This window comes from Sphingomonas sp. RIT328, from assembly GCF_000632225.1.
In the GTDB taxonomy this organism is placed as follows: Bacteria; Pseudomonadota; Alphaproteobacteria; order Sphingomonadales; family Sphingomonadaceae; genus Sphingomonas; species Sphingomonas kyungheensis.
Map to the genome: position 1 here is coordinate 114,330 of NZ_JFYV01000034.1, position 112,782 is coordinate 227,111.

The following is a 112,782-nucleotide window of genomic DNA, read 5'->3' on the forward strand; positions in this document are numbered from 1 at the left end:
ACCGCAGCGGCGCGCAGCCGCCAGCGGCGACGGTCAGCCCGAGGCCGGCGAGAAGGCCGATACGGGCCAAGGATACGCTCATCACTATCTCCAGCGGCAGCGCCGCGCATATGATTGCATCGCCTGCCGATCGCCTCGATATGCGAAGCTCGGGCGGGCTTCAAGCGCCGGGGCCATGTCGGCGCAACAGGTGAGGATGGTATTTTGGGCTGGTGGGGACGATTGTTCGGCGAGCGGCATGACGAGGCGCTGCCGCTCTACACCGCGGTGGTGCGGCGCGGGCGCGAGGATCATTGGTATCTCGCGGGCGGCGTGCCGGACACGGTCGACGGGCGGTTCGACATGATCGCCGCGGTGCTGGCGATGGTGTTGCTCCGCCTCGAAGGCGATGCCGCCGCCGCGCCGCTGTCGGCGCATCTCACCGAACGATTCGTCGAGGACATGGACGGCCAGCTGCGCCAGATGGGGATCGGCGACATCGTCGTCGGCAAGCATATCGGCAAGATGATGAGCATGCTCGGCGGCCGGCTCGGCGCCTATCGCGACGGTCTCGCCGCGGGCGACCTCGGGCCGGCGCTGGTCCGCAACCTCTACCGCGGCGAGGCACCCGCGCCCGCCGCGCTGGCGCATGTCGCGGCGCAGCTCACCGCGCTGTACGCCGCGCTCGCCGCCACCCCGCTCGATGCGCTTGCCGCCGGAGACCTGCCATGACTCCCGAATTCAGCCGCCCCGAACGTCTCGACGCGATCGGCGCCGGCGAGCGGACGATCACCATCGCCGCCGACCCGGCCGAGCGCGCCGCGCTCGCCAGACGCTTCGGCGTGCGCTCGGTCGAGCGGCTCGAAGCGGAGCTGACGATCCGGCGCGAGGCGGCGGGAATCGTGGTGCGCGGCCGCGTCACCGGCGCGGTGGTGCAGGCGTGCTCGGTCACCGACGTACCGCTCGACGCGACGATCGACGAACCGGTCGCGCTGCTGTTCGTCGAGACGCTCGGCGAGCAGGAGGAGGTCGAGCTCGACGCGGACGCGCTCGACACGGTCGAGATCGAGGGCGGCGCGGTCGATCTCGGCGAGGCGGCGGCGGAGACGATGGCACTCGCGCTCGATCCCTTCCCGCGCAGCCCGGAGGCGGAGGCGGCATTGCGCGAGGCCGGCGTGATCCGCGAGGAGGAACACCGGCCGTATAGTCCGCTGCAGGGGCTGAAGTCGTTGCTGGGGAAGGAATAGCCCCAACTCGTCATCCCGGCGAACGCCGGGAGTCGTGGACACGGGACGTCGACGTGGCGCGGGTCGTTGGCGCCCCGTATCCCCGGATGCCGACTTTCGTCGGCATGACGAAGGGCGGCCAGGGCCTGACCGTTACCCCCTCACGCCTCCCGGCCCTGCCGCTGCTCGGTCAGGATCTGCCAGCCGGTGATGAACAGCGCCACGACCAGCGGGCCGACGACGATGCCGCTGATCCCCGCCACCTCGATCCCGCCCAGCGTCGTCACCAGCACCAGCCAGTCGGGGATGCCGGTATCGCGCCCGACCAGGATCGGCCGCAGGATATTGTCGGCGAGCCCGATCACCGCGACGCCGGACACGACGACGACCACGCCCTGCCACACCGCACCGGTGGCGAGCAGATAGATAGCGACCGGCACCCAGATCAGCGCCGGCCCGATCGCCGGCAGCAACGCGGCGAGCGCCATCAGCAGGCCCCAGAGCAGCGCCGCGGGCAGGCCGACGATCCAGAAGGTGATCGCCCCCAGCGCGCCCTGCACCAGCGCCACCACCACCGATCCCTTGATCGTCGCGCGCACCACCGCGACGAACTTGTCGATCAGCCGGTCGGCGACCGCCCGTTCGAGCGGCAAGGCGGCACGCACCGCCGGCCCGAGCCGGTCGCCGTCGCGCAGCAGGAAGAAGGTGACGTAGAGGCCGACGCCGAAGGCGAGCAGGAACGCCGCGGCGTTGCGCCCGATCGATAGCGCCTGCGCCGCGATCGACTGGAAGCTGCTGCGCAACCCCTGCACGATCCGCGCCTGCGCGGTGTCGAAACTGCCCAGCCCGGCGCGGTCGAGCGGATGCTGCACCCATTGCGGCAGGGCGTCGTGCACCTGCGCGAAATAGCGGGCGAAATCGATCTGGCCGCTCTGCACCCTGGCATAGACGCCGGCCGACTGGTCGACGACCATGCCGGTGATCGCCAGCGCCGGGATGATCACCGCGACGAGGATGATGAGCAGCGTCGCCGCCGCCGCCGCATTGCGCCGCCCCGGCCATTTGCCGAGCAGCCAGTGGAACAGCGACTGGAACAGGATCGCCGCGAGCAGGCTCCACAGCAGCGCGGCGACGAACGACGAGACGACGAGCAGCAGGCCGGCGCTGATCAGCACCAGGAACAGGATGAGCCCGCCCGATTCGAGCTTTCGTCTGTCGATCACGTCATTCCCCCGGTTCGCCCCTGCGGACGGGGCAAGAACCCATCAGGGCCGTTTCGGGTCCGTCCCGGCTTGATCCGGGGCGATTGTTTGATCCGGAGGCATCTCGCCATCGGAGACATGGTTTACCCCCGTTCAAGGGCGCGTCGCTCGCCCAAAGCACCGTATTCCCGCGCAGGCGGGAATCTAGTGGCCAAGCCAAACACCGACTTGCGGCAAGGAACCTGGGCTCCGGCCGGCGCGGGAGCACTGCAAATGCCTACGCGTAGCTACGTCTGTGCGATTACCCCGGACGTGCTTCGAGTCCGCTGTGGTGCGCAAAGCAACGGCCTAGTCTCGGCCGAACTGTTCTATGTCGGAACGCCATCTCCATGACCGATGAGTCTTCACAAAGACCCGGCTCGCCCCACCCTCTTAGGCGAGGCCGCACGACCGGACCTCCCGCGCCCTATCCGTCCGGGCCGAGGCTCGGGTCGAGATCGCGCGGGCGGATGAAGCGGGTCAGCGTCGCGCCGCCCGGCGCGAGCGACGGCCAACCGCCGTCGAACGACAGTTCGGCGAGCGTCGCGGTTGGATATTTCTCCTCGATCTGGCCGCGCAGGCCATCGGCCGCCGCCGGCACCAGCATCAGCGCGAGATCCTCCAGCCCCGGATTATGGCCGACGAGCAGCACCCGCTCGGCGCCCTCCGGCAGCTCGTGGATCAGGTCGAGCAACGTCGCGGCGGAGGCGAGATAGACGCGCCGCTCCCACACCGGCGACAGCCGACGACCATAGCCCGCCACGATCGCGTCGAGCGTCTCGCCGACGCGCACCGCGGGCGAGGCGACGACGTGATCGAAGCCGAGATCGAGACTGCGCATGTGCCGCCCGACCGCCTCGGCGGCGCGGCGGCCCTTGGCGTTGAGCGGGCGATCGAAATCGCGGCTGACCGTATCGTCCCAGCCGGACTTGGCGTGGCGCAGCAGCGTCAGCGTCTTCAACCGGCGTCTCCGTGGTGGCTCGCGAGAGCCGCCTCATGCCCGATCCGGCCCGGCAAGGAAAGCCGCGCCTGCACCCGCGCCACCGCCTCGTCCAGCGTTACCCGCGCGATGCCGACGCCGGGCGGGAAGGCGGAGAGCAGCCGCGACGGCATCGCCGCCGACAGCATCACGAACGCGCCGCGATCGTCGGCGCGCCGGATCAGCCGGCCGAACGCCTGCGCCAGCCGCGCCCGCACGATACGGTCGTCATAGGCCGATCCGCCGCCGGCCAGCCGCCGCGCGGCATGCAGCACGCTCGGCTTGGGCCAGGGCACGCCCTCCATCACCACCAGCCGCAGCGACGATCCCGGCACGTCGACGCCGTCGCGCAGCGCATCGGTGCCGAGCAGCGACGCCGCCGGATCGTCGCGGAAAATGTCGACCAGCGTGCCGGTGTCGATCGGATCGACGTGCTGCGCGTGCAGCGGCAGCCCCTCGCGCGCCAGCCGGTCGGCGATCCGGCCATGCACGCCGCGCAGCCGCCGGATCGCGGTGAACAGCCCGAGCGTGCCGCCGCCCGCCGCGACGATCAGCCGCGCATAGGCATTGGCGAGCGCGGGCAGGTCGCCGCGCTTGACGTCGGTGACGATCAGCACCTCGGCATTGGCGGGATAATCGAACGGGCTCGGCACCGCGAAGCGGGCGGGCGCGCGGGCGAGATGCGGCGCGCCGACGCGCGCTTCGGCGATGTCCCAGCCGTCGGCGTCGTTGGCGCCGCCGCCGGTCAGCGTCGCCGAGGTGACGAGCGCGCCGTGCGCGGGCTTGAGCACGATCTCGGCGAAGGGCCGCGTCGGATCGAGCCAGTGGCGGTGCAGGCCGATGTCATATTCGCGCCCCTCGATCCGGTCGACCGCCAGCCAGTCGACATGCGCCGGATCGACCGGGCCGCCGACCCGCGCGAGCACCGACAGCCACGCCGCCACCGTCTCCGCGCGCCAGCCGATCGAGGCGATCGCCCCCTCGACGCGGGCGCGGGCGGGTGCGTCCATCCAGTCGGGCGCCTCGGCGAGCACTGCCTCCAGCCGCCGCCCGAGCGTCACCAGCGGCCGCACCAGCGCGTCGAGCGCCGCCGCGGCGGGCGCCGCCGCCTCGATCAGCTCGGGCGTCGGCTCGGCGAGTTCGGTCTCGAGGCCATAGCCGGCATCCCCCGGCTGTTCGGCACGCGCATAGGTCAGCCCGCGCACCGCGGCGAGCAGATGCTCGACCGGCCCGAACGGCGCACCCTCGTTGATCCGGCCGAGCCAACCGTCGCTGGCGAGATGCCGCGACGCCTCGACCGCGTCCTGGATGGCGATGCCGCCCTGTTCGTCATAGCTGGCGACGTCGGACAGGCGCGCCTGCAACCCGCGCCGCCGGCCGCGGCCGCCGCTTTCCGGGCCGAGGATCCAGCGGCGCAGCTCGATCGTCTCCTGCCCGGTCAGCGCGGTGGCGAACATCGAATCCGCCGCCTCGAACAGATGATGGCCCTCGTCGAAGACGTAGCGCGTCGGTCGCGTCGTCGTCTCGCGGCCGCGAGCGGCATTGACCATCACCAGCGCATGGTTGGCGATCACCACGTCCGCCTCCGCCGAGGCGCGCGCGGCGCGCTCGATGAAGCATTTGCGGTAATGCGGGCAACCGGCATAGACGCACTCGCCGCGGCGATCGGTGAGCGCGGTCGGGCCGTTGCGCCGGAACAGCGTCGGCAGCCAGCCGGGCAGATCGCCGCCGACCATGTCGCCGTCGGCGCTATAGGCCGCCCAGCGCGCGACCAGCTGCGCGAGGATCGCCGCCCGCCCGGCGAACCCGCCCTGCAACGCGTCCTCGAGATTGAGCAGGCAGAGGTAATTCTCCCGCCCCTTGCGCGTCACCACCTTGTGCCGGCGCGTCGCGGCGTCGGGGAACAGGCGCTCCGTCTCCTTGGCGAGCTGGCGTTGCAACGCCTTGGTATAGGTGCTGATCCACACCGCGCCGCCGGCCCGCTCCGCCCACAGCGAGGCGGGGGCGAGATAGCCCAACGTCTTGCCGATCCCCGTCCCCGCCTCGGCGAGCACCAGATTGGGCGCGTCGCGCATCGCGCGCGGGCTGAACGCGTCGGTCGCCGCGGCAGCGAAGGCGCGCTGGCCGAGCCGTTCCTCGGCGCCGTCGCCGGTCAGCGCGGCGAGCCGCGCCTCGGCATCGGCCGCCGGTATCTGGACCATGAGCGGCGCCGGCCGCGGCGCCTGCTCCTCCCATTCGGGCAAGGTCGCGAACAGCCAGCGTTCGTTGACCTGCGGCTTGGCGAGCAGCGGCGCGATCGCCGGTGCCCATGGCCAGCGCAGCCGGGTCAGCGACTGCGCCGCGGTCCACGCACCGGCACGCTCCGTCCAGTCGCCCTGCGGCACCGCGAGCAGCGCCGCCGCCGCCTCGCGCAGGAAGGCGGCGACCGCCTCGTCGGTCTCCGGCGGCGACAGATCGACGGCGCGGGCGAAGCCGCGCGGCGTCGGTACCGCGAATTGCGCCGGATGGAGGAAGGCGAACAATTCGAGCAGGTCGAGCCCCGACAGCTCGAGATAGCCGAGCCGCTGGCCGATCAGCGGCGCGTTGAGCAGGATCACCGGCGTGTCCGCGGCGATGCGGATCGCCTCGCCGCGCCCGATCGGCCGCGTGCCGTCGTCGGACGCGATCCAGATGCCGCCGTGGCTGGCGTGGAGGGCGGGATAGGGGATCACGACGATGGCCATAACCGACCGGAACAGATTGGCAACCGGGCGGCGGTGCAACCCGGCGGCCGATCGCACGTTCGGCACGGATCATCCGCTTGCTCAGGATCAGTCCCATGCGTTCTCTGCTGTTCACCCTCGGTGCCGTCTCGCTTGCCCTCCCCGCCAGCCTCGCGCTGCCGGTCAGCCAGGCGGAGGCGCGCCATCACTATCGGCATGCGCACGAGCGCGGCTATCATCACGTCAAGCGCTGCCGCTATTCGAGCGGAACGACGGGGCTCGTCGCGGGCGGCGTCGGCGGCGCCTTGCTCGGCAATTCGGTGCTCGGCCATGGCGCGCTCGGCACGATCGGCGGCGCGGTCGGCGGCGCCTTTGCCGGTCGCGCGATCGATCGCACGGTGACCGCGAAGAACCGCTGCCGCTGAGCCGCCGTTCAAGAGAGTTGCCGTGAGCGCGCGGGGTGCTTAGTCCCGCGCGCATCATGACGACTGATCTGCGCTCCGCCGCTCTCGACTCCAAGGCCTGGCCGTTCGAAGAGGCGCGCAAGCTGCTCAAACGCTATCCGGACGGCAAGCCCGGCGGCGGCCCGGTGCTGTTCGAGACCGGCTATGGCCCCTCGGGCCTGCCGCATATCGGCACGTTCAACGAAGTGCTGCGCACGACGATGGTGCGCAACGCCTTCCATGCGCTCAGCGACCAGCCGACGCGGCTGATCGCGTTCAGCGACGATATGGACGGGCTGCGCAAGGTGCCCGACAACGTCCCCAACGGCGACATGCTGCGCGCCCATCTCGGCAAGCCGCTGACCCGCATTCCCGATCCGTTCGGCAAGTTCGACAGCTTCGCCGCCCACAACAACGCCATGCTGCGCCAGTTCCTCGACCGGTTCGGCTTTGACTATGATTTCGCCTCCTCGACCGAATATTACGAAGGCGGCCGGTTCGACGACGCGATCAAGGGCGTGCTGCGGCATTACCAGGGCATCCTCGACGTGATGCTGCCGACGCTGCGGGCGGAGCGGCGCGAGACCTATTCGCCGGTGCTGCCGGTCAGCCCGACCAGCGGCATCGTCCTGCAGGTGCCGGTCGAGGTGGTCGATGCCGAGGCCGGGACGATCGCCTTCACCGACGACAGCGGCGAGCGGATCGTCCAGTCCGCGCTCGGCGGCCGCTCCAAGCTGCAATGGAAGGTCGACTGGGCGATGCGCTGGGTCGCGCTCGGCGTCGATTACGAGATGGCGGGCAAGGATCTGATCGATTCGGTGACGCAGAGCTCGAAGATCGCCCGCGTGCTCGGCGGCCGCCCGCCCGAGGGCTTCAATTACGAGATGTTCCTCGACGAGAAGGGCGAGAAGATCTCCAAGTCCAAGGGCAACGGCCTCAGCCTCGACCAATGGCTGACCTATGGCCCCGAGGAGAGCCTCGCCTTCTTCGCCTATCGCGAGCCCAAGAAGGCGAAGGCGCTGCACTTCGGCGTGATCCCGCGCGCGGTCGACGATTACTGGCAGTTCCGCGGCAATTACCCGACGCAGGAATTGCCGCAGAAGCTCGGCAATCCCGTCCACCATATCCATGACGGCAAGGTGCCGGAGGCGACGCTGCCGGTCACCTTCGGCCTGCTGCTCAACCTCGTCGGCGTGATGGGCGAGGCGAGCCAGGAGCAGGTCTGGGGCTATCTGCGCAACTACGTGCCAGACGCGACGCCCGAGCACGATCCCGAACTCGACCGGCTGATCGGCTATGCGCTGGCCTATGCGCGCGATTTCGTCGCCCCGACGCTCCACCGCCGCGCGCCGGCGGGGGTAGAGATCGACGCGCTGCGCCGGCTCGACGCCGACCTCGCCGCGCTGCCCGCCGGCGCCTCGGCGGAGGCCATCCAGAACGTCGTCTACGAGATCGGCAAGACCGCCGGCTTCGACACGCTGCGCGACTGGTTCAAGGCGCTGTACGAAACGCTGCTCGGCTCCGAACAGGGGCCGCGGATGGGCAGCTTCATCGCCTTGTACGGGGTGGAGAACAGCCGCAGGCTGATCGCGGAGGCGCTGGCGAAGGCGTGAGGGGCAAGGCAGTTTCGCCATCCCGTTCGGGCGTTATGCGTGACGCCTTGCATGAATATTCCCGCGCAGGCGGAAATCCAGTGGCCAAGCAGAACCGCCGCCGGTGATCCGAAGACCACAGGGCTCACGCCCGCGCGGGAGCATTGCAGGTGTCATGCTTCCGGCCATTCCGGCGACGAGCGTCTCTGTCGCGGCTGGTCCGCGGTCATGCCGGATTACCTCCAGCATCTGGCGCTCCGCAGAAGCGAAAGCCGTAGATTCCGCGGCACGATCGGCCCGGATCACCGCACGGGATTCGTCGAAATCCCTCCGAATCGCTCTCTCGCACCACCCCGGCGGAGGCCGGGGTCCAGTCGGGTGACGGTTTGCGGCGAAGGACGACGGCCTTCCCACCTGGACCCCGGCCTTCGCCGGGGTGGCAGCGTTTTGCAGAGGTCACGGCCGACGACTCGGGTGACGCGATGGTCGAGCGGAGGTTGAGCCGTCGGAGGTCTCGATACGCCCGCCGATAACCGGATCCGATACCACCCCGCCCGCACCGTCTCCCGGAACCACCGCGCCTCGCCGTCCGTTGCATTTGCTGCAACGCAGCAAGCGCGGCTAAGGCAGCTTCATGACCCTCAGAGACATAGCCGCGACCCGCCCCGGGCTCGTCCATCTCGCGCTCGCCGTCGGCGGCTTCGCGATCGGCACGACCGAATTCGCCGCGATGAGCCTCGAACCCGATCTGGCGCGCGGGCTCAACGTCGATGCGCCGGCGGTCGGTCATATCATCAGCGCCTATGCGCTGGGCGTGGTGGTCGGTGCGCCGACGATCGCGGTGCTGTCGGCCAAGATGTCGCGCTACACGCTGCTGATCGGGCTGATGACGCTGTTCGCGATCGGCAATGCGCTGTCGGCGATCGCACCGACCTATGGCTGGATGCTCGTCTTCCGCTTCTGCGCCGGCCTGCCGCACGGCGCCTATTTCGGCATCGCCGCGCTCGTCGCCGCGTCGCTGGTGCCGCCGGGGCGGCGGACGCAGGCGGTCGGGCGGATCATGCTCGGGCTGACCGTCGCGACGATCGTCGGCGTGCCGGTGGCGACGCTGCTCGGCCAGATCGCGAGCTGGCGCTGGATGTTCGGCCTCGTCGCGGGGCTCGCGCTGCTCACCGCGGCACTGGTCGCGCTGCTCGCGCCGATCGATTCGCCCGACCGCAGCGCCAGCCCGCTGCGCGAGCTCGACGCGCTGCGCCGGCCGCAGGTGTGGCTGACGCTCGGCACCGGCGCGATCGGCTTCGGCGGCATGTTCGCGGTCTATACCTATCTTGCCGCGACGCTGAACGACGTCACCGGCCTCGCGCCAAGCCGCGTGCCGCTGATCCTCGCGGTGTTCGGCAGCGGCATGACGCTCGGCAATCTCGTCGTGCCGCGCTACGCCGATCGCGCACTGATGCCGACCGCGGGGGCGCTGCTGCTCTGGTCGGCGGCGGCGCTGCTGCTGTATCCGCTCGCCGCGATCAACGTCTGGACGATGACGCTCGACGTCTTCGCGATCGGCCTCGGCGGCGCGCTCGGCACGGTGTTGCAGACGCGGCTGATGGACGTCGCCGGCGACGCCCAGTCGCTCGCCGCCGCGCTCAACCATTCGGCGTTCAACACCGCCAATGCGATCGGCCCGTTGCTCGGCGGCCTCGCCATCGCGGCGGGCTATGGCTGGACCGCGACGGGAGTGGTCGGCAGCGGTCTGGCGCTCGCCGGCCTGGCGATCTGGGCGGTATCGCTGGCGGTCGAACGCGGCATGCCGATCGCCGGGCGGCGTCATGCCCGGCAGTGAGGCACCGCTCGCCAAGGGGACGCCCGCCTATCGCCGGCTGACGCTGGCGATGCTGTTCGCGGGCTTTTCGACCTTTTCGCTGCTCTATTCGGTGCAGCCGCTGCTGCCGCTGTTCGCCGCCGATTACCATCTCACCGCCGAAGCGGCGTCGCTCGCCGTCTCGCTCGCCACCGGGCCGCTCGCGATCGGCATCCTGTTCGCCGGCATTCTGTCCGACCGGATCGGGCGGCGGCCGCTGATGGTCGCCGCGATGTTCGCCGCCGGCGCGCTGACGCTCGCTGCGGCGCTGGTCCCCGGCTGGAGCGGGTTGCTCGCGTTACGGCTGCTAACCGGGATCGCGCTCGCCGGCGTGCCCGCGGTGGCGATGGCCTATGTCGCCGAAGAGGTCGACGCCGCCTCGGTCGGCGCGGCGATGGGCCTCTATATCGCCGGCAGCGCGATCGGCGGCATGGGCGGCCGGCTCGTCGCCAGCCTCGTCGCCGATGTCGCCGACTGGCGCTGGGCGCTCGGCAGCGTCGGGCTGACCGGACTAGTGATGGCCGAGGCGTTCCGCCGGCTCGCGCCGCCGTCGCGCCGGTTCATCGCCGGCGCGGGCGCGAGTCCGCTTGCCGGCGTCGCGACGCTGTTCGCCGACCGCGCGCTGCCGCTGCTCTATGCCGAAGCGTTCGTACTGATGGGCATCTTCGTCACCATCTACAATTATGCCGGCTTCCGCCTGCTTGCGCCGCCCTATGGCCTCAGTCAGGCGGCGGTCGGCGCGGTCTTCCTGCTCTACATCCTCGGCTCGGCGAGTTCGGCGCTGTTCGGTTCGGTCGCCGGATCGGTCGGACGGCGACGCATCTTCTGGCTGCCGATCGTGCTGCTGCTCGCCGGCGTCGGCGTCACCGCGGCGCATCCGCTGGCGCTGGTGATCCTCGGCATCGCGCTGGTGACGATCGGCTTCTTCGGCGCGCATTCGATCGCCAGCGCCTGGGTCGGCCGCCGCGCGCGCAGCAACCGCGGCCAGGGCGCGGCCTTCTACCTGTTCTTCTACTATCTCGGCTCGAGCGTGCTCGGCTCGGCCGGCGGCATCGCCTGGACGCGGGGCGGCTGGCCCGGCGTCACCGGCTTCTGCCTCGCGCTCGGCGTGGTGGCGTTGCTGCTCGCGCTGCGCCTCGCGCAGATCGCGCCGCTCGCCGATCCCGAGACACCGCCGGTCGCACCGGTCGCCCCCTGACCGCGAGCCGCGCTTGCCGGCGGACAAGCTTTTCTTCATTCTCCTACTGATCCGATAGGATATCTATCGTCTCGGAGGTCGGATGATGACGCAGCAGGCCGCGCAACGATCAGACAGGCACGCGCGGTGACGCAGCCGGCGCCCCTGCCCGCGCCCACCGGCGCGGCGATCGGCGATGCGGTCGACGCGCTGCGCAGCGCCCGCGCGGCATGGCGGCAGCGGCAGAGCCCGGCGCGCGCCGCCGCCAGCTTCCCGTCGCGCGGTGCGATCGAGCGGATCGTCCTGCTGCTCGCCGGGGCGCTCTATCCGCGCCGGCTCGGCGAGCAGAGGGTCGCCCCGGCGGAGGAGGATCGCCTCGTCGCCGCCAAGCTCGCCGCCGCCTTCACCGAGCTGGAGCGGGAGATCGGCCACGAGCTCGGCTATTGGCAGGCGGAGGCGCAGACTGCCTTCGCGCCCGATCAGGCCGCGACCATCGTCCGCCTGTTCGCCGCGTCGCTCGGCGATATCCGCCGGCTGATCGACAGCGATGTCGACGCCGCCTTCCTCGGCGATCCGGCGGCGCAGAGCACCGACGAGATCCTCGTTTGCTATCCCGGCGCGATCGCCAGCCTGCATCACCGGATCGCGCACCCGCTCTACACGCTCGGCGCACCGATCGTCGCCCGGCTGATCTCCGAACTCGCCAACGAACGCACCGGGATCGACATCCATCCCGGCGCGACGATCGGCGAGCGATTCTTCATCGATCACGGCACCGGCGTCGTCATCGGCGAGACCGCGGTGGTCGGCGACGGCGTCCGCCTCTATCAGCACGTCACGCTCGGCGCCCGCAGCCCGCTCGGCGCGGCCCGGCATGGCCCGCGCGATCGCTATGCGCGGCATCCGGTCATCGGCGACGATGTCGTCATCTATGCCGGCGCGACGATCCTCGGCCGCGTCACGATCGGCCGCGGCGCGACGATCGGCGGCAACGTCTGGCTGCTCCGCGACGTGCCGCCGGGCGGCGTCGTCGTCCAGCCCGAGGCGACGCTGCTCGCGCCCGCCGCGGGCCATGCGCTGCGCGACACGCTCGTCGCGGCGGAAGCATGATGGCGCGCGCCGCCGCCCCGCGCCCGGTGATCGGCGTGCTCTGCTGCAACGAGGTCGCGGACCGGCCGGTGCAGGCGGTGGCGAGCCGCTTCATCGCGCCGCTGACGCATGTCTCCGACGCGACCGTGCTGCTCGTCCCCGCCCTGCCCGAGGCGGTCGACGTGGCGACGCTGGGCCGGCTGCTCGACGGACTGTTGCTCACCGGGTCGCGCTCGCATGTCGCGCCGTCGCGCTACGGTGCGCCGCCGCTCGCCGCCGATGCGACGCTGGACGCCGGGCGTGACGAGGTCGCGCTCGCCCTCGCCGGCGCGATGATCGAGGCGGGCAAGCCGGTGTTCGGCATTTGCCGCGGGTTGCAGGAGATCAACGTCCTGTTCGGCGGCTCGCTCTGCGCCGCGGCGCATCCCGATCGCCATCATCGCGGCGGCTGGGACGGCGACTATGACGCGATGTTCCGCCATGGCCATGACGTCGACCTGCGCGCCTGCGGTCGCCTCGCCGATGCGACCGGGCAGCGGCGCGTGCACGTCAATTCGGTGCATCAGCAGGGCATCGACCGGCTCGGCACCGGACTGACCGTCGAGGCGGTGGCGGCCGACGACGGGCTGATCGAGGCGATCTCCGCCCGCCCGTGCGGCGCCGACGTGCTCTGCGTGCAATGGCATCCCGAATGGGATGCGGCGGATGCGCCCGCGAGCCGCGCCTTCTTTTCGCTGATCGGCGCCGGTCTGCGCGGCGACGACGCATGGGTTTCACCACGGAGGACTGCATGAAGATCACCACCCTCGCCCCCGCGCTGGCGCTCGCCGCGCTCAGCCTCGCGGCGTGCACGCCGAAGACCGACGCCGCGAACAACGACAGGGCAGCCGACACGCTGACGCTCAACGAGGAGGGGGATGCCGCCTTCGACAATGGCGACGATGGCGCGGCGGGCAATTCGCTCGCGGGCGACCCTGCCGTCGACGGCAACGCGCTCGCTCCGGCCGCGGGTAACGCGCTCTAGCGCCTGCTTTTCGAGACACGCCAGGTCAGCTCCCTAGGCGTAGACTGCGGTCCGGCATTGCTGTGTCGGGCCGCTTTTTTTGGTCGAGGTTGAGGCCCAGTCTCACAGTATTCCCGCGACCGCGGGAATCCGGTAGCCAAGCAGAGCAACAGTTGTGGGAAACAGAACACTGGGCTCCCGCCTTCGCGGGAGCACTATGGCGGGTTATAGCGGGACTTGCGCATCGACCGGCCTCAACGCCCGGTCATGCCGCCTTTATTCCTCCCGCGCGGCGCAGGCCACCTCGAACCATCCCGCAGGCAGACGGGCGGCAGCACCATCCGGCGCCGCCGCCCGCCCCGTGCATTACAGCTTTTCGGTCAGCTCCGGCACCACCTTGAACAGATCGCCGACCAGGCCGACGTCCGCGACCTGGAAGATCGGTGCGTCCTCGTCCTTGTTGATCGCGACGATGACCTTCGAATCCTTCATCCCGGCGAGGTGCTGGATCGCGCCCGAGATGCCGACCGCGATATAAACTTCCGGCGCGACGATCTTGCCGGTCTGGCCGACCTGATAGTCGTTCGGCACATAGCCCGCATCCACCGCCGCGCGGCTCGCGCCGACGCCCGCACCGAGCTTGTCGGCGAGCGGCTCGATCAGCGCGTGGAAGTTCTCGCCGCTCTGCAGCGCGCGGCCGCCCGAGACGATGATCTTGGCGCTGGTCAGTTCGGGCCGGGCATTGGCGGCGATCTCGGCGTCGACGAAGCGCGACTTGCCGGTGTCGCCCTGCGACGCCACCGCCTCGATCGTGCCCGAGCCGCCCTCGGTCGCGGCCTTGTCGAAGGCGGTGCCGCGGACGGTGATCACCTTCTTCGCGTCCGACGTCCGCACCGTCGCGATCGCATTGCCGGCGTAGATCGGGCGGGTGAAGGTATCCTCGCTCTCGACCGAGAGGATGTCGCTGATCTGCATCACGTCGAGCAGCGCGGCGACGCGCGGCGCGACGTTCTTGCCGGTGGTGGTCGAGGGCGCGACGAAGGCGTCGTGATCGGCCATCAGCGCGACGACGAGCGGCGCGACATTCTCGGCAAGCGCATGCGCATAAGCGGCGTCGTCGGCGACGTGGACCTTGCCGACACCGGCGATCTTCGCCGCCGCCTGCGCGACACCGTCGACGCCCTGGCCGGCGACGAGCAGATGCACCTCACCCAGTTTCGACGCGGCGGTGACCGCGGCGAGCGTGGCGTCCTTGACGGACTTGCCGTCATGTTCGACCCAGACGAGCGTCTTCACTTGGCAATCCCCATCGCGTGCAGCTTCATGACGAGTTCGTCGACATCGGCGACCTTGACGCCCGCCTGGCGCTTGCCCGGCTCGACGACCTTGAGCGTGGTCAGCCGCGGCGTGACGTCGACGCCGTAATCGGCGGCGGTCTTCTGCGCGAGCGGCTTGGACTTGGCCTTCATGATGTTGGGCAGCGAGGCATAGCGCGGCTCGTTGAGGCGCAGGTCGGTGGTGACGATCGCGGGCAGCGGGAAGGCGTCGGTCTCGAGGCCGCCGTCGACCTCGCGCGTCACGGTGACGCCGTCGGCGGTCAGCTCGACCTTCGACGCGAACGTGCCCTGGCCCCAGCCGAGCAGGCCGGCGAGCATCTGGCCGGTCTGGTTGTTGTCGTCGTCGATCGCCTGCTTGCCGAGGATGACGAGGCTGGGCTGTTCCTCCTCGACGATCTTGGCGAGGATCTTGGCGACGCCGAGCGGCTCGACCTTCGTGTCGCTGGTGACGAGGATGCCGCGATCCGCGCCCATCGCGAGCGCGGTGCGGATCGTCTCCTGCGCCTTGGGTTCGCCGATCGAGACGACGACGATCTCGGTCACGCCCTTGTCCTTCAGGCGGATGGCTTCCTCGACCGCGATCTCGTCGAACGGGTTCATGCTCATCTTGACGTTCGCCAGATCGACGCCCGTCCCGTCCGCCTTCACGCGGGGCTTCACGTTATAGTCAAGCACACGCTTGACCGGCACCAGCACCTTCATCAGCTTCCTTCCGATTGCGCCGTCGACGCGGCGTTGCGGCATCGTATCGGCGGGTGAGATGGCTGTTTCGCGCGCCTTTCGCAAGTCCGGTACGGGAAACGCCGCTTGCCGTAACGGCATTCGCACGAGGGGAAACGAATCGGGCCCGGACATGATGCCCGGGCCCGAAAAGAATCAGCGAGTCACCCCCGGCATGGGGGCGGGAGCCGGCTTACGCCGCCTTCTGCACCTCGGCGACGATCTTCTTGGCGGCGTCGCCCAGGTCGTTCGCCGGCACGATCGCCAGGCCCGAATTGGCGAGGATGTCCTTGCCGGCCTGCACGTTGGTGCCTTCGAGGCGGACGACGAGCGGCACCTGCAGGTTCACTTCCTTCGCCGCGGCGACGATGCCCTCGGCGATGATGTCGCACTTCATGATGCCGCCGAAGATGTTGACCAGGATGCCCTTCACCGCCGGATCGGCGAGGATGATCTTGAACGCCGCGGTCACCTTCTCCTTGTTGGCGCCGCCGCCGACGTCGAGGAAGTTGGCCGGGAACATGCCGTTGAGCTTGATGATGTCCATCGTCGCCATGGCGAGGCCGGCGCCGTTGACCATGCAGCCGATGTCGCCGTCGAGCTTGATGTAGGCGAGGTCGTACTTCGACGCCTCGAGCTCCATCGCGTCTTCCTCGGTGGTGTCGCGCAGCTCCATCAGGTCCTTGTGACGGAACATCGCATTGCCGTCGAAGCCGACCTTGGCGTCGAGCACCATCAGCTTGCCGTCCTCGGTGACGGCGAGCGGGTTGATCTCGATCTGCTCGGCATCGGTGCCGAGGAAGGCGTCGTACAGCTTCGCCGCGACGTTCGCCGCCTGCTTGGCGAGGTCGCCGGTCAGTTCGAGCGCGGCGGCGACGGCGCGGCCGTGATGCGGCATGAAGCCGGTCGCGGCGTCGATGTCGATCGAATGGATCTTCTCGGGCGTGTCGTGCGCGACGGTCTCGATGTCCATGCCGCCCTCGGTCGAGGCGACCATCGAGACGCGGCCGGTGGCGCGATTGACGAGCAGCGCGAGGTAGAATTCCTTGGCGATGTCGACGCCGTCGGTCACGTACAGGCGGTTGACCTGCTTGCCGGCTTCACCGGTCTGCACCGTCACCAGCGTGTTGCCGAGCATCTCGCTCGCCGCGGCGCGGACTTCGTCGGCGGTCTTGGCGAGGCGGACGCCGCCCTTGGCGTCGGGACCGAGTTCCTTGAACTTGCCCTTGCCACGGCCACCAGCGTGGATCTGCGCCTTGACGACATAGAGCGGCCCGGGAAGCTTGCCCGCCGCTTCAACGGCTTCGTCGACGCTGAGCGCGGCGAAACCGGCGGGAACGGGGACGCCGAACTTGGCGAGCAGTTCCTTGGCTTGATATTCGTGGATGTTCATGGCCTGCCTCGCGTTATGCTATGAAGAGGAGATTGCTGCGGCCTTTTGCACAGCCGGCGCGATGAATCCACCCCGGATCGACATCGGAACGGGACGGTTATTGCAAACGCATCGCAATATCTTCATGACGATGGGGTGGTGCGCGGGGGGGGGCGTGCCCGGCCCGTCGCAGCGTTGGCAGAAAAGTAACCAATCCCTGCGAGGGTCGTCGGCATGGAACAGCCGTCTTTCACGCCGCCCTATGATGCGGTCGAACCGACCGAGGAAGCGCGGCAGGCGCTGCGCAAGTCGGTCAAGATGCGCGCGCACCTGCGCGACCGCGGCCAGACCCGGTTCGAGATCGAGGTGACCGACCTGTCGCTGTCCGGCTTCCGCGCCGAAACCAGCTTCACGCTCTGGCCGGGTACCGTCGTGTGGCTGACGCTGCCGGGACTCGCCGGGCTCGAGGCGGTGGTCGCGTGGCGCGACAAGTTCAAATACGGCTGCGCCTTCGCCAAGCCGCTGCATCCCGCCGTCTTCGATCATATCGTCGCGCTGTCGCAGCGTTAGGCGCGCGCCCTCCGGCTCAGTCGGCGCGGTCGGGATCGTCCGCCTCGGCGACCGGATCGCCCGGCTCCGCATCGCCCAGCAACGCGCGCCGGATCTCTTCCAGAATCGCCGCCGTCTCCTGCTCATCGGGGATCCCGTCGGGATCGTCGATCGCACGCATGTCCATGGCTCAACCTCAATCGAACAAAGATGACACGCTGGTTTCGTCGGCGATCCGCTTGATCGCCTCGCCGAGCAGCGGCGCGATCGGCAGATGGCGAATCCGGTCGGCCTTGCCGATCGATTCGTGATTGCCGATCGAGTCGGTGATCACCAGCTCGCGCAACGCCGACCCCTCGACCCGTGCGACCGCGCCGCCCGACAGCACGCCGTGCGTGACATAGGCGACGACATCCTCCGCCCCCGCCTCGCGCAGCGCCGCCGCGGCGTTGCACAGCGTCCCCGCCGAATCGACGATGTCGTCGATCAGGATGCAGAAGCGGCCCTCGACATCGCCGATGATGTTCATCACCTCCGATTCGCCGGCGCGCTCGCGACGCTTGTCGACGATCGCCAGCGGCGCATTGTCGAGTCGCTTGGCGAGTTGCCGGGCGCGCACCACGCCGCCGACGTCGGGCGAGACGACCATCAGGTTCTTGCCCTTGAAGCGCGCGTTGATATCGGCGCTCATCACCGGCGCGGCATAGAGATTGTCGGTCGGGATATCGAAAAAGCCCTGGATCTGACCGGCATGCAGGTCGACCGAGAGCACGCGGTCGGCGCCGGCGACGGTAATCAGATTGGCGACCAGCTTGGCCGAGATCGGCGTGCGCGGACCCGGTTTCCGGTCCTGCCGCGCATAGCCCATATAGGGGATCACCGCGGTGATCCGCCGCGCCGACGCGCGCTTGAGCGCGTCGATCATGATGAGCAATTCCATCAGGTTGTCGTTGGCCGGAAAGCCGGTCGACTGGAGCACGAAGACGTCCTCGCCGCGTACGTTCTCCTGGATCTCGACGAAGATCTCCTCGTCGGCGAAGCGGCGGACCAGCGCATCGGTCAACGGAATCTCGAGATAGGCCGCGACCGCGCGGGCAAGCGGCAGGTTCGAATTGCCGGTCATCAATTTCATTGCTCTGCTCCCGCGGCCGTTGCGTGACGCGCCTTAGAGCCGCCGTCACAAAACCGAAAGCCGGGAAGACGCACGGCGGGGGACGCTTGTCGCACCGCGGGCGACTGACTAGGCCTGCCGCGATGACCGTCACCACCCGTTTCGCCCCCTCGCCCACCGGCCTGCTGCACGTCGGCAACATCCGGGCGGCGCTGCACAATTGGCTGTTCGCGCGGCAGCAGTCGGGGCGGTTCGTGCTGCGCATCGACGATACCGATGCGGAGCGTTCGGAGGAACGGTACGTCGCGGCGATCCGCGCCGATCTCGCCTGGCTCGGGCTGACGCCCGATGCCGAGGTGCGCCAGTCCGAGCGATTCGCGCTCTACCAGCAACGGTTCGACGCGCTCGTCGCCGCGGGGCGGATCTACCCCGCCTATGAGACGGCGCAAGAGCTCGACCTCAAGCGCAAGATCCTGCTCGGCCGCGGCCTGCCGCCGGTCTACGACCGCGCCGCGCTGACGATGGGCGACGCCGCGCGCGCCGCGCTGGAGGCGGAGGGCGTGCGGCCGCACTGGCGCTTCAAGCTCGATCATGACGCGCCGATCGCCTGGGACGACCTGATCCGCGGGCCGCAGAGCTTCGATCCGCGCACGATGAGCGATCCCGTCGTCCGCCGCGCCGACGGCTCCTGGCTATATATGCTGCCCTCGGCGATCGACGATGCCGACCTCGGCATCAGCCATGTCGTCCGCGGCGAGGATCACGTCTCCAACACCGCGCTGCAATTGCAGATGTTCGCGGCGATGGACGCGGCGCCGCCGCGCTTCGCGCATGCCGCGCTGCTCACCGGCGCGGAAGGCAAATTGTCGAAGCGCCTCGGCTCGCTCGGCGTCGATCATTTCCGCGCCGAGGGGATCGAGCCGCAGGCGGTGGTCGCCCTGCTCGCGCGGATCGGCACCAGCGATCCGGTCGAGCCCGTCGCCGACCCGGCGCCGCTGATCGCCGCCTTCGACTTCGCCCGCTTCGGCCGCGCGCCGGCGCGATTCGACGAGGGCGAGCTGGCGCAGCTCAACGCGCGGATCGTCCATCACCTGCCCTATGCGGCGGTCGCCGATCGATTGCCGACGGGCATGGGCGAGGCGGAATGGCAGGCGGTGCGGCCCAATCTGACCCGCGTCGCCGAAGCCGCGGACTGGTGGCAGGTGATCGAGGGGCCGATCGACGCGCCCGCGCAGGACGAGGCGACGCAAGCCTATCTCGCCGAGGCGGCCGCGGTCGCCGCGACGATCGACTGGTCGGGCGACGCCTGGCACGCGCTGACCAACGCGCTGAAGACGAGCAGCGGGCGCAAGGGCAAGGCCTTGTTCCTGCCGCTGCGCCAGGCGCTGACCGGGCGCGATCATGGCCCCGACATGGCGGCGCTGCTGCCGCTGATCGGCCGCGAGGCGGCGCTGGCGCGGCTGACCGCCGGACGCTGATCCCGTCGATGATCGAGCGTCCCGGCGATTCCGTCCCAGCCGCTTGACGTGGTGACGATACAACGTACCATCTCCGTACCTGCAGGAGAATGTTCGAGTCGCACCAGAGGAGACGGACCATGTACGCTGATCGCTACGCCCGCCCGACCCGCTTCAATCCCGGCGGCCTTACCGCCGCCGTGGCGATCAACGTGGCGCTCGTCGCCGCGCTGATGTTCGCCGGACCCAAGATCCTGCCCAATGGGCCTGAACATGTCCTGATCACCGACAATATCCCGATCGATCCGCCGCCGCCCGAACCACCGCTGCCACAGCCGCCCGCGCCGGCCGCCCGGGCGCCGGTGGAACGGATCGTTGCGCCGATCCCGCCGATCACCGTGCCGACCGAAGCCACCTTCACCACCAGCACCACCGAATCGCCGCCGGTCGCCGGCCCGCTCATCGGCACCGACCCCGGCCCCGCCACGCCCGCCGCCGATCCCGCGCCGCCGCTGCCGCCGCTGGTCGGTCCGCAGATCGATCCGCGCTATGCCGCGCAGTTCCAGCCGGTCTATCCCGCCGCCGAACGCCGCGCCAATCACGACGGCCGGGTGACGGTACGCGTGCTGGTCGGCACCGACGGCCGGGTCAAGCAGATCGAGCGGGTCAACGCGACCAGCGACGCCTTCTGGCAGGCGACGATGGAGCGGGCGACGCGGGCGTGGCGCTTCACCCCGGCGACGCGCGGCGGCGTGCCGGTCGAGGCGTGGCGATCGCTGACGCTGACCTTCCGCATGGAGGATGCCGACTGAGGCACGACGGCGGGAAGGGCTGGCTTCGCGGCGACGCGTTTCCTATCTTCCCGCCATGCAGTTCTTTCGCCGCTTCTCGCCGCTCCACGCCTTTCGCGACCTGCGCTTCTTCCTGTCGCAGCGCGAACCGCGCGACCTGGGGTTCCTGGTGGCGGCGATGGCGATCACCGGCTTCTTCGTCTACGCCTTCATGCGCAACGATATCCCGCCCGAGCCCTATCAGCCCAACATCATCTACTTCAAGAATTACGCTGCCAACCGCACCGACGCGCAGATCAAGGCGCAGCAGGCGCTCGACAAGGTCGATCAGGACAAGAGAATCGCCGCGCAAAAGGCGCGCGAGGAAAAATTGCGCAGCCAGTTCAAGTCGGTCGACGACGCGATGACCAAGTGGGGGCTGTAACCGCCACATCGGACGACCGGCGCTGGATGGCGGCGGCGCTCGCGCTGGCCGAGCGGACGCGCGGGCGCACCGCGCCCAACCCCAATGTCGGCTGCGTCCTCGTCGCGGCCGGGCGCGTCGTCGGGCGCGGCTGGACGCAGCCCGGCGGCCGTCCGCATGCCGAGGCGATGGCGCTCGCCGCGGCGGGGCCGGCGGCGCGCGGCGGTTGCGCCTATGTCACGCTCGAACCCTGCGCGCATGTCTCGCCGCGCGGTCCCGCCTGTGCCGACCTGCTGATCGCCGCCGGGGTGGCGCGCGTCGTGATTGCCCTGCGCGACCCCGATCCGCGGACCGACGGCAGCGGCATCGCCCGGCTGCGCGCCGCCGGCATTACCGTCGTCACCGATGTCGCCGGCGACGCGGCACGGCGGAGCATGGTCGGCTTTCTCACCCGCCGCGAACGGTCGCGCCCGTCGGTGACGCTCAAGCTCGCCACCTCCCTCGACGGACAAATCGCCCTGCCCGACGGCAGCAGCCGCTGGATCACCGGCGCGGCGGCGCGCGCGCACGTCCACCTCGAACGCAGCCGCCACGATGCGATCCTCGTGGGCCGCGGAACGTGGGAGGCGGACGCGCCGCGCCTCGACGTGCGGCTGCCGGGGCTGTCCGATCGCAGCCCGATGCGGGCGGTCCTGTCGACCCGCCCTCCCCCTTCCGCGTCTGCGGCGCTCCCTTCCTCTCTCATTGGGAGAGGGAATGACCCACAGGGGGCGCGCGACCCGCTGTGGATCGACTCGCCCGCGGGTATCGCCACCCTCCCCGCCGACCATGTCTTCGTCGAGGGCGGTGCGGCGACCGCCGCCGCCTTCCTGCGCGCCGACCTCGTCGACCGGCTGCTGCTCTATCGCGCGCCGATCCTGATCGGCGCGGGCAAGGCGGCGATCGGCGACTTCGGCCTCGGGGATCTCGCCGCGGCGCACGGGCGCTGGCGGCTGCTCGATGCGCGCGACCTTGGCACCGACCGTCTCGAGGTCTACGAGCGCACCCCATGTTCACCGGCATAGTCTCCGACATCGGCACCATCGAAGCGGTCGAGGCGCGCGGCGATACGCGCATCCGCATCGCCACCGCCTATGACACCGCCGGGATCGATCTCGGCGCGTCGATCGCCTGTTCAGGCGTGTGCCTGACCGTGATCGACACAGGCCCCGGCTGGTTCGCGGTCCAGGTGTCGGGCGAGACGATCGCCCGCACCGCCCGCGACCAGTGGACGCAGGGCCGCCGCCTCAACCTCGAACGCGCGATGAAGCTCGGCGACGAACTCGGCGGGCATATCGTCACCGGCCATGTCGACGGCATCGCCGATACGATCGCGATCACGCCCGAGGGCGATTCGCACCGCGTCGTCTTCGCTCTGCCCGCGGCGCTCGCCCCCTTCGTCGCCACCAAGGGTTCGATCACGATCGACGGCGTCTCGCTCACCGTCAACGGCGTCGAGGATGACGGCGCGACGACGCGATTCTGGGTCAATATCATTCCGCATACGCAGGCGGTCACCACGCTCGGCGGCCTTGCCGAGGGGCAGGCGGTCAATATCGAGATCGACGTGCTCGCCCGCTATCTGCAACGCATGGAGCATTATCGTGGCCGCTAAAGCCGAACTCGGACGCCTTCGCCACGCGTTCCTGTCGTCGCCCGAGGAGATCATCGACGAGGCGCGCAACGGCCGCATGTTCATCCTCGTCGACGACGAGGATCGCGAGAACGAGGGCGACCTCGTCGTGCCGGCACAGATGGCGACGCCCGAGAAGATCAACTTCATGGCCAAGCACGGCCGCGGCCTGATCTGCCTCGCGCTGACCAAGCAGCGCGTCGACGAACTCGGCCTGACGCTGATGAGCCGCAATAACGGCACGCGCTACGAGACCGCCTTCACCACCTCGATCGAGGCGCGCGACGGCGTGACGACCGGCATCTCCGCCGCCGACCGCGCCCGCACCATCGCCGTGGCGATCGATTCGTCGAAGAGCCGCGACGAGATCGTCACCCCCGGCCACGTCTTCCCACTGGTCGCGCGCGACGGCGGCGTGCTGGTGCGCACCGGCCATACCGAGGCGGCGGTCGACGTGTCGCGGCTCGCCGGCCTCAACCCCTCGGGCGTGATCTGCGAGATCATGAACGAGGACGGGACGATGGCGCGGTTGGACGACCTCGTCACCTTCGCGCAATTCCACAACCTCAAGATCGGCACGATCCGCGACCTGATCGCCTATCGCCGCCGCTACGACCATCTCGTCGAGAAGCGCGCCGAGGCGCGGTTCACCAGCGAATGGGGCGGCGAATGGACCGCACTCACCTTCTGGAACAAGGCGACGGGCACCGAACAGATCGCGCTGGTCAAGGGCAGGGTCGATCCCGCCAAGCCGACCCTCGTGCGGATGCATGCGCTCTCGCCCTTTGCCGACATCTTCGGCGAGGGCGGCGGCCGCGCCGGGCTGCTGCGCCGGTCGATGGAGATCATTGCGGAGGAAGGCGCCGGCGTGATCGTCGTCATCAACCGCCCGCGCGCCGACCAGTTCACCGTCGCGCTCCAGGCGCGCGCCGGCACGCTGCCGGCTGCGGACATGGAGGAATTGCGCGACTATGGCGTCGGCGCGATGATCCTGACCGAGCTCGGCGTCGAAGAGATGGTGCTGCTCACCAACACCCACCACACGCTCATCGGGCTCGACGGCTACGGCCTGTCGATCGTCGGCGAACGTGCCATCGAATCGGACGACTGACATGGCGCATATCCTCATCGTCGAAGCGCGCTTCTACGATCATCTCAACGACATGCTGCTCGCCGGCGCGCGTGCGGCGATCGAGGCGGCAGGGCATAGTCACGAGACGGTGACGGTCCCCGGCGCGCTCGAAGTGCCGGGCGCGATCGCGCTCGCCTCCGACACCGACCGGTTCGACGCCTTCGTCGCGCTCGGCGTCGTGATCCGCGGCGAGACCTATCATTTCGAGATCGTCTCCAACGAAAGCGCGCGCGGCATCATGGCGCTGACGCTCGACGGACTGGCGATCGGCAACGGCATCCTCACCACCGAGACCGAGGCGCAGGCGATCGTCCGCGCCGACCCCGCCCAGCTCGACAAGGGCGCAGGCGCGGCGCAGGCGGCGCTGACGATGCTGGCGCTGCGCGACCGGCTGGGGTGATCGCTTAGGGTCACGCAGAGGCGCGAACGGGTACGCCTGCCGCGAGGGTCTCTTTCGCCGGCGGGCGAGATGCGGATGCCCGCCCTTCGACAAGCTCAGGGCTAACGGGAGGGAGAGCGGGAGGCGAACCCCTTCCGCTTGCAGCTCACTGGCGAGCGATCTCCCCCGCCCCATCCGTTCGTGCTGAGCCTGTCGAAGCACATTTCGCCCCACGTCGCCGGCCGGCTCAAGCCTTGCCATAGCCCGAACCCCTCCGCGTCCTCCGCGCCTCCGCGCGAGCGCCACAAAAAAGACCCGGTACGTCGCCGCACCGGGTCAGGGTCGTCCGCAGGAGGAACGTCGTGGGGAGCGGAGGTCTGCGGCCCCCGCGCCCGATAGGATCAATTATAGGCGCGTTCGCCATGCTCGCCGAGGTCGAGGCCTTCCTGCTCGACTTCGGGAGCGACGCGCAGCCCGGTCACCGCCTTGGCGATCAGGATCGCGATCACCGTGCCGATCGACGCCCAGATCACGGTGGTCACCACCGCCTCGATCTGGACGAGCAGCTTGGCGCCCATCGCATAATCCGCCGCGCCGGGTCCGCCGAGCGACGGCGCATAGACGATGCCGGTGCCGATCGCGCCGATCATGCCGCCGACGCCATGGACGCCGAAGGCATCGAGCGCATCGTCATAGCCGAGCCGCGGCTTGAGCACCGACACCGCGAAGAAGCAGACCACCGAGGCGACCGCGCCGAGCACGATCGCGCCGAACGGCCCCGAATTGCCCGCCGCCGGCGTCACCGCGACGAGGCCGGCGATGATGCCCGAGCAAAAGCCCAGCGCCGAACCCTTGTGGCCGCGGGCGCGCTCGACCAGCATCCAGAACAGGCCGCCCGATGCGGTGGCGACGAAGGTGTTGAGCATCGCCAGCGCCGCCGAGCCATTGGCTTCCAGCGCCGAGCCGGCGTTGAAGCCGAACCAGCCGACCCACAGCAGGCCGGTGCCGACGCCGGTCAGGGTCAGCGAATGCGGTGGCATCGGCGTGGTCGGATAGCCCATCCGCTTGCCGAGCATGATCGACGCGACCAGCGCCGAGACGCCGGCGTTGATGTGCACCACCGTTCCGCCGGCGAAATCGAGCGCGCCCAGCTTGAAGAACACGCCCGACGACGCCCAGACCATGTGTGCGATCGGAAAATAGACGATCGTCAGCCACACCGCGCCGAACACCATCACCGCGGAAAACTTCATCCGCTCGACCACCGATCCCAGCACCAGCGCGACGGTGATCGCGGCGAAGGTCATCTGGAAGCAGATGAAGACATATTCGGGGATCTCGACACCGGCGGTGAACGTCGCCGCCTGCGACGCCGAGGTAACGCCGCTCAGGAACGCCTTGTCGAAGCTGCCGATGAAGTTGGTGAGAAAGCCGCCGCCCGCCAGATCCGGACCGAAGGCGAGGGTGTAGCCGTACATCACCCACAACAGCATCGCGAGGCAGGCGACCGCGCCGATCTGCGTCATCGTCGACAGCATGTTCTTGGCGCGGGTGAGGCCGCCGTAGAACAGCGCGAGGCCGGGCAGGATCATCATCATGACGAGGACCGTCGAGGTCATCATCCAGGCGGTATCGCCCTTGTTGACGGTCGCCGCGGTCTTGGCGGCGGCGGGGGCCTGCAGCGCGGCATCCTGCGCCCAGGCGGGCAGTGCGGCGAACGCAAGGGCGGTCAGCCCCGCGGCGCCGGCGATCTTCACAGCGTGTTTCATCTCCATCCCCCTCACAGCGCCGAATCGTCGGTTTCGCCGGTGCGGATGCGCACCGCCTGACCGACGTCGAGCACGAAGATCTTGCCGTCGCCGATCGCGCCGGTGTTCGCCGAAGCCTGCACCGCCTCGACCACCCGGTCGGCGAGGTCGGCCGCGCAGACCACCTCGATCTTGATCTTGGGCACCATGTTGGTGCTGTATTCGGCACCGCGGTAGATTTCAGTCTGGCCCTTCTGCCGGCCGAACCCCTTGACCTCGGTCACCGTCATCCCCGCGACCCCCAACGAGGTGAGCGCTTCCCTCACCTCGTCGAGCTTGAACGGTTTGATGATCGCAATGATCAGCTTCATCCCTGCCCCCTCGATTGTCCGAAGCAGGCATCGCAACGATCATGCCATTTCCATGATCGTTGCTTTCCAAACGATTTATGTTTGTCGGAGCAGCCTATCGCGACAGATTATTGTGCAGCTGCGAACATCTGCCTCAAATTTGGGCAGCATCGACGATCGTCTGCGCGGCCGTCAGATCGTCCCCATCCACCATCACCCGCACGGGAATGAGGAGATAGCTGCCATCGGCGATGCTCGCCCCGCCGTCAAAGGCGATCGCGTCGATCCCTTCGGCATCGAGTCGCCCGACGATGATGTTGGCAAGGTTACGATCGTAACGACCCAGTTCGACGAGGCTCATCGACTTCTCCTTCTCGTTGGCCGACTTGGCAGCGGCGCGTTGACCCGGGGGCGGGGGCGACCTTATCGTTCCATTATGGCCCAGACGCTCGAATTGTCTGCAAAGAGCACGCGCGACATGAGCGCCAGAGAAATCCGCGCAGAGGCTGCGCGCTTCGGTATTTCGCCGAATGACGATATCGAGGTCTTACGTGCGGCCTTGAAGACTGAGCTCGAACGACGGTGGCAAGAGGAAAATCGGGATACGATCGCAGCCTGGAACCGGTGGATTGAAATAAACGGCCTGCCGCTTGAAAGATATCGCTGCTGGTAAGCGATGCAATACGACGTCTACACCCTCCCTGACGGGCGACGGTCGTCAGCCTGCAATCCGATCTACTGTTCGGTTATCCGATAACGTTAGTCGCCCCACTCCTTCGGGAAGATCGAATGCCAGTCGACCGCTCACGGATGCACCCGGCATTTCAATTTCGCAATGAAGTGCTCATGCTTGCGCCACAGTTGACGACCGCGGTGCCGTCCCGTTTGCTGCAGAAGGCCATAACATCGCTCAGCAACCGTGATATCGCGATCAAAGACGCGAGCGACATGGTCATCAGCGGCGTCTAGGTCGCCGTCCCGCCCACCGTCAGCCCGTCGATCAGCAGCGTCGGCTGCCCGACGCCCGCCGGCACGCTCTGCCCGCCCTTGCCGCAGACGCCGATGCCCTCGTCGAGCGCGAAGTCGTTGCCGATGCCGGCGACCTTGGTCAGCACGGTCGGGCCGTCGCCGATCAGCGTCGCGCCCTTGATTGGCGCGCCGATCCGGCCGTTCTCGATTCGATAGGCCTCGGTGCACGAGAAGACGAACTTGCCCGAGACGATGTCGACCTGCCCGCCGCCGAAGCTCTTGGCAAAGATGCCGCTCTTCACCCGCGACAGCAGTTCGGCGGGATCGTCGGTGCCGCCCTTCATGAAGGTGTTGGTCATCCGCGGCATCGGCGCGTGCGCGAAGCTTTCGCGGCGGCCGTTGCCGGTCGGCGCGACGCCCATCAGCCGCGCGTTGAGCCGGTCCTGCATATAGCCTTTGAGGATGCCGTCCTCGATCAGCACGGTCTCCGACGTCGGCGTGCCCTCGTCGTCAATCGACAGCGACCCGCGCCGGTCGGCGATCGAGCCGTCGTCGACCACCGTCACGCCGGGGGCGGCGACGCGCTCGCCGATCCGGCCGGAGAAGGCACTCGTACCCTTGCGGTTGAAGTCGCCCTCCAGACCGTGGCCGATCGCTTCGTGCAGCACGATGCCCGGCCAGCCCGGCCCGAGCAGCACGGTCATCTCGCCCGCCGGCGCCGCGACCGAATCGAGGTTGACGAGGGCGTGCGCCAGCGCCTCGTCGATGCCGCGGTTCCACACCGCCGGGTCAAACAGCCGATCGTAGAGGTAGCGGCCGCCGGTGCCATAGGTGCCGGTCTCGCGACGCCCGTTCTGCTCGACGACGATCTGGATGTTGAGCCGCACCAGCGGCCGCACGTCGGTGGCGACGAAGCCGTCGGGGCGGACGATCTCGACCACGCTCCACGTCCCCGACAGGCCGACCGAGACCTGCGCGACCCGCGGATCGCGCGCCCGCGCGGCGGCGTCGATCGTCTGGCACAGGTTCACCTTGTCGGCGAAGGGCACCAGGTCGAGCGGGTCGGCATCGGTATAGAGATGACGGTTGTTGCCCTGCGGCGGCGGCGCCTTGGCGCTGGTCGTCGGGTCGATCAGCGCCATCGTCTCGCCGGCGCGGCGGATCGCCGCCTCGGACAGCTCGTTGGCATGGGCGAAGGCGGTCATCTCACCCGACACCGCGCGCAGGCCGAAGCCGGCGTTGGTGTCGTAGCTCGCCGTCTTCAGCCGGCCGTCGTCGAAGCCGAACGCCTCGGCCTTGCGATATTGCAGGAACAGCTCGCCGTCATCGGCGCGACCGAGCGCGTCCGCGGTGAGGCGAAGCGCGGCGTCGGGCGAGAGCTGGTCGCGATAGAGGAACGAGCGGGGATCGGCGGCTACTGTCATGCCCCCGATATAGGGCGCCTAAACGCTGGCGCCATCCGGATGATCGGGCAATTTCGACTGGTCGGCGCCATCCGCCGGGCCGCCGATCAGCACGAAGCGCCGGTCGCAATAGCCGCAGTCGACATAGCCTTCCTCGTCGATCTGCAGGAAGACGCGCGGATGCCCCAGCGCGGCACCGCCGGGAATGTCGGTAGCGCCGTCGCAGGCGACACGGCGTTGCGAGACGCGGATGGTTTCGGGCGGCGGGATCATGGTCGCGCCGGATAGCAAGACGGAGGGCGCCCTTCAATCCTTCCCGCGCGCGGAGGATTGTGTTGCGTGTTTCTGCGGGCGGCCTATGCCCCTCGCGCATGACCGAGGCCGCGATCCGCATCCAGAACCTCTGCAAGACCTATCAGGGCGGCAAGCGCGCGCTCGACGGGGTCAGCTTCGACGTCCCGCGGGGCACGATCTTCGGCCTGCTCGGGCCCAATGGCGCGGGCAAGTCGACGCTGATCAACATCCTCGCCGGCCTTGTCAACAAGACGGACGGCAGCGCCGAGATCTGGGGATTCGACATCGACGCGCATCCGCGCAACGCCAAGGCGTCGATCGGCATCGTCAATCAGGAGATCCTGTTCGACCCCTTCTTCACGCCGATCGAGACGCTGGAGATCCAGGCCGGGCTGTACGGCGTTCCCAAGGCGGCGCGGCGCAGCCTCGACCTGCTGCGCGCGGTGCATCTGGAAGACAAGGCCAATGCCTATGCGCGCACGCTGTCGGGCGGCATGAAGCGGCGGCTGATGGTCGCCAAGGCGATGGTCCATTCGCCGCCGGTGCTGGTGCTCGACGAGCCGACCGCGGGCGTCGACATCGAATTGCGCCAGCAGCTCTGGGCCTACGTCCGCCAGCTCAACGACGCCGGCGTGACGGTGGTGCTGACGACGCATTATCTCGAAGAGGCCGAGGAATTGTGCGACCGGATCGCGATCATCAACCACGGCCGGCTGATCGCCAACGAACCGACGCGCGAGCTGGTCGGCAAGGCACAGGAAAAGGTGGTGGCGGTGACGGTCGACCGCGATGTCGCGGCGCTCCCCGACAACGGCTGCTTCGGCAAGATCGTCCTCAAGGGCACGCGCACGCTCGAGATCACCTATGCCAAGGACCGGGTCAACGCCGGCGAGGTGCTCGCCGCGGTACAGCGCGACGGCTATGGCATCGTCGACGTCTCGACCAAGGAGCCCGATCTCGAGGACGTGTTCCTCAGCCTGACCCGCGCGACCAACGCGTGAGCGACGCCGCGCGACAGTCCGACGTCCTCATCGTCGGTTCGGGCGCGGCGGGGCTGACCGCGGCGCTCAATCTCGCCGAGCGGTTCCGCGTCACCGTCCTCGCCAAGGGCGCGCTCAACGAGGGGTCGACCGCCTGGGCGCAGGGCGGGATCGCCGCGGTGCTCGAACCCGGCGACACGTTCGAGCATCATGTCGAGGATACGATGGTCGCCGGCGCCGGCCTCAACGACCGCGACATCGTCGAATGCGTGGTCGAGGGCGCGCCCGCCGCGATCGAGCGGCTGACCCGGCTCGGCGTGCCGTTCGCGACCGAAGGGAATGCGCTCCACCTCACCCGCGAGGGCGGGCACAGCCATCGCCGCATCGTCCATGTCGCCGACGCGACCGGCTGGGCGGTGCAGGAGGCGTTGCAGCGCGCCGCCGAGGCGCATCCCAACATCACGCTCGTCCCCGATCAGGTCGCGATCGACCTCGCCACCAGCCGGCACGAGCAGCGCTATTCGGGCGCGGGCAACGTCTGGGGCGTCTATGCGGTCGATCGCGGCACCGGCCGGGTCAACCTCTACACCGCGAGGGCGACGATCCTCGCCACCGGCGGCGCGGGGCGCACCTATCTCTTCTCGACCGCGCCGCGCGGCGCGACCGGCGACGGCATCGCGATGGCGTGGCGGGCGGGCGCGCGCGTCTCCAACATGGAGATGATGCAGTTCCACCCGACCTGCCTCTACCACCTCGAGGTCAAGAACTTCCTGATCACCGAGGCGGTGCGCGGCGAGGGCGGGCGGCTGATCAACCCGACCACCGGCAAGCGCTTCATGTCCTATTACGACGCCGAGCGGATGGAGCTGGCGCCGCGCGACGTCGTGGCGCGGGCGATCGACGCCGAGATCAAGCGCTACGGCCTCGACTATGTCCACCTCGACATCAGCCATCAGCCCGCCGACTTCATCCGCGGCCATTTTCCCAACATCTACGACAAGCTGCTCGGCCTCGGCATCGACATGACGACGCAGCCGATTCCGGTGGTGCCGGCGCAGCATTATACCTGCGGCGGCATCATCATCGACCGCGACGGGCGCACCGACCTGCCGGGCCTCTACGCGGCGGGCGAGTGCACTGAAAGCGGGCTGCACGGCGCCAACCGTCTCGCCTCGAACAGCCTGCTCGAATGTTTCGTGTTCGGCGAGGCCTGCGCCGGCCATATCGCCGCGCATTGGGACACGCTGCCGCCGGTGCCGGTGATCCGGCCGTGGGACGAGAGCCGCGTCACCGATTCCGACGAGGAGGTGGTGATCAAGCAGAACTGGACCGAGATCCGCCGCTTCATGTGGAATTACGTCGGCATCGTCCGCACCACCAAGCGGCTCGAGCGCGCGCAGCACCGTATCCAGATGCTGACCGAGGAAGTGGCCGATTATTACGGCCATTTCCGCGTCACCCCCGACCTGATCGAGTTGCGCAATTTGTTGCAGACCGCCGAGCTGATCGTCCGTTCGGCGCTGCACCGGCACGAAAGCCGCGGGCTGCATTATACGCTGGATTATCCCGAGACGCTGGCCGAGGCGGTGGATACGGTGCTGGTGCCGTGAAAACGGTTTGGCCGCCGCGTTGATCTCTGATGTCATCCCCGCGCAGGCGGGGATTCATATACGCTGACGCTTCGACTCTTGCCTGAACCTGCGCGTTTGGATCCCCGCCTGCGCGGGGATCACAGTAGGTGGCGAGGATGACGAATGATTGCGGGATGCCGAGCGCTATGGCGAGCCTCCCCTACCCCGTCACCTCTTTGAACAACTGCCGCGCGGTTTCGGCGATCACCCGGCCCGCGCCGCGGTCGCCCTTCGCCATCGCGCCCATTAACGCCTTAGCCTCGGCAAGCGTCAGATGCGGCGGCAGCGGCGCGACTTCGGGATCGGTCTTCACCTCGAGGACCACCGGCCGGTCGGAAGCGAGCGCCGCCGCCCAGGCGGGCGCGAGATCCTCCGGCCGGTCGACGTAAATGCCTTTCAGCCCGATCAGCTCGGCGAACCGCGCATAGGGCACGTCGGGCAGGTCCTGCGTCGTCGGGAAGCGCGGATTGCCCTCCATCACGCGCTGCTCCCACGTCACCTCGTTGAGATCCTGGTTGTTGAACACGCAGACGACGAAGCGCGGATCGGCCCAGCGCTGCCAGTATTTCTGCACGGTGATCATCTCGGCGAGATTGTTCATCTGCATCGCGCCGTCGCCGACCAGCGCCACCACCGGCCGCTCCGGATGCGCGAACTTCGCCGCGATCGCATAGGGCACCGCCGCCCCCATCGAGGCGAGCCCGCCGGACAGCGACGCGCGCTGCCCCTGTTTGAGCTTGAAGTCGCGCGCATACCAGTTGCAGCACGATCCACTGTCCGAGGTGACGATCGCGTCGGCGGGAAGCTGCGGCGACATTTCCCAGACGACACGCTGCGGGTTGACCGGTTTGGCCTCGGCCATCGCGCGCGCCTCCAGCGTCTGCCACCAGTCGGCGACGCCGGCCTCGATCTGCTCGCGCCAGCCGCGGTCCGCCTTGCGCTGGAGCAGCGGGATCAGCGCCTCCAGCGTCTCGCGCGCGCCGCCGTGCAGATTGACCTCGGTCGGGTAGCGCAGCCCGAGCATGCCGGCGTCGATGTCGATCTGCACCGCGCGCACCTTGCCGTCGGGCGGCAGGAACTCGGCCCAGGGGAAGCCGGTGCCGATCATCAGCAGCGTATCGGCGCCCTGCATCATGTCCCATGACGGCTTGGTGCCGAGCAGCCCGATCGCGCCGGTGACGAAGGGCAGTTCGTCGGACAGCACGTCCTTGCCGAGCAGCGCCTTGGCGACGCCCGCCCCGAGCAGATCGGCGACGCGCACCACCGCCTCGGCGCCGTCGCGCGCGCCCGCGCCGATCAGGATCGCGACCTTCTCGCCCGCGTTGAGCAGCTCGGCGGCACGGGCGAGATCGCGCGGCTGCGGCACGACCAGCGGCCGGCTGTAGCCGACGCCCGAGCGGGTGAAGCCGTGCGAGACCTTGGGCGCCTGATAGGGCTCGTCCTGCACGTCCTTGGGCAGCACGATCACGCCGACGCCGTTGTTCGCCACCGCGATGCGGATCGACCGGTCGGTGACGTGGCGCACCTGCGCCGGCGCGGTCGCCTCCTGAACGTAATCGGCGACGTCGGCGAAGATGCGGTCGAGGTTGAGCTCCTGCTGATAGCTGCCGCCGCGCACCGTCGTCTCCGCCTGGCCGGCGATCGCCAGCACCGGCGCATGGTCGAGCTTGGCGTCGTAGAGACCGGTGAGCAGATGCGTCGCGCCCGGCCCGCCGGTCGCCAGGCAGACGCCGAGCTCGCCGGTGAACTTGGCATGCGCGCTCGCCATGAATGCCGCCATCTCCTCATGGCGGACCTGGATGAACTCGATGCCTTCCCCGGCCTGATCCGCCCGCTGCAGCGCCCCGAGCACGCCGTTGATGCCGTCGCCCGAATAGCCGTAGATGCGCGTCACCCCCCACGCCTTCAGCCTTTCCACGAAAAAGTCGCTGGTCATCGTCGCCATGAACATCGTCCTGTTGGGGGTGTCGTCGGCGTCAACGGGTGGACGGGCGCAATGGTGCCTCGCATTTCGCCGTACCGGTGCCGCGGTTCGTCGCAGCCGGCATCGATCGTTGTTTCGTCGCTCCGGTGCTGGGATAAGGATAGCGATCCAGCCAGTTGAGGCCCAAATCTCCAGTATGACAGCGTATGGCCGTCCGGCCCGATCGATCCTGATGATCGCCAGTTGCGCGGCGCTCGCCGGCTGCGGCTCGACCTCGCGCCCGATCGGCAGCGGCCCCGCGCCGAGCGAGACGCCGGCGCTCGCGGTGTCGATCCCGATCCCCTCCGCCGCGCCCGCGCCGCGCCGCGTCGCCCCTGCGCAGCTGACCAGCGCGATCGACGCGCTGGCGCGCGATTTCGACGGCAAGTTCGGCATCGCGATCCGCGCGGTCGACGGCGGCTGGACGGTGACCTCGCCGGGCGCGCGCACCCGCCTGCCGCAGCAGTCGGTGAGCAAATTGTGGGTCGCGATGACGCTGATGGACCTGCGCGACCAGGGCAAGGCACGGCTCGACGATCCCGTCGTCGTCCGGCCCGAGGATCTGACGCTGTTCCACCAGCCGATCGCGATGCTGGTCAAGGGCGACGGCTATCACACCACGGTCGGCGAGCTGCTCACCCGCGCGCTGACGCATAGCGACAACACCGCCAACGACCGGCTGCTCACCTATGTCGGCGGCCCCGCCGCGGTGCGCGCGATGATCGAGCGCAAGCGGCTCGGCGACATCCGCTTCGGTCCCGGCGAGCGGCTGCTCCAGTCGCGGACCGCGGGCCTGACCTGGAATCAGGCGATGGCGGTCGGCGGCGGCTTCGAGGCGGCGCGCTCGCGCCTGTCACCCGAGGCGCGCGCCGCCGCGCTCGACGCCTATGTCAACGATCCGCCCGACGGCGCCGCACCGCTCGCCATCGCCGACGCGCTGTCGCGGCTCGCGCGCGGCGAGCTGTTCAGCGAGACCTCGACGCGCATCCTGCTCGATACGATGGCGGCCTCGGTCACCGGCCGTGCCCGGCTGCGCGCGGCGCTGCCCGCCGGCTGGCAGATCGCGCACAAGACCGGCACCGGGCAGGATCTCGGCGGCCGCAACGCCGGCTTCAACGACGTCGGCCTGCTCACCGCGCCCGACGGCCGTCGCTATGCGATCGCGGTGATGATCGGCGATTCCCGCCGCCCGATCCAGGAACGCCAGCGGCTGATCCAGTCGGTCGCCGCGGCGGTGGCGATGTATGGGGGTGGCCCGACGGGGTGAAGCGGGCATAGGGCACGGCGTCCCGCCCGACCCTCCTTCTCGTCACGCTTCCGTCGGTCGCCACCTCCGCCACCGCCACCCTCGCCCCCGCCACCTCGTCATCCCGGCCTGCGCAAGGATGACGAATGGGAGGGGAGCGTCCCGCTCCCCGACTGTCTCGTATCGAGCGCCGTCATCCACAGGTATTCTGTGAGGCGACGGCCGCGGTTCGCCAAACCGCCGCTCGCCATAGTCACCTGAAAGCCACACTCCGCCAAAGCCTGCCGCCGCCCCACGCAGAGGTTGGTGCCGCCCGGCCGATCGGCTAAGTGCTGCAAGGATGCCCCATCTCTATCTCGTCGACGGCTCGGGCTATATCTTCCGCGCCTATCATCGCCTGCCGCCGCTCACCAACAAGCATGGCGAACCGGTCGGTGCCGTCTATGGCTATACCGCGATGCTGTGGAAGCTCGCCGACGAGCTGCATGCGGCGGAAGGGCCGACGCATATGGCGGTGATCCTCGACAAATCGTCGAAGACCTTCCGCAACGACCTGTACGATCAGTACAAGGCGCACCGGCCGCCGCCGCCCGAAGATCTCGTGCCGCAATTCCCGATGATCCGCGACGCGACCCGCGCCTTCTCGCTGCCGTGCATCGAGACCGAGGGTCTGGAGGCGGACGACATCATCGCCTGCTATGCCAAGGCGGCGCTGGCGCAGGGCTGGTCGGTGACCATCGTCAGTTCCGACAAGGACCTGATGCAGCTGATCGAGCCGGGGCTCGACCTGTACGACACGATGAACAACCGGCGGCTCGGCGCGGAGCATGTCGCCGAGAAGTTCTTCGGCATCGCGCCGACGCAATTGGGCGACGTGCTCGCGCTGATGGGCGACAGCGTCGACAACGTCCCCGGCGTGCCCGGCGTCGGCCCGAAGACCGCAGCCAAGCTGATCCTCGAACATGGCGATCTCGAATCCGTCCTCGCCGCCGCGGAGGGGATGAAGAAGGGCAAGCTGCGCGACAATCTGATCGAACATGCCGGCATGGCGCGGCTCAGCCGCGAACTCGTGTCGCTGCGCTGCGACGTCGCCCTGCCCGAACCGCTCGAGGATCTCGAGCTCAAGGGCATCCCTGACGCGCCGCTGCGCGCCTTCCTGGAACATCACGGCTTCCGCACCTTGCTCGCCAAACTGGGCCAGGTCGCCGACGCACCCTTCGCCGCGCCCGTCGCGGTCCCCTATGAGGCCGACCCGCCGTGCGAGCACGACGCCTATGAGACGGTGGTCGACGTCGAGACGCTCGACCGCTGGATCGCGCAGGCGCAGCATCAGGGCTGGGTGGCGATCGACACCGAGACGACCGGCACCGATGCGACCCGCGTCGATCTGGTCGGCGTCAGCCTCGCGCTCGGCGCCAACAAGGCCTGCTACATCCCGCTCGGCCATGGCGGCAGCGACCTGTTCGGCGAGACGCCGCCGCAGATCGATCAGGGCGAGGCGCTCGCCCGGCTCAAGATCCTCTGCGAGGACGCCTCGGTGCTCAAGATCGGGCACAATCTCAAGTTCGACATGATCGTGCTCGGCCTGCACGGCATCGCCGTCGCGCCGCATGACGATACGATCGTGATGAGCTTCGACCTCGACGCCGGGCTGCACGGCCACGGCATGGACGAACTCGCCGCAACTCATCTGTCGCACAGCTGCATCGCCTTCAAGGACGTGGTCGGCACCGGCAAGACGCAGCGCGGCTTCCACGAGGTCGATCTCAAGGCCGCCACCCGCTACGCCGCCGAGGATGCCGACGTCACCTATCGGCTGTGGAAGCGCTTCAAGGCGCGGCTGCCCGCCGAAGAGGCGACGCGCGTCTATGAGATGGTCGACCGGCCGCTGGTGCCGGTGGTCGCGCGGATGGAAATGCGCGGGATCAAGGTCGATCGCGAGCGCCTGTCCGCCCTGTCCGCCGGGTTCAGCGAGCAGATCGCCGGGCTCGAAACGGTGATCCACGGCCTCGCCGGCGCGCCGTTCACGATCGGCAGCCCCAAGCAATTGGGCGACGTCCTGTTCGAGAAGATGGGCATCAAGGGCGGCCGCAAGGGCAAGTCCGGCGTCTATTCGACCGACGTCACCGAACTCGAACGGATCGCCGCCGACAAGGATTCGCCCGGTGCCGAGATTGCCGCGCGGGTGCTCGACTGGCGACAGCTCACCAAGCTCAAGAACACCTATACCGATGCGTTGCAGGCGCAGATCAATCCGCGCACCGGCCGCGTCCACACCAGTTACTCGCTGACCGGCGCGCAGACCGGCCGCCTGTCGTCGACCGAGCCCAACCTGCAGAACATCCCGATCCGCACCGAGGTCGGGCGGCAGATCCGCGACGCCTTCGTCGCCGAGCCGGGCAACGTCATCCTCGCCGCCGACTATTCGCAGATCGAGCTCCGGCTGGCGGCGCATATGGCCGACGTGCCGGCGCTGCGCGACGCCTTCGCCAACGGCGACGACATCCACAGCCTGACCGCGATGGAGCTGTTCGGCGAGGTCAACCGCGATACGCGCGGGCGGGCCAAGACGATCAACTTCGCGATCCTCTACGGCATCAGCCGCTGGGGCCTCGCCGGGCGGCTCGACGTCTCCGCCGAAGAGGCGCAGGCGATGATCGACCGCTATTTCGAGCGCTTCCCGGGCATCAACACCTATATCGCCGAGACGACGCAGAGCGTGCGCGAGCGCGGCTTCACCACCACCCTGTTCGGGCGCAAGACGCATTTCCCGCGCATCCGCAGCAAGGTGCAGCACGAACGACAGGGCGCCGAGCGCGCGGCGATCAACGCGCCGATCCAGGGGACCAGCGCCGACATCATCAAGCGCGCGATGGTCCGCATGGAACCCGCGCTGCTCGCCGCGGGGCTGCCCGACGTGCAGATGCTGTTGCAGGTGCACGACGAACTCGTCTTCGAACTGCCCGAGGGCGACGTCGCGGCGGCGAAGCCGGTGATCGAACGGGTGATGGCGGAAGCCGCCGCACCGGCGGTGACGCTGTCGGTGCCGCTCGGGATCGAGATCGGCACGGGTGCGAGCTGGGGGGCGGCGCATTGATCGCCGGCGTTTCCCTCCTGCCCTCCCCCTTCCGGCGCTGTGCGCCTCCGTCCCTGTCCCGATGCGAGCGGGAGACGACACCGCAGGCGGCGCAGGGTGAGGGTGGATGCGGCGCGCCCGTGATCGCCCGCCCGTGACGCAATCCAAGGACATCGACGCCCTCGCCAAGGGGGGGCGCACCAATATCGCCGGCTTCGTGCTGCGGCTGGCCGCGCGCATCCCGTTCCTGTTCATCGCCGGGCGACTGTACGGGCCGGACCTCGTCGGCCGCTTCGCGCTCGCCGTGGTGGTGGTCGAGCTCGCCGCGCTGGTTGCGACGCTCGGGCTCAAGCGCGGGCTGGCGCAGGCGCTGTCCTCTTCGGATCAGCCGCACGTCTGCGTCGTCTGGGATGCGCTGGCGCTCGCCTTCATCCTGTCGATCGCGGCGAGCGCGGTGCTGATCGCCTTTCCGGAGGTGATGTACGCCAATACGCAGGTGACCGGGCTCGACCGGTTCCTGCCGTGCATCATCGTCGCGGTGGCCTGGTCCGACGTCAGTTTGTCGGCGCTCGCCTATCGCCATGACGTCAAGGCGGCGGTGACCGCGCGCGCGGTGGTCGAGCCGTGGACGATCTCGATCGCCGCCTGGGTCTTCTCCTTCTTCACGATCAAGGACGGGCTGGTGCTCTCCTATGTCGCGTCGATGACCGCGGCGCTGATCGCCAGCTTCGTGCCCTTCCTGCGCAGCTACGGCCTGCCGCGCGGCTGGTCGCCGCATCCGGGGCAATTGTTCGCGCTCGCCCGCGCCAATGCGCCGCTCGCCGGCGCCGATGCGCTCGAATGGGGCAGCCGCAACGTCGATCGCTTCATCCTCGGCGTGATGTTCGAACCGAAGATCGTCGGCATCTATTACATGGCGCAGCAGGTCGCGAGCCTGCCGCAGAAGCTCAAGACCAGCTTCGACCCGATCCTCGGCCCGGTCATCACGCGCAGCCTCGCGATCGACGACCGCGCCGCAATCGCGCAGCAGGTGCGGCAGGTGGCGTTCTGGATCATGGCGGCGCAGGCGGGCCTCGCGCTGATGGGTTCGATCCCGGCGGGCGCGGTGATGGGCGTGGTCGGGCCGCAGTTCGTCGCGGGCAGTGCGGCGCTCGGCTTCCTGCTCGCCGCCGAGGTGCTCGCCTCGACCGGGGCGGTGTGCGAATCGGCGCTGGTCTACACGGCGCGGCACCGCAACCTGATGATCTCGATCGTCATGCTCGCGGTGCAGATCACGCTCAGCTTCGCGCTGATCGTCGGCATGCGACGGCTCGGCTGGCCGACGATGTGGCAGGCGGCGGGGCCGGCGGTGGCGCTGATGATCAGCGTCGCGCTGACTTCGGTGGTCAAGGCGGGGCTGCTCGGACGGATCCTCGCCGCACCGGTCTCGCCGTGGCGCTGGCCGCTGCTCGCCGCGATCCTCGCCGCCGCGGCGGTCGGCGGCCTGTTCACCGCGCTGCCGCCGCGCTTCGAATGGCTCGAACTGATTGGCGGCGAGCCGGCGATCGCGGCGACCTATCTGTTCGTGCTGTGGCGCTGGGCGTTCGGCCCCGCCGACCGCGCGCTGTTCGGCAAGATGCCGAAAGCGGAGGAGGCCACGCTGCCCAATGTCGGATCGCCGGTCCGCTGAGCGGCTGCCGGGCGTTTCCCGCGAAGCGGCGAAGCCGCAAAGCCGCGAAGAGGGCGTGGATGCGGGGCCCTGCTCTCTCTGAATTTGAGGGTAGAGACGGCATCCCCCGAACACCTTCTCCGCGCCTCCGCGCCTCCGCGTGAACTCTGGTCTTCGCGCCTTCGCGTCTTCGCGTGACCCTTCGTCCTTCTGCGAATGAAGCCGACGACGTTGGTTCACGCGGAGGCGCGGAGGCGCGGAGAGTTGCTTGCGGAAGCGGCGTGGCTCATGCGGGCGCACGGCCAAGACCAGTCCTCGGCCGGTAAGATGTCTGCAGAGCCATATTCGTGCTCCCGCACAGGCGGGAGCCCAGTGTTCTTCGTGCCGCAGACCGTCGCCCTGCTTGGCCACTGGATCCCCGCCTGCGCGGGGATATGGCTTTGGCTTGGACTATCGCGCCACCGCCGGCGGCGCGCCCGCGATCAGTGGCGGAAGTGGCGCATGCCGGTGAAGACCATCGCCAGCCCCGCGGCGTCGGCGGCGGCGATCACCTCCTCGTCGCGGATCGAGCCGCCCGGCTGGATCACCGCCGTCGCCCCCGCCTCGACCGCGGCGAGCAGACCGTCCGCGAAGGGGAAAAAGGCATCCGACGCCACCGCCGAACCGATCGTGCGCGGGCTCGCCCAGCCGGCCTTGTCGGCGGCGTCCTTCGCCTTCCACGCGGCGATGCGCGCCGATTCGAGTCGGTTCATCTGGCCCGCGCCGACGCCGGCGGTCGCGCCATCCTTCGCATAGACGATCGCGTTCGACTTGACGTGCTTGGCCACCGTCCAGGCGAAGCGGCAGTCGGCGAGCTCCTGCGCGCTCGGCTGGCGCTTGGTCACGACCTGGAGATCGCCCGGCACGCCCGCGTCGCGATCCTGCACAAGCCATCCGCCGGCGATCGCCTTGGCGAATAGGCCGGCGCGGTGGGGATCGGGCAGCTCGCCGGTGAGCAGCAGGCGCAGGTTCTTCTTGGCGGCGAAGGCGGCGAGCGCCTCCTCGTCGGCATCGGGCGCGACCACCACTTCGGTGAAGATGCCGGCGATCGCCCGCGCGGTCGCGCCGTCGAGCGGGCGGTTGACCGCGATGATGCCGCCGAATGCCGACACCGTGTCGCAGGCGAAGGCCTCGGCATAGGCCTGTTCGAGGCTGTCGGCGGTGGCGACGCCGCAGGGATTGGCATGTTTGACGATGACGCAGGTCGGCGCGGCGTCGCGGAATTCGGCGACCAGCTCGAGCGCGGCGTCGGCGTCGTTGAGGTTGTTGTAGCTCAGCTCCTTACCCTGCACCTGCCGCGCCTGGCCGATGCCGCGCACGCCGTCACTGGCGGTATAGAAGGCGGCGGACTGATGCGGATTCTCGCCATAGCGGAGGGACGCGGCGCGCTTCAGCGTCAGCGGCAATACCGGCGGGAAGGTCTCGCCCTGATCAACCGTGCCGAACCAGCGCGCGATCGCGCCGTCATAGGCGGCGGTGGCGGCGAACGCCTTGGCGGCGAATCCACGACGCTGGTCGAGCGTCGTCTCGCCGCTGGCGAGGCTCGCATAATCGGCGGGATCGGTGACGATCGCGACATAGGCGTGGTTCTTGGCGGCGGAGCGGACCATCGACGGGCCGCCGATGTCGATATTCTCGATCACCGTGTCGCGATCGGCACCGCGCGCGACGGTCGCCTCGAACGGGTAGAGATTGCCGACGACGAGGTCGATCGCGCCGATGCCGTGTTCCTGCATCGCCTTGGCATGGTCGGCATCGTCGCGCACCGCGAGCAGGCCGCCGTGCACCATCGGGTGGAGCGTCTTGACGCGGCCGTCCATCATCTCGGGGAAGCCGGTGAGGTCCGACACGTCGCGCACCGTCAGCCCGGCATCGCGCAGCGCCTTGGCGGTGCCACCGGTCGACACCAGCTCGACGCCCTTGTCCGCGAGCGTGCGCGCGAGATCGACGATGCCGGTCTTGTCGGAGACGGAGAGCAGGGCGCGGCGGATGGCGATCGTCGACATGGGGACTCCTTGGCTGTCGCGCGTCCCCCTAGCCGGGGATGCCGGCCGGGAACAGGGCGATCAGACACTTGGCGACGCGGATCGGCGTCCCGGTGCGAGGCAGGCGGTGACGCAAGGCACGCCGGTGCCGGTGGGGAGGGAGCGCGTCTGCGCCGCGCCGCGGGTTCGCTTGAAGCCTGACCCTCAAACCCGCCCGGAAGCCCTGACCGGCCCGCACGGTTTCCAACAGCACCGGTATGCCCGCGCGGGTGGGAATCCAGTGGCCAAGCAGGGCACCGGCTTGCGAGAAAAAGCACTCCCCGCTCTCGGAAGACCTTTGCAACCGTTCCGGCCTCTCCCCGAAACGAGCCGTCACCCCGGACGTGATCCGGGGTCCACAATACCGCTAGATCAACGACTTACACCGCTGCGGAACGGTGGATGCCGGATCAAGTCCGGCATGACGAAGGAGACTTTACTGGGGTCCCACGCAGCGCCCCCCCTCAAATCGCCCGCTTCAGCGCCCAGCTCACATTGGCGCCGCCCGCCGGCGCCTCGCCGCTCACCACCAGCTGTTGGGTGGCGATCGGCCGGCCCTCGCCGTCGATCCACAGCGAATCCTCGATGGTCAGCGAGCCGCCGCGGCAGCGGAACTGCCACAGGGCGCCGCCGGGCAGGCGCAGCAGGGCGGCGAGCCCGTCGGCGGTGGGCGAGGCCTCGACCTCCGCGCCGAGGTGGAAGCGCACCGCGAAGGGGACCACGCCGAGCTTGCGGCGGCGCCCCTGCGGCAGCAGCGCATCCTCGCCGCGCAGCTCCTTGCCGTCGCCGGTCAGCATCAGCTGGCGGCGGTGGATGAAGCCCCAGCGGCGGACATAGCCGTCGTGGCTCGCCTCGATCCGGCTGGCGACATCCGATTCCTGGCGCGACAGCTCGACCTCGGCGACGCCGCGGCCGAGCGTGCCGTCGGCGAGGATCGCGGTCGAATTCGAATCGCCGACGGTCAGCGTCGAATGCGCCGCGGTGGTGCGCAGCGCCTCGGCATAAGCGGCGGGCAGCTGCGGCACCGCGGCGCGCGCGCCGCCGCAATTGACGATCAGCCGCGTCGCGCCGTCGGAGAATTCGAACGCCAGCGTCGAGGCGCAGCCGCCCTCGACCAGCCGTGCGACCGGCGGCGGCGCGGCGTCGACGATCAGCACCGCGCCACCGGCGGCGAGCCGCTGATAGCCCCAGTCGCGCGCCTGGCGCAGCGGCCGTGTCCGCACGCCGCTCGCGGCGATCACCGCGGCGAGCGCATCGGGGGTCGCCGGGCCACCGCCCTGCCAGCTCGCCACCATGCCGTCGCCATGCATCACGCCGAGCAGCGCCGGCACCGCGCGGGTCAGCGCCGCGGTGACGCCCGCCGGCATCTCCTCGCGCCGCGCCGCATAGGTTTCGCGCAGCATCGCCAGCAGCATGATCGTGTCGAGCAGCATCGCCGGGCTGCGCGACACCGACCCGCCATCCTCGCTGAGGCCGCTCGCCAGCGCGCGCGCCAGCCCCGCCTCGCCGAAGCTGCGGCGCGGATCGCCGCCGGGAATGAGCAGCCCCGCCGCGACGACGCCGCACCAGGCGGCGATGCGCGGCGCGCCGGCGGGCGCCTTGTCGGCACCGCGGTCGAGATGCCGCGCGCCGCGCGCCAGCGTGTTGAGCACGCTCGACCGGTAGACGAGATCGGTCGACGACAGGATCAGCGGCGCATGCGCGGTCCAGAACAGCATGCGCCGGCCCCACAGGTCGGGCCGCCACGCCAGCGCATCGACGCGCTCGGCATAATCGCCCAGCCAGCGCGCCATCAGCGCCTCGGCGATCGGCGCACCCTGCGCCCGCGTCGCGACCGTCGACAGGTCGCGCAGCCAGGCGAAGCTGTGGACGTAATCGGCGAACGGCCGGCCCCATTCGCCGCGCTTGAAGGCGAGCGTGTCGATCGGATGCGTCTCGCCGCGGAAGCTCAGCTCGCCGCCGAGCAGCGCGCGGCCGCGGCCGACGTCACCGATCACCGGATCGTCGGGCACCGCGATCAGCTTGAGCGGATAGCGGCCCTTCAGCCGCATGCCGTGGATCGGCGTGCGCCAGGTCAGCCGGTGCAGCCGTTCGGCGAGGCGCTCGGCGAGGCTGAGCCCGCGGTCGCCGCCGACGCGCATCAGCCGCTTGCCCTCCTCCACCCCGTCCTGGGGCGGTTCGATCGGCGCGATCTCGTTCATCCCGCCGCCGGCACGCCGCGCAGCGCGGCGATATTGGCGGCATAATGGTCCGGCCCGCCGCGGAAGACGGCGGTGCCGGCGACGAGCGCGTCGGCGCCCGCGGCGATGCAGCGCGCGGCGTGCGCGGGATCGACGCCGCCGTCGACCTCCAGGTCGATCGCACGGCCGGTCTGGTCGATCATCTTGCGGATCGCGGCGATCTTCTTGAGCTGGCTATCGATGAACGTCTGCCCGCCGAAGCCCGGATTGACGCTCATCACCAGCACCAGATCAACCATGTCGATGAGATAGTCGAGCATCTTGGCCGGCGTGCCGGGATTGAGCACGACCCCGGCGCGCTTGCCCAGCCCCTTGATATGCTGGATCGTGCGGTGGATGTGCGGCCCCGCCTCGGGATGGACGGTCATCCCGTCCGCCCCCGCCTCGGCGAAGGCGTCGAGATAGGCGTCGACCGGCGAGATCATCAGATGGACGTCGAACGGCTTGGTGGTGTGCGGGCGCAGCGCCTTCACCACCGCCGGGCCGATCGTGATATTGGGGACGAAATGGCCGTCCATCACGTCGATGTGGATCCAGTCCGCGCCCGCCGCGTCGATCGCCCGCACCTCCTCGCCCAGTCTGGCGAAGTCGGCGGAAAGGATCGAGGGGGCGATGCGGACCGGTTGCATGGCCTTTCTCTCTAACCGCCTGCCACTCTATTACAATGCGCTTAAGGATTGACGCCGGAGCGCAATTTCCCGCCTCAGCCCTGCCGCCGCAGGCGCACCATGAAGAAGCCGTCGCAACCGCCCGCCGCGGCGAGCATCCCCGGCAGCGTGCGGACATAGCCCTCGGCATGAACCGGAATCCCCTCGGGCAGCAGCGCTGCGGCGGGTGCATCGATCGCATAATCGGGCCGGTCGGCGAGGAAGCGGGCGAGCTGCGCCTCGCCCTCGGCGGGTTCGAGGCTGCACGTCGCGAAGACGAGCGATCCGCCGGGGCGGACCCAGTCGGCGGCACGCGCCCACAGTCGCGCCTGCAGCGCCGCCATCTCCTCGATGATCGGCGGATGGACGCGGTGGAGCACGTCGGGATGACGGCGGAAGATGCCGGTGGCGCTGCACGGCGCGTCGATCAGCAGCGCGTCGGCGGGCGCCTCGGGCTGCCAGCGCAACACGTCGCCGGCGATCACCTCGGCCTTGAGCCGGGTGCGGAACAGGTTCTCGCGCAGCCGCTTGATCCGCGCGTTCGACACGTCGACCGCGGCGACGGTGAAGCCGGCGGCGGCGAGCTGGAGCGTCTTGCCGCCCGGCGCGGCGCACAGATCGATCGCGCGCGCCGGCGCCTCGCCCTGCTGGCGCACCGCATCGGCGAGCAGCCGCGCCGGCAGCGAGGCGGCGATGTCCTGCACCCACCAGCGCCCCTCGGCAAAGCCGGGCAGCTCGGTCACCGATCCCGCATCGGCGACGCGGACGTGGCCGGGCAGCAGGCTGGTGCCGCCGAGCGCGACGCGCCACTGTTCGGTCTCCGCCGGATCGGCGAGCGTGATGTCGAGCGGCGGCGGTGCGGCGATCGCCTGCGCCGCGCCGTCGGTCATCGCCGGCCCCCAGGCCGCCTCCCAGCGCGCCTCGACGAGCGGCGGCAGCGCCGGCAGCTCGGGAAGCAGCACGCCCGACCGGACGATCGCGCCGAACACGCCATGGACGAGCTTGCGCGGGCCGCCGTCGACCAGCGGCAGCACGGTGGCGATCGCGGCATGATGCGGGGTGCCGAGCACCAGCGCCTGGACGAGCGCGATACGCAGCGCCATCCGCGCCTTGGCATCGTCGGGCAGCGGCCGTTCGGTGACCGAATCGATCAGCGCGTCGAGGTCCGGCAGCCGCCGCAACACCTCCGCGGCGATCGCATGGGCGAGGCCGCGGTCGGGGCCGTAGACATGGCGCGTCGCCGCGACCAGCGCCTGTTCGAGCGGCTCGCCCCGCCGCAGCACCGCATCGAGCAGGCGCAGCGCAGCGCGGCGCGATGGGGTGCCGAGGGCATCGGAATCGCTATTCGGAGATCGGGGCAAACTTGTCTTACCTGCGGCTGATGACGATATGAATTCCTCCCCTTAGACCGGAGAGCCGCGATGGGCCAACGTCCTGCGCATGTGAAGCCGCCCGCCTACCTCAGCCGCAACCCGCCGGTCCCGACACCGGAGGCCAAGCCGTCGACCCAGCCCGATCCGCTCGGGCTCAACCCGACGCGCTACGGCGACTGGGAGCTGAAGGGCATCGCGGTCGATTTCTGACCGTCGGGCGGACGCACGGGGGGGGGGGCGCCGTTTCGGACCGTCCCCGGATCGGAACAATCGTTCGCGCATATGCGTCCATGATCGATGTTAATTTTTGGCAGCGCCCGGAGCGTGTCTTGACGATCGGACGCGGCGCGCGGCGCGGCCTTGCCGCGGGTGGTATCGGCCTGATCGTGCTGCTGCTCGCCGTCGCCGCCTTTCCGTTCGGGCTGCTCAAGCCGATCGTCGCCGACCGGCTCGGCAAACGGTTCGGGCGGGCGGTGAGCATCGAATCGATGACGCGGATCGACACGATCGGCTTCACCCCGACGATCGCGGTGCGCGGCGTCCGCATCGCGCAGGCGGACTGGGCAGGATCGGGAGAATTCCTGCGCCTGCGCGAAGCGCGCGTCCGCTTCCCGCTCTGGCCGCTGCTCACCGGCACCTTCCGCCCTCGCGATATCGTCGTCGAGGGGCTGCAGCTCGCGCTGGTCCGCGCCGCCGATGGCCGCACCAACTGGTCGCGCCCGGGCGAGCCCGAGCGCGGCGGTGCGTCGACCGATCTGCGCGGCCTCACCGTGCGCGACAGCCGCATCTCCTATCGCGACGCCAAGCGGCAGCGGACCGCCGATGTCGCCTTCACCTCGGATGCCAACGGACTGCACGCCGCCGGCAGCGGCACGGTGCGCGGCACCGCGGTGCGGATCGCGGTCGACGGCGCCTCGGTCGCGCAGCCGGTGGCGGGGCCGTGGCCGTTCACCGCGACGATCACCGGCACCGCGCTGTCGCTGCACGCGCGCGGCAGCACCGACCGGCCGCTCGATACCGATGCGATGACGCTCGACGTCACCGCGCGCGCCGCCGACCTGCGGCTGATCGATGCGGTGATTGAGGCGGGGCTGTTCGGCACGCAGCCGGTCGCGCTCACCGCGCATGTCCGCCACCAGGCTCCGCGCTGGATCGTCACCGACCTCAAAGGCACGATCGGACGCTCCGACCTGTCCGGCCATGTCACCGTCGACAAGCAGGACGGGCGCACCAGGCTGGACGGCGCGATCGCATCGCGCCGGTTCGACTTCGACGATCTGTCGTCGGACGAGGGCAAGGCGGCGGGCGCCGCGCTCGAACGTCGGATCGGCCCGCGGCTGGTGCCGGACACGCGCATCAACCTCGCCAACGTCGCACGCACCGACGGGCGGATCGCGGTGCGCGTCGCGCGCGTGTTCAGCCATGGCGGCAGCACTTCGGTGACGGGGATCGACGGCGTGCTGACGCTCGACCGGTCGCGGCTGCGCGTCGCGCCGCTGACCATCCGCCTCGCCGGCGGAACGGCGCGCGGCACGGTGACGGTCGACCAGCGGGGTGGCGCGAAGACGCCGCGGCTCGGTGTCGACCTGCGCCTCGTCGGCACGCGGATCGAGGCGCTGGCCGGCGATGCGGGCGCGTTCACCGGGCGCGTCGCCGCTTTGGCGCGGCTGAGCGGGCGCGGCGATACGATCCGCAGCGCGATCGGCCGGTCCGACGGGCGGATCGGCCTCACCATCCGCGACGGCTCGCTGCCGGCGCGCTATGCCGCCGCGCTCGGTTTCGACGCGGGGCGGGCGCTGCTCGCGGGCGGGGCGGACAGCGCGCGGCTGCGCTGTCTGGTGCTCGCGCTGCCGGTGCACGGCGGGCGGGGCGAGGCCGCGCCGCTGGTCGTCGACACCAGCGCCAGCCAGCTCCACGGCAGCGGCACGATCCGCTTTCCCGACGAACGGATCGACCTGCGGCTGACCGGCGCACCCAAGGGGCACAGCCTGCTGCGGCTGCCCGGATCGGCCTATGTCACCGGCAGCCTCAGCGATCCGGTGCTGACCGTGCCGCCCGAGGTCAAATCGGTCGGCAACATCTTCAAGGCGATCGGCCGCGCGATCACCGGCCGGCAGGGGCCGAGCGCGACCGACGCCGATTGCGCCGGGCTGGTGGCGCGCGCGCTGCGGTGACGGTGACGGCCGCGCCAGCGCGCGGCTGCCCCGCCGTTCCGACGGCCGGCCGCGGCAAATCCGCCCAACACCGGATGACGAGGCGCTTTCTGCTCGCCGCGCGGCGGCTGCGCCGGTAGGATCGCCGTCATGAATGATACCGCCACCGCCGGCGGCGCCTCCGGTGCCAGCCTGATCCCCGACACCACCGGCGCTTTCACCATCGCGCATCTCGCGGTGATCGCGCTGTTTGCGATCGCGGTGATCGTCGCCATCGTCTGGGGCGCGCGCCTCAAGCGCCAGCGCAAGGCCGCCGAGCGCGAGATCGCCAGCCACAATGCCGAGGTCGCCGCACCGCCCGAGCCGACCCCCGCCCCTGCTCCTGCTCCTGCTCCTGCTCCGCGCGTCGTGCCCGCCGCACCGGCGGCGCCCGTTCAGCCCGTGACGCCGCCCGCACCCGCCGAAGCGATCGCCGCGCCCGATCCGATCGCGAACGAGCCGATCGCCGCCGCCGCGCCGCTCGATGCCGCGCCCGCGATGGAGGCCGCCTCCGCGCCGGCCGATTCGCCCGCCGACGCACCGGTCGGCACGCTCAAGGGCCTCGGGCCCAAGCTCGCCGCGCGCCTTGGCGAACTCGGTATCACCACGGTCGGCCAGATCGCCGCGCTCACCGACGACGAGGCGGCGCGGCTCGATGCGCAGCTCGGGCCGTTCTCCGGCCGGATCGCGCGCGATCGCTGGATCGAACAGGCGCGCTTCCTCGCCGCGGGCGATCGTGCCGGGTTCGAGGCGGTGTTCGGCCGGCTGTAATGCCGGTCAGCGGGACAGGAACGGCGCGGCGAGCTCGGGCCGCACCCGCAGCAGCCGCCCGGTGGCGCGATCGAGCAACGCCCAGGTCGTCACCGCCTCCACCTTGACCCGGCCGTCGGCGCCGGTGAAGCGGACGTGGCGGTCGAAGCGCGCGCCCTTGGGCGGCTCGGGCACCCACGTCTCGCCGGTCACCGTCTCGCCCGCCGCGACGTTGCCGCGATAGTCGATCGCGTGGCGCGTCACGACCCAGACCAAGGCGGCCTGATCCGCTTCGCTTGCCACCGCCGCCCAATGCGCGACGGCGATGTCCTGGATCCAGCGCACCCACACCGCATTGTTGACATGGCCGAGCTCGTCGATGTCGTCCGCCGTGGCGGTGATCGACAAAGTGAAGCGGCTCATGCCTGCCGCCGCCGTCGCCACCAGCGGACCGCGGCGACCACGGTCCCCAGCACCAGCGCGGCGAGCGCCACCCACAGCCACTGCCGCCCGTGCGGGCGATAGCGACCGAGCAATTCGGCGATGCCGGTGCCGAACACATAGCCGAGGCCGGTGAACAGCACGCCCCACACCGCCGCGGCGACCGCGTTGATCCACAGGAAGGTGCGCGCCGGCACCTGCGTCGTGCCGATCGCGATCGGGCTGACCGTGCGCAGCCCGTAAAGGAAGCGGAACACGAAGATGAAGCCGATCGGATGGCGTTCGAGCGTGTCGAGCGCCTTGGCGAAGGCGGGCTTGGCCTGCGCGCGCTGCACCCAGCGATGGTTGCGGAAGCGGCGCCCGGCGGCGAAGAACGCCTGGTCCGCGACGAACGAACCGGTCGCGGCGGCGATCATCGCACCGGGCAGCGACAGCATCCCCTCATGCGCGAACAGACCGCCGGCGAGCACCATCGTCTCGCCCTCGATCCCCGCGCCGAGGAATACCGCAGCGAGCCCGTATTCGGCGATGAGCGCCTCGATACTCAGCGGTCGATCCCGAGCTGCCAGAGCACGAAGGCATGTTCCTCCGCCGCCTCGCGCAGCGATTCGAACCGGCCCGACTTGCCGCCGTGGCCCGCGCCCATATTGGTCTTGAGCAGCAGCACGTTATCGTCGGTCTTGGTGGCGCGCAGCCTGGCCGCCCATTTCGCCGGCTCCCAATAGGTGACGCGCGGATCGTTGAGCCCGCCCGAGATGAACAGCGGCGGATAGGCCTGCGCGACGACATTGTCGTAGGGGCTGTAGCTGCGGATCAGCTCGAACGCGGCCTTGTCCTCGATCGGATTGCCCCATTCGGGCCATTCGCCCGGCGTCAGCGGCAGATCGGCGTCCATCATCGTATTGAGCACGTCGACGAACGGCACGTCGGCGATCACCGCGCCCCACAGAGCGGGATCGGAATTGACGATCGCCCCCATCAGCTCGCCGCCCGCCGACCGGCCGGCGGTGGCGATGCGTCCGGCGCTGGTCCACCCGCCCGCGATCAGGCCGCGCGCGACATCGACGAAGTCGTTGAACGTGTTGGTGCGCTTGTCGAGCTTGCCGTCGTGATACCATTGCTGGCCAAGATCGTCGCCGCCGCGGATATGTGCGATCGCATAAGCGAACCCCCGATCGAGCAGCGACAGCCGCCCGGTCGAGAAGCCCGGCGGGATCGCATAGCCGTAGGCGCCATAAGCGTAGAGGAACACGGGCTGCGACCCGTCGCGCTGGAAGCCGGCGGGGTAGACGATCGACACCGGAATCTCGGTGCCGTCACGCGCGGCGATCTTGAGCCGCTCGGTACGATAGCCGGCGGCGTCATAGCCGGCGGGGATCTCCTGCACCTTGCGCACGGTCAGCGCGCCGGTCGCGACGTCATAGTCGTAGACGGTGCCGGGCGTCACCATCGACTCATAGCCGAGGCGCAGCGTGTCGACCGCATATTCGGGATTGTCGCCGAGGCCCGCGGCATAGCTCGCTTCCGGAAAGGCGATCGGCTGCGGTTCGCGCGGCGCGTCGTAGCGGTGCACCGCGATCTGATCGAGCCCGTCGAGCCGGCCTTCGACGACGAAGAAGTCGCGATAGCATTCGACGCCGGTCATGTAGAAATGCGGGTCGGCGGGGATCAGCTCCTGCCACTCACCCGGCGCGTCGATACGCGCGGTGCACAGCCGCCACATCGGATCGGTGTCGTTGGTGTGGATGAACAGCGTGCCGTCATGCGCGTCGACGTCATATTCGCGCCCCGGCCGGCGCGGCGCGACGAGGATCGGTGTCGCCAGCGGGTCGTGCGCGGGGAGCAGCCGCACCTCGCTGGTGACGTGATCGCCGGTGCTGATCACCAGCCACTGCCGGTCGCTTGTCTCGCCGACCGCGACGCGATAGCCCTCGTCCGCCTCGTGGAACAGCTCGATATCCGTCTCGACCGGCGTGCTGAGCCGGTGGAAGCGGGCATTGTCGGTCCGCCATTGGTCGTTGGCGAGGCCGTAGAGGAAGCCGGCATCGTCGCTCGTCCAGACGATGTCGGAGAGCATGCCGGGAATGACCTCGGGCAGATGCTCGCCGGTATCGAGATTCTTGACGCGCACCTCGAACCGCTCGGCGCCGCTGTCGTCGATCGCATAGGCGAGGTGACGGCCGTCATTGCTCACCGCAAAGGCGCCGAGGCGGAAATATTCCTTGCCCTCGGCAAGCGCCGGCTCGTCGAGCAGCAACTCATCGTCGCCGCCGGTGACGGGCTTGCGCCACCATTTGCGATACTGGCCGCCGGTCTCGTACGCGGTCCAGTAGAGCCAGTCGCCGTCCTTTTGCGGCACCGAGGATTCGTCTTCCTTGATGCGCGCCTTCATCTCTTCGTACAGCCGGTCGACCAGCGGCTGGTGCGGCGCCATCACCTGTTCGAAATAGGCGTTTTCCGCTTCCAGATAGGCGAGCACGTCGGGGTCGCCGACGTCGGGATAGTCCGGGTCCTTGAGCCAGGCATAGGGATCTTCGATGGTGATGCCGTGCGCGGTGAAGCTGTGCGGGCGCCGGGCGGCGACGGGCGGGGTAGGTACGGTCATGCCAGAGCCTTAGCCGCGCGTATCCGAGCCGTCATGCCCTTACCCGCGCGGCCGGGCAGCTGAGCAACGAAGCGGAAACACGTTGGTCATTGAACCGTTCCGCTGCCCCGGTCATGGCCAATCCGGGAAGGCGTCCGAACGACATAAGGGGGATAGACGATGGCCGGCGGACTGGTGGCGTTGCTCGACGATATCGCGGCGATGGCGAAGCTTGCGGCGGCGAGCCTCGACGACGTCGCCGGCGCGGCGGGCAAGGCGGGCGCCAAGGCGGCGGGCGTGGTGATCGACGATACGGCGGTGACGCCGACCTATGTCGTCGGCCTCAGCCCGGCACGTGAGCTGCCGATCATCGGCAAGATCGCGCTCGGGTCGCTGCGCAACAAATTGCTGTTCCTGCTTCCGGCCGCGCTGGTGCTGAGCGCGCTCGCGCCCTGGGCGATCACGCCGATCCTGATGCTCGGCGGCGCCTATCTGTGCTTCGAGGCGGCGGAGAAGATCGTCGGTGCGCTCACCGGCCACGGCCATGACGCCGCGGCGGCGGTCGCGACCGATGCCAAGACGCTGGAGGACCGGCAGGTATCGGGCGCGGTGCGCACCGACCTGATCCTGTCCGGCGAGATCATGGCGATCGCGCTCGGCGAATTGGGCGACCAGACATTGCTCAACCAGGCGATCGCGCTGGCGGTGGTCGGGATCGCGATCACGATCGGCGTCTATGGCATCGTCGCGCTGATCGTGAAGATGGACGACATCGGCCTGCATCTTGCCCGACGGCCCGGCGCGGGCGTGCAGGCGTTCGGGCGCGGGCTGGTCGCGGCGATGCCGGTGGTGCTCGACGCGCTGTCGCTGATCGGCACCGCGGCGATGGTCTGGGTCGGCGGCGGCATCATCGTTCATGGGCTGGAGGCGTTCGGCCTGACCGGCCTGCCCCATGCGCTCCACGCCGCGGCCGAAGGTGCCGCGGCGGCGGTCGGCGTGCTGCCGGGCGTGGTGTCGTGGCTGGTGACCGCGGTAGGATCGGGGATCGTTGGGCTGATCGTCGGCAGCGCGATCGTCGGCGCGCTGCACCTGCTGCCGCGCAAGACGCATTGAGGCGCGCCGACATGAAGGTGGCGATCGGGGACGGGCGGGCTTCGACAGGTTCAGCCCGAACGGTGGGAAAGCGGGGGGTGCGCTCATCTCCCACACCGTTAGCCCTAAGCCCGTCGACGGGCGGGCCTCGATGCCCCTACCCCGCCTCGCTCGCCGCCGTCGTCCAGCCGAGCCGCGGGATGGTGATCGAGCGCTTGCCCGACAGGTCCACCCGCGCGACGAACAATTCGCGGCTCTCGATATAGCCGATCAGCCGCCGCACGCGGCCGAGCGAGCTGGTGCCATAGGTCTCCGCCAGCGCCGTGTCCGACGGGCAGGGCTCGCCGTTCTTCGCGGCGCGCGCGACGAGCAGGAAGGCGCCGAGCATGTCGTCGGGCAGCGAATAGGCGAGCTCCATCGCCTCCGCCCATTGCGGGTCGGTGACGTCGAAGATGCCGGCCCGTGCCGCCGACAGCCGACGGGTGAAGCCGGGCAGGTCGAGCGGCGGCTTTGCGAGGCCGGCCATCCGGCAGCGCACCTGGAAATCCTGGAACAGCACCGACGGCGGGCGCAGCGCCGAATCGCGATCGGCGACGATCGCCTCCAGCACCGCGGCATAGATCGCCTCGACCTCCTCGTCGGTCTTGTCGGGCAGCGGCGCGAGCGTCGTCGGCTGCGTCGCCGGCCGCTCGATCGTGTCGAGCAGCTCGTCCGCGGGGACGCGGCGCGGGCGCGATTCGAACGCCATCGGCAGCTGCGGCGCCTCCTCGGGCGGCGGCGCGAAGATGAGTTGCTGGAGATTTTCCGCCGGGGCGCTCGGCAGCGGCGTCAATTTGGGGCTGCCGCTGCGCGCCGAGGTGGCGACCTGGCCGATCTTCACGGTCAGCGGCCGTCGCGACACCGCCGGCCCCAAGGCGAGGAAGGTGCCGCGCGCCAGATCGCGGATCACGTCCGCCTGCCGCCGCTCCATGCCGAGCAGATCGGCGGCGCGCGCCATGTCGATGTCGAGGAAGGTGCGCCCCATCAGGAAGTTGCTCGCCTCCGCCGCGACGTTCTTGGCGAGCTTCGCCAGCCGCTGCGTCGCGATCACCCCGGCGAGCCCGCGCTTGCGCCCGCGGCACATCAGATTGGTCATCGCCGACAGCGAGGCGCGGCGCACCTCCTCGGCGACCTCGCCGCCGGTGACGGGAGCGAACAATTGCGCCTCGTCGACGACGACCAGCGCCGGATACCAATGTTCGCGCGGCGCGTCGAACAGCGCCGACAGGAAGGCGGCGGCGCAGCGCATCTGCCCCTCCGCCTCGAGCCCTTCGAGGCTGAGCACCACCGACGCGCGATGTTCGCGCAGGCGGGTGGCGATGCGTGCGATCTCGGGCACCGAATAATCCGCCGCCTCGATCACGACGTGGCCATATGGTCCGGCGAGCGTGACGAAATCGCCCTCCGGATCGATCACCACCTGTTGCACCTGCCCCGCCGATCCTTCGAGCAGGCGGCGCAGCAGATGCGACTTGCCCGACCCGGAATTGCCCTGGACGAGCAGACGGGTGGCGAGCAGTTCTTCGAGGTCCATGGTCACGGGCGCGCCGCGTTCGTCGCTGCCCATGTCTACGCTGACGGTCATTGCCGGCAGCGTGTGGCGTATCCGGGGGCCTCGGGGCAAGCGCTTTGCGGCGGACGCCGGCCGGACGTGCCGCAGTGATTGCCGGACGGTCGAACGACAGGTATGACCAAATTGGACTATACCACGAAGGACGACCATTTGATGCACCAAACCCCGCTCGCCGACCTCGCCCAGCGCCTGCTCCGCAAATCGCCGCATGCGCTCGATCCCGAGGAACGGCGTGTGCTCAGCAGTATCGACGCCGGCACGATCGTCAGCCGCGACGCCGCCGACGAGGCCGACGCCCACGCCAGCATCGGCGACCAGCTCGCCGACCGGGTGGCGGCGGTGGGCGGATCATGGGGCTTCATCATCGCCTTCACCGTCGTGCTGCTCGGCTGGATGCTGCTCAACACCGACGTGCTGGCGCATGTCGGCATGGCGTTCGATCCCTATCCCTACATCTTCCTCAACCTGATGCTGTCGACGCTCGCCGCGATCCAGGCGCCGGTGATCATGATGAGCCAGAACCGGCAGGCGTCGAAGGACCGGCTCGCCGCCAGCCTCGACTACGAGACCAATTTGCGCGCCGAGCTCGACATCCTGCGGCTGCACCAGAAGCTCGACGGACTGGTGCTCGACCGGCTCGCCGCAATCGAGGCGAAGATCGACGGACTGGCGAAAACCATGCCTTCGGCTTAAGGGCCAGGGATTATCGGTTAGAGGCAGTCCATGGCAGGCCATTCCAAGTTCAAGAACATCATGCATCGCAAGGGCGCGCAGGATAAGAAGCGCTCGGGCATGTTCTCCAAGCTCAGCCGCGAAATCACCGTCGCGGCGAAGATGGGTCTGCCCGACCCCGACATGAACCCGCGGCTGCGCGCCGCGGTCAACGCCGCCAAGGCGCAGTCGATGCCCAAGGACAATATCCAGCGCTCGATCGACAAGGCGAGCCGCAGCGATACCGAAAGCTACGAGGAGATCCGCTACGAGGGCTTCGGCCCCGGCGGCGTGTCGCTTATCATCGAGGCGCTGACCGACAATCGCAACCGCACCGCGACCAACGTGCGCACCGCGGTCAGCAAGAACGGCGGCAACCTCGGCGCGAGCGGATCGGTCAGCCATGCGTTCGACCGGATGGGCCTGATCAGCTATCCCGCCAGCGCCGGCGACGCCGAGACGGTGTTCGAGGCGGCGCTGGAAGCGGGCGCGGAGGATGTCTCCTCGTCCGAGGACGGGCATGAGATCTGGACCGCGGTCGGCGACCTGCACGAAGTCGCCAAGGCGCTCGAGCCGGTGCTCGGCGAACCCGAAGGCGCCAAGCTCGCCTGGCGGCCGCAGACGATGGTGTCGGTCGACGAAGCCGATGCGGCGACGCTGTTCAAGCTGATCGACACGCTCGACGACGACGACGACGTGCAGACCGTCTGGGGCAATTACGAGGTCTCCGACGAGGTGATGGAGAAGCTCGGCTGATCCTGTCGGGTTCACGCGGAGGCGCGGAGGCGCGGAGGGTCGCGCCCGCGGCTGCGGTGTCCCGCGCCAGCGGGCCGCACTCTTCGTCTGCCGGATCACGGATTGCGCGTACCGGGCGAAGCCGTCTCGCGTCTTCGCGTCGTCGCGCGAATCCCCCCTGCCCGCCGCAGACTGCCGGGGAGAAGATCCACGCAGAGCCGCGAAGACGCGAAGAGGTGTCGCGCGCAGAGGCGCAGAGAGCGCAGAGGATCGCCCGGTCCGGGCAAGCGTCTCGCCCGCATCGCGATCGCAATGCTGCCGCGCGCCAGAGGAACGCTCCGCGTCCTCTGCGCCTCTGCGCGCCAAACCCTTTCTTCTCCGCGCCTCCGCGCCTCCGCGTGACCATGATATGATCATCCTCGGCCTCGATCCCGGGCTCGGCACCACCGGCTGGGGCGTCATCCACGCGGACGGCAACCGGTTGCGGCATATCGCCAACGGCCAGATCAAGACCGATCCGTCGATGGTGCTGCCGCGCCGGCTGTCCAACCTGCACGCCGCGCTGATCGACGTGATCCTCACCGAACGGCCCGACAGCGCCGCGGTCGAGGAGGTGCTCGGCAACACCAATGCGCAGTCGACGCTGAAGCTCGGCCAGGCGCGCGGCGTGGTGCTGCTCGCCGCGGCGGGCAGCGGACTGCATATCGGCGAATATCATCCCTCGACCGTCAAGAAGGCGGTGGTCGGCACCGGCGGCGCGGAGAAGCGGCAGATCCAGGCGATGATGGCGGTGCTGCTGCCCGGCGCCAAGCTCGCCGGCCCCGATGCGGCGGATGCGCTGGCGGTGGCGATCACGCATGCGCATCATCTCGCCTCGGCGCAGGGCATGGCACGACGGGCAAGGGTGACGGCATGATCGCGCATCTCAAGGGACGACTCGAATCGACCGGGATCGATCACGCGGTGATCGATGTCGGCGGCGTCGGTTATTTCGTCGGCGCCTCGGCGCGCACGCTCGCGGCGATCGGCCCGGTCGGCGAGGCGGCGATGCTGCATACCGAGATGCTGGTCGCCGAGGATTCGATCCGCCTCGTCGGCTTCGCCCGCGCCGAGGAGCGCGACTGGTTCCGGCTGCTCACCGGCGTGCAGGGGGTGGGATCGCGCGTCGCGCTCGCCATCCTCTCGGCGCTCGACACGGCGGAGATCGCGCGCGCGGTGTCGGCGCAGGACAAGGCGATGGTGGCGCGGGCGAACGGCGTCGGGCCGAAGCTCGCCGAGCGGATCGTCCGCGAACTCAAGGACAAGGTCGGCGCGCTCGCCTTTGGCGGGGGCGCGCTCGGTCCGGCGGCGGCGGCGCAGGTGATCCCGGTCGGCGCGGGCGCGGATGCGGTGTCGGCGCTGCTCAACCTCGGCTTCCGCCCCGCCGAGGCGGCGAGCGCGGTGGGGGCCGCGGAGGAGGATCTCGGCCCCGGCGCGACGCTCGACGCGCTGGTGCGGCTGGCGCTGCGCAAGGCGGCGAAGTAGCGTTGGCGATCTGGCCGGCACGCGCTATCTTGGCGGCATGACTCAACTCACCATCTCGATGCCGGACGCATTGCAGGAATGGGTGAACACGCGTGTCGCTCAAGGCCGCTACGTCGATGCGGCCGATTATTTACGCGACCTCGTCCGACTCGACCAGCAATCGGACGACCGACTATGGCTGAAGGCGATGATTGACGAAGGGCTGGCGTCCGGTGTGCTGGATCAGGATCCGCGTGACGTTATCGCTGAGATTATTGCCGAAGATCCAGACTTTGCGTGACTAGATTACGCACCGCGCCCGCAACGCGACAGGACATTCGTGATATCCGGGGCTATGGCAAGGCCCGCTTTGGCGTTGCGGTGGGGCGGCAGTATCTCGAAGGTCTGATCACATCCTTCGATCGATTGGCAGAACGGCCGCAAGTCGGTGTCGCCGAAGCCGGTTTGGGCAACGGTATACGTAGTTTCCCCTATCGCTCGCATCGAATCTACTATCGTCTGGAAGGTGAAGATCTGCTCGTGGTTCGCATTCTCCATCATTCCCAGCATGTGCCGAGCGCATTCGGCCTTCACCATTGACTGACGACCGCCTCCTGTCCGCCAGCCGCCGTCCCGAGGATGTCGATGCCGCCCTGCGCCCGCGCAGCCTCGACGAGTTCGTCGGGCAGGCGGCGGCGCGCGAGAATCTGCGTGTGTTCATCGAGGCGGCGCGGGGACGCGGCGATGCGCTCGACCATGTGCTGTTCTTCGGGCCGCCGGGGCTCGGCAAGACGACGCTCGCGCAGATCATTGCGCGTGAGATGGGCGTCGGCTTTCGCGCCACCTCCGGCCCGGTGATCGCCAAATCGGGCGATCTCGCCGCGCTGCTCACCAATCTCGAGGACGGCGACGTGCTGTTCATCGACGAGATCCACCGGCTGCAACCCGCGGTCGAGGAGGTGCTCTATCCGGCGATGGAGGATCGCGCGCTCGATCTGATGATCGGCGAAGGGCCGTCGGCGCGCAGCGTGCGGATCGATCTGCCCAAGTTCACGCTGGTCGGCGCGACGACGCGGCAGGGGCTGCTCACCACGCCGCTGCGCGACCGGTTCGGCATCCCGGTGCGGCTGCAATTCTATACCGTCGAGGAGCTGACGCGCGTCGTCACCCGCGCGGCGGGGCTGCTCGATCTCGGCATCGCTCCCGACGGTGCGAGCGAGATCGCGCGGCGCGCGCGCGGTACGCCGCGGATCGCCGGACGTCTGCTGCGCAGGGTGCGCGACTTCGCCAATGTCGCCGGCACCGCGATCGTCGATCGCGCCGCCGCGGATCGCGCGCTCAACCGGCTGGAGGTCGATTCGCTCGGACTCGACGCGATGGACCGGCGCTATCTCCACATGATCGCCGACATCTACCGCGGCGGTCCGGTCGGGGTGGAGACGCTCGCCGCCGGCCTGTCCGAACCGCGCGACACGATCGAGGAAGTGATCGAACCCTATCTCATCCAGCTCGGCCTCGTCGCGCGCACCGCGCGCGGGCGGGTGCTCAATGCCGGCGGCTGGAAGCATCTCGGCCTCAACCCGCCGGTCGGATCGCAGGACGGCCTGTTCGACGCGCCCTGAACCGGCTAGGTCGCAGGTCAGCTATTTTTCCCGGAGCCTCGCGTGATCGCCCTCACCCTCATCCAGATCATCCAGGTGCTGCTCGACGTCGTCTGGTGGATCATCATGGTCCAGTTCGTGCTGTCGCTGCTGATCGTCTTCAACGTCATCAACACCTCGAACGGCTTCGTCAGCTCGCTCCACTACGGGCTCGATCGGCTGACCGAGCCGATGTACCGGCCGCTGCGCCGGATCCTGCCCAATATCAGCGGCATCGATCTCGCGCCGCTCGCCGTGCTGGTGATCATCCGCATCCTCAGCAGCATCATCCTGCCCAATATCGCGGTCAGCCTGATGGCCAACGGCGCGGTCTGATCCGCCGGTAAAGCCGTGGCGGCCTGGACGATCCGCGACGATGGTCTGGTGATCGCGATCCGCGTCACGCCGCGCGGCGGGCGCGATGCGATCGCCGCGGGGACCGAGGCGCATCTCGCCGCCCGGCTCGCCGCCGCGCCGGTCGACGGCAAGGCCAATGCCGCGCTGATTGCGCTGGTCGCCCGGACGTTCGGCGTGGCGAAGCGCGACGTCACGCTGGTCGGCGGCGATACCGCGCGGCTCAAACGCCTGCATGTCGCGGGCGATGCCGCCGCGCTGGCGAAGATCGCCGCTTCGCTCTATGAGGCCGCGGCATGACCGCCACGATCATCGACGGCAAGGCGCACGCCCTCGCCCTGCGCACCCGTATCGCCAGCCATGTCGCCAGTTTCCGCGCGGCCGCCGGTCGCGCCCCCGGCCTCGCCGTCGTGCTGGTCGGCGAGGACCCCGCCTCCGCCGTCTACGTCCGCAACAAGGGCAAGGCGACGCGCGACGCCGGCATGGAGAGTTTCGAACATCGCCTGCCCGCCGATACCGATGCGGCGACGCTGCTCGCCTTGGTCGCGCAGCTCAACGCCGATCCGGCGGTCGACGGCATCCTCGTCCAGCTGCCGCTGCCCGCACATATCGATGCCGGCGCGGTGCTGCTCGCGATCGATCCCGACAAGGATGTCGACGGCTTCCACCCGGTCAACGCCGGCCGGCTGGCGATCGGTGCCGACGGCTTCGTGCCGTGCACGCCGCTCGGCTGCCTGATGCTGCTCCAGGACCTCCACCCGTCGCTGTCGGGGATGGAGGCGGTGGTGGTCGGCCGCTCGAACATCGTCGGCAAGCCGATGGCGCAATTGCTGCTCCAGCAGAGCTGCACCGTCACCATCGTCCACAGCCGCACGCGCGACGTCGCCGCGCATCTGCGCCGCGCCGATATCGTCGTCGCCGCGGTCGGCATCCCCCACTTCATCCAGGGCGACTGGATCAAGCCGGGCGCGAGCGTGATCGACGTCGGCATCAACCGCACCGACACCGGGCTGGTCGGCGACGTCGACTTCGCCGCGGCGCGCGCGGTGGCGGGGGCGATCACGCCGGTACCGGGCGGCGTCGGGCCGATGACGATCGCCTGCCTGATCCGCAACACCTATGTCTCGGCCTGCCGCCGCGAGGGTATCGAGGCGGCGCTGTGATCGAGCTGTTCGTCTCGACGCTGATCACCTTCTTCGTCATCATCGATCCGCTCGGCTGCGCGCCGATCTACGCCGGCCTGTCGGCGGGCGCCTCGCCGGTGCAGCGGCGGGCGATGGCGTTCCGCGCGGTCGGCGTTGCGACCGTCATCCTGCTGGTCTTCGCGCTGGCGGGCGAGGCGTTGCTCCGCGGGCTCGGCATCAGCCTGGCGAGCTTCCGCATCGCCGGCGGCATCATGCTGTTCCTGATCGCGCTCGAAATGGTGTTCGAGAAGCGCACGCAGCGCCGCGAGGACCGCGCCGCCAAGGTCGCGCACGATCCCGAGGCGGACGACGTGTCGATCTTCCCGATGGCGATGCCGATGATCGCCGGGCCGGGCTCGATCGCCTCGGTGATGCTGCTCGTCGCGCGCACCAACGGCATCGAGGCGACGTTGGTGGTGCTCGCCGCGATGGGCGTGATCCTCGCGCTGACGCTGGTCGCGCTGCTCGCCGCGGGGCCGCTGATGCGGCTGCTCGGCGCGCGGATCGAGGCGGTGATCACGCGGCTGCTCGGCGTGCTGCTCGCGGCGCTGGCAGTGCAGTTCGTGATGGACGGGTTGCAGGTGAGCCTGCACTGATTCTGCCGGGAGCGGTGCCGCTTCCTTCGGTACCGTTCGGGCTGGGTCTGTCCGAGCCGTCCTTCCCCATACCGGACGCCGGCGTAGACCTGCCCTTCGACAAGCTCAGGGCGAACGGAGCAGGTTCATGCCCCAATCTCCGTTCGGCCTCAGGGCAACGGCCGAGAGATAAGCGCGCACCATCCCGCCGTTCGGGCTGAGTCTGTCGAAGCCCGCCTCTCCCCATGCCGGACGTTTGTGGAGGCCTGCCCTTCGACCGGCTCAGGGCGAACGGTGGGGCTATGCGCCTGCCCGGGCAACCCTCACCGCTGCTCCGCGATGCCCGCATCCACCCGAAACAGGCGCAACGGCGAATCCTTCGGCAGCGGCAGCGGCGTCAGCCACGCCGGCACCTCGCCATGCGCGAGCTGGTCATAGAAGCCGCCCGGATCGCGCGCGCGATAATTGGTCGATTCCGAATGATTGGGGCAGAGCAGCAGCATCGTCGCACCATGGCGGCGGATGATCGCATGCGCCTGATCGGCGCTGCCGCCGAAGGCGTGCTGGACGTCGAGGATCGCCGCGCCGTTGCGATGATAAGGCCCCGCGATCGCGTCGTGATGCGTCACGGTGATCAGCCGCGGGCCGAGATCGACGAAGGTGAAGATCGTCTGCGCCGGATAGCGATCGAGCGCCTTCAGCACCGTGTAGCGCACGCAGCTGCCGGTCGAGCGGTTGACCCGCTTGGTATAGGCATTGGGCCGGTCGACCGGCAGATATTTGATGATCAGCCCGGCGAACAGCCCCGACACGATCAGGAACGCCGCCACCGTGCCGACGACGCGCACCGCGAGCAGGCGATGGTTGAGCAGCCACGGCAGCACGATCCAGCCGAGCAACGTCGCTCCCGGTACCGCGAGCAATTGCGCCGCCGGCCCGGCGCGCACCTGCCACAGCAGCATCAGGCAGGCGAAGGTGACGAACAGCGCCACCGCGCTCCAGCCGATCAGCGCCGGCGAGCGCCGCGCCCGCCACGCGCCGAGGATCACCCCGAAGACGCCGACGATCGGCAGCGCCGCGATCGGAAAGCCGAGGCGGAACGGGTGTTTGTAGATCGGCTTGGCCTCGCGGACATTGTCCAGCCAGTTCTTCTGCAGCTCGGGCGAGACGCCCTCCGGCCGGCCGAGGCATTGCGGGAAGAAATGCACGAACCCCGCCGCGATCGCCGCCCCGGCCAGCACCGCCAGTCCGGCGCGGATCGCGCGGGCCTGCGGGTTGACCCAGGCGAGCAGGAACAGCAGCGCCCCCGCCGCGACCATCACCGCCAGCCACACCGGCGTCAGCGCATCGCAGCGCATCGCATAATTGGCATAGGAGGCGAAGGCCGCGAAGCCGATCGCGCTGCCGCCGCCAAGGCTGAGCGCATAGGCCTGCAACCGCGGCGCCTCGCTGCGGTCCCACACCCAGCGGAGCGCCAGGATCGCCCCCGCCATCGCGCAATAGGGCAGCATCTCCAGCCCGATCGCGAGGCTGACCGCGCTCGCCAGCCCAACCATCAGCCCGCCGCGCACGCCCTTGCCGTCGCACAGGCCGGCGACGGTGAGGCTGAGCATCGCGAGCTGCCAGCCGTGGTGATCGATCCGTTCGGGCAGGAACATCAGCATCGTCGCCGAGGTGCCGAGCAGGAAGACCAGCGCCAGCGGCCAGGCGCGCGGATCGATCAGCCGCCGCACCGTCGCGGCGACGCCGAGCATCGCGATCGACAGCGGCAGCAGCGGCGCGATCCCGCACGCCAGCCGCTCCGCCCAGGCGTTGCTGGTGAACAGGCGGAAGAACAGGATCAGCCCGGCGATCGGCAGATCGACGATCCGGCTCCAGTGAATGTCGAATCCCTGCGGCGGGTTGAGCCGGTAATTGCGCAGATCGTACCAGCCTTGCCCGCCCAGCCAGGCGCGCACCTGCATCAGCCGCATATTGTCGTCGGTATCGCCGAGCGACAGCCAGCGGACGAGGTTCCAGTCGCTCCACACGTACCAGATCGTCACGCCGAGCCAGACGGCGAGCGTCAGTGCGACCCAATGACGGACGATCGCGTCGTCGAGCCGACCGCGGGGAGCTTTGTTCACTGACGCGACTTTCGTTTTGGCCGTTTCGTTCCCGGCGCATTGCCTTTAGGGCGGAGCGGATGGCGATGGAAGCACCGGCACGGTTGGCAGCGATGCGCGACAGCGGCATGCTGGGGCAGATGATCCGCTTCGGCATCGCCGGCGGCATCTCGACGCTGATCTATTCGGCGGTCTACCTGCCGCTCACCGCCTTCGTCTTCCCGCGCGCGCAGGCGGTCTATGCCGTCCCCTTCGCCTTTGCGGTGGCGGTGACCGCGGGCTTCTTCCTGCACAGCCGGTGGAGCTTCAGGGGCCATGGCACGCGCCGCCGCGGCGGCTGGCAGCAGGCGCAGTTCGTCGCGGTGCAGGCGAGCGGCATGGCGCTCAACGCGCTCATCACCTGGATCGGCACCGCGCATTTCGGCCTGCCCGCCTGGGCGCCGTTGCTCCCCGCGGTGGCGCTGGCGACCATCCTCACCTTCATTCTCAATCGCTGGCTGGTGTTCGCCTGATATGGCCAAGGACTAAAGATGGATCGCATCGTCTACGATCGTATGGCCGCCCATGATTCCACCCATTGGTGGTATCGCGCGCGCCGCGACATCCTCAGCGACTATCTGACGCGCTACGCGGCCCTCCCCGCGGGCGCGCGCATCCTCGAGATCGGCTGCGGCACCGGCCACAATCTGCCGATGCTGGCGCAATTCGGTGCGGTCGAGGCGATCGAGATCGATCCCGCCGCGCGGGCGATCGCCAGCGAGCGGCTCGGCCGCCCGGTCGGCGACGCGCCGCTGCCCGAGCTGCCCGGCGTCGCGCGCGGCGCCTATGATCTGGTCGCGGTGCTCGACGTGGTCGAGCATATCGCCGACGACGTCGCCGCGCTGCGCGCGATGGCGAGCCTGCTCAAGCCCGGCGGCAAGATCCTGATCGCGGTGCCCGCGCACCAATGGCTGTGGAGCGCGCACGACGTCGTCAACCACCACCACCGCCGCTATTCGAAGGCGACGCTGGCCAAGGCGATCACCGCCGCCGGGCTCGCCCCGCGCAAGCTCACCTATTTCAACTCGCTGCTCTTCCCGCTCGCCGCGGCGGCACGGATCGCCGGGCGCCTGACCGGCCGCGACGACAGCGACGATTCGCCCCCCGCCAAGCCCCTCAACGCGCTGTTCGAAACGATCTTCCGGCTGGAGCGGCACGCGGTCGGCCGCGTACCGATGACGCCGGGCGTATCGATCGTGACGCTGGCTGTGCCGCAGCGCTGAGGGACGCTTATTCCGCCGCCTTGCGCTCCGCCGGCACTTCGAACTCGGGCGAGGGTTCGGCGGCGTTGAAGCCGAGGGTCGAATGGCCCTTCACCGGGCCAGCGATGTCGGCGACGAGGTAAAGCGGACGGCGTTTCGATTCGATGTAGAGCCGGCCGAGATATTCGCCGATCATGCCGAGCACGAACATCTGCGCCGCCGACAGCACCGTCACGACCAGCATCGTCGAGGTCCAGCCCTGCACCGGCGATCCTTCGAAGAATCCCCACAGGATGTAGAAGAGCAGCAGCAGCGACGCGCCGGCGAGGATCACCGAGGCATGGCTGGCGAAGCGCAGCGGCGCGGTCGAGAAGCCGGTGACCGCGTCGAAGGCGAGCCGCACCATCTTGCCGAGCGGATAATTGGTCTCGCCGGCATGGCGCTCGGCGCGGTCATAGGGAAACGGCACCTGGCGGAAGCCGACCCAGGCGACCATGCCGCGGATGAAGCGCGCCTGTTCGGGCAACGACAGCAGCGCATCGAGCGCCCGCCGGCTCATCAGCCGGAAATCGCCGGTATCGAGCGGGATCGGCGTGTCGGTGACGCGATCGAGCACGCGATAGAAAGCGGCGGCGGTCGCCTTCTTGAAGATCGTCTCGCCCTCGCGCTTGCGGCGCACCGCATAGACGACGTCGGCCTGCTGCGCCGCCATCGTCGCGCGCATGTCGGCGAGCAGTTCGGGCGGGTCCTGCAGATCGGCGTCGATGATCAGGATCTGCTCGCCCGAACACAGATCGAGCCCGGCGGTCAGCGCCAGCTGATGGCCGTGGTTGCGCGACAGGTTGATCGCCACCAGCCGCGGATCGGCGGCGCTGAGCCGCTGCATCACCGCCCAGCTGTCATCGCGACTGCCGTCGTTGATCAGCACGATCTCGTGATCGTCCCCCACCGCGGCCCGCGCCGCCGCCGCGACGCGGGCGTGCAACAGCTCGAGGCAGGCCGCCTCGTTGTAGCACGGGATGACGACGGAGAGCGCGGGGCGATACATGATGCGCCGGCTTTAGCGGCTCGCGCGTCCGTCATCCACACGTAACATCGTGTGCCGCGCCGTCAGCTATAGTCGTTCAGCTCGTCGCCGATGATCCGCACCACATGCAGCACGTTGGTCGACCCCGGCGTGCGGAACGGCACGCCCGCCATGACGATGACGCGGTCGCCGGCCTTGGCGATGCCGGTGCGCAGCGCCATCCGCTTGGCCTTGCCGACCATGTCCTCGAACGATTCGACGTCGCGGGTGTGCACCGCATGCGTGCCCCACAGCAGGCCGAGCCGGCGCGCCGTATCCTTGTTGGGGGTGAGCACGAGGATCGGCACCGACGGCCGCTCGCGCGCGATGCGGCGCGCGGTCGAGCCCGAGGTGGTGAAGCAGATGATCGCCGTCGCCGAGGTGGTCTTGGCGATCTGCTTGGCCGCTTCCGACAGGGCGTCGGCGGTGGTCGGGTCGGGGCGCGTCACGGTGAAGTGGACGCGGTCGCCGTGCATCGGATCGCTCTCGACCGAGATGCCGATCGAATTCATCATCGCCACCGATTCGACCGGCCAGGCGCCCGCCGCGCTTTCCGCCGACAGCATGATCGCATCGGCGCCGTCGTAGATGGCGGTGGCGACGTCGGACACCTCGGCGCGGGTCGGCGACGGGCTCTGGATCATCGATTCGAGCATCTGCGTCGCCACCACCACCGGCCGGCCGAGCCGGCGCGAGGTCTCGACGATCCGCTTCTGCAACGGCGGCACGCTCTGCGGCGGCAGCTCGACGCCGAGATCGCCGCGCGCGACCATCACGCCGTCGCACATCTCGACGATTTCCTCGAGCCGGTCGATCGCCGCGGGCTTCTCGATCTTGGCGAGCAGCGCCGCCTTGCCCTGGATCAGCTTGCGCGCCTCGGCGAGATCCTCGGGCCGCTGCACGAAGGACAAGGCGATCCAGTCGACGCCCTGTTCGACCGCGAAGGCGAGGTCGCTGCGGTCCTTCTCGGTCAGCGCCGCCATCGGCAGCACGACGTCGGGAACGTTGAGCCCCTTGTTGTTCGACAGCGGGCCGCCGACCTCGACCAGAGTCTCGATCCGGTCGGGGCCGTGATCGGTGACGCGCAGCACCAGCTTGCCGTCGTCGAGCAGCAGGCGCGCGCCCGGCTCGATCGCGGCGAAGATCTCCTTGTGCGGCAGCTCGACGCGCGTCGCATCGCCCGGCGTCGGATCGCGGTCGAGCACGAAGGTGCTGCCATGGTCGAGCACCACCTTGCCGCCCTCGAACTTGCCGACGCGCAGCTTGGGGCCCTGCAGATCGGCGAGGATCGTCGTCGGCCGCCGAAACTTGGTTTCGAGCGCGCGAATCGCCTCGATCACCGCGACCTTGGATTGCTGGTCGCCGTGGCTCATGTTGACGCGGAAGGCGTCCGCGCCGGCCTGGAACAGCGTCGCGATCATCTCGGGTGAGTTGCTCGCCGGACCGAGGGTGGCGAGCACGCGCACTTTCCGCGAACGGGGCGCAATGGCAATGGTCATCGAAAGGCTCCTGGGGAATGGCCGCGCCCCCCTCTAGTCCCTATCTATGGCCGATCAACGTTTGAAAGACCCGCATGACCGACAAACTTGACGCGCTGCCCGATGCGGTCGCCGCCGCGGCCTTCCGCCGGCTGGTCCGCCACCTGCGCCATCGTACCGACGCGCAGAACGTCGATCTGATGGGCCTGTCCGGATTCTGCCGCAACTGCCTGTCCGACTGGATCGAGGAAGCGGGCGATCTGCCCAAGGCCGAGGCGCGCGAGACGGTCTACGGCATGCCGCAGGCAGAGTGGAAGGCGCGCTACCAGACCGAGGCGACGCCCGAACAGCTCGCGCGCATGGCGGACAGCGTAGCGCGCAACGCCCCCGCCACCGAAGCCGCCGCACGGGGTTGAGCCCGGCGGACGAACCGCCTAGACGCCCGCCCCTACCGGCACGCGGCCGGTATCCTTTTTGGCGAATCATACAAGGACCGCAGGGCGCCTGCGGCGGGGTGGGACAATGGCGGAAGAACGGCAAGACGGCATGGGCGGCGGCCAGGTCGCGGCGGACGAGCTGCGCCTGCTGATCGAGCGCGCGGAACGGCTCGAGGAAGAGAAGAAGGGCATCTCGGACGACATCAAGGACGTGATGGCCGAGGCCAAGGGCCGTGGCTACGACCCCAAGGCGATCCGCAAGATCCTCTCCATCCGCAAGAAGAAGAAGGAAGAGTATCAGGAAGAGGAAGCCATCCTCGAAGTCTATATGCAGGCGCTCGGCATGATCTGATCGACCGGGGCGGCCTGTGGTCCACGCCGCCCCGCCGGTGACATCGCCGCGATCGGATCCGTCGACGTCGCCGTGGTGCGACGTCGCGGCATCTAGGCCGTGTCCACAGTCTCGGGGGAGTCACCGCGCTTGCCAAATCCCCAGTATTCCCGCGCAGGCGGGAATCCAGTGGCCAAGCAGACCGACGGCTTCCGAAGAAGAAACACTAGGCTCCCGCCTCCGCGGGAGCACTGAAAACATCACATCGTCATGCCGGACCGGTTCCGGCATCCACGGCTCCGCCGGAGCTTGCAGCCGTTGCTTTTGCGGCACTGTGACCCCGGAACACGTCAGGGGTAAGACTGCCCTCGACCAGGGCCGCTACCCGCCGGCGCGGCCGCAACGGGCCCTGGCCGCACCCGATCTCACCCCCGATCCAGCCGCCGTCCCAGTCCGACGAACACGTAGATCAGCGACGGCACCAGGATCGCCGAGAGCAGCACCTTGGCGATCATCTGGCCGAGCAGCAGCTCGCCGATCGGGAAGACGCCGGCGAAGGCGATCGTCACGAACAGCAAGGTGTCGACGATCTGGCTGAGCACGCTGGCGATACCGGCGCGCAGCCAGAGCAGCCCGCCGCCCTCGCGCCCCTTGAGCGCGGCGAAGATGGTGACGTTGAGCGTCTGCGAGATGCCATAGGCGACGATGCCGCCCAGCCAGATGCGCGGCGTGCCGCCCATCATCAGCGCAAAGGCGTCGCGCCGCGCCGGCTCCATGTCGGCGGCGGCGGGCACCGACAGCACGATCACCGACAGCAGGATCGAGACGATCAGCGGCACGAAGCCGATCTGCACCAGCCGCGTCGCGATGGTGCGGCCATGCAGCTCGGCGACCGCGCTCGACACGACGACGAGCAGCAGGAAGGCGAAGATCCCCGCCTCCACCGCGAGCGGCCCCAGCCCGACGAGCGGGCCGAGCGCCGACAGCGGCCCGAGCGCGACCTGTTTGTTGCCGAGCACGCCGGCGATGCAGACCATGCCGCCGTAGAAGATCGAAAAGGCGAAGAGCGAGCGGCTTACGCGAACCTGATTGTCCATCGCCGCGACGCTAGCGGCTTTCGTCGGCGCTGCAAACCAATCGCCATTCCCACGGGCGCACGCGCCGGGTAGCATCGCGCGCAAAGCAGAGGATGCCATGGCCGAACCCCATAACGATCCCGCCGGCGCGCCCGATCTGGCGACGTTGCAGCATTGGACCTGGCTGCTCGGCCGCGCGCAGCAGATGATGATGGAACAGGGCATCGGCCTGCTCGGCGCGGGCGACGCATCGCCGCCGCTCGTCCGCCAGACGCAGGATTACTGGCGCGATCACCTCGCCTTGTGGCAGCGCTTCGTCGATCCCGCCGCCGATCTGCCGCCGCCGCCGCAGTCGGAGGGCGATTCGCGCGACCGGCGCTTCAAGGCCGCGGCGTGGCGCGAGGACCCGTGGTTCGACTGGATCCGGCGCAGCTACAATCTGATCGCCGACCATCTGCTGCGCGGCGTCGACGCGCTCGACGGCGTGCCCGAGGCGCAGCGCGAACAGCTCCGCTTCGCCGCGCGCGGGCTGATCGAGGCGATGAGCCCGTCCAACTTCCCGCTCACCCATCCCGAGGTGGTCGAGAAGACGATCGCCACCAAGGGGCAGAATCTGCTCGACGGCCTGCAGCATATGCTCGCCGACATCGCCAAGGGGCAGGTGACGCATACCGCCGAGGGCGCGTTCGAGGTCGGCCGCAATATCGCGACGACGCCGGGCAAGGTGATCAAGCGCACCCCGCTCTACGAGCTGATCCATTATGCCCCGACCACCGAGCGCGTGCTGGCGACACCGCTGGTGATCTTCCCGCCATGGATCAACCGCTTCTACATCCTCGATCTGTCGCCGGAGAAAAGCTTCATCCGCTGGGCGGTCGACCAGGGCCTGTCGGTGTTCATGGTGTCGTGGAAATCCGCCGACGCCTCGATGAGCGACGTGGTGTGGGACGATTACGTCGGCGCGCAGATCGATGCGATCGACACGGTGCGCGCGACCCTCGACGTGCCGGCGGTGCATACGATCGGCTATTGCGTCGCGGGGACGACGCTCGCCGCGACGCTGGCGGTGCTCGCCGCGCGCGGGCGGGACGATGCGGTGGCGAGCGCGACCTTCTTTACCGCACAGGTGGACTTCACCGCCGCCGGCGAGTTGCGCCATTTCGTCACCGATGAGCAGCTCGCGCTGATCGGCAGCCTGTCGCCACAGGGCTTCCTCGACGGCCGCTACCTCGCCGCGACGTTCAACCTGTTGCGCGGGCGCGACCTGATCTGGAATTACGTCACCAACAATTATCTGCTCGGCGCGGATTACGCGCCGTTCGACCTGCTCCACTGGAACGGCGACACCACCAACCTACCGGCGAAATGGCATTTGTCGTATCTCACCGATCTCTATCGCGACAACCGCCTCGTCCAGCCGGGCGCGATGACGATGGCCGGCGAATCGATCGATCTCGGCCGGGTGACGACGCCCGCCTATGTCCAGGCGGGGCGCGAGGATCATATCGCCCCGGCGGAGAGCGTCTGGCGGATCACCCATCATTTCCGCGGGCCGCTGCGCTTCGTGCTCGCCGGATCGGGGCATATCGCCGGCGTCGTCAATCCGCCTGCCGCGGGCAAATACCAATATTGGACGAACGATGCGGCGGTGACGACGCTCGAGGATTTCGTCGCCGGCGCGTCCGAGACCAAGGGCAGCTGGTGGCCCGACTGGCGCGGCTGGATCGAGTCGCGCGGCAGCGACACCGTCGCCGCCATCGGTGCGCGGCGCCCCGGCGAAGGCGCGCTGCCGGCGCTCGCCGACGCTCCGGGAGACTATGTCCGCGCGAGATAGCTCCATTCTTGCTGCACTGCACAAACCGCGTTGATCTCGACCCCGAAAGCGGCTATTGTGCAGTGCAGCATGAAAGCTGGAGAAGGCCTGATGGACGATCGTTTGTCCAAGCCCGCCAAACGCGGGTCGAACCGCCCGCGCGTCGACTCGCCGCCGCGTCCCCAGCGCTCCCGTGCCAAGCCGACCGGCATCCAGCCGGCTCCGGTGCCTGCCGCCGATGCGGTGACGGCGCCGCTCCCCGTCGCGCCCGCCCCCGTCGTGGATGCGGCCGCACCGATTGCCACACCCGCAGCGAAGGAAGTCATCATGGAAACGATCGAGAACGTCACCGCCACGACCCAGACCGCGTTCACCGACGCGACCGACCGCGCCAAGGGTGCGGTCGACAAGAGCCAGAAGCTGCTCCAGGACGCCACCGAGTTCGGCAAGGGCAATATCGAAGCGCTGGTCGAATCGTCGAAGATCGCGGCACGCGGCCTCGAGTCGCTCGGCCAGGACGCCGCCGCCTATGCCAAGAAGTCGTTCGAGGACGCGACCACGGTCGCCAAGACGCTGAGCAGCGTCAAGTCGCCGACCGAATTCTTCAAGCTCCATGCCGATTACGTACGCGCCTCGTTCGACGCGCTCGTCCAGCAGAGCTCGCACAATACCGAGGCGGTGCTGAAGCTCGCCGGTGAGGTGGTGCAGCCGCTGTCGAACCGCGTCGCGCTCGCCGCCGAGAAGCTCAAGGTCGCGGCGTAACCCGCAGCCTTGCCTCGTTCGGGAAGGGCGGCCGCAGCGATGCGGTCGCCCTTTTCCTTGCGTCAGGCCTTGCCCCCCGCCCCCGGCATGCCATATTTCCCCGATCACATGACAGTTGAAGCGATCACCATGGCGGAACGCCGCGACGATGGGTCGGACGAGGGCACCGGCCTCGCCACCAAGACGCGCACGCGGACCAAGCAGCCGACGCCCTATCGCGTGCTGATGCTGAACGACGACTACACGCCGATGGAGTTCGTCGTGCTCTGCCTGCAACGCTTCTTCCGCATGAACATGGAGGAGGCGACTCGGGTGATGCTCCATGTCCACCAGAAGGGCGTCGGCGTCTGCGGCGTCTTCTCCTACGAGGTGGCGGAGACCAAGGTCGGCCAGGTGATCGACTTCGCCCGCCAGAACCAGCACCCGCTCCAGTGCACGCTGGAGAAGGCGTAACGCCGTAGCGGCCCGGGCGCCGAGGCGCTCGGCGATCTGTCGGACAGCGTCGGCGGCGCGCGGTGACGTCGCGCCTGCCGCGTCAGCGGTTCTTCCTGCAAATGGCAGAATGAACGACCGACATTACCACGGTCGGCCCATCCTCGCGTCTTAGCGTCTTCGCGTCTTCGCGTGACCAATCAACGCCCGGCTGACTCCGGCTCGGACCGGCTCATAGTCTCATCCTGGCGAAATGGGACGGAAGACAGCGCGCCGACCGCAACACCTCCGCGCCTCCGCGCCTCCGCGTGAACCAGATTGCTTGCCGGTCGAAGCGCCGCGCGTGAACGCGGGAAGCTGTCGGCGAGCGCCCGACCCCATACGTCTCCGGCAAGAGGGTTTGCGCGGAGGCGCGGAGGGACAGTGTCTACCGCGGCCCCTCGCCTCCCCATGACGTCGGGAAGAAAGGGCTCCGCCAAGCCGTCCCGTCTTCCGGCCCGCTTATCGCGCCGGCGGCAGCCAGCTGAGGTCCACCCCCGCCGCTCGGGCGGAGTCGCGTGCGGTGTGATGCGCCGTGCGCAGCAGCGCCGCTTCGTTGACGAAGGTCATCCGGCCGCCGTCGCGCGCGATCAGACCCTCGTCCTGCAACTGGCGCAGCATGCGGTTGACGTGCACCGCCGTGAGGCCGGTGGCGTCGCCGATCTCCTCCTGCGTCAGCCCGAGGTGGAAGCTGTCCCCGCCGGTCCCGTCGACGACGCGCAGACGGTTGCGGATCTCGATCAGCAGCGCCGCGACGCGCGCCTTGGCGGAGGTGCGGCCGAGCCCGGCGAGGCGATCGGTCAACGCCACTCGCTCGATCTGATCGACCGCGATCAGCAGCGCGGCGAGGCGCGGATGCTCGACCGCGAGGCTGCCGACCGCGGCGCGGTCGACCGAGGCGACGGCGCATTCGGTCAGCGCGATCACCGTCTCGGGCGACGTGCGATAGACCAGCCCCGCCATCGCGATCAGGTCGCCGCGGAACAGGAAGCGGACGATCTGACGGCTGCCGTCGGGCAGGATGACATAGCTCATCATCGTGCCGCGGCGGACGACGAACAGTTCGGAGGCCTTGTCATGCTCGCGCAGCAGCACGACGCCGCGCCGCAGCGTCCGTTCACGCAGTTCGAGGCTGCCGAGCGCAGCCTTTTCCGAATCCGACAAATCGATCAATTCACCGAGACGCTCGGCAAGGCAACTTGTCGTCACGCCTTTGAAATCCCCCAATTATTTGCGCAGGACCTAGGTCGGGGCCAGGAACGGTGCATTAAAGCCGATCAACCGCTCGGGGATTAGTTGCACCGGCCCGACCGAGCCCGGCCATATCTGTGCCACTGGCCGCTTGCGTCGGCGCGGCGGCGCGTTAGACGGCGGGGATGGACCGCATCCTTATCCGTGGCGGCAACCGCCTGTCCGGCCGTCTCCGCATCTCGGGCGCCAAGAACGCCGCCCTGACGCTGATGCCCTGTGCCCTGCTCACCGACGAGCCGCTGACGCTGCGCAACCTGCCGCGGCTCGCCGACGTCGATGGCTTCGGCCATTTGCTCAACCAATTGGGTGCCTCGACGCGGATCGAGGGAACACGGCCGGAGGATTTCGGCCGGGTGATGACGATCCGCGCGGGCAAGCTGACCTCGACCGAGGCGCCCTATGACATCGTCCGCAAGATGCGCGCCTCGATCCTCGTGCTCGGCCCGGTGCTCGCCCGCGCGGGCGAGGCGACGGTGTCGCTGCCCGGCGGCTGCGCGATCGGCAACCGGCCGATCGACCTCCACCTCAAGGCGCTGGAGGCGATCGGCGCCGAGCTCGAAATGGCGGCGGGCTATGTCAAGGCGACCGCGCCGGGCGGGCGGCTGCGCGGCGGCCGCTACCGCTTCCCGGTGGTGTCGGTCGGCGCGACCGAGAATGTCGTGATGGCGGCGGTGCTCGCCACCGGCAGCAGCATCATCGAAAATGCCGCGCGCGAGCCCGAGATCGTCGACCTGTGCAACTGCCTCGTCGCGATGGGCGCGCGCATCCAGGGGATCGGTACCGAGACGCTGGAGATCGAGGGCGTCGACCGGCTGCACGGCGCGACCTATGCGGTGATGCCCGACCGGATCGAGGCGGGCAGCTATGCCTGCGCCGCGGCGATCACCGGCGGCTTGCTCGAGCTGCTCGGCGCCAATGCCGCCGACATGCAGGCGACGATCGACGCGCTGCGCGAGGCGGGCGTCACCGTCACCGAGACGCGCGAGGGGCTTTCGGTCGAGGCGACCGCGCCGCTCGGCCCGATCTCGCTGTCGACCGCACCCTATCCCGGCTTCGCCACCGACATGCAGGCGCAGTTCATGGCGATGCTGTGCAAGGCGTCGGGGGCGAGCGTGCTCACCGAGACGATCTTCGAAAACCGCTACATGCACGTGCCCGAGCTGGCGCGGATGGGCGCGGACATCCAGGTCCACGGCCGCACCGCGGTGGTCAAGGGCGTCGACCGGCTGGTCGGCGCACCGGTGATGGCGACGGACCTGCGCGCCTCGATGAGCCTGATCCTCGCCGGCCTCGCCGCCGAGGGCGAGACCTCGGTCGCCCGCGTCTATCATCTCGACCGCGGCTATGAGCGGCTCGAGGAGAAACTGTCCGCGGTCGGGGCGGATATCGAGCGGCTCAGCGACGGCTGACGGCGGGATCGGCCGGGTGAGCCGGCCGCTGTCGGGTTTCGGGCGCGGTGTCGGGTCGACTGCACGATCGCCATTCTGGTTTCGTTTGACCGCTGACGGAGCATGACTCGGCCAGCTTCGGCAAAGTGTTGCATCGTTTCACCGACCGCCCCGGCTAAGGCTGGGGTCCAGTGCGAAACACGCATATGCTCCAAACGGTGTCTACCGACTAAACCGCGACGTCACGCGAGCATTGCAGACGCTTTCCCAGTGCTCCCGCGCAGGCGGGAGCCCAGTGTTTCTTCTCGTCACGAGCCGTTGCCCTGCTGGGCCACTGGATTCCCGCCTGCGTGGGAATACTGGCATTTGCCGGCGCCCAACGTGAGTCTCGCATCGGTTTAGCCTTCGAAACGTCATGCCTCGCAGGGAAGAAGCGTGTCTCAACCGACTTAGAGCCCGACATGCCACCGCATCCCAACGACTGCGTGCAGCATGCGTCGACGTCCCCCGCAGCGCCCTGCCTCAGATCTCGCTGACCAGCAGCTTGTCGATCCGCCGACCGTCGAGATCCACGACCTCGAACCGCCAGCCCTGCTCCTCGAAGCTCTCGCCCTCGCCTGGCAGGTGGCGGAAGGCGGCGAGCGCAAGACCGGCGACGGTGGCGTAATCGCGGTCCTCGGGCAGGTCGATGCCGAGCCGTTCGGCGAGCGCATCCGCCGCCATCGTGCCCGCGACGAGCAGCGATCCGTCCTCACGCACCACGACCGAAGGCGCCTCGTCCGGATCGGCGTCGCTGGCGAATTCGCCGGCGATCGCGGCGAGCAGGTCGGCGGGGGTGACGATCCCTTCGAAATGGCCGTATTCGTCGTGGATCAGCGCCATCGGCACCTCGGCCTGACGCAGCGCGATCAGCGCGTCCATCGCGTCGATCCGGTCGATCACCACCGGCGCCTTGCGCATCAGCGTGCGCAGGTCGAGCGTCTGGCCGCGGAACAGCGCCGCGGCGATGTCGCGCGCCTGGACGACGCCGATCACCGCATCGACCGATCCGTCGGCGACCGGCAGGCGGGTATGCGGCGTCGCCAGCAGCGTATCGCGGATCCCGTCCGGCCCGAGATTGCAGTCGAGCCAGTCGACGTCGGTGCGCGGCGTCATCACCTCGCGCACCGGCCGGTCGGCGAGGCGGACGACGCCCGAGATGATCGTCCGCTCATGCTCCTCGATCACGCCCGACTTCGAGGCTTCGGCGACGATCAGGTGCAGCTCCTCGGCGGTCACCTGATCCTCCGATTCGCGATTGAGGCCGAGCAGGCGGAAGACCAGAGCGCTCGACGAATCGAGCACCCAGACGAGCGGCGCGCAGACCAGGGCGATATAGCGCATCGGCAAGGCGACGAGCGACGCCACCGTCTCCGGCTTGCGCAGCGCGAACTGCTTGGGGACCAGTTCGCCGATGATCAGCGAGGCATAGGTGGTGATGCCGATGACCAATGCGAAGCCGAGCGATTCGGCGGTATGCGCCGACATACCCGCCGCCTGCAGCCGCGCCGCGGTCGGCCCGCCGAGGCTCGATCCCGAATAGGCGCCGGCGAGGATGCCGATCAGCGTGATGCCGATCTGCACCGACGACAGGAACTTGCCCGGATCGGCGGCGAGGGCGAGCGCGGCGACCGGCCCCTTGCGTCCCGATCGCGCCATCGCCTCCAGCCGCGCCTTGCGCGACGAGACGATCGCCAGCTCGCTCATCGCGAACACGCCGTTGAGCGCGACCAGCGCGAGGATGATCACGACGTCGATCCAGGGGAAGGGCGGGAGCGGTGCCATCGGCGGACGTGTCTTTGCCGTACAACGCACGCGACGACAATGGTCTCGATTACGATCGTGCGAATATCCCCGTCAGCCGCGGTTCAGATCGCAGGCGGAACAAGCCGCTTCGGACCCGAGTTTTGCTCGACAGTGAAGATGAAGGGGTTGTCATGAAGTCCAAGTTGTTCGCCGCCGCCGCGCTCACCGCGCTGGTCACCACCAGTGCCTGCACCACCGATCCCGAGACCGGCGAGCGCCGCATCTCGAAGACCGCGATCGGCGGCATCGGCGGTGCGCTCGGCGGCTATCTGCTCGGCGACCTCGTCGGCGGACGGCGCGACCGGACCGAGAAGATCCTCGGCGCCGGCATCGGCGGCCTCGCCGGCGCGGGCATCGGCGCCTATATGGACAAGCAGGAACGCGACCTGCGCGCCCGCACCGCCGGCACCGACGTGCAGGTGACGCGCGAGGGCGACAATCTGGTGCTCAACATCCCATCGGGGATCACCTTCGCCTATGACAGCGCCGAGGTGCAGCCGCAGTTCCGCCGCACGCTCGATCAGGTCGCCGAGACGCTGTCGCAATATAACCAGACCTATATCGACGTGTACGGCCACACCGATTCGACTGGCTCCGACGCCTATAACCAGACGCTGTCGGAGCGGCGCGCGACCGCGGTGGCGGACTATCTCGCCAGCCGCGGCGTCCAGCCGGCGCGGATCGGCACGCGCGGCTTCGGCAAGACGCAGCCGATCGCCTCGAACGACACCGACGCCGGCCGCGCCGCCAACCGCCGCGTCGAGGTGAAGATCGTACCGATCTCGCAGAACGACCTGCGCTGATGCGGGGGGGGCTCGGGTCGATTAACCTTGGCCCGGGTCCGCCAGCTCATCCCGTGTTTCCGCGAAAGCGAGACCTCTGCGAAAGTAGCAACCTGACCTGCTCACGTACCACTCCGGCGCAGGCCGGGGTCCAGTTTGGTGAAGCCTTGCAATCAGTTACAACGGCCTCCCAACTGGGCCCCGGCCTTCGCCGGGGCGGTTTCGAAACTTTCGCAGGGGTCTCGCGAAAGCGGGAACACGGTGGCCAAGAAGAGCAACGTTTGTCGCTCCAGAGGAGCACTGGGCTCCCGCCTCCGTGTACAGTTTCGGGAGACTGGTTGGACCGGGAAGGTGTAGAACGGGGCATCGTCTGGCTGAGGAGTCGAGGATGCTGATCGCCCTGCACCGCAATGCGGTGACCACCCCGCGGCAGCGGGCGTATATCCGCACCAGTCCGCTCAGCGTGGCGGCGCTCGCCCGGGAGCTGGGGGTGAGCGAGACCACCATCCGGCGCTGGCGCAACCGCAGCGATGGTGCCGACCGCAGCTCGCGGCCGCACCGGCTCGCCACCAGCCTGTCGGCCGAGGAGGAGGAGGTCGCCGTCGAGTTGCGCTGCCGGCTCGACCTCTCGCTCGACGATGCGCTGGCGGTGCTGCACCGCTGCGTGCGGCCCGACATCTCGCGTTCGGCGCTCTACCGGCTGTGGCGACGGCGGGGCATCGCCGCGCCGCCCCCGCCCGACACGGCGCAGGCGCGCGCGGCCGCGCGCTTCGAGCCGGCGCCGTTCGGCTATGTCCATGTCGACCTCAAGCACCTGACCCGGCTGGAGAAGCGACCCGCTTACGTGTTCGTCGCGATCGAGCGGGCGACGCGCTTTGCGCATATCGACATCCTCGCCGATCGCAGCGCCGCCACCGTCGCTGCCGCGTTGACCCGCTTCCTCGCCGCCTTCGGCCAGCCGGTGCACACCATACTCACCGACAATGGGTCCGAGTTCACCGATCGCTTCGGCGGCGCCTTCTACACCAGCCGCCAGACCGGCACCGGCCGCCACGCCTTCGACCGGGTCTGCGCCGCGCACGCCATAATCCACAAGCTCACCAGGCCCTACCACCCGCAGACCAACGGCATGGTCGAGCGCTTCAACCGCCGCATCGGCGAGGCCCTCGCCAGCCGTGCCGCCACCGGCGCGAATGCCGGCCGCAACCGCTTCACCTCGCACGACGAGCGCAACGCCTTCCTCTACGACGTCGTCGCGCGCTACAACCGAACGCGACTGCAATGCCTCGGCTACACCGCTCCTGCTGAACAGCTTGCCAACCTCACGAAACAGTACACCTCCGCGGGAGCACTGCGTTGAGCAGTTTTCAATCGAGCGTGAGCGTTTCAAGCGTGATCAAATGTGGGCGTTCGAAAGAATGAAGGTCGGAATGCGGCCTTCCTAAACGCCGGCATCGATCGCCCCTCCCGCCCGGGCGAGCCCGGCGAAACTCGCGTCTTCATCAGCGCCTTGCCCTGTCCGTCAAAGCTCCACCGCGACCAAAAACCACGCGCCCGCGGTTGACCCGCCCATCACCGCAGCGCAGCATCGCAGCCATGGCCACGCTCGACCCCGCTTCGCTCCCCCCGATCGCCAACAATCCCGACGTCCGCTTTCTCGGCGCGCAGCTCGGCGACGTGATCCGCAGCTATGGCGGCGAGGCGCTGTTCGAGGCGACCGAGGCGATCCGCCGCGCCTCGGTCGAGCGGCATCGCGGCACGGGCAGCAGCGACAGCGTCCACCAGCAGCTCCAGCATCTCGGCCTCGACGAGACGCTCGATTTCGTCCGCGGCTTCATGCTGTTCTCGATGCTCGCCAATCTTGCCGAGGATCGGCAGGGGGTCGCGGCCGATGAGGGCGCCGACGTCGCCGCCGCGCTCGCCACGCTGGCGCGCGAGGGGATCGACCGCGAGGTGGTGCAGGCGCTGCTCGAACGCGCGCTGATCGTCCCGGTGCTCACCGCCCACCCCACGGAGGTGCGGCGCAAGAGCATGATCGATCACAAGAACCGCATCGCGCAGCTGATGACGCTCAAGGACATGGGGCATGACGAGACGCCCGATGGCGATCGCGTCGACGATGCGATCACCCGCCAGATCGCGCTTCTGTGGCAGACGCGGGTGCTGCGCCGCGAGCGGCTCTACGTCACCGACGAGGTCGAGACCGCGCTGTCCTATCTGCGCGAGGTGTTCCTGCCGGCGCTGCCCGCGCTCTACCAGCGCTGGGACCGGGCGTTCGGCGCCGAGGAAAACGGCTGGCGCGTGCCGAGCTTCGTCCGCCCGGGCAGCTGGATCGGCGGCGACCGCGACGGCAATCCCTTCGTCACCGCCGATTCGCTGCGCACTGCCCTCGCCCGCGCCTGCGAAGCCGTGCTCGGCTTCTATCTCGACGGCGTTCACGCGCTCGGTGCCGAACTGTCGATCTCGACCGAGCATGTCGCGGTCGATCCCGCGGTGGCGGCGCTCGCCGAGGCGAGCGGCGATACCGCCGAGAGTCGCGCCGACGAACCCTATCGCCGCGCGCTGTCGGGGATCTACGCCCGGCTCGCGGCGACGCATCAGGCGCTGACCGGCAAGCCCGCGCCGCACCCCGGCCGGCTGAGCGGCGAACCCTATCCCGATCCGCAGATGCTGCGCGCCGATCTCGTCGCGCTCGCCCGCGGCCTGTCGGCGACCGAGGCGGGCGCGCTCAAGACCAGCGGCGCGCTCGGCCGGCTGATCCGCGCGGTCGAGACGTTCGGTTTCCATCTCGCGACGCTCGACCTGCGCCAGAACAGCGCGGTGCACGAACGCGTCGTCGCCGAGCTGCTCAAGGTCGCCGGGGTCGAGGCGGACTATCTGGCGCTCGACGAGGCGGCGCGCGTCGCGCTGCTGCGCCGCGAACTCGCCAATGCCCGGCCGCTGACCAGCCGCTTCACCGATTATTCGGAGGAGACCGCGTCCGAACTCGCCATCGTCCAGGCGGCGGCGGAGGCGCATGCCACCTATGGGCCGGCCTGTATCACCAATTACATCGTCTCGATGGCGCAATCGGTCTCGGACCTGCTCGAGATCAACCTGCTGCTCAAGGAGGTCGGGCTCTACCGTCCCGGCGAGCCCCCGCATGCCGCGGTGATGGCGGTGCCGCTGTTCGAGACGGTCGGCGATCTGGAGGCGGCGCCGCAGGTGATGCGCGACTGGTTCGCGCTGCCCGAGATCGCCGCCATCGCCGCCAAGCGCGGGCATCAGGAGGTGATGATCGGCTATTCGGACAGCAACAAGGACGGCGGCTATCTCACCTCGACCTGGCAATTGTCCAAGGCGTCGACCGCGCTCAAGCCGGTATTCGAGGCGGCGGGCGTCGGCATGCAGCTGTTCCACGGCCGCGGCGGCGCGGTCGGGCGCGGCGGCGGATCGGCGTTCGCGGCGATCCGCGCGCAGCCGCCCGGCACGGTGCAGGGCCGCATCCGCATCACCGAACAGGGCGAGGTGATCGCTGCCAAATACGGCACCCGCGAAAGCGCGATGACCAATATCGAGGCGATCGCCGCGGCGACCCTGCTCGCCAGCCTCGAACCCGAGCGTCTGTCCAACACCGAGAACGACGAGTTCTGCGCGGCGATGGACGCGCTGTCCGACACCGCCTTCCACGCCTATCGCGATCTCGTCTACGGCACCGACGGGTTCCGCACCTTCTTCCGCCAGATGACGCCGATCGGCGAGATCGCCGGGCTCAAGATCGGCAGCCGCCCGGCGAGCCGCAAGAAGTCGGACGCGATCGAGGATCTGCGCGCCATCCCCTGGGTGTTCAGCTGGGCGCAGGCACGCGTGATGCTGCCCGGCTGGTACGGCGTCGGCCAGGCGCTCGCCGCTTATCCCGACAAGGGAAGGCTGCGCGAGATGGCGGAGGGCTGGCCGCTGTTCGCCGCGACGCTCGCCAATATGGAGATGGTGCTCGCCAAGTCGGACATGGCGATCGCCGGCCATTATGCCGAACTGGTCGAGGATGCGGGCCTGCGCGAGGCGATCTTCGGCCGGATCCGCGATGCCTGGCACCAGACCCACGACGGCCTGCTCGCGGTCACCGGCCAGACGCGGCTGCTCGACAAGCATCCCGCGCTCGACGCGTCGATCCGGCTGCGGCTGCCCTATATCGAGCCGCTCAACCTGCTCCAGATCGAGCTGATGAAACGCCACCGCGCCGGCGAGGCCGATCCGCGCATCGGCGAGGGCATCCTGCTGTCGATCAACGCCGTCGCGACGGCGCTGCGCAACAGCGGCTGACGGATCGGAGGACGCGACGTACGGGCGCGCAGAGGCGCAGAGGACGCGGAGGTGTTCCGCTTTTTCTGCCGTATCGGTCTCGCGTCTGCGAATTTGGCGGACGGTCGCCGATAAGAGGCATCCTCTCTGCGCATCTGCGCTCTCCGCGCCTCTGCGTGAACTGAGAGGGCGCCGCCGCGCGACCTAAGTTCGCACCTCCGGCAGGCACGCATCGACGATCTGCGCCGCCACCAGCGCGACGACGGCACCGATCAGCATGTCGGTGAGGTAATGCGTCCCTTCGACCGGCGTCGCCAGCAGCATCGCCGCGACCAGCCAGCCGAGCCGACGCAGCGGCGGCGTCCGCCAGATCGTGCGCAGGTAGAGCGTCCCCGCCGCGGCGTGGAAGCTCGGCGCCGACACCAGCCCGCGCAACGCGCCGAGATCGATGACGTGGACGGTCCGCGCGCGCAGCGCCGGGATCAAATTTGACTGCCACGTCTCGCTCACCGGCATATAATCGACCGCACCGCGCCACAGATAGGAGAGCGGTCCGATCGCCGGCATCTGCGTGAACAGCGCCAGCGTCAGCACCGCGGCGAGCCAGAAGCTGGCGAGGAAGCGATGCGCCGCGATCCGCTGGCCGTGCGCGGCGAACCAGCCGAGCAGCAGCGCCGGCGTCAGGTAGATGCTCTCATAGGCCGCGACGCCGAGCCATTGCAGCGGCCGGTGCGCGGCGACGGTGCGATACCAGCCGAGCCAGTCGAAGCCGAGCGCCACGTCGGCACGGTGCAGCGTCGCATCGGCATAGCCTTGCGTCAGCGCCGCGAGCGGATAGCTCGCCACCGCGCCGGTCAGCGCGATCAGCGTGAAGACGGCATAATAACCGGCACCGTCGCGCAGTCCGTCGGCATGGCGCCAGCGCCGCGGCACCATGCCGCTGCGCAAGCCGAACAGGCAGACGCCGGCGAGCGCGAACGGCAGGTTGCTGCGGCTCCACAGGGCGACGTGCAGCCCGGCGCGATGCAGTAGCCAGGCGGTGACCAGCAGGCTCGCCCCGAGCGCGGCAACCACGATCGGCAGAGCGAAGCCGGCGCGGGGCGAGGCGCGGCGGGGCGGAGCGGCGGTCGACGGGAAGGATTGCGCGTGCAGCATGCGGCCTTGGCTCGGGTACGATCGCCGCTCGTCGCGTCGCCAAGCTGAAGAGGGGCTGAATCAAACGGACGCCGGACGACGCGCCGAAGCGCCGATCGCGACGAAAGGTGCATGGCACGGTGCGCCCGCATCTGTTAGCCCTGCTGCCATGCCCAGTTCGGCCGCCGCATCCGCCCGCGAGATCCTGACCCGCCTTCACGACGTGATGGCCGGCCGCAACCCGGCGCAGGCCAAGCTCAACGCCGTCGTCGGCATCATCGCCGAGGCGATGGATAGCGAGGTCTGCTCGATCTACCTGCTGCGCGAGGGCGTGCTCGAACTGTTCGCGACGCGCGGGCTCGATCAGGCGGCGGTGCACGTCACCAAGCTGGCGATGGGCGAAGGGCTGGTCGGCTCGATCGCCGAGGATGTCGAGGTGCTCAACCTCGACGAGGCGGCGAGCCACCCCGATTTCGCCTACAAGCCCGAAACCGGCGAGGAACGCTATCATAGCTTCGCCGGCGTGCCGATCATCCGCCGCGAACGCGCGGTCGGCGTGCTCGCCGTCCAGCATAGCGAGCAGCGCAAATATCAGGACGTCGAGATCGAGGCGTTGCAGACCGTCGCGATGGTCTTGTCCGAGCTGATCGCCAATGCCGGGCTGATCGACACCGCCACCACCGGCGTCGACCGGCCGCAGTCGACCGCGGCGGTGCGGCTGCCCGGCCAGAAATTGGTCGAGGGGATGGCCTCGGGCCATGCCGTCTTCCACCAGCCGCGCATCGTCGTCGAACATACCGTCGCCGAGGATACCGACGCCGAACGCCACCGCGTCTATGCCGCCTTCGACAAGATGCGCGAGCAGATCGAGCGGATGACGCGCGAGGCGGAATTCGGCGTCGACGGCGAGCACAAGGAGGTGCTCGAGACCTACAAGATGTTCGCCTATGACGAGGGCTGGGCGCGGCGGATCAACGAGGCGATCGATTCGGGGCTGACCGCCGAGGCGGCGATCGAGCGCGTCCAGCAGCGCACCCGCCAGCGGATGCGGCAGATCGACGATCCGCTGCTCGCCGACCGGATGCACGATCTGGAGGATCTCGCCAACCGGCTGCTCCGCATCGTCTCGGGGCAGATGGGCACCGCGGCGCAGATGGGGCTGCGGCAGGACACGATCCTGATCGCGCGCAATCTCGGCCCGGCCGAGCTGCTCGAATATGACAAGCGGCGGCTGAAGGGCGTGATCCTTGAGGAGGGATCGCTCACCGCGCATGTCACCATCGTCGCGCGGGCGATGGGGGTACCGGTGCTCGGCCGGGTGCGCGACGTGCGCCGGCTGATCGCGGAGGGCGATCTGCTGCTGCTCGATTCGGTCGCGGGCAACGTCTTCGTCCGCCCGTCGGCGGCGATGGAGGAGGCGTTCGACGCGAAATTGACGCTGCGCCAGAAGCGCAAGGCCGCCTTCGCCGCGCTGCGCGACGTGCCGCCGGTGACGCGCGACGGCCATCGCGTCACTTTGATGGTCAACGCCGGGCTGCGCGACGACGTCGCCGCGCTCGACATCACCGGCGCCGACGGCATCGGCCTGTTCCGCACCGAATTCCAGTTCCTCGTCTCGGCGACGCTGCCGCAGCGCGAACGCCAGCAGCGCCTGTACCGCGAGGTGCTCGATGCGGCGGGGACGCGGCCGGTGATCTTCCGCACGGTCGACATCGGCGGCGACAAGGCGCTGCCCTATCTCAACAAGGAAGACGCCGACGAGGAGAATCCGGCGATGGGCTGGCGCGCGCTGCGCCTCGCGCTCGACCGCGACGGCCTGATGAAGGTGCAGGCGCGCGCGCTGATCGAGGCGGCGTCGGGTCGCACGCTCAACGTCATGTTCCCGATGGTCAGCGAGGCATGGGAATTCGCCGAGGCGAAGGCGCTGTTCGAGGCGCAGCGGGCCTGGCTCGACGCGCGCGGGCGGCGGGCGCCGCTGGCGATCCGCTACGGCGCGATGCTCGAAGTGCCGGCGCTCGCCGAGCAGCTCGACCTGCTTTTGCCCGATATCGACTTCCTGTCGGTCGGCACCAACGACCTGACGCAATTTTTATTTGCGGCGGATCGCGCTAACCCGCGGCTCGCCGAACGCTATGACTGGCTGAGCCCGTCGATCCTGCGCTTCTTGCAACGGGTGATCGGGCCGTGTCGTGACGCGGGCGTCGACCTTGGCGTGTGCGGCGAGATGGGCGGTCGGCCGGTCGAGGCCATGGCGTTGATCGGGCTCGGAATTGATCGGCTGTCGATTACGCCGGCGGCGGTCGGGCCGATCAAGGCGATGGTGCGCAGCCTCGATCATGCCGCGGTGCGCGCCTTCGTCGCCGAGCTGATCGCGCGTCCGCCGCGCGACATGCGCGGCGCATTGACCGACTGGGCGGGCCGCAACGGCGTCGATCTGGCCTGAAACGCTGCTGAACGGCGGGCCGGTTGCGTTGACTTGCGCCAAGGCATCGGGGAAGGTCTTTCCCGTCACCGATCCGCAGCCCTCCCTTGGAGACACGAATGGACGAGGTCGATCCCGGCCAGCCGAACCCGACCCCCGTTGCCCCGGCCCGCCCGGGTGAACGGTTGCGCCGAGCGCGGGAGCAGAGGGGCCTCAGTCTGGCCGAAGTCGCGGCACAGACGCGCGTGCCGCTGCGCCATCTGCAGGCGCTGGAGAGCGGCGACTATGGCCTGCTGCCCTCGCCCACCTATGCGATGGGTTTCTCCAAGGCCTATGCGCGCGCCGTCGACGCCGACGAGGTCGAGATCGCGCAGGACGTGCGCCGCGACCTCGACCGGCTCGGGCCGCGCCAGCCCGAATATGTCCCCTATGTCACCGCCGATCCGGCCCGCGTGCCGTCGCGCGGCGTCGCCGCGATCGGCGTCGGCATCGCGCTGGCGGTGCTGATCCTCGTCGGCCTGTGGTACGGATCGGGCCTGCTCCAGTCGAACGCGTCGCGCACCGAGGTCGCGAGCAGCGACGACACCGCGTCGCAGGCGCTTGCCCCCAAGCCGGCGCAGACCGCCGCACCGGCGATCCCGACCGGCGGACAGGTCGTGCTGACCGCGACCGACACGGTGTGGCTGCGCGTCTATGACGCCGACGACAAGAAGCTGTTCGAAGGCACGATGAAGCCGGGCGATCGCTATGAGGTGCCGGCGACCGCCAAGGACCCGATGATCAACGTCGGCCGCCCCGACAAGCTGACGGTGACACTCAACGGCTCCGCGGTGCCGCCGCTCGGCGACGGTTCGCGCGCGATCAAGGACGTCGCGGTGAGCGGTTCGGCGATCGCGCTGCGCCTCGCCGGGCAACCCGCCGCCGCCCCCAGCGCGGCCGCGACGACCGCGACGACGGCCCGCACCGCGACGCGTCGCGACGCCGCCCGCCCGGCCAACCGCACCGGCGCCGATCTCGCCAGCGATCCGCTGCTGCCGCAAGAGCCGGCCGCCGTTGGTAATTTCGCGCCTTAAGGCTGGCGACAGCCTGCCGGTTGCAGCTATGACCGCACCACGTTGACCCAAGCCGCGCCGGGGGGTGTTTCACTTATGCGTACGATCATCTGGGCGCTTGCCGCCACGTCCCTGCTGCCGATCGCTGCCGCGGCGCAGAGCAACGTCGAAGGCCGCGTCGGCAAGCTCGAGAGCGAGATGCGCGCGGTGCAGCGCAAGGTCTTCCCCGGCGGTGCCGGCCAGTATCTCCAGCCCGAGATCACCCGCCCCGATGCGCCGCAGCCGGCGGGCGGCACCCCGGCGACCAGCGCGGTCGCCGACCTCACCGGCCGCGTCACCGCGCTCGAGCAGCAGATGGCGTCGATGACCGACCAGATCGAGCAGACCGGCTACAAGCTGCGCCAGCTCCAGGACCAGTTCGACGCCTATAAGCGCGCCAACGACGCGCAGCTGCGTAACCTGTCGTCGACCCCGGCGCTGGCGATGACGCCCGCCTCCGCGCCGCTCGGCGGCGACGGCGCGGACGGCGAACCGGCGCGCGGCCCCGCCCGGCCGGGAACGCCGGTCTCGGTCGCGGCGGCCGGTGATACCGCTCCCTCGGCCGCCGCGGCCAAGGTCGACAAACCCGATACCGGCGATGCCGCCGAGGACGCCTATCTCTACGGCTATCGGCTGTGGACCGCGAAGCAATATCCGCAGGCGGAAGCGCAGCTCAAGAAGGTCGTCGCCGACTATCCCAAGCATCGCCGCGCCAGCTGGGCGCAGAATTTGCTTGGCCGCGCCTATCTTGACGAGGGCAAGCCGAGCCTCGCCTCGATGGCCTTCTACGACAATTACAAGAAGATGCCGGATGGCGAGCGTGCCCCCGACAGCCTCTATTACCTCGCTCAGGCGCTGATGAAGCTCAACAAGCCGACCGACGCCTGCAAGGTCTATGGCGAGCTGACCGACGTCTACGGCAGCAAGATTTCTTCGAGCATGAAGGCTGATGTCCAGAAGGGCCGTACCGCCGCCAAGTGTAAGTGATCCCTTCGCCCTGGCGGCGGAGCGATTCCACCACGACGTCAACCGCGCGCTCGGCGGCGAGCCGCGCGGGACGATCCTGCTCGCCGTGTCGGGCGGCCCGGATTCGATGGCGATGCTGACGCTCGCCACGGCGACCTTCGCCGGGCGGATCAGCGTCGCGACGGTCGACCACCGGCTGCGCGAGGCCGCGGCGGACGAGGCGGTGATGGTCGCCAACCATTGCGCCTTGCTCCACGTGCCGCATGCGACGTTGCTCCCGGTCGCGCCGATCACCGGCGCGAGCCTCCAGGCGGCGGCGCGGCAGGTGCGCTACCGCCTGCTCGCCGACCATGCCCGCGCCGTCGGTGCCGCGGCGGTGGCGACCGCGCATCATGCCGACGATCAGGCCGAGACCTTTCTGATGCGCGCGGCGCGCGGGTCGGGGATCGCCGGCCTCGCCGGCGTGCGGGCGCGCGCGGTGATCGACGGGGCGACGGTGATCCGCCCGCTGCTCGAATGGCGTCGCGCCGAGCTGCGCGCGATCGTCCGCCGTGCCGAGGCGCCGTTCGTCGACGATCCGACCAACGCCGATCCCGCGCACGATCGCACCCGCTTCCGCCGCCTGCTCGACGCCAACGAATGGCTCGGCGCGCCGCAGCTCGCCCGCGCCGCCGCCCAGCTCGCCGAGGCGGACGGCGACGTGCGCGCGATCACCGACTGGCTCTGGTCGAGCCGCGCGACGGTCGACGGCGCGCAGGTGCAGATCGACATGGCCGGCCTGCCGCGCGAACTCGTCCGCCGCCTCGTGCGGCGCGGCATCGGGCTGGTGATCGAATCGGCGGCGATCGTCGCGCCGAAATGGAGCGACTCGGCCAATGTCGAGGCGCTGCTGGATGCGGTCGGCGGCGGCCGGCGCGCGACGCAGGCGGGCGTCGTCGTCCAGCCGCAGCGCGATCTGTGGCGATTCCGTCCCGCACCGGCGCGGCGAACCGCCGGATCGGCCGAATAGCCGGCTTCGTTCCATTGCCATTAACCCGCGCATGCCTATCTTGGCCGGCGAAAGGTTCCCCATGAACGATAACGACAAGCAGCCCCAGAACGGCGACGGTGGCAACGGCGGCAACCCCTGGATGAAGAGCCTGCTCATCTGGGTCGGAATCCTGCTGGCGCTGGCGCTGTTCGTCACGATGTTCAACGGACCCAATGCGGCCGGTGCGAGCAACACCGTCGCTTATTCGAAATTCCTCGACCAGGTCGACGAAGGGACCGTCAAGGACGTCGCGATCAGCCGCGACATCATCACCGGCACCTATTCGAGCGGCGAGAAGTTCCGCACCTATCCGATCCAGGACCCGACGCTGGTGCCGCATCTGCGCACCAAGAACGTGTCGATCTCGGCGAAGCCCGACGAGGGTACGTCGATGTGGATGCTGCTGCTCTATCAGTCGCTGCCGTTCCTGCTGTTCCTCGGCATCGCCTTCTTCGTCATCAAGCAGATGCAGAAGAACACTGGCGGTGGCGCGATGGGCTTCGGCAAGAGCCGCGCGCGGATGCTGACGCAGAAGGAAGGCAAGGTCACCTTCGACGATGTCGCCGGCATCGACGAGGCGCGGGCCGAGCTGACCGAGATCGTCGACTTCCTCAAGGACCCGACCAAGTTCGCGCGCCTCGGCGGCAAGATCCCCAAGGGCGCGCTGCTGGTCGGATCGCCGGGTACCGGCAAGACTTTGCTGGCGCGCGCGATCGCCGGTGAGGCGGGCGTGCCGTTCTTCACCATCTCGGGCTCGGACTTCGTCGAGATGTTCGTCGGCGTCGGCGCGAGCCGCGTCCGCGACATGTTCGAACAGGCCAAGAAGTCGGCGCCGTGCATCGTCTTCATCGACGAGATCGACGCGGTCGGCCGCCATCGCGGCGCCGGCCTCGGCAACGGCAATGACGAGCGCGAGCAGACGCTCAACCAGCTGCTCGTCGAGATGGACGGCTTCGAGGCGAATGAGGGGATCATCATCGTCGCGGCGACCAACCGCCCCGACGTGCTCGACCCTGCCTTGCTGCGTCCGGGCCGGTTCGACCGTCAGGTCGTCGTGCCGCGCCCGGATATCGAGGGCCGGATCAAGATCCTCGAAGTCCATATGAAGAAGGTGCCGCTGGCGCCCGACGTCGATGCGCGGGTGATCGCGCGCGGCACGCCGGGCTTCTCGGGCGCCGATCTCGCCAATCTCGTCAACGAGGCCGCGCTGATGGGCGCGCGCAAGGGCAAGCGCCTCGTCGCCATGGCCGAGTTCGAAGAGGCCAAGGACAAGGTTATGATGGGCGCCGAGCGCCGCTCGATGGTGATGACCGAGGACGAGAAGAGGATGACCGCCTACCACGAGGCGGGCCATGCGATCGTCTCGATCCACGAACAGGCGAGTGACCCGATCCACAAGGCGACGATCATCCCGCGCGGTCGTGCGCTGGGCATGGTGATGCGCCTGCCCGAGCGCGACAGCTACAGCTACCATCGCGACAAGATGTACGCGAACCTCGCGGTGGCGATGGGCGGCCGCGTCGCCGAGGAGATCATCTTCGGCTATGACAAGGTCTCGTCGGGCGCGAGCGGCGACATCCAATATGCCACTGGTCTGGCCCGCGACATGGTCACCAAATGGGGCATGTCGGACAAGGTCGGCCCGGTCGAATATGCCCAGCCGGAGGGCGAATCCTTCCTCGGCTATTCCTCGTCGCAGCCGGTGCGTATGTCGAACGCGACCGCGCAGCTGATCGACGACGAGATCAAGGGCATCGTCGAAGGCGGTCTGGCGCGCGCCAAGCAGCTGCTCACCGAACATGTCGACCAGCTGCATCTGCTCGCCGGAGCGCTGCTCGAATATGAGACGCTGTCGGGTGACGAGATCAAGAAGCTGATCGCCGGCGAAGAGATCGGCCGGATCGATTCGGGGCCCAAGCCGAGTGTGCCGCGCGCCGGGACCTCGATCCCGAAGACGCGTCGTCCGGGCGGCCCGTTCGGCAATCCGGCACCGCTCGGCGCCTGATCGCCGGCGCGGTTCAGCGCGCTTTCAGTTTGTGACGGCTAGTCGGCGGCATTCCTTTCGGAGTGTCGCCGATGTCGCGTAAAGTTCTGATCGCCCTCGCCGTTTCTCTCGCCGCGGCTGCCCCCGCCGCCGCCGCGATGAGCGTCGGCACCTTCCTAGACCGCGCCGCGCCGCTGCGTGCCAATCCCTTCACCGCGCTCACCAACCCGGATTATCAGGTGCTCAAGGCGGAGGCGGACGCCGCCACCCGCCAGCTCCGCGCCGACAGCGCGGCGCGCGTCGCCGCCGGCAAGAAGCCGATCGCCTGCATGCCCGACGGCGCGAAGATCGGCATCCTGCAGATGCTCGGCGGCCTCGACGCTTTGTCACCGGCGGAGAAGAAACTGCCGCTCAAGGACGGCTATGCGCGGGTGCTGGCGAAGACCTATCCGTGCTGAGGGTGGCGCGGTGGCGATGCTCAGCGCGGCGCTGCGTTTCTGTAGTAAGGCTCGGTGTCCCGAACGGCTTCGAAACCCCTGCGACCGTCGCTCCTTTCGCCGCAAACACCAGTATTCCCGCGCAGGCGGGAATCCAGTGGCCCAGCAGAACAATGGCTCGCGGCAAGAAGGAAACTGGGCTCCCGCCTGCGCGGGAGCACTGTTCGTTGCGGCGTCTCGACCCGCATCGGGCGCACACGCCGCAAGATCATCGGCTATCCTTCCCACGGCGCGGCGGATGCCCGGCATGACGAATGGAGTGTCGGCAGCCTCCGCCGGCCAGCCGCGCCATCGCACCCGGCACCGGCCGAGCGGAAGACCGCCATCCGCCCGCCGGACTCACTCCGCCCCCCTTGAACCGAGCCGACACAGCGCGCACAGCCGCGGCGATGGAGCGGCTTACCCGACGCAAGGTGATGATCGGCGGCGGCGTCGGGGTCGGGCTGGTCGTCGCCTGGGGCGTGTGGCCGCGGGCCTATCGCGCCAATCTCGCGGTCGCGCCGGGGGAGACCGGCTTTGGCGGCTGGCTCAAGATCGGTGACGACGGGCATGTCACCGTCGCGGTGCCGCAGCTCGAACATGGCCAGGGCGTCTATACCGCTTTGCCGCAGATCGTCGCCGACGCGCTCGGCGCCGACTGGCGCACCGTCGGGGTCGAGCCGGCGCCGCTCAATCCGCTCTACGCCAATCCGCTCGCGCTCGACGATCTGCTCGAAGGCGCGCTCAGCCGCCTGCCCGCCGGGTTCGCCGACACGGTGGCGCGGCGCGGCGATCTGATCGTCACCGGCGGATCGACCTCGGTGCGGATGTTCGAGGAGGATTGCCGCATCGCCGGAGCTTCGGCGCGCGCCTTGCTGTGCCGGGCGGCGGCGCGGCGCTGGGGCGTCGACTGGCGCGACTGCGCGGTCGACAACGGCTTCGTCACCTCTGCGACGCAGCGGCTGCGCTTCGCCGAACTCGCCGCCGAGGCCGCACGCGAACGCCTGCCCGATCCGCTGCCGATCGGCGGCGAGGGCAGCGGCCGGCTCAGCGGCCAGTCGCTGCCGCGGCTCGACGCCCCCGCCAAGGTCGACGGCTCGGCCAATTTTGCCGGCGACATCCGCCTGCCCGACATGGTCCATGCCGCGATCCGTCAGGGGCCGATCGGCGACGCGACGCTCACCCGCGTCGATCGCACCGCGGCGGACCGGATCCGCGGCGTGCTCGCGGTGGTCGAGAACCCGCGCTGGGTCGCCGCGGTCGCGACCACCGGCTGGGCGGCACAGCGCGCGCTCGATGCGCTCGCGCCGCGCTTCACCAGCAGCGCGCGGTTGATCGACAGCGCCGCGATCACGCGCCGCCTTGCCGCCGCACTCGACGCACCGGGCGAGACGATCGCCGCCAGCGGTACGATCGGCACGCTGCTCGACGGAGCCGGTGTGGTCAGCGCCGATTATCGCGTCGGCCCCGGCGTCCACGCCGCGCTGGAGACGACGAGCGCGACCGCGGCGTGGCGCGACGGCCGGCTCGAACTCTGGCTGCCGACCGCCGCCCCCGCCGCGGCGCGGGCCGCCGCCGCGCAAGTCGCCGGGCTGCGCGAGACGCAGGTCGTCATCCATCCGACGCTCGCCGGCAGCAGCGGCGCGACGCTCGACCCGCTCGTCGCCGAACAGGCGGCGTTGCTGGCGATGCAGCTCAAGCGGCCGGTGGCGCTGGTCTGGTCGCGCGGCGAGACGATCGCGCACGATCGCTTCCGCCCGCCGGCACAGGCGCGATTGCGCGCGCGCCTGTCCGCCAATGGCGCGATCGCCGCCTGGAGTGCGCAGATCGCCGCGCCTTCGGCCGGTCATGCGCTGGCGCGCCGCCTGCTCCCCGGTTTCACCTGGGCGCTCGGCACCGGCGATCCCTATGCGGTCGCCGGCGCGCAGCCGCCCTATCGCATTCCCGCGCTGGCGATCACCCATCACCCCGCCGCGCTGGCGCTGCCGACCGGCCATCTGCGCGGCGGCATGCACGGCCTGACCGCCTTCTTCACCGAGACCTTCGTCGACGAACTCGCGCACGTCGCCGGCACCGAGCCGCTCTCCTACCGGATCGGCATGCTCGGCGGCGAGGCACGGCTGGCGCGCTGCCTCACCACGGTGGCGGCGCTGGGCGGCTGGAACGGCGGCGCGGCGGGGTCGGGCCAGGGCATCGCCTGCCACAGCCTGCGCGGCAGCCATATCGCGGTGCTCGCCGAGGTCGAGACGGCGGGGCGGCCGCGCGTCACCCGCCTCGTCGCCGCGGTCGATTGCGGGCGGATGATCAACCCCGACCTGGTGTTGCAGCAGATTGAGGGCGGGCTGATCTTCGGCCTCGCCCATGCCTTCGGGGCGAGCACGACGATCAGCGGCGGGCGCACAGACGTGCGCGGGCTCGCCGGGCTCGACCTGCCGCGGCTCGCCGATACGCCCGACATCGTCGTCGAATGTATCCGCTCGGAAGCACCGCCGGGCGGGGTGGCCGAGATCGGCGTCCCTGCGGTCGCGCCGGCAATCGCCAACGCTTTGCATGCCGCAACCGGTATCCGTCGTCGCGACCTGCCGCTAAGGTCCTGATATGCTGATCCCCGCCGACCATCCACCGATCCCGCCGCGCAAGGTGGGCGTGCTGCTCACCAATCTCGGCACGCCCGACGGTCCCGATGCGCGCTCGGTCAAACGCTATCTCGGCGAGTTCCTCAGCGACCGGCGCGTCGTCGAGATCCCGGCGATCGCCTGGCAGCCGATCCTGCGCGGCATCATCCTCAACACGCGGCCGAAGAAGTCGGCGCATGCCTATGGCCTCGTCTGGAGCGACGAAGGCTCGCCGCTCGCCGCGATCACCCGGCGCCAGAGCCGGGCGTTGCAGGGCGCGTTCGGTGAGCATGTGATCGTCGATCATGCGATGCGCTACGGCAACCCGCCGATCGCGGAACGGCTCGCCGCGCTCAAGGACGCGGGCTGCGAGCGCATCCTGATCGCGCCGCTCTATCCGCAATATTGCGCGGCGACGACCGCGACCGCCAACGACAAGGCCTTTGCCGCGCTGGCCGGCATGCGCTGGCAGCCGGCGATCCGCACGCTGCCGCCCTATCACGACGATCCCGCCTATATCGACGCGCTCAAGACGCAGGTCGAGATGCAGATCGCCGCGCTCGATTTCGTCCCCGATGCGGTGGTCGCCAGCTTCCACGGCATGCCCAAGCGCACGCTGGAACTCGGCGACCCCTATCATTGCCATTGCCAGAAGACCGCGCGGCTGCTCGGCGCGGCGATGGGTCGCGAGCTGGTCGTCGCCTTCCAGTCGCGCTTCGGCCCGGCGAAATGGCTCGGCCCGGCGACCGACGAGACGCTCGAGGCGCTGCCGGCGTCGGGCGTGAAGAAAGTCGCGGTGATCGCGCCCGGCTTCTCCGCCGATTGCCTCGAGACGCTGGAGGAGCTGGCGATCCGCGGGCGCGAGAGCTTCCTGTCCGCCGGCGGCAGCGATTTCGCCTATCTGCCGTGCCTCAACGACGGCGCGCCGGGCATGGCGATGCTGCGCACCCTGATCCGCCGCGAACTGTCCGGTTGGGTCGCCGACACGTAAAGTTACGCTACGGCCATTGCCAGTCTGCCGCCTGCTATTTAGCCTTATAGGCGAAAATCAGGAGAGACGGGCATGGCCAGAGTTGCGATCGTCACGGGTGGAACACGCGGGATCGGCGAGGCGATCAGCCTGGCGCTGCAAGAGGCGGGAATCACCGTCGCCGCCAATTATGCGGGCAATGACGAGCGCGCCCGCGCCTTCACCGAGCGCACCGGCATCCAGGCGTTCAAATGGGACGTCGCCGATTTCGACGCCTGCCAGCAGGGCTGCGCCGACGTCGCCGCGGCGCTGGGGCCGGTCGACATCGTCGTCAACAATGCCGGCATCACCCGCGACGGCACGATCCTCAAACTGACCTATGAGGCGTGGAAAGAGGTGATCGACACCAACCTCGGCGGCTGTTTCAACATGGCCAAGGCGGTGTTCCCCGGCATGCGCGAACGCAAATGGGGGCGGATCGTCAACATCGGCTCGATCAACGGCCAGGCGGGCCAATATGGACAGGTGAACTACGCCGCCGCCAAGTCGGGCATCCACGGGTTCACCAAGGCGCTGGCGCAGGAAGGCGCACGAGTCGGCGTCACCGTCAATGCGATCGCGCCGGGCTATATCGATACCGACATGGTCGCCGCGGTGCCGGGCGACGTGCTGGAGAAGATCGTCGCCAAGATCCCGGTCGGCCGGCTCGGTCAGGCGAGCGAGATCGCGCGCGGCGTCGCCTTCCTCTGTTCGGAGGAAGCCGGCTTCGTCACCGGATCGACGCTGAGCATCAACGGCGGCCAGCATATGTATTGAGACGACAAGGGGCCCGGCCACCACGGTGACCGGGCCCCTGCCCTCGATACGCTACACGAGAAGCCGTAGCCGCTCAGCGGCAGTAACCGGGGCGATCCGAACGTTCGACCGCGCGGCCGGCGAGCGCACCCGCACCGGCGCCGAGCACGGTGCCGAGCGCACGGTCGCCGCGCGTATCGATCGTGCGGCCGAGCAGGCCGCCGGCGATCGCACCGACGATGGTGCCGGTGGTGCCGCTGTTGCAGCGCTGACCACCGCGATAGCCGCGATCGCCGTAGTAGCCGCGGTCGCCGCGATAGACGCGCCCGTCGCGATAATCGCGGGTGTCGCGATAGCCGCGGTCATAATTATAGCCACGGTCGTAGCCGTAATAGCCACGCTGCGCCGCGGCGGGGGTGGCGGGAACCAGGGCGGCGGCGGTCATCGCGAAGGCGGCGCCGGCGAGGCTCAGGGTCTTGATCATCTGTCGTCTCCCGAAACAAGGTCAACTCGGCGGCGGCCCGGTGGGCACCTGCCCGTCGTCGATGCACCCCATTTGGCCGATTCGCGTTGAGCGAAGCCTGAATGCGCTCGTTATCGTCCGTTCAGGCTATCGCCGCCGCAGGCTGCGCTTATGGAGGCGCGATGCGTCTGCTGTTCGTCGTCCTCGCCGTCCTGCTGCTCGTCCCCGGCTGGAGCGGCGAGGAGCGGCTGGCGCTGCTCGGCGACCGGCCGCAGCTGATCGCGACGCCGGTCGCGCTCGACCCGGCCGATCCGCACCGCCGCACGCTCGGTGCGCTCACCTATCTCGGCGGCGTCACGCTGCGCAGCCTCGATCCCGCCTTCGGCGGCTATTCGTCGCTGACCGTCGTGCGCCGCGCCGACGGCGACCGCGTCACCCTGCTCAGCGACGGCGGCAATGCCGTCGCCTTCACGCTGGGATCGGACTGGCGACCGCGTGGGCTCCGCTTCGTCAACCTGCCCGCCGGCCCCGGCATCGGCTGGGAGAAGCGCGACCGCGACAGCGAATCGATGGCAATCGATCCGCACGGCACGATCTGGGTCGGGTTCGAGGGCGCCAATGCGATCTGGCGCTATGCGCCGGGCTTTGCCCGCGCCGAGGCGCAGCGCGCGCCCGCGGCGATGGCGCATTGGCCCGACAATGGCGGACCCGAATCACTCGCCCGGCTGCCCGACGGTCGCTTCGTCACGATCAGCGAGCAGCGCCATGTCCCGCGCGCGCGCTGGCGCGGCACCGATGGCGTGCGACTGGCGAGCCGCGAGGCACTCATCTTCCCCGGTGATCCGATCACCACCACGCCGCGCCGCTTCGCCTATCTGGTCGCGGGGATCTACGATCCCTCCGACGCCACCGCCCTGCCCAACGGCGATCTGCTGGTGCTCGACCGCGCCTTCCGGCTGCCGTACCGGTTCAGCAACCGCCTGTCGTGGATCCCGGCAGCGGCGATCCGGCCGGGCGCGGTGACGCGGGGCGCGCTGCTCGCGACGCTCGACGCGCCGCTGATCCACGACAATTTCGAAGGCGTCGCGACGACGACCGAAGCGGGGCGGACGATCGTCTGGCTGGTCTCGGACGACAATCAGTCGATGCTCCAGCGCACCCTGTTGCTCAAGTTCAGGCTCGACCGCTAGCGCTGATCGCCGTTCCGCCCCCGATAAGGCTGTATGGCGTCACCACATCGGTTCGCGCAGAGGGCGCAGAGAGGGTGTGATTCGAATGGCGCCCGCCTGCTGGGCCGTGGCGCGACGATCGCAGCCACCGAAGCCGCGGGCGCAACGCCTCTGAGCGCAAAAGCTCGACGCGCGCGATCGCGCACAACAGCAAAGGGTGCGCCATGTGCATGGGATGACACACGAAAGCCCGCCGCTCAATAGAGCAGCGGGCCTTTCGTCGCGGCAACCCGCAGTCGGGTTTAGGCGGCTTCCGCCGAGGTCGACGCGCGCTTCTTGACGATCTCGCGCTTCAGACGGCGGCACCGCAGCGACAGCTTGTCCTCGCTGGTCTTGACCAGCCAATTGTCGAGGCCGCCGTTATGCTCGACCGAACGCAGGCCGTGCGTCGACACGCGCAGCTTGACGCCCTTTTCGAGCGTATCGGAGATCAACGTGACATTCTGCAGGTTCGGCAGGAACGTCCGCTTGGTCTTGTTGTTGGCGTGGGAAACGTTGTTGCCCACCTGCCGGCCCTTGCCGGTCAGCTCGCAAATGCGCGACATGGTTGTTATCCTGAATTCGGTTGCCCGGAAAGTCGGCGCCACTAGCGGCAAACGGCACGGTCGTCAACCGGCGGGGTGCCGGCCCGGCAGCGCAACGACACCGCGCGACGCAACGAAAGTTGCCGCCGCGGCGTTGTTACGCTATCGTAAAGGTCCTTGCTAGGGGGAAATAGGCATGCGCACGTTGCTGGCTCTCATCGGGGTCGTCGCGTTGATCGTCGTCGCATTGATGCAATTCGGCCTCATCAGCATCGACCAGACCGCGCCCGCCGTGGTCAAGGCTCCGGAATTCAAGGCGGATGTCGCACGCGTCACCGTCGGCACCGAAAACAAGACCGTCGCCGTGCCGACCGTCAACGTCGAAAAGCCCGGCAACGCGCAATAGCCTTTACCCGCCTGGCGAGTCGCGGCAGGGCGGACCGATGTTCCCGCTGCCGATCCCGATGCGCCGCGCACTTGACGCCGCCGCCACGGCGGCGCGGGACGGCGAGGTGCCGGTCGGCGCCGCGCTGGTCTGGCAAGGCGAGGTCATCGCGGTCGCGGCCAACGCACCGCGCACGCTCTGCGACCCGACCGCCCATGCCGAGATGCGCGTCATCCGCGCCGCCGCCGCCGCTTTGGGGCGCGACCGGCTGGAGGGAGCCGAACTCTGGGTGACGCTCGAACCCTGCGCGATGTGCGCCGGCGCGATCGCCCACGCCCGCATCGCGCGCCTCTATTACGGCGCGAGCGACGCCAAGGGCGGCGCGGTCGAACATGGCCCGCTGCTCTTCACCCAGCCGACGCTGCACCACCGGCCGGAGGTCTATGGCGGTATCGGCGAGGGCGAGGCGGCGGCGCTGCTGCGGGCGTTCTTCCGCGCGCGGCGGTGAGCGGGGGTGAGACTGAACTCGAGAGGCTCGCGCACGGCTTCTTGCCTGTTTTTGGCACCCTATGAACAGCATGGCCAGCGCGGCGAACGGCGCGACTCGAGAAATCCAGAGATGTCAGAGCGAACCTTATCGCGTCGTCTGGCCTACAGCTCGATCCGTGGGAGATGGCGAGGTTGCGACCTTTTCAGCATTGTGAAGTATCGCTCGACCTCAGATGATGGGGCTCAAGGCGTGCCTCTTAAGGGCCCGGGCTTACCGATGATGGGCCGATACGGTTCGGTTGCCCGCAAGCCACGGAAATCATAAGCAACCCCGTGGTTGCCCCTCACGGCAACCGAAAGGTTGCCGATGTTACCGAAGCCTGTTCAAGCCGCGCGTCTCTTCGCCGTCCTCGCCGATCCGACGCGGCTGTCGCTGCTCATCACCCTGCGCAGCGGACCCGGCCGCCCGATCGCGCGCCTCGCCGCTTCCGCCGGGATGAGCCGGCAGGCGGTCTCCAAACACCTGCGGATCCTTGAAGACGCGGGTCTCGTCACCGCGGAACGCCTCGGCCGGGAAACGCATTACAAGAGCCGGCCCGGCGCGCTCGACGCCGCACGGCGCACGCTCGATGCGATCGCCGGTGACTGGGCCGCGCTCCGCCCGCCACCCGCCGCCTGATCGTCGCCCAACAAAAAAGGCGCGGAGCCCGGCTCCGCGCCTTCCGGCAGTCTCACGGCAGCGACGTTTACGCCGCTTCGCCCTCACCCTCGCCTTCGGCCGCCGCACCCGCCGCCGGTCGCTCGAACCAGGCCTCGACCTCGCCCGACAGCTTAAGCGTCAGCGGACGGCCATGGCGATCGACCTTCTTGCCGAGCGCGACGCGGATCCAGCCCGCCGGCCGGTCATATTCCTCGACGTCGCGGCGTTCGACGCCCTTGAAGCGGATGCCGATCCCGCGCTCGAGCGCGGCCTGGTCGAAATGGGGGCTCGACGGATCGGTCGACAGGCGATCGGGGGGCGTATCGGTCATGGCGCCGCGCTTAGCGGCATCGTCCGTGCCCCGCTACGAAAAAGCGGCGCGGAGGAAACCCCCGCGCCGCCTTCCCGACGAAAGTGTCGAGGCTCAGTAACCGTAGCCGTAGCCATAGTTCGGGCCATAGTCATAATAGCGCTCGCGAACGACGACCCGCGGCGGCGGGGGCGGCGGCGCGTAATACCGCTCCTGATACACCACCCGCGGCGGCGGCGGCGGCGCGTCGTAATAATAACCGCGGTCATAATAGCGGTCGCGGTTGCTGCTCGCCACCGCGGCGCCGATGCCGAGCCCGACGATCCCGCCGAGCAGCGCGCCCGCGGCGACATTGCCGCCGCCACGATGGTGATAGCGATAGCCACCCCAGCGCTGCGCATCCGCCGGTGCCGCGGCGGTCAGCGCGGTCGCGGCGAGGGCGATACCCAGTCCGGCCTTCTTCAACAAAGCGTTCATCACGTCGAACCTCCTCAAACACGACGCTCGGAGTATCTGGTCCAAACGCACAGAGCGGCGATCGTGTTGCACCCCGTCTAGGCGAGTCGGGCTGAATGAGGCCGGAATGCGGCGTTCATCGGCGGTTTAGCCGCCAATCAATTGATCCACCCGCCGTCGATGACATGCACCGCGCCGGTGGTGAACGCCGCCTCGTCGCTCGCCAGATACAGCGCCAGCGCGGCGATCTCGTCGGCCCGGCCGAGCCGCCCCATCGGCTGGCGCGCGACGAACGCCGCCTGCGCCGCCGCATAGTCGCCGGTGTCGTGCAGCCGCTGCTGCAGCGACGGCGTATCGACCGTTCCGGGGCAGATCGCGTTGCAGCGGATGCCCTGACCGACGAAGTCCGCCGCCACCGCCTTGGTCAGCCCGATCACCCCCGCCTTGGTCGTGCCATAGGCGAAGCGGTTGGGGATGCCCTTCACCGAGCTGGCGATCGACGCGACGTTGACGATCGCGCCGCCGCCACCCGAAAGCATCGCCGGCAGGAAGGCGCGGACGGTGCGGTACATGGCGGTCATGTTGATCGCCAGCGCCTGCGCCCATTCCTCCTCGCCGCAATCGAGGATCGTGCCGGCGTGGACGATACCCGCGACGTTGGCGAGCACGTCGACCCGCCCGATCTCCGCCGCCAGCGCGGTCACCGCCGCGCCATCGGTGACGTCGAGCGCGCGGGTCTCGCACCCGGCGATCCCGTCGAGCGCGTCGAGGTCGCGGTCGGTCGCGATCACCCGCGCGCCCTCGGCGGCGAACCGCTCCGCGGTGGCGCGGCCGATGCCGCGTGCGGCGGCGGTGACCAGCGCCACCTTGCCGTCCAGTCGTTTCGTCATGCTGCTGTCCTGCGTTGGGCGATCGGCAGGCAGGCCGGGCCGATCGGGTCGAAAGCCTTGTAGGTGAGGATGAATTCGCGATGGCCGAGGTCTTCGGACACGCTGCGCCGGCCGCCGGCGACGGCGATCACCGCATCGACGATCTCCGCCCCCACCTCGTCCAATGTCGCCGCGCCTTCGAGGATGCGGCCGGCGTTGATGTCCATGTCGGCGGCGAGCCGGCGTGCCGTCTCCGGATTGGCGCAGACCTTGATGACCGGCGCGATCGCCGATCCGACCACCGATCCGCGTCCGGTGGTGAAGATCGTCAGGTGACAGCCGCAGGCGATCATCTCGACGATCTCGGCATTGTCGGAGATATTGGGGAAGCCGAAGCGCGGCTCGCCGTCGGGCACCACGTCGAGCAGATACAGCCCGCCCGCCGGCGGCACGTCGCCCGGCTTGACGATACCGCTGATCGGCGACGATCCCGATTTGGAATAGGCGCCCATCGACTTTTCTTCCTGCGTCGTCAGCCCGCCCTCGGCATTGCCGGGCGCGAAGCTGCCGAAGCCCATGATCGTATAGTAACGCTCCGCCTTGGCGACGCTGTCGACCAGCGCCTGCCCCAGTTCGGGGGTGACCGCGCGATCCGCCATGATCGCCTCGCAGCCGACCAGCTCGCCCGTCTCCTCGAACAGGCAGGTCGCGCCCGCGCCGACCAGCGTATCGAAGGCGCGGCCGACCGCGGGATTGGCGGTGATGCCGCTCGTCCCGTCGGAGCCGCCGCAGATCGTGCCGATCACCAGCTCGTCGACGCCCATCGCGACGCGCGGCACGTCGGCGATCTGCGCCTGTACCCGCGCCACCGCGGCGAGCCCGGCGGCGATCGTCGCCGCGGTGCCGCCCGCCTGCTGGATGACGAGCAGCTCGACCGGCCGCCCGCTCGCCGCGACCACCGCCTGCAACCGCTCGCGGTCGAAGCTCTCGCAGCCGAGCGAGACGATCACCAGCCCGCCGACGTTGGGATGCGTCGCCACCGCCTCCATCACCTTGGCGGCATAGGCATTGGGATAACAGCCGGGAAAGCCGATCAGATGGACGTCGGGGTCATCGGCCTTGTCGACGATCCGCCGCGCGACATGATGCGCGCATTCGACCAGATAGGCGACCGCGACGGTGTTGCGGATGCCCTTGCGCCCGTCGGCGCGTGCGAAGCCCTGGATCATGCCCGCGTCTCCGTCACCGTCGCGCGGGTGTGGCTGGCGATATAGTCGCTTTTCATATTGTGCATGTGGACCCATTCGCCGGTTGCGGCGGCCGCGGTCATCGACCCGATCGGCGCGCCATATTTGATCACCTTGTCGCCGGGAGACAGCGGCACGCGCGCCAATTTGTGGCCGACGGTGATGCCCTCGCGCGCCGGCACGGTGCCGCCGCCGATCGGCAGCACGTCGCCCGCCGCGATCGGCGCGACGCAGATCATCACATTGTCGTCGGGGTGGAGCAGGATCAGCTGGTTCATCGTCTCTTCGGGTCGTTGCGCAGGCGCGGAGGGATCGAGCGCCGCCCAGGCGGGCTCGGGAACAGGCGTGGCGATCCGCGCGACCATCGCCGCGACCTGATCGATGCCGACCAGACCGGCGACGACGCAGGCGACCGCCGGGTGGCGCAAGGGAAAGTGCAGCGCCGCCGCCGGCAGCGCGACGCCCACCGCGCGGCAGGCGGCGGCCAGCGCGCGCGTCCGCGCGACGATCGCCGCATCGGGCGCGGCATAGTCGTAATGCAGCGCCGCGGGATCGACCGCCTCGGGATCGGCGGCGAGGATGCCGCTGTTATACGGCCCGCCGATGATGACGCGCACGCCCCGCTCGACGCAGCGATCGAGCAGCCGCGCCGCGCTGCGGTCGAGCAAGGTGTAGCGGCCGGCGAGCAGGATGACGTCGAGGTCGATATGGTCGAGCACTTCGTCGCACACCGCGATCTCGTTGACGCCGATACCGATCCCCCCGACCGCTCCGCTCCGCTGGAGCTCGAGCATCGCGCCATGCCCGCCGTCGAGGAAGGCGGCGAGGTGGCGCGGATGATCGTCGCCATGCGTCAGCCGGCCGAGATCGTGAGCGAACAGCAGATCGACGCGCGCGCGCCGCAACCGTGCGAGGCTGTCGCCGAAGGAGGCGCGGATCCCCTCGGCGCTGTAATCGAACACCGGCTCGAACGGATCGGCATCGACGAAGCCGTGGCGCGTGCCGCCGGCTGCGCACGGCACGAGCCGCCGCCCGACCTTGGTCGAGACGCGGGCGCCGCCGGCCGGATCGTGGGCGGCGAGCGCCGCGCCGAGCCGCCGCTCGGCAAGTCCGAAGCCGTAATGCGGCGCGGTGTCGAAATAGCCGATGCCCGCCGCCAGCGCCGCGGCCACCGTCGCCAGCGCGGCGTCGTCACCAACCGCGCGGTAGAGGTTGCCGATCGCTGCGGTGCCCATGCCGAAGCGCGGCAGTGCCGGCATGCTCATGCCGTCACCCGATCGTGGCGGTGCAGCCGCGCGAACAGCGCGACGCCGACGAAACACGCCGCCGGCACCAGCATCGCCGCGCGGATCGAGCCCAGGTCGGAGACGAGGCCCATCAGCGCGGTCAGCACCGCGCCGCCGATGATCGCCATCACCAGCATCGACGCGCCCGGCTTGGTCAGCGGCCCGAGATCGCGCAGCGTCAGCACGAAGATCGTCGGATACATGATCGACATGAGCGCGCTCGACAGCACCAGCGCCGCGACGCCGACCAGCCCGCCGAGCGTCCCCGCGACGACGCACAGCCCCGCATCCGCCACCGCGAACAGCAGCATCAGCCGCGCGCCCGACATCCGCGCCATCAGCGCCGCGCCGACGAACCGCCCCGCCATGAACAGCGCCAGCGACACGGTGAGCAGCCACGCCGCGCGCTGCGTGCCGAGCGACGGCAGCTCGACCGCGACATAGCGGATCAGGAAGCTCCACACCCCGACCTGCGCGCCGACATAGAGGAATTGCGCACCGACACCGGCAAGATAGCGCGGCGAGGCGAGCAGCTTGCGATAGGCGCCCGGCGTCCGCGCCTCGGGCGCGCTCGGCTGCGTCGCCACCGCCGGGAAGCGCGTCGCGACGATCACCGCCGCCCAGGCGAAGACGAGCAACGCGATCGCCAGATAGGGCAGCCGCACCGCCGAGGCCGCGGCGACGTCGCCGGCGCGCTCGTCGGCGAGGATGAAGGTCGCACCGAGCGACACGCCGGCGATCGACCCCAGCGGATTGAACGCCTGCGCCAGATTGAGCCGCCGCTCGGCACTCGCCGCGCTGCCCAGCGCCGCGACCATCGGATTGGCCGCGGTTTCGAGAAAGGCGAGCCCGCTGGCGATGACGAACAGCGCGAGCAGGAAGAAGCCGTAGCTCAGCATCAGCGACGCCGGCCAGAACAGCAGCGCGCCGAGGCCGAACAGCACCAGCCCCTGCACCACCGCGGTCTTGTAGCCGAACCGCTGCATGACGATCGCACCGGGAATCGCGAAGCAGAAATAGCCGAGATAGAAGGCCGACTGGACCAGCCCCGATTGCAGGTCGCTCAGCGTGAACACCGCGCGGAAATGGGCGATGAGGATATCGTTGAGGTTGTTCGCCATGCCCCATAGAAAGAACAGGCCGACGGTGAGCAGCAGCGCGCGCCGGCTGGCCGGTGGTGCGTCCTGGTGCGGCAAGGCGACATGCGGGGTCATAGGGCTCTCTCCACGGTCCTCTACGAACGTCTCGCGGTCCGCGGGATGACCGGCAGGCTAATCGCTCCTGCCGTGATATGAAATATAAAAATGACTTTCACGGGCGGATTTCGCTTGCCAGCACTGCCCCAAACATTGTGCATAGGCCGATAAGCGCCGGATCAGGCGCCAAATGCCGGGGGAGGTGGATGACGGACAAGGCACGCTATCAGGCGCCGGCGCTGACCAAGGGGCTCGAAATCCTCGAGCTGCTCGCCGCGTCGAGTGTTCCGCTGACGATGTCCGACGTCTCGACCGCGCTCGGCCGGTCGGTCAGCGAGATTTTCCGCATGCTGCAGGTGCTCGAGACGCATCGCTATATCGCGCGCGGCGACGATGGCTATCGGCTGACCAACCGCCTGTTCGCGCTCAGCATGGGGCAGCCGCCGGTCCGCGATCTGGTCAGCAGCGCGCTGCCGGTGATGCGCGCGCTGGCGCGGCAGACCGGGCAAAGCTGCCACCTCGCCGTCGTCTCGGGCGCGGAGATGGTGGTGATCGCCGGGGTCGAGGCGCCGGGCCTGTCGGGTTTCGCGGTGCGGATCGGCTATCGGCGACCGCTGCACCGGTCGGCCTCGGGGCGGATCCTGCTCGCCTTCCAGCCCGAGGCGCAGCGCGCCGCGATGCTCGACGAGGTGCGCGCCACCGGCGATGCGATCGACGACGACGCCCTGGCGGCGCAGCTCGCGGCGATCCTCGCCGAGGGCGGCGGTGCGACGCCGAGCCCGCTGCTCACCGGCATCACCGATCTGTCTGTGCCGATCCTGTCGCATCGCGCGGCGCGCGCGGCGCTGACCATCCCGTTCGTCGACGGGCCGGGTGCGCTCGTCGGCATCGATGCGACCGAGGCCGCGCTGCGCGATGCCGCCGCCGCGATCGCCCAGGCGCTCGACCCGGCGCTGGTCGGCGAGACGCCGCCCGCCGACGCCGCGTGATCCGCGCGCTCGTCCTCGCCGGTGCGCTGCTCGCGACGGGCGTGCAGGCGCAGGACTATCAGAGCGCGCCGCCGCGCCGCACCGCGGTGGCGAAGGACTGGGGGCCGTGGCTCGGTCCCTATCGCGACCGGCTGGTGCCGGTGCTGATGGAGGATTTCGGCGAACGCTATCTCTACGCCCCCGCCAATGCCGCATTGCCGCCGCCGCGCACCGGCGAGCGGCGCGTCGTCTTCCTCGGCGATTCGATCACCGACCGGTGGAATCTCGCCGGCAGCTTTCCCGGTCAGCCCTATGTCAACCGCGGCATCGGCGGACAGGTCACCGCGCAGCTGCTGCTCCGCTTCTATCCCGACGTGGTCGCGCTGCGCCCCGCCGCGGTGGTGATCCTCGCCGGCGTCAACGACGTGCAGGGCGTGCTGCAGCAGGAAACCCCCGAGCAGATCGAGGAACATTGGCAGGCGATGGCCGATATCGCCGATGCGCACGGCATCGCCGTCGTGTTCGGCGCGCTGCTCCCGGTCAACGATTATACCCCGGCGGCGCGCGACGTGGTGCGCGAACGCAAGCCCGCGGAGTTGCGCACGCTCAATGCCTGGCTGCGCGACTTCTGCCGCCGCCGCGGCTATGCATTCGCCGATTATCCCGCGGTCCTGTCCGACGATCACGGGATGATGCGCCGCGATCTCACCGCCGACGGTATCCACCCGCTCGCCGCCGGCTATGCCCTCATGGCGCCGGTCGCGCGCGCCGCGATCGACCGGGCGCTCGCCCGCCCCAGCACAAGGAAGCCCTGATGCGTTACGCCCTGCTCGCCGCCCTCCTGATCGCCGGCCCCGCCGCGGCGCAGACCAACGTCCCCGGCGATCCCTATGCCGGCGACCCGGTCGGCATCGTCGCCGACCCCTGCCCCGTCCACCCCAAGCCGGAAGGCGCCGGCTGGCAGATGTGGAACCTGCACATGCTGACCCGCGACCACGGCCAGCTCTGCCGCTACCGCGCGCAGAATGCCGCGCTGACCGAACCGGTGCGCGTCGTCTTCATGGGCGATTCGATCACCGACAATTGGATCGGTGCCGATCCCTCGCTGTTCACCAAGGGGCTGGTCGATCGCGGCATCAGCGGGCAGACGACGCCGCAGATGCTGCTGCGCTTCCGCCAGGACGTCCTCGCCCTGCATCCCAAGGCCGTGCACATCATGGCCGGCACCAACGACATCGCCGGCAATACCGGCGCGGCGACGATGGAGACCGTCCAGGGCAATATCGAGACGATGGCCGAACTCGCCCATGCGCACGGCATCAAGGTGATCCTCGCCTCGGTCCCGCCCGCCGCCGCCTTTCCGTGGAGCCCGGACAAGCGCCCGGTGCCGCAGATCGCCGCGCTCAACGGCTGGCTGCGCGGCTATGCCAAGGCGCATGGCTATACCTATGTCGATTATCATGCCGCGCTTGCCGATGCGGCGGGGGGCATGAAGCCGGGGCTGGCCAGCGACGGCGTTCACCCGACCCCGGCAGGCTATGCGGTGATGCGCCCGCTCGCGCTCGCCGCCATCGCCAAGACGCTGGGCCAGCGATGAGCGTCGACCGTCGCGGCTTCCTCGCCGGCAGCGCCGCGCTCGGCCTCGCGCAGGCGGCACCGATCGCGGCCGCCGCCACCCCTTCGCCCTCGCGCAGCGCGCTGCGCGCGGTCAAGGTCGCCGCGCCGGCGCGCTTCACCGCCGACTGGGGATCGCTGACCGCGGGCTATTCCGCCCCCGACTGGTTCCGCGACGCCAAGTTCGGCATCTGGGCGCATTGGGCCGCGCCCTCCGTCCCCGGCATCGGTGACGACTGGTATGCGCGCAACATGTACCTGCAGGGGCACCCGACCTATGACCATCATCTGAAGACCTACGGCCACCCCGCCGACACCGGCTTCATGCAGATCCAGAACCGCTGGCGCGCCGAACATTGGGACCCGGCCGAGCTGCTCGATCTCTACAAGGCGGCCGGCGCGCGCTATTTCATGGCGCTCGCCAACCACCACGACAATCTCGATTGCTATGCCTCGACGCATCAGCCGTGGAATGCGACGCGGATCGGCCCGAAACGCGATATCGTCGGTACCTGGGCGAAGCTGGCGCGCGAGCGCGGGCTGCGCTTCGCCGTCTCCAACCACAGCGCGCATGCCTGGCACTGGAACCAGATCGCGTACGACTATGATCCCGTCGGTCCGCGCCGCGGGCAACGCTATGACGCGGCGACGCTGACCCCGGGCGACGGCCGCGGCCAATGGTGGGACGGGCTCGATCCGCAGCAGCTCTATACCGGCGCGTCGATGGCGATGCCCGACGGCATCGGCTCGCTGGCGGAGGCAGGCGCGTGGCATGCCGCCACCGACGGTTTGTGGAACGAGGGCGTGCCGCCCGATCCCGAATACGCCCGCCGCTGGGCGCTGCGCTGCCGCGAGCTGATCGACCGGTACGATCCCGACATGCTCTATTTCGACAACCACGATCTGCCGCTGCAGCAGACCGGACTCGACATCGCCGCCTATTTCCTCAACCGCAACATGGCACGGCGCGGCGGCCGGCTGGAGGGCGTCGTCACCGCCAAGGAGACCCCGCCGCAGCGGCGCATGGGTCTGGTCGACGTGGTCGAGCGCGGCCAGAAGTCGTTCATCGATCCCTATCCGTGGCAGACCGAGACCTGCCTCGGCAACTGGTTCTACGGCGAGCAATATCTCCGCGACAACAGCTACAAGACGCCCGCCAAGGTGCTCCATACCCTGTGCGACGTGGTGTCGAAGAACGGCAATATGATGCTCAGCGTGCCGATCCGCGGCGACGGCACGATCGACGCGCGCGAACGCGAGATCGTCGAGACGATCGGGGCGTGGATGCGCAAGAACGGCGCGGCGATCTACGCGACGCGGCCCTGGCGCATCCACGCCGAGGGCAAGGGCGAGGCGGGCGGCGGCGCCTTCTCGGAAGGCGGCAACGACACCAGCTATACCGCGCGCGACATCCGCTACGTCACCCGCGGCAAGGCGCTCCAAGCGCTGGTGCTGGGCTGGCCCGACGATGGCGTCGCCCGGCTGACCTTGCTCGGGCGCGACAATCCGGTCGGTCGCGGCGCGGTGCGGCGCGTCTCGCTGCCGGGCGATGGCGAATCGCTCGCCTTCACCCGCACCGCCGACGCGCTGGAGGTGCGGCTGCCCGCGGCGGCCCGCGACCCGATCGGGCTGGCGCTCGTCATCGAAGGGCCGGGTCTGGTCGACTGATGCAGGGAGCGGGTGCGGCAACAGGCCGCCCCCGCGCCCTATTGCACCGCAGCATATAAGGCCGTAAGCGGCACCCACTCACCAGGACCCGGTGCAAATCCGGGTGGCTATTCCGGCCGCCGATCCGCCGGACAACGCAAATCCGCTTCCTAGTCATCCGACGCCGAGTCCGGCGGAAGCGGTCCTGCGGACATTCGATATATGACATCCTTCTCCCGTTACCGCGCCGAATGGTTCACCACCGCCGCCGGCGCGCGCCGCGACATCCTCGCCGGCATGGTCGGCACCTTCGCGCTGATCCCCGAGGTGATCGCCTTCTCCTTCGTCGCCGGCATCGATCCGGAGGTCGGCCTGTTCGCCTCCTTCGTCATCGGCATCGTCATCGCCATCGCCGGCGGCCGCCCGGCGATGATCTCCGGCGCCGCCGGTTCGGTCGCGCTGGTCGCCGCCGCGCTGGTCCATGCGCACGGCCTGTCCTATCTGCTTGCCGCGACGGTGCTCGCCGGGCTGCTCCAAATCGTCTTCGGGCTGTGCAAGCTCGACGTGCTGCTGCGCTTCGTCTCGCGGTCGGTGCGCACCGGCTTCGTCAACGCGCTCGCCATCCTGATCTTCTCGGCGCAGGTGCCGCAGCTGCTCGGCGTCGACTGGCATACCTATGCGATGATCGCGCTCGGCCTCGCGATCATCTACCTTGCGCCGCGCGTGACCAAGGCGGTGCCGTCGCCGCTGATCTGCATCGTCGTGCTCACCGCGATCAGCGTCCTGGTCCCGATGCCGCTGCGCACCATCGCCGATCTCGGCCGGCTGCCCGATGCGCTGCCGCGATTCGGCTGGCCGGCGGTGCCGCTCGACTGGCAGACCCTGGCGATCATCGCGCCTTATGCCCTGGCGATGGCCGCGGTCGGGCTGCTCGAATCGATGATGACCGCGACCGTGGTCGACGATCTGACCGAGACGACGAGCAGCAAGGCGCGCGAGTGCAGCGGCCTCGGCCTCGCCAATATCGCCGCGGGCCTGTTCGGCGGCATCGCCGGCTGCGGCATGATCGGCCAAACCGTCGGCAATGTCCGCTACGGCGGACGCGGTCGGCTGTCGACGCTGGTCGCCGGCGTGTTCCTGCTCGTCGTGATGGTGCCGCTGCGGCCCTGGGTCGCACAGGTGCCGGTGGCGGCGCTGGTCGCGATCATGATCATGGTGTCGATCAGCACCTTCGCCTGGGGATCGCTGCGCGACCTCATCAGCCACCCCAAGACGTCGGGCGCGGTGATGCTCGCCACCGTCGCGGTCACCGTCACCACGCACGACCTGTCCGCCGGCGTCGCGGTCGGCGTGCTGCTGAGCGGCGTGTTCTTCGCGTTTAAGGTGACGCGGCTGATGCACGTCGCGGTCGATTACGACGCCGCGACCGATACCCGCCTGTACCGCGTCAGCGGCCAGATCTTCTTCGCCAGTGCGGAGATCTTCGCCGACCATTTCGATCTGGCGGACGATGCGCGCAACGTCCGCATCGACCTGACCGCGGCGCATCTGTGGGACGTCACCGCCGTCGGCACGCTCGACGAGCTGGTCGCCAGGATGCGCCGCCACGGCATCGCGGTCGAGCTGGTCGGGCTCAACGCGGCGAGCGCGATTCTCATCGACCGGCACGCGCAGGAGATGCGCGTACCGGCCGTCTAGGATCAGGCCGCGGTCGATGCCTTGATGTTGCCGTTGACGCCGGCGGGGAAGAAGCCGCCGCTGGTCACCGCGCCGGCGTTGAGGAAGGCGACGTTGAGGACGTCGCCCGTCGAGCGGCCGTAGACGATGCCGTTATTGTCGGCGAGGACGATGCTGGAGGCCGTGCCGCCGTTGACCGTCACCGGGCTGATGCCGACATCGTCATCGGTCGCATTGTCGATCGTGTCGCGGGCGTTCGAAATCTTGTCCGCGTTGGTGCGCAGCGCCGGCATCGCCAGCCCCTTGCGATACAACAGGGTACGCAGCAGGCCCGAGTGATAGGCCTCCACGGCAAGGATGCCCGCCGCCGCATCGAGGATCACCGAACTCGAGATCAGCGAGGCCGCTCCCTTATAGGCGGTGACGCCGACGTCGGAGAGCAGCATGCCGCCGAGCAGCCAGTTCTCGTCCGACGCATAAGGGTTGAACGTGCCGCTCGTCGCATCGACCACGCCCGCGGCGCGCGCCGCGGCGGTGAAGGCGCCGGTCGCGCTGCCGTCGATGTTGATCGCCGGCATCGCCACCGCCGCCGAACCGAGCTGCTGGCGCAGGAACAGGACATGCTGGTTCTCGTCCGCCGCGATCTCGCGCGCATAAGCGGCGACCGAGGCATCGGCGAACGGCACCTTGGCGCCGCCGGTCACCGCGCCCTGCGTGCCGGTACCGGTCTGCGACGATGCGTTGACGCCGGTGCCGAACGCCGCGAACGAATAATAATTCGCCTCGAGATATTCGAGGTTGAGCGCGAAGTTGAGGATGTCGACGTCGCTGGCGACGAGCGAACTGGTCGGCGTGGGCGTCGGTGCCGGCGACGGGATGGCCTTGTCGTCGCCATTGTTACAGGCGGCGAGCAGGCCGGCGGCGCCGGTCACCGCCGCGGCGGTGCCCGCCATGCGCAGAAAGCGGCGGCGTTCGGTACGGCGACGCTCGGCGATATCGAAGACCTCGAGCAGCGTTTCACGATCGATCATGATAATTCCCCTTTGGTGCCGAGGCTCAGCCGTTGGTCGCGGGAGCGTTGTTGGCGCTGCTGCGGATGGTGCCGTTGACCCCGGCCGGGAAGAAGCCGCCGGCGGTGACCTGCGCCTTGTTGAGATAGACGATGTTGAGCACCTGCCCCGTCGTCCGCCCGAAGGCGATGCCGTTGCCGTCGGTCGGAACGATGTTCGACGTGTCCCCTGCCCCCGAGCTGACATAGGCAAGGCCCTGGTCGAGGTCGGTGGTGCCGTCGAGGCTGTCGCGCGCCGCGGAAACGAGTTCGGTGTCGCCGCGGATCGTCGATGCCTTGAGCCCCGGATTGCCGCCGAGCTGGTCGATGGTCGTGCGGATCATGCTGGCATGATAGGCTTCGGCGGCGAGGATGCCGGCGGCGGCATCCAGATAGGTCTTGTTGGTGATCAGCGCCGAGGCGCCCTTATAGGCGGTGACGCCGACGTCCTCGAACAGGAAGGCGCCATAGAGGAAGGCGAGGTCCGAGCTGTACGGGTTGAACGTCGCACCCGCCGGGATCAGCGTCGCCGCCTGCGCCGCGGTGCTGAACGCGCTCGTCGCGCTGACGCCGATGTCGATCGCCGGCTGTGCCACCGCCGCCGACCCCAGCGCCGAGCGCAGGAAGTTGACGTGCGCCAGCTCGTCCTCGGCGATCTCGCGTGCCATCTCGGCGAGCAGGCTGTCCTGGAACGCGACCTTCTGGCCACCGGTCGCGACGACCGGCGTACCGACCCCGGTGATCGACGTCGCCGGGATGCCGGTGCCATAGACGGCATAATAATAGAAGTTCGCCTCGAGATATTCGAGGTTGAGCGCGAAATTGAGGATGTCTGCGTCGGTGAGCGTCGTCTGCGCCTGGGCCTGCTGGCTGACGAGGAAGGCACCTGCGCCCACCGCCGCTGCGCCCACCGCCGCCTTGAAGAAGGCGCGCCGGTCGCGCCGCCGCTCGCCGTGCGCCGCGAGCGTATCGATCATGTCGAGGTCGGTATTCACGCCGGAACTCCCCTTTTATTTCGGATACAGCAACATAGCTGCCGCATTTCCGTTCCATGACAAATGTGGCCACGCCGAAATATTCAGCATTTTCAATGGAGATCGGTTCCGGACCGGCCATAACACTTCCACGCCAGCAATCAGCGTGCTGCACCGCAGCAGAATCCGTCAGCATACCGTTCATAACGTTAGTAAAGACGTCACCGAAGCGACATCGGCGCTACGCCGGCGTGTAACCTTGCCCCCGTAGCGGCGCGGCCAACGGCATAACGCCGGGGGGAATAACTCATGTCTCGCATTTCGCGCCTGCTCGGCGCCACGCTGCCGCTCACCGTCGTCGCGCTCGCCGTCGCACCCGCCGCTGCGCAGACCGCTCCTGCCGATACGACCGCGACCGACGCCGCGGCGCCGGCGGAGGACGGCGATATCGTCGTCAACGGCAGTTACGCGCGCAGCCTTGCCGCCGGCATCGAGACGAAGCGCCGCGCCGCTTACGGCGTCGATTCGATCAATTCGACCGACATCGGCAAATTCCCGACGCAGAACGTCGCCGAGGCGCTGCAGCTCGTCCCCGGCGTCGCGATCACGCGTCCGCGCGGCGAAGGCCTTTACGTCAGCGTCCGCGGCCTCGGCCCGCAGTTCCAGAACACGCAGCT

The 112,782-nt window shown here is 69.3% G+C and carries 108 protein-coding genes, 1 pseudogene and 1 other annotated feature (2 of these 110 running past the window's edge); of the genes and pseudogenes, 69 read left to right on the forward strand and 40 right to left on the reverse strand.

Annotation, left to right across the window (positions count from 1 at the left end; genetic code table 11):
• Positions 1–82, reverse strand: the beginning of a protein-coding gene (locus tag BW41_RS14485; protein WP_051583524.1) for an outer membrane protein assembly factor BamE. 413 nt of this gene lie to the left of the window's left edge; only the first 82 of its 495 coding nucleotides appear in the window; its start codon is at positions 80–82; its stop codon lies off the left edge, out of view.
• Positions 83–204: 122 nt separating this feature from the next.
• Here BW41_RS14485 and BW41_RS14490 point away from each other — a divergent pair, with 122 nt between their 5' ends.
• Together BW41_RS14490 and BW41_RS14495 are read left to right on the forward strand one after the other, a co-directional pair.
• A complete protein-coding gene (locus BW41_RS14490) occupies positions 205–711 on the forward strand; it encodes a ubiquinol-cytochrome C chaperone family protein (RefSeq protein ID WP_235199780.1) in 507 nt (168 codons plus the stop codon).
• The gene (locus BW41_RS14495; RefSeq protein ID WP_037535218.1) at positions 708–1,226 is read left to right on the forward strand and encodes a YceD family protein; all 519 of its coding nucleotides are present in this window, start codon (positions 708–710) and stop codon (positions 1,224–1,226) included. Before BW41_RS14490 ends, BW41_RS14495 begins: the two co-directional genes overlap by 4 nt.
• Positions 1,227–1,366: 140 nt before the next feature.
• Here the strand turns inward: BW41_RS14495 and BW41_RS14500 are convergent, their stop codons facing one another.
• The 3 genes from BW41_RS14500 to BW41_RS14510 form a co-directional block, all read right to left on the reverse strand.
• A complete protein-coding gene (locus BW41_RS14500) occupies positions 1,367–2,428 on the reverse strand; it encodes an AI-2E family transporter (protein ID WP_037535219.1) in 1,062 nt (353 codons plus the stop codon).
• Positions 2,429–2,873: 445 nt separating this feature from the next.
• The gene (locus BW41_RS14505) at positions 2,874–3,407 is read right to left on the reverse strand and encodes a SixA phosphatase family protein (RefSeq protein ID WP_037535220.1); all 534 of its coding nucleotides are present in this window, start codon (positions 3,405–3,407) and stop codon (positions 2,874–2,876) included.
• The gene (locus BW41_RS14510; protein ID WP_200870436.1) at positions 3,404–6,148 is read right to left on the reverse strand and encodes an ATP-dependent DNA helicase; all 2,745 of its coding nucleotides are present in this window, start codon (positions 6,146–6,148) and stop codon (positions 3,404–3,406) included. Before BW41_RS14510 ends, BW41_RS14505 begins: the two co-directional genes overlap by 4 nt.
• Positions 6,149–6,243: 95 nt before the next feature.
• Between BW41_RS14510 and BW41_RS14515 the strand changes: the two genes are divergently transcribed.
• The 7 genes from BW41_RS14515 to BW41_RS14545 all read left to right on the forward strand — a co-directional run bounded on the left by BW41_RS14515 (position 6,244) and on the right by BW41_RS14545 (position 13,307).
• Positions 6,244–6,552 carry a hypothetical protein gene (locus tag BW41_RS14515; protein ID WP_037535221.1) on the forward strand — a complete coding sequence of 103 codons (309 nt, stop codon included), beginning with the start codon at positions 6,244–6,246 and terminating at the stop codon, positions 6,550–6,552.
• 56 nt (positions 6,553–6,608) lie between these two features.
• Positions 6,609–8,183 carry a lysine--tRNA ligase gene (locus BW41_RS14520; RefSeq protein WP_037535222.1) on the forward strand — a complete coding sequence of 525 codons (1,575 nt, stop codon included), beginning with the start codon at positions 6,609–6,611 and terminating at the stop codon, positions 8,181–8,183.
• Between the two features lie 613 nt (positions 8,184–8,796).
• On the forward strand, positions 8,797–9,999 hold the full coding sequence (locus tag BW41_RS14525; RefSeq protein ID WP_037535223.1) for an MFS transporter: 1,203 nt from the start codon (positions 8,797–8,799) through the stop codon (positions 9,997–9,999).
• Complete coding sequence (locus BW41_RS14530) at positions 9,986–11,215, forward strand: MFS transporter (protein ID WP_037535224.1); 1,230 nt, start codon at positions 9,986–9,988, stop codon at positions 11,213–11,215. The genes BW41_RS14525 and BW41_RS14530 overlap by 14 nt, the downstream gene beginning before the upstream one ends.
• A gap of 126 nt (positions 11,216–11,341) precedes the next feature.
• Positions 11,342–12,304 (forward strand): serine O-acetyltransferase EpsC, encoded by a 963-nt coding sequence (gene epsC / locus BW41_RS14535; protein WP_037535225.1) that lies wholly within the window; start codon positions 11,342–11,344, stop codon positions 12,302–12,304.
• Positions 12,301–13,077, forward strand: coding sequence for a gamma-glutamyl-gamma-aminobutyrate hydrolase family protein (locus BW41_RS14540; RefSeq protein ID WP_443027649.1), 777 nt, complete (start codon positions 12,301–12,303; stop codon positions 13,075–13,077). The genes epsC and BW41_RS14540 overlap by 4 nt, the downstream gene beginning before the upstream one ends.
• Complete coding sequence (locus BW41_RS14545; RefSeq protein WP_037535226.1) at positions 13,074–13,307, forward strand: hypothetical protein; 234 nt, start codon at positions 13,074–13,076, stop codon at positions 13,305–13,307. The genes BW41_RS14540 and BW41_RS14545 overlap by 4 nt, the downstream gene beginning before the upstream one ends.
• Positions 13,308–13,652: 345 nt before the next feature.
• Here BW41_RS14545 and BW41_RS14550 read toward each other — a convergent pair whose 3' ends face one another.
• The 3 genes from BW41_RS14550 to sucC all read right to left on the reverse strand — a co-directional run bounded on the left by BW41_RS14550 (position 13,653) and on the right by sucC (position 16,736).
• The gene (locus BW41_RS14550; protein WP_037535227.1) at positions 13,653–14,582 is read right to left on the reverse strand and encodes an electron transfer flavoprotein subunit alpha/FixB family protein; all 930 of its coding nucleotides are present in this window, start codon (positions 14,580–14,582) and stop codon (positions 13,653–13,655) included.
• Positions 14,579–15,325: an electron transfer flavoprotein subunit beta/FixA family protein gene (locus BW41_RS14555; RefSeq protein ID WP_037535333.1), complete on the reverse strand. Its 747-nt coding sequence runs from the start codon at positions 15,323–15,325 to the stop codon at positions 14,579–14,581. Before BW41_RS14555 ends, BW41_RS14550 begins: the two co-directional genes overlap by 4 nt.
• Positions 15,326–15,536: 211 nt before the next feature.
• Positions 15,537–16,736 carry an ADP-forming succinate--CoA ligase subunit beta gene (gene sucC, locus BW41_RS14560; protein ID WP_037535228.1) on the reverse strand — a complete coding sequence of 400 codons (1,200 nt, stop codon included), beginning with the start codon at positions 16,734–16,736 and terminating at the stop codon, positions 15,537–15,539.
• A 213-nt stretch (positions 16,737–16,949) separates the two neighbouring features.
• On the opposite strand from sucC, the gene BW41_RS14565 reads away from it, so the two are divergent.
• Entirely contained in the window at positions 16,950–17,285 is a 336-nt protein-coding gene (locus BW41_RS14565) for a PilZ domain-containing protein (RefSeq protein ID WP_037535229.1), read from the forward strand.
• A 16-nt stretch (positions 17,286–17,301) separates the two neighbouring features.
• Here BW41_RS14565 and BW41_RS21290 read toward each other — a convergent pair whose 3' ends face one another.
• A complete protein-coding gene (locus BW41_RS21290) occupies positions 17,302–17,445 on the reverse strand; it encodes a hypothetical protein (RefSeq protein ID WP_153810807.1) in 144 nt (47 codons plus the stop codon).
• A 15-nt stretch (positions 17,446–17,460) separates the two neighbouring features.
• Entirely contained in the window at positions 17,461–18,396 is a 936-nt protein-coding gene (locus tag BW41_RS14570; protein ID WP_037535230.1) for a ribose-phosphate pyrophosphokinase, read from the reverse strand.
• A 122-nt stretch (positions 18,397–18,518) separates the two neighbouring features.
• Between BW41_RS14570 and gltX the strand changes: the two genes are divergently transcribed.
• From gltX to ribH, 7 genes are all read left to right on the forward strand, one after another.
• Positions 18,519–19,853: a glutamate--tRNA ligase gene (gene gltX / locus BW41_RS14575; protein ID WP_037535231.1), complete on the forward strand. Its 1,335-nt coding sequence runs from the start codon at positions 18,519–18,521 to the stop codon at positions 19,851–19,853.
• Positions 19,854–19,972: 119 nt separating this feature from the next.
• Positions 19,973–20,644 carry an energy transducer TonB gene (locus BW41_RS14580; protein WP_037535232.1) on the forward strand — a complete coding sequence of 224 codons (672 nt, stop codon included), beginning with the start codon at positions 19,973–19,975 and terminating at the stop codon, positions 20,642–20,644.
• A 55-nt stretch (positions 20,645–20,699) separates the two neighbouring features.
• Positions 20,700–21,047 carry a hypothetical protein gene (locus BW41_RS14585; RefSeq protein ID WP_037535233.1) on the forward strand — a complete coding sequence of 116 codons (348 nt, stop codon included), beginning with the start codon at positions 20,700–20,702 and terminating at the stop codon, positions 21,045–21,047.
• Between the two features lie 26 nt (positions 21,048–21,073).
• Positions 21,074–22,090 carry a bifunctional diaminohydroxyphosphoribosylaminopyrimidine deaminase/5-amino-6-(5-phosphoribosylamino)uracil reductase RibD gene (ribD, locus tag BW41_RS14590; protein WP_037535234.1) on the forward strand — a complete coding sequence of 339 codons (1,017 nt, stop codon included), beginning with the start codon at positions 21,074–21,076 and terminating at the stop codon, positions 22,088–22,090.
• Complete coding sequence (locus BW41_RS14595) at positions 22,075–22,680, forward strand: riboflavin synthase (protein WP_037535235.1); 606 nt, start codon at positions 22,075–22,077, stop codon at positions 22,678–22,680. The genes ribD and BW41_RS14595 overlap by 16 nt, the downstream gene beginning before the upstream one ends.
• A complete protein-coding gene (gene ribB / locus BW41_RS14600) occupies positions 22,670–23,809 on the forward strand; it encodes a 3,4-dihydroxy-2-butanone-4-phosphate synthase (RefSeq protein ID WP_037535236.1) in 1,140 nt (379 codons plus the stop codon). Before BW41_RS14595 ends, ribB begins: the two co-directional genes overlap by 11 nt.
• A gap of 1 nt (position 23,810) precedes the next feature.
• Positions 23,811–24,230: a 6,7-dimethyl-8-ribityllumazine synthase gene (gene ribH, locus BW41_RS14605; protein ID WP_037535237.1), complete on the forward strand. Its 420-nt coding sequence runs from the start codon at positions 23,811–23,813 to the stop codon at positions 24,228–24,230.
• A gap of 380 nt (positions 24,231–24,610) precedes the next feature.
• Here the strand turns inward: ribH and BW41_RS14610 are convergent, their stop codons facing one another.
• The 3 genes from BW41_RS14610 to BW41_RS14620 all read right to left on the reverse strand — a co-directional run bounded on the left by BW41_RS14610 (position 24,611) and on the right by BW41_RS14620 (position 26,668).
• Positions 24,611–25,978 carry an ammonium transporter gene (locus BW41_RS14610; protein WP_037535334.1) on the reverse strand — a complete coding sequence of 456 codons (1,368 nt, stop codon included), beginning with the start codon at positions 25,976–25,978 and terminating at the stop codon, positions 24,611–24,613.
• Positions 25,979–25,989: 11 nt separating this feature from the next.
• Positions 25,990–26,328: a P-II family nitrogen regulator gene (locus BW41_RS14615; RefSeq protein ID WP_037535238.1), complete on the reverse strand. Its 339-nt coding sequence runs from the start codon at positions 26,326–26,328 to the stop codon at positions 25,990–25,992.
• A gap of 133 nt (positions 26,329–26,461) precedes the next feature.
• Positions 26,462–26,668 carry a putative signal transducing protein gene (locus BW41_RS14620; RefSeq protein ID WP_037535239.1) on the reverse strand — a complete coding sequence of 69 codons (207 nt, stop codon included), beginning with the start codon at positions 26,666–26,668 and terminating at the stop codon, positions 26,462–26,464.
• Positions 26,669–26,743: 75 nt separating this feature from the next.
• Between BW41_RS14620 and BW41_RS20655 the strand changes: the two genes are divergently transcribed.
• Together BW41_RS20655 and BW41_RS20660 are read left to right on the forward strand one after the other, a co-directional pair.
• Complete coding sequence (locus BW41_RS20655; RefSeq protein ID WP_081793112.1) at positions 26,744–26,980, forward strand: type II toxin-antitoxin system CcdA family antitoxin; 237 nt, start codon at positions 26,744–26,746, stop codon at positions 26,978–26,980.
• Between the two features lie 50 nt (positions 26,981–27,030).
• On the forward strand, positions 27,031–27,276 hold the full coding sequence (locus tag BW41_RS20660; protein WP_081793113.1) for a CcdB family protein: 246 nt from the start codon (positions 27,031–27,033) through the stop codon (positions 27,274–27,276).
• On the opposite strand, the gene tldD is transcribed toward BW41_RS20660, so the two are convergent.
• On the reverse strand, positions 27,273–28,700 hold the full coding sequence (gene tldD / locus BW41_RS14625; RefSeq protein WP_037535240.1) for a metalloprotease TldD: 1,428 nt from the start codon (positions 28,698–28,700) through the stop codon (positions 27,273–27,275). The two genes, BW41_RS20660 and tldD, sit on opposite strands and share 4 nt — an antisense overlap.
• An 18-nt stretch (positions 28,701–28,718) precedes the next feature.
• Positions 28,719–28,952 (reverse strand): zinc-finger domain-containing protein, encoded by a 234-nt coding sequence (locus BW41_RS14630; RefSeq protein WP_037535241.1) that lies wholly within the window; start codon positions 28,950–28,952, stop codon positions 28,719–28,721.
• A 98-nt stretch (positions 28,953–29,050) separates the two neighbouring features.
• Here BW41_RS14630 and BW41_RS14635 point away from each other — a divergent pair, with 98 nt between their 5' ends.
• Together BW41_RS14635 and nadB are read left to right on the forward strand one after the other, a co-directional pair.
• Positions 29,051–29,974, forward strand: a complete 924-nt coding sequence (locus tag BW41_RS14635) for an ABC transporter ATP-binding protein (RefSeq protein WP_037535242.1) — start codon at positions 29,051–29,053, stop codon at positions 29,972–29,974.
• Positions 29,971–31,563, forward strand: coding sequence for an L-aspartate oxidase (gene nadB / locus BW41_RS14640; protein WP_037535243.1), 1,593 nt, complete (start codon positions 29,971–29,973; stop codon positions 31,561–31,563). Before BW41_RS14635 ends, nadB begins: the two co-directional genes overlap by 4 nt.
• Positions 31,564–31,744: 181 nt before the next feature.
• Here the strand turns inward: nadB and BW41_RS14645 are convergent, their stop codons facing one another.
• Complete coding sequence (locus tag BW41_RS14645) at positions 31,745–33,529, reverse strand: thiamine pyrophosphate-requiring protein (RefSeq protein ID WP_037535244.1); 1,785 nt, start codon at positions 33,527–33,529, stop codon at positions 31,745–31,747.
• Positions 33,530–33,740: 211 nt separating this feature from the next.
• Here BW41_RS14645 and BW41_RS14650 point away from each other — a divergent pair, with 211 nt between their 5' ends.
• The 3 genes from BW41_RS14650 to BW41_RS14660 all read left to right on the forward strand — a co-directional run bounded on the left by BW41_RS14650 (position 33,741) and on the right by BW41_RS14660 (position 39,538).
• Complete coding sequence (locus BW41_RS14650) at positions 33,741–34,814, forward strand: serine hydrolase (protein WP_037535245.1); 1,074 nt, start codon at positions 33,741–33,743, stop codon at positions 34,812–34,814.
• A gap of 319 nt (positions 34,815–35,133) precedes the next feature.
• Complete coding sequence (polA, locus tag BW41_RS14655) at positions 35,134–37,890, forward strand: DNA polymerase I (protein WP_037535246.1); 2,757 nt, start codon at positions 35,134–35,136, stop codon at positions 37,888–37,890.
• A gap of 133 nt (positions 37,891–38,023) precedes the next feature.
• On the forward strand, positions 38,024–39,538 hold the full coding sequence (locus BW41_RS14660) for an oligosaccharide flippase family protein (protein WP_037535247.1): 1,515 nt from the start codon (positions 38,024–38,026) through the stop codon (positions 39,536–39,538).
• Between the two features lie 461 nt (positions 39,539–39,999).
• Here BW41_RS14660 and purH read toward each other — a convergent pair whose 3' ends face one another.
• The 4 genes from purH to BW41_RS14685 form a co-directional block, all read right to left on the reverse strand.
• Complete coding sequence (gene purH, locus BW41_RS14665; RefSeq protein WP_037535248.1) at positions 40,000–41,562, reverse strand: bifunctional phosphoribosylaminoimidazolecarboxamide formyltransferase/IMP cyclohydrolase; 1,563 nt, start codon at positions 41,560–41,562, stop codon at positions 40,000–40,002.
• Positions 41,563–42,044: 482 nt separating this feature from the next.
• Positions 42,045–43,781 carry a heparinase II/III family protein gene (locus BW41_RS14675; protein WP_037535250.1) on the reverse strand — a complete coding sequence of 579 codons (1,737 nt, stop codon included), beginning with the start codon at positions 43,779–43,781 and terminating at the stop codon, positions 42,045–42,047.
• Complete coding sequence (gene rpe / locus BW41_RS14680) at positions 43,778–44,449, reverse strand: ribulose-phosphate 3-epimerase (RefSeq protein WP_037535251.1); 672 nt, start codon at positions 44,447–44,449, stop codon at positions 43,778–43,780. Before rpe ends, BW41_RS14675 begins: the two co-directional genes overlap by 4 nt.
• Positions 44,450–44,523: 74 nt before the next feature.
• Positions 44,524–45,828: an RsmB/NOP family class I SAM-dependent RNA methyltransferase gene (locus BW41_RS14685; RefSeq protein ID WP_037535252.1), complete on the reverse strand. Its 1,305-nt coding sequence runs from the start codon at positions 45,826–45,828 to the stop codon at positions 44,524–44,526.
• 60 nt (positions 45,829–45,888) lie between these two features.
• On the opposite strand from BW41_RS14685, the gene BW41_RS20665 reads away from it, so the two are divergent.
• The 3 genes from BW41_RS20665 to BW41_RS14695 all read left to right on the forward strand — a co-directional run bounded on the left by BW41_RS20665 (position 45,889) and on the right by BW41_RS14695 (position 48,803).
• Entirely contained in the window at positions 45,889–46,050 is a 162-nt protein-coding gene (locus BW41_RS20665) for a DUF1674 domain-containing protein (protein ID WP_081793114.1), read from the forward strand.
• Between the two features lie 119 nt (positions 46,051–46,169).
• On the forward strand, positions 46,170–48,014 hold the full coding sequence (locus tag BW41_RS14690) for an AsmA family protein (protein WP_235199781.1): 1,845 nt from the start codon (positions 46,170–46,172) through the stop codon (positions 48,012–48,014).
• Between the two features lie 129 nt (positions 48,015–48,143).
• Positions 48,144–48,803 carry a hypothetical protein gene (locus BW41_RS14695; RefSeq protein WP_037535253.1) on the forward strand — a complete coding sequence of 220 codons (660 nt, stop codon included), beginning with the start codon at positions 48,144–48,146 and terminating at the stop codon, positions 48,801–48,803.
• 6 nt (positions 48,804–48,809) lie between these two features.
• Here the strand turns inward: BW41_RS14695 and BW41_RS14700 are convergent, their stop codons facing one another.
• From BW41_RS14700 to BW41_RS14710, 3 genes are read right to left on the reverse strand one after another with little or no spacing between them, the layout of a single operon-like run.
• Complete coding sequence (locus BW41_RS14700) at positions 48,810–49,205, reverse strand: acyl-CoA thioesterase (RefSeq protein ID WP_037535336.1); 396 nt, start codon at positions 49,203–49,205, stop codon at positions 48,810–48,812.
• On the reverse strand, positions 49,202–49,771 hold the full coding sequence (locus BW41_RS14705; RefSeq protein ID WP_037535254.1) for a DedA family protein: 570 nt from the start codon (positions 49,769–49,771) through the stop codon (positions 49,202–49,204). Before BW41_RS14705 ends, BW41_RS14700 begins: the two co-directional genes overlap by 4 nt.
• Positions 49,768–51,828, reverse strand: coding sequence for a S9 family peptidase (locus tag BW41_RS14710; RefSeq protein ID WP_037535255.1), 2,061 nt, complete (start codon positions 51,826–51,828; stop codon positions 49,768–49,770). Before BW41_RS14710 ends, BW41_RS14705 begins: the two co-directional genes overlap by 4 nt.
• Positions 51,829–51,987: 159 nt before the next feature.
• Between BW41_RS14710 and BW41_RS14715 the strand changes: the two genes are divergently transcribed.
• Entirely contained in the window at positions 51,988–52,920 is a 933-nt protein-coding gene (locus tag BW41_RS14715) for a DUF808 domain-containing protein (protein ID WP_037535256.1), read from the forward strand.
• Positions 52,921–53,056: 136 nt separating this feature from the next.
• On the opposite strand, the gene BW41_RS14720 is transcribed toward BW41_RS14715, so the two are convergent.
• The gene (locus BW41_RS14720) at positions 53,057–54,523 is read right to left on the reverse strand and encodes an ATP-binding protein (protein ID WP_037535257.1); all 1,467 of its coding nucleotides are present in this window, start codon (positions 54,521–54,523) and stop codon (positions 53,057–53,059) included.
• Between the two features lie 141 nt (positions 54,524–54,664).
• Between BW41_RS14720 and BW41_RS14725 the strand changes: the two genes are divergently transcribed.
• The 11 genes from BW41_RS14725 to BW41_RS14775 all read left to right on the forward strand — a co-directional run bounded on the left by BW41_RS14725 (position 54,665) and on the right by BW41_RS14775 (position 61,234).
• Entirely contained in the window at positions 54,665–55,204 is a 540-nt protein-coding gene (locus BW41_RS14725; RefSeq protein ID WP_037535337.1) for a DUF1003 domain-containing protein, read from the forward strand.
• 30 nt (positions 55,205–55,234) lie between these two features.
• Complete coding sequence (locus tag BW41_RS14730) at positions 55,235–55,978, forward strand: YebC/PmpR family DNA-binding transcriptional regulator (RefSeq protein ID WP_037535258.1); 744 nt, start codon at positions 55,235–55,237, stop codon at positions 55,976–55,978.
• 388 nt (positions 55,979–56,366) lie between these two features.
• Entirely contained in the window at positions 56,367–56,873 is a 507-nt protein-coding gene (ruvC, locus tag BW41_RS14735; RefSeq protein ID WP_037535259.1) for a crossover junction endodeoxyribonuclease RuvC, read from the forward strand.
• Entirely contained in the window at positions 56,870–57,481 is a 612-nt protein-coding gene (gene ruvA, locus BW41_RS14740; RefSeq protein WP_037535260.1) for a Holliday junction branch migration protein RuvA, read from the forward strand. The genes ruvC and ruvA overlap by 4 nt, the downstream gene beginning before the upstream one ends.
• 37 nt (positions 57,482–57,518) lie before the next feature.
• A complete protein-coding gene (locus BW41_RS14745) occupies positions 57,519–57,761 on the forward strand; it encodes a type II toxin-antitoxin system ParD family antitoxin (protein ID WP_037535261.1) in 243 nt (80 codons plus the stop codon).
• Positions 57,758–58,060, forward strand: coding sequence for a type II toxin-antitoxin system RelE/ParE family toxin (locus BW41_RS22075; protein WP_081793116.1), 303 nt, complete (start codon positions 57,758–57,760; stop codon positions 58,058–58,060). Before BW41_RS14745 ends, BW41_RS22075 begins: the two co-directional genes overlap by 4 nt.
• On the forward strand, positions 58,057–59,082 hold the full coding sequence (ruvB, locus tag BW41_RS14755; RefSeq protein WP_037535263.1) for a Holliday junction branch migration DNA helicase RuvB: 1,026 nt from the start codon (positions 58,057–58,059) through the stop codon (positions 59,080–59,082). The genes BW41_RS22075 and ruvB overlap by 4 nt, the downstream gene beginning before the upstream one ends.
• Positions 59,083–59,124: 42 nt before the next feature.
• The gene (locus BW41_RS14760) at positions 59,125–59,436 is read left to right on the forward strand and encodes a YggT family protein (protein WP_037535264.1); all 312 of its coding nucleotides are present in this window, start codon (positions 59,125–59,127) and stop codon (positions 59,434–59,436) included.
• A 15-nt stretch (positions 59,437–59,451) separates the two neighbouring features.
• Positions 59,452–59,754 carry a DUF167 domain-containing protein gene (locus BW41_RS14765; RefSeq protein ID WP_037535265.1) on the forward strand — a complete coding sequence of 101 codons (303 nt, stop codon included), beginning with the start codon at positions 59,452–59,454 and terminating at the stop codon, positions 59,752–59,754.
• Positions 59,751–60,617: a bifunctional methylenetetrahydrofolate dehydrogenase/methenyltetrahydrofolate cyclohydrolase FolD gene (gene folD / locus BW41_RS14770; protein WP_037535266.1), complete on the forward strand. Its 867-nt coding sequence runs from the start codon at positions 59,751–59,753 to the stop codon at positions 60,615–60,617. The genes BW41_RS14765 and folD overlap by 4 nt, the downstream gene beginning before the upstream one ends.
• Positions 60,614–61,234 (forward strand): MarC family protein, encoded by a 621-nt coding sequence (locus BW41_RS14775; RefSeq protein ID WP_037535267.1) that lies wholly within the window; start codon positions 60,614–60,616, stop codon positions 61,232–61,234. The genes folD and BW41_RS14775 overlap by 4 nt, the downstream gene beginning before the upstream one ends.
• A gap of 302 nt (positions 61,235–61,536) precedes the next feature.
• Here BW41_RS14775 and BW41_RS14780 read toward each other — a convergent pair whose 3' ends face one another.
• On the reverse strand, positions 61,537–63,339 hold the full coding sequence (locus BW41_RS14780) for a hypothetical protein (RefSeq protein ID WP_037535268.1): 1,803 nt from the start codon (positions 63,337–63,339) through the stop codon (positions 61,537–61,539).
• Positions 63,340–63,398: 59 nt separating this feature from the next.
• Here BW41_RS14780 and BW41_RS14785 point away from each other — a divergent pair, with 59 nt between their 5' ends.
• Positions 63,399–63,830, forward strand: a complete 432-nt coding sequence (locus tag BW41_RS14785) for a GtrA family protein (RefSeq protein ID WP_081793117.1) — start codon at positions 63,399–63,401, stop codon at positions 63,828–63,830.
• Positions 63,831–63,848: 18 nt separating this feature from the next.
• A complete protein-coding gene (locus BW41_RS14790; RefSeq protein WP_037535269.1) occupies positions 63,849–64,580 on the forward strand; it encodes a class I SAM-dependent methyltransferase in 732 nt (243 codons plus the stop codon).
• A 7-nt stretch (positions 64,581–64,587) separates the two neighbouring features.
• Here BW41_RS14790 and BW41_RS14795 read toward each other — a convergent pair whose 3' ends face one another.
• Both BW41_RS14795 and pyk read right to left on the reverse strand, forming a co-directional pair.
• Positions 64,588–65,607 (reverse strand): glycosyltransferase family 2 protein, encoded by a 1,020-nt coding sequence (locus BW41_RS14795; protein ID WP_037535270.1) that lies wholly within the window; start codon positions 65,605–65,607, stop codon positions 64,588–64,590.
• A 62-nt stretch (positions 65,608–65,669) separates the two neighbouring features.
• Entirely contained in the window at positions 65,670–67,124 is a 1,455-nt protein-coding gene (pyk, locus tag BW41_RS14800; protein WP_037535271.1) for a pyruvate kinase, read from the reverse strand.
• Positions 67,125–67,198: 74 nt separating this feature from the next.
• Between pyk and BW41_RS14805 the strand changes: the two genes are divergently transcribed.
• Together BW41_RS14805 and BW41_RS14810 are read left to right on the forward strand one after the other, a co-directional pair.
• Positions 67,199–67,519 (forward strand): DUF1244 domain-containing protein, encoded by a 321-nt coding sequence (locus BW41_RS14805; protein WP_037535272.1) that lies wholly within the window; start codon positions 67,199–67,201, stop codon positions 67,517–67,519.
• A 106-nt stretch (positions 67,520–67,625) separates the two neighbouring features.
• Entirely contained in the window at positions 67,626–67,892 is a 267-nt protein-coding gene (locus tag BW41_RS14810; RefSeq protein WP_051583514.1) for a DUF2312 domain-containing protein, read from the forward strand.
• A 404-nt stretch (positions 67,893–68,296) separates the two neighbouring features.
• Here BW41_RS14810 and BW41_RS14815 read toward each other — a convergent pair whose 3' ends face one another.
• Entirely contained in the window at positions 68,297–68,968 is a 672-nt protein-coding gene (locus BW41_RS14815) for a queuosine precursor transporter (RefSeq protein WP_037535274.1), read from the reverse strand.
• 97 nt (positions 68,969–69,065) lie between these two features.
• Between BW41_RS14815 and BW41_RS14820 the strand changes: the two genes are divergently transcribed.
• From BW41_RS14820 to clpS, 3 genes are all read left to right on the forward strand, one after another.
• Entirely contained in the window at positions 69,066–70,781 is a 1,716-nt protein-coding gene (locus tag BW41_RS14820) for a PHA/PHB synthase family protein (RefSeq protein WP_037535275.1), read from the forward strand.
• A gap of 90 nt (positions 70,782–70,871) precedes the next feature.
• Positions 70,872–71,522 (forward strand): phasin family protein, encoded by a 651-nt coding sequence (locus BW41_RS14825; RefSeq protein ID WP_235199782.1) that lies wholly within the window; start codon positions 70,872–70,874, stop codon positions 71,520–71,522.
• A gap of 129 nt (positions 71,523–71,651) precedes the next feature.
• Complete coding sequence (clpS, locus tag BW41_RS14830) at positions 71,652–71,975, forward strand: ATP-dependent Clp protease adapter ClpS (RefSeq protein ID WP_037535276.1); 324 nt, start codon at positions 71,652–71,654, stop codon at positions 71,973–71,975.
• Between the two features lie 480 nt (positions 71,976–72,455).
• Here clpS and BW41_RS14835 read toward each other — a convergent pair whose 3' ends face one another.
• Complete coding sequence (locus tag BW41_RS14835; protein WP_037535340.1) at positions 72,456–73,202, reverse strand: Crp/Fnr family transcriptional regulator; 747 nt, start codon at positions 73,200–73,202, stop codon at positions 72,456–72,458.
• A 167-nt stretch (positions 73,203–73,369) separates the two neighbouring features.
• Here BW41_RS14835 and murA point away from each other — a divergent pair, with 167 nt between their 5' ends.
• Entirely contained in the window at positions 73,370–74,653 is a 1,284-nt protein-coding gene (murA, locus tag BW41_RS14840; RefSeq protein ID WP_037535277.1) for a UDP-N-acetylglucosamine 1-carboxyvinyltransferase, read from the forward strand.
• A gap of 501 nt (positions 74,654–75,154) precedes the next feature.
• On the opposite strand, the gene BW41_RS14845 is transcribed toward murA, so the two are convergent.
• Complete coding sequence (locus BW41_RS14845) at positions 75,155–76,456, reverse strand: hemolysin family protein (RefSeq protein WP_037535278.1); 1,302 nt, start codon at positions 76,454–76,456, stop codon at positions 75,155–75,157.
• Positions 76,457–76,608: 152 nt separating this feature from the next.
• Between BW41_RS14845 and BW41_RS14850 the strand changes: the two genes are divergently transcribed.
• From BW41_RS14850 to ppc, 3 genes and pseudogenes are all read left to right on the forward strand, one after another.
• Positions 76,609–77,280 carry an OmpA family protein gene (locus tag BW41_RS14850; RefSeq protein WP_037535279.1) on the forward strand — a complete coding sequence of 224 codons (672 nt, stop codon included), beginning with the start codon at positions 76,609–76,611 and terminating at the stop codon, positions 77,278–77,280.
• Positions 77,281–77,647: 367 nt separating this feature from the next.
• Positions 77,648–78,607 (forward strand): annotated as a pseudogene (locus BW41_RS14855) (DDE-type integrase/transposase/recombinase); the annotation flags it as partial.
• Positions 78,608–78,855: 248 nt separating this feature from the next.
• Positions 78,856–81,561 carry a phosphoenolpyruvate carboxylase gene (gene ppc, locus BW41_RS14860; RefSeq protein ID WP_037535280.1) on the forward strand — a complete coding sequence of 902 codons (2,706 nt, stop codon included), beginning with the start codon at positions 78,856–78,858 and terminating at the stop codon, positions 81,559–81,561.
• A 183-nt stretch (positions 81,562–81,744) separates the two neighbouring features.
• Here the strand turns inward: ppc and BW41_RS14865 are convergent, their stop codons facing one another.
• Positions 81,745–82,695: a phosphatase PAP2 family protein gene (locus BW41_RS14865; RefSeq protein ID WP_051583516.1), complete on the reverse strand. Its 951-nt coding sequence runs from the start codon at positions 82,693–82,695 to the stop codon at positions 81,745–81,747.
• 148 nt (positions 82,696–82,843) lie between these two features.
• On the opposite strand from BW41_RS14865, the gene ptsP reads away from it, so the two are divergent.
• The 9 genes from ptsP to phbB all read left to right on the forward strand — a co-directional run bounded on the left by ptsP (position 82,844) and on the right by phbB (position 95,044).
• Entirely contained in the window at positions 82,844–85,117 is a 2,274-nt protein-coding gene (gene ptsP / locus BW41_RS14870) for a phosphoenolpyruvate--protein phosphotransferase (RefSeq protein ID WP_037535281.1), read from the forward strand.
• A gap of 98 nt (positions 85,118–85,215) precedes the next feature.
• Complete coding sequence (locus BW41_RS14875) at positions 85,216–86,169, forward strand: helix-turn-helix domain-containing protein (RefSeq protein WP_081793120.1); 954 nt, start codon at positions 85,216–85,218, stop codon at positions 86,167–86,169.
• A gap of 75 nt (positions 86,170–86,244) precedes the next feature.
• Positions 86,245–87,174, forward strand: a complete 930-nt coding sequence (locus tag BW41_RS14880; RefSeq protein ID WP_037535282.1) for a tetratricopeptide repeat protein — start codon at positions 86,245–86,247, stop codon at positions 87,172–87,174.
• A complete protein-coding gene (gene tilS / locus BW41_RS14885) occupies positions 87,137–88,162 on the forward strand; it encodes a tRNA lysidine(34) synthetase TilS (RefSeq protein ID WP_037535283.1) in 1,026 nt (341 codons plus the stop codon). The genes BW41_RS14880 and tilS overlap by 38 nt, the downstream gene beginning before the upstream one ends.
• Before the next feature lie 61 nt (positions 88,163–88,223).
• Positions 88,224–90,188, forward strand: coding sequence for an ATP-dependent zinc metalloprotease FtsH (gene ftsH, locus BW41_RS14890; protein WP_037535284.1), 1,965 nt, complete (start codon positions 88,224–88,226; stop codon positions 90,186–90,188).
• A gap of 71 nt (positions 90,189–90,259) precedes the next feature.
• On the forward strand, positions 90,260–90,625 hold the full coding sequence (locus BW41_RS14895; protein WP_037535285.1) for a hypothetical protein: 366 nt from the start codon (positions 90,260–90,262) through the stop codon (positions 90,623–90,625).
• Between the two features lie 428 nt (positions 90,626–91,053).
• On the forward strand, positions 91,054–93,240 hold the full coding sequence (locus tag BW41_RS14900; protein ID WP_037535286.1) for a xanthine dehydrogenase family protein molybdopterin-binding subunit: 2,187 nt from the start codon (positions 91,054–91,056) through the stop codon (positions 93,238–93,240).
• Position 93,241: 1 nt separating this feature from the next.
• Entirely contained in the window at positions 93,242–94,249 is a 1,008-nt protein-coding gene (gene hemH, locus BW41_RS14905) for a ferrochelatase (protein WP_037535287.1), read from the forward strand.
• A gap of 72 nt (positions 94,250–94,321) precedes the next feature.
• Positions 94,322–95,044: an acetoacetyl-CoA reductase gene (phbB, locus tag BW41_RS14910; protein ID WP_037535288.1), complete on the forward strand. Its 723-nt coding sequence runs from the start codon at positions 94,322–94,324 to the stop codon at positions 95,042–95,044.
• A 73-nt stretch (positions 95,045–95,117) separates the two neighbouring features.
• Here phbB and BW41_RS14915 read toward each other — a convergent pair whose 3' ends face one another.
• Positions 95,118–95,507 (reverse strand): glycine zipper 2TM domain-containing protein, encoded by a 390-nt coding sequence (locus tag BW41_RS14915; protein WP_037535289.1) that lies wholly within the window; start codon positions 95,505–95,507, stop codon positions 95,118–95,120.
• Between the two features lie 161 nt (positions 95,508–95,668).
• On the opposite strand from BW41_RS14915, the gene BW41_RS14920 reads away from it, so the two are divergent.
• Positions 95,669–96,676 (forward strand): esterase-like activity of phytase family protein, encoded by a 1,008-nt coding sequence (locus tag BW41_RS14920; RefSeq protein ID WP_037535290.1) that lies wholly within the window; start codon positions 95,669–95,671, stop codon positions 96,674–96,676.
• Positions 96,677–96,957: 281 nt separating this feature from the next.
• On the opposite strand, the gene rpmB is transcribed toward BW41_RS14920, so the two are convergent.
• Positions 96,958–97,260: a 50S ribosomal protein L28 gene (gene rpmB / locus BW41_RS14925; RefSeq protein ID WP_037535291.1), complete on the reverse strand. Its 303-nt coding sequence runs from the start codon at positions 97,258–97,260 to the stop codon at positions 96,958–96,960.
• A gap of 175 nt (positions 97,261–97,435) precedes the next feature.
• Between rpmB and BW41_RS14930 the strand changes: the two genes are divergently transcribed.
• The 3 genes from BW41_RS14930 to BW41_RS14940 all read left to right on the forward strand — a co-directional run bounded on the left by BW41_RS14930 (position 97,436) and on the right by BW41_RS14940 (position 98,792).
• Positions 97,436–97,645 carry a hypothetical protein gene (locus BW41_RS14930; RefSeq protein WP_037535292.1) on the forward strand — a complete coding sequence of 70 codons (210 nt, stop codon included), beginning with the start codon at positions 97,436–97,438 and terminating at the stop codon, positions 97,643–97,645.
• A gap of 58 nt (positions 97,646–97,703) precedes the next feature.
• Entirely contained in the window at positions 97,704–98,132 is a 429-nt protein-coding gene (locus BW41_RS14935) for a nucleoside deaminase (protein ID WP_037535344.1), read from the forward strand.
• A 348-nt stretch (positions 98,133–98,480) separates the two neighbouring features.
• Entirely contained in the window at positions 98,481–98,792 is a 312-nt protein-coding gene (locus tag BW41_RS14940) for an ArsR/SmtB family transcription factor (RefSeq protein WP_037535293.1), read from the forward strand.
• 67 nt (positions 98,793–98,859) lie between these two features.
• On the opposite strand, the gene BW41_RS14945 is transcribed toward BW41_RS14940, so the two are convergent.
• From BW41_RS14945 to fucP, 6 genes are all read right to left on the reverse strand, one after another.
• Positions 98,860–99,144, reverse strand: a complete 285-nt coding sequence (locus tag BW41_RS14945) for a DUF3297 family protein (protein ID WP_037535294.1) — start codon at positions 99,142–99,144, stop codon at positions 98,860–98,862.
• Between the two features lie 93 nt (positions 99,145–99,237).
• On the reverse strand, positions 99,238–99,600 hold the full coding sequence (locus BW41_RS14950) for a hypothetical protein (protein ID WP_037535295.1): 363 nt from the start codon (positions 99,598–99,600) through the stop codon (positions 99,238–99,240).
• Positions 99,601–99,737: 137 nt separating this feature from the next.
• Positions 99,738–100,469, reverse strand: a complete 732-nt coding sequence (locus BW41_RS14955; RefSeq protein WP_152542327.1) for an SDR family oxidoreductase — start codon at positions 100,467–100,469, stop codon at positions 99,738–99,740.
• Positions 100,466–101,677 (reverse strand): UxaA family hydrolase, encoded by a 1,212-nt coding sequence (locus tag BW41_RS14960; protein WP_037535297.1) that lies wholly within the window; start codon positions 101,675–101,677, stop codon positions 100,466–100,468. The genes BW41_RS14955 and BW41_RS14960 overlap by 4 nt, the downstream gene beginning before the upstream one ends.
• Positions 101,674–102,960 (reverse strand): aldo/keto reductase, encoded by a 1,287-nt coding sequence (locus BW41_RS14965; protein WP_235199783.1) that lies wholly within the window; start codon positions 102,958–102,960, stop codon positions 101,674–101,676. The genes BW41_RS14960 and BW41_RS14965 overlap by 4 nt, the downstream gene beginning before the upstream one ends.
• Positions 102,957–104,195 carry an L-fucose:H+ symporter permease gene (fucP, locus tag BW41_RS14970; RefSeq protein WP_051583518.1) on the reverse strand — a complete coding sequence of 413 codons (1,239 nt, stop codon included), beginning with the start codon at positions 104,193–104,195 and terminating at the stop codon, positions 102,957–102,959. The genes BW41_RS14965 and fucP overlap by 4 nt, the downstream gene beginning before the upstream one ends.
• A gap of 188 nt (positions 104,196–104,383) precedes the next feature.
• Between fucP and BW41_RS14975 the strand changes: the two genes are divergently transcribed.
• The 5 genes from BW41_RS14975 (at position 104,384) to BW41_RS14995 (ending at position 110,104) form a co-directional block, all read left to right on the forward strand.
• Positions 104,384–105,166: an IclR family transcriptional regulator gene (locus BW41_RS14975; protein WP_037535298.1), complete on the forward strand. Its 783-nt coding sequence runs from the start codon at positions 104,384–104,386 to the stop codon at positions 105,164–105,166.
• Entirely contained in the window at positions 105,163–105,960 is a 798-nt protein-coding gene (locus tag BW41_RS14980) for a GDSL-type esterase/lipase family protein (protein ID WP_037535299.1), read from the forward strand. The genes BW41_RS14975 and BW41_RS14980 overlap by 4 nt, the downstream gene beginning before the upstream one ends.
• The gene (locus tag BW41_RS14985; protein ID WP_037535300.1) at positions 105,960–106,742 is read left to right on the forward strand and encodes an SGNH/GDSL hydrolase family protein; all 783 of its coding nucleotides are present in this window, start codon (positions 105,960–105,962) and stop codon (positions 106,740–106,742) included. Before BW41_RS14980 ends, BW41_RS14985 begins: the two co-directional genes overlap by 1 nt.
• Positions 106,739–108,427 (forward strand): alpha-L-fucosidase, encoded by a 1,689-nt coding sequence (locus BW41_RS14990; protein ID WP_037535301.1) that lies wholly within the window; start codon positions 106,739–106,741, stop codon positions 108,425–108,427. Before BW41_RS14985 ends, BW41_RS14990 begins: the two co-directional genes overlap by 4 nt.
• Positions 108,428–108,508: 81 nt before the next feature.
• Positions 108,509–108,564, forward strand: a sequence feature (sul1 is cis-regulatory element that is thought to sense ions involved in sulfur or methionine metabolism; They are found in Alphaproteobacteria).
• Between the two features lie 64 nt (positions 108,565–108,628).
• Positions 108,629–110,104, forward strand: coding sequence for a SulP family inorganic anion transporter (locus BW41_RS14995; RefSeq protein WP_037535302.1), 1,476 nt, complete (start codon positions 108,629–108,631; stop codon positions 110,102–110,104).
• A 2-nt stretch (positions 110,105–110,106) separates the two neighbouring features.
• Here BW41_RS14995 and BW41_RS15000 read toward each other — a convergent pair whose 3' ends face one another.
• Positions 110,107–111,114: a ferritin-like domain-containing protein gene (locus tag BW41_RS15000; protein WP_037535303.1), complete on the reverse strand. Its 1,008-nt coding sequence runs from the start codon at positions 111,112–111,114 to the stop codon at positions 110,107–110,109.
• Between the two features lie 25 nt (positions 111,115–111,139).
• Positions 111,140–112,108 carry a ferritin-like domain-containing protein gene (locus tag BW41_RS15005; RefSeq protein WP_152542332.1) on the reverse strand — a complete coding sequence of 323 codons (969 nt, stop codon included), beginning with the start codon at positions 112,106–112,108 and terminating at the stop codon, positions 111,140–111,142.
• Positions 112,109–112,414: 306 nt separating this feature from the next.
• Here BW41_RS15005 and BW41_RS15010 point away from each other — a divergent pair, with 306 nt between their 5' ends.
• Positions 112,415–112,782: the 5' portion of a TonB-dependent receptor gene (locus tag BW41_RS15010; RefSeq protein WP_037535305.1), read on the forward strand. 2,305 nt of this gene lie beyond the right edge of the window; the window shows 368 of its 2,673 coding nt (coding positions 1–368); the start codon lies at positions 112,415–112,417; its stop codon lies beyond the right edge, outside the window.

Excerpts from the sequence above, each read along its gene's own strand:
- BW41_RS14495 (WP_037535218.1), top strand. The coding sequence starts at position 708 with ATGACTCCCGAATTCAGCCGCCCCGAACGTCTCGACGCGATCGGCGCC.
- BW41_RS14510 (WP_200870436.1), bottom strand. The coding sequence starts at position 6,148 with ATGGCCATCGTCGTGATCCCCTATCCCGCCCTCCACGCCAGCCACGGC.
- BW41_RS14515 (WP_037535221.1), top strand. The coding sequence starts at position 6,244 with ATGCGTTCTCTGCTGTTCACCCTCGGTGCCGTCTCGCTTGCCCTCCCC.
- BW41_RS14520 (WP_037535222.1), top strand. The coding sequence starts at position 6,609 with ATGACGACTGATCTGCGCTCCGCCGCTCTCGACTCCAAGGCCTGGCCG.
- BW41_RS14525 (WP_037535223.1), top strand. The coding sequence starts at position 8,797 with ATGACCCTCAGAGACATAGCCGCGACCCGCCCCGGGCTCGTCCATCTC.
- BW41_RS14530 (WP_037535224.1), top strand. The coding sequence starts at position 9,986 with ATGCCCGGCAGTGAGGCACCGCTCGCCAAGGGGACGCCCGCCTATCGC.
- BW41_RS14540 (WP_443027649.1), top strand. The coding sequence starts at position 12,301 with ATGATGGCGCGCGCCGCCGCCCCGCGCCCGGTGATCGGCGTGCTCTGC.
- BW41_RS14545 (WP_037535226.1), top strand. The coding sequence starts at position 13,074 with ATGAAGATCACCACCCTCGCCCCCGCGCTGGCGCTCGCCGCGCTCAGC.
- BW41_RS14555 (WP_037535333.1), bottom strand. The coding sequence starts at position 15,325 with ATGAAGGTGCTGGTGCCGGTCAAGCGTGTGCTTGACTATAACGTGAAG.
- sucC (WP_037535228.1), bottom strand. The coding sequence starts at position 16,736 with ATGAACATCCACGAATATCAAGCCAAGGAACTGCTCGCCAAGTTCGGC.
- BW41_RS14565 (WP_037535229.1), top strand. The coding sequence starts at position 16,950 with ATGGAACAGCCGTCTTTCACGCCGCCCTATGATGCGGTCGAACCGACC.
- BW41_RS21290 (WP_153810807.1), bottom strand. The coding sequence starts at position 17,445 with ATGCGTGCGATCGACGATCCCGACGGGATCCCCGATGAGCAGGAGACG.
- BW41_RS14570 (WP_037535230.1), bottom strand. The coding sequence starts at position 18,396 with ATGAAATTGATGACCGGCAATTCGAACCTGCCGCTTGCCCGCGCGGTC.
- gltX (WP_037535231.1), top strand. The coding sequence starts at position 18,519 with ATGACCGTCACCACCCGTTTCGCCCCCTCGCCCACCGGCCTGCTGCAC.
- BW41_RS14580 (WP_037535232.1), top strand. The coding sequence starts at position 19,973 with ATGTACGCTGATCGCTACGCCCGCCCGACCCGCTTCAATCCCGGCGGC.
- BW41_RS14585 (WP_037535233.1), top strand. The coding sequence starts at position 20,700 with ATGCAGTTCTTTCGCCGCTTCTCGCCGCTCCACGCCTTTCGCGACCTG.
- ribD (WP_037535234.1), top strand. The coding sequence starts at position 21,074 with ATGGCGGCGGCGCTCGCGCTGGCCGAGCGGACGCGCGGGCGCACCGCG.
- BW41_RS14595 (WP_037535235.1), top strand. The coding sequence starts at position 22,075 with ATGTTCACCGGCATAGTCTCCGACATCGGCACCATCGAAGCGGTCGAG.
- ribH (WP_037535237.1), top strand. The coding sequence starts at position 23,811 with ATGGCGCATATCCTCATCGTCGAAGCGCGCTTCTACGATCATCTCAAC.
- BW41_RS14610 (WP_037535334.1), bottom strand. The coding sequence starts at position 25,978 with ATGAAACACGCTGTGAAGATCGCCGGCGCCGCGGGGCTGACCGCCCTT.
- BW41_RS14615 (WP_037535238.1), bottom strand. The coding sequence starts at position 26,328 with ATGAAGCTGATCATTGCGATCATCAAACCGTTCAAGCTCGACGAGGTG.
- BW41_RS14620 (WP_037535239.1), bottom strand. The coding sequence starts at position 26,668 with ATGAGCCTCGTCGAACTGGGTCGTTACGATCGTAACCTTGCCAACATC.
- BW41_RS20655 (WP_081793112.1), top strand. The coding sequence starts at position 26,744 with ATGGCCCAGACGCTCGAATTGTCTGCAAAGAGCACGCGCGACATGAGC.
- tldD (WP_037535240.1), bottom strand. The coding sequence starts at position 28,700 with ATGACAGTAGCCGCCGATCCCCGCTCGTTCCTCTATCGCGACCAGCTC.
- BW41_RS14630 (WP_037535241.1), bottom strand. The coding sequence starts at position 28,952 with ATGATCCCGCCGCCCGAAACCATCCGCGTCTCGCAACGCCGTGTCGCC.
- BW41_RS14635 (WP_037535242.1), top strand. The coding sequence starts at position 29,051 with ATGACCGAGGCCGCGATCCGCATCCAGAACCTCTGCAAGACCTATCAG.
- BW41_RS14645 (WP_037535244.1), bottom strand. The coding sequence starts at position 33,529 with ATGGCGACGATGACCAGCGACTTTTTCGTGGAAAGGCTGAAGGCGTGG.
- BW41_RS14650 (WP_037535245.1), top strand. The coding sequence starts at position 33,741 with ATGATCGCCAGTTGCGCGGCGCTCGCCGGCTGCGGCTCGACCTCGCGC.
- polA (WP_037535246.1), top strand. The coding sequence starts at position 35,134 with ATGCCCCATCTCTATCTCGTCGACGGCTCGGGCTATATCTTCCGCGCC.
- purH (WP_037535248.1), bottom strand. The coding sequence starts at position 41,562 with ATGTCGACGATCGCCATCCGCCGCGCCCTGCTCTCCGTCTCCGACAAG.
- BW41_RS14675 (WP_037535250.1), bottom strand. The coding sequence starts at position 43,781 with ATGAACGAGATCGCGCCGATCGAACCGCCCCAGGACGGGGTGGAGGAG.
- rpe (WP_037535251.1), bottom strand. The coding sequence starts at position 44,449 with ATGCAACCGGTCCGCATCGCCCCCTCGATCCTTTCCGCCGACTTCGCC.
- BW41_RS20665 (WP_081793114.1), top strand. The coding sequence starts at position 45,889 with ATGGGCCAACGTCCTGCGCATGTGAAGCCGCCCGCCTACCTCAGCCGC.
- BW41_RS14695 (WP_037535253.1), top strand. The coding sequence starts at position 48,144 with ATGAATGATACCGCCACCGCCGGCGGCGCCTCCGGTGCCAGCCTGATC.
- BW41_RS14700 (WP_037535336.1), bottom strand. The coding sequence starts at position 49,205 with ATGAGCCGCTTCACTTTGTCGATCACCGCCACGGCGGACGACATCGAC.
- BW41_RS14710 (WP_037535255.1), bottom strand. The coding sequence starts at position 51,828 with ATGACCGTACCTACCCCGCCCGTCGCCGCCCGGCGCCCGCACAGCTTC.
- BW41_RS14715 (WP_037535256.1), top strand. The coding sequence starts at position 51,988 with ATGGCCGGCGGACTGGTGGCGTTGCTCGACGATATCGCGGCGATGGCG.
- BW41_RS14720 (WP_037535257.1), bottom strand. The coding sequence starts at position 54,523 with ATGACCGTCAGCGTAGACATGGGCAGCGACGAACGCGGCGCGCCCGTG.
- BW41_RS14725 (WP_037535337.1), top strand. The coding sequence starts at position 54,665 with ATGCACCAAACCCCGCTCGCCGACCTCGCCCAGCGCCTGCTCCGCAAA.
- BW41_RS14730 (WP_037535258.1), top strand. The coding sequence starts at position 55,235 with ATGGCAGGCCATTCCAAGTTCAAGAACATCATGCATCGCAAGGGCGCG.
- ruvC (WP_037535259.1), top strand. The coding sequence starts at position 56,367 with ATGATCATCCTCGGCCTCGATCCCGGGCTCGGCACCACCGGCTGGGGC.
- ruvA (WP_037535260.1), top strand. The coding sequence starts at position 56,870 with ATGATCGCGCATCTCAAGGGACGACTCGAATCGACCGGGATCGATCAC.
- BW41_RS14745 (WP_037535261.1), top strand. The coding sequence starts at position 57,519 with ATGACTCAACTCACCATCTCGATGCCGGACGCATTGCAGGAATGGGTG.
- folD (WP_037535266.1), top strand. The coding sequence starts at position 59,751 with ATGACCGCCACGATCATCGACGGCAAGGCGCACGCCCTCGCCCTGCGC.
- BW41_RS14785 (WP_081793117.1), top strand. The coding sequence starts at position 63,399 with ATGGCGATGGAAGCACCGGCACGGTTGGCAGCGATGCGCGACAGCGGC.
- BW41_RS14790 (WP_037535269.1), top strand. The coding sequence starts at position 63,849 with ATGGATCGCATCGTCTACGATCGTATGGCCGCCCATGATTCCACCCAT.
- BW41_RS14795 (WP_037535270.1), bottom strand. The coding sequence starts at position 65,607 with ATGTATCGCCCCGCGCTCTCCGTCGTCATCCCGTGCTACAACGAGGCG.
- pyk (WP_037535271.1), bottom strand. The coding sequence starts at position 67,124 with ATGACCATTGCCATTGCGCCCCGTTCGCGGAAAGTGCGCGTGCTCGCC.
- BW41_RS14805 (WP_037535272.1), top strand. The coding sequence starts at position 67,199 with ATGACCGACAAACTTGACGCGCTGCCCGATGCGGTCGCCGCCGCGGCC.
- BW41_RS14810 (WP_051583514.1), top strand. The coding sequence starts at position 67,626 with ATGGCGGAAGAACGGCAAGACGGCATGGGCGGCGGCCAGGTCGCGGCG.
- BW41_RS14815 (WP_037535274.1), bottom strand. The coding sequence starts at position 68,968 with ATGGACAATCAGGTTCGCGTAAGCCGCTCGCTCTTCGCCTTTTCGATC.
- BW41_RS14820 (WP_037535275.1), top strand. The coding sequence starts at position 69,066 with ATGGCCGAACCCCATAACGATCCCGCCGGCGCGCCCGATCTGGCGACG.
- BW41_RS14825 (WP_235199782.1), top strand. The coding sequence starts at position 70,872 with ATGGACGATCGTTTGTCCAAGCCCGCCAAACGCGGGTCGAACCGCCCG.
- clpS (WP_037535276.1), top strand. The coding sequence starts at position 71,652 with ATGGCGGAACGCCGCGACGATGGGTCGGACGAGGGCACCGGCCTCGCC.
- murA (WP_037535277.1), top strand. The coding sequence starts at position 73,370 with ATGGACCGCATCCTTATCCGTGGCGGCAACCGCCTGTCCGGCCGTCTC.
- BW41_RS14845 (WP_037535278.1), bottom strand. The coding sequence starts at position 76,456 with ATGGCACCGCTCCCGCCCTTCCCCTGGATCGACGTCGTGATCATCCTC.
- BW41_RS14850 (WP_037535279.1), top strand. The coding sequence starts at position 76,609 with ATGAAGTCCAAGTTGTTCGCCGCCGCCGCGCTCACCGCGCTGGTCACC.
- ppc (WP_037535280.1), top strand. The coding sequence starts at position 78,856 with ATGGCCACGCTCGACCCCGCTTCGCTCCCCCCGATCGCCAACAATCCC.
- BW41_RS14865 (WP_051583516.1), bottom strand. The coding sequence starts at position 82,695 with ATGCTGCACGCGCAATCCTTCCCGTCGACCGCCGCTCCGCCCCGCCGC.
- ptsP (WP_037535281.1), top strand. The coding sequence starts at position 82,844 with ATGCCCAGTTCGGCCGCCGCATCCGCCCGCGAGATCCTGACCCGCCTT.
- BW41_RS14875 (WP_081793120.1), top strand. The coding sequence starts at position 85,216 with ATGGACGAGGTCGATCCCGGCCAGCCGAACCCGACCCCCGTTGCCCCG.
- BW41_RS14880 (WP_037535282.1), top strand. The coding sequence starts at position 86,245 with ATGCGTACGATCATCTGGGCGCTTGCCGCCACGTCCCTGCTGCCGATC.
- tilS (WP_037535283.1), top strand. The coding sequence starts at position 87,137 with ATGTCCAGAAGGGCCGTACCGCCGCCAAGTGTAAGTGATCCCTTCGCC.
- ftsH (WP_037535284.1), top strand. The coding sequence starts at position 88,224 with ATGAACGATAACGACAAGCAGCCCCAGAACGGCGACGGTGGCAACGGC.
- BW41_RS14895 (WP_037535285.1), top strand. The coding sequence starts at position 90,260 with ATGTCGCGTAAAGTTCTGATCGCCCTCGCCGTTTCTCTCGCCGCGGCT.
- BW41_RS14900 (WP_037535286.1), top strand. The coding sequence starts at position 91,054 with ATGGAGCGGCTTACCCGACGCAAGGTGATGATCGGCGGCGGCGTCGGG.
- hemH (WP_037535287.1), top strand. The coding sequence starts at position 93,242 with ATGCTGATCCCCGCCGACCATCCACCGATCCCGCCGCGCAAGGTGGGC.
- phbB (WP_037535288.1), top strand. The coding sequence starts at position 94,322 with ATGGCCAGAGTTGCGATCGTCACGGGTGGAACACGCGGGATCGGCGAG.
- BW41_RS14915 (WP_037535289.1), bottom strand. The coding sequence starts at position 95,507 with ATGATCAAGACCCTGAGCCTCGCCGGCGCCGCCTTCGCGATGACCGCC.
- BW41_RS14920 (WP_037535290.1), top strand. The coding sequence starts at position 95,669 with ATGCGTCTGCTGTTCGTCGTCCTCGCCGTCCTGCTGCTCGTCCCCGGC.
- rpmB (WP_037535291.1), bottom strand. The coding sequence starts at position 97,260 with ATGTCGCGCATTTGCGAGCTGACCGGCAAGGGCCGGCAGGTGGGCAAC.
- BW41_RS14930 (WP_037535292.1), top strand. The coding sequence starts at position 97,436 with ATGCGCACGTTGCTGGCTCTCATCGGGGTCGTCGCGTTGATCGTCGTC.
- BW41_RS14935 (WP_037535344.1), top strand. The coding sequence starts at position 97,704 with ATGCGCCGCGCACTTGACGCCGCCGCCACGGCGGCGCGGGACGGCGAG.
- BW41_RS14940 (WP_037535293.1), top strand. The coding sequence starts at position 98,481 with ATGTTACCGAAGCCTGTTCAAGCCGCGCGTCTCTTCGCCGTCCTCGCC.
- BW41_RS14945 (WP_037535294.1), bottom strand. The coding sequence starts at position 99,144 with ATGACCGATACGCCCCCCGATCGCCTGTCGACCGATCCGTCGAGCCCC.
- BW41_RS14950 (WP_037535295.1), bottom strand. The coding sequence starts at position 99,600 with ATGAACGCTTTGTTGAAGAAGGCCGGACTGGGTATCGCCCTCGCCGCG.
- BW41_RS14955 (WP_152542327.1), bottom strand. The coding sequence starts at position 100,469 with ATGACGAAACGACTGGACGGCAAGGTGGCGCTGGTCACCGCCGCCGCA.
- BW41_RS14960 (WP_037535297.1), bottom strand. The coding sequence starts at position 101,677 with ATGATCCAGGGCTTCGCACGCGCCGACGGGCGCAAGGGCATCCGCAAC.
- BW41_RS14965 (WP_235199783.1), bottom strand. The coding sequence starts at position 102,960 with ATGAGCATGCCGGCACTGCCGCGCTTCGGCATGGGCACCGCAGCGATC.
- fucP (WP_051583518.1), bottom strand. The coding sequence starts at position 104,195 with ATGACCCCGCATGTCGCCTTGCCGCACCAGGACGCACCACCGGCCAGC.
- BW41_RS14975 (WP_037535298.1), top strand. The coding sequence starts at position 104,384 with ATGACGGACAAGGCACGCTATCAGGCGCCGGCGCTGACCAAGGGGCTC.
- BW41_RS14985 (WP_037535300.1), top strand. The coding sequence starts at position 105,960 with ATGCGTTACGCCCTGCTCGCCGCCCTCCTGATCGCCGGCCCCGCCGCG.
- BW41_RS14990 (WP_037535301.1), top strand. The coding sequence starts at position 106,739 with ATGAGCGTCGACCGTCGCGGCTTCCTCGCCGGCAGCGCCGCGCTCGGC.
- BW41_RS14995 (WP_037535302.1), top strand. The coding sequence starts at position 108,629 with ATGACATCCTTCTCCCGTTACCGCGCCGAATGGTTCACCACCGCCGCC.
- BW41_RS15000 (WP_037535303.1), bottom strand. The coding sequence starts at position 111,114 with ATGATCGATCGTGAAACGCTGCTCGAGGTCTTCGATATCGCCGAGCGT.
- BW41_RS15005 (WP_152542332.1), bottom strand. The coding sequence starts at position 112,108 with ATGATCGATACGCTCGCGGCGCACGGCGAGCGGCGGCGCGACCGGCGC.